The sequence below is a fragment of the Peptococcus simiae genome (assembly GCF_046569735.1).
Taxonomy (GTDB): domain Bacteria; phylum Bacillota; class Peptococcia; order Peptococcales; family Peptococcaceae; genus Peptococcus; species Peptococcus simiae_A.
This window is the reverse complement of record NZ_JBKICG010000005.1, coordinates 1-111,851: the sequence shown is the minus strand read 5'-3', so window position 1 is coordinate 111,851 and position 111,851 is coordinate 1. Positions and strand designations below refer to the sequence as shown.

Genomic DNA, 111,851 nt, shown 5'->3' with positions numbered 1-111,851 from the left:
CTTTCCTCGCGCAGGGCTTTTTTTGCTTGTTGTAGCCGGGTCGGCGGCTTGGGTAAGCCGGCAGGGTAAAAGACCGCCTGGACCGGTGGCAGCGGGGCTGCTACCGGTCCAGGCGGTCTTTTATGGATAGGGGAAATATATTAAGTCAAGGGGCCCGGTTTTGGGCATCAAGTCTGCGAGCCGGCCTTGGCGGTCAGGCCTAGCCCCGGCGCCAGCGGCCGACGAGGGCACAGCAGGCATAGAGGCAGAGGTTGACGATGACCACGGTGGCCCCGGTGGGCAGGTCCCAATAAAAGGAGGCCGCCAGGCCGCCTAACATGGCGGCCACAGCAAGGCCCGCTGCGGTGGCCACCACCCCCTTATAGGTATGGGAGAGGTGCATGGCCCCGGCAGAGGGAAAGATAATGAGCCCGCCAATGAGGAGGGCCCCAACCAGGCGGAGGCCTAAGACCACCGTAATGGCTGTCAGGATGGCCAGGAGCATCCGGTAAAAGTTTGCCCCCAAACCACTGGCCTTGGCAAAGTCTTCATCAAAGCTAATGGCAAAGATCCGGTTAAAGCTGAAGAGGTAGATGCCCAGGACCGTCAGCGATAAGAGGACGGTCAGGGTGAGCTCTTCAGGGCTAATGGCCAGGATAGAGCCGAAGAGGTAGGATGAAATATCAGCGGTAATTCCCCGGGACAGGCTGGCAACCGCCACCCCGATGGCCATGGCCGCTGTAGAAATCATGGCAATGGCCCCATCGCCTTTCAAGTGGCCCCGGTCAGATAAATACAGGAGGGTCACCGAGGCCAGGGTGACCACCGGGAGGGCAAAGGCCAGGGGGGCCCAGCCAACCGCCAAGGCGACAGACATGGCTGCAAAGGCGGTATGGGAAAGGCCATCGCCAATCATGGCAAAGCGGCGGAGGACCAGGGGCACCCCTAAAACCGCACAGCAGAGGGCGATGAGGAGGCCCACTAGGAGGGCCCGCCGCATAAAGTCATAGTCTAAAAAGGTCAGGATTTAAACCAGCTCCTTTCCTGCTTGACCGGGATAGTCGGCTGCCGGGCCAAAGTAGACCAGCTGGCCATGGTCCATATGGAGGATGTGGCTGGCATCGGTCAGGCCATCGGCCATATCGTGGGAAATGGTCACGATGGTCAGGCCCTCCCGGCGGTTGAGCTGCCGCAAGAGCCCGTAGAGGTCGGCAGCGGTGCCGGTATCCAGACCGGCGGTCGGTTCATCCAGGAAGAGGAGGCCATCGGCCGCCACGAGGGCCCGGGCTAGGAGGACCCGGCGGCGCTGGCCCCCGGATAGGGCCTGGAAGGACCGGCCGGCAAAGGGGACCATGTCCATCTTGGCCAGGGCCGCCTGGGCCGCGGCCTTATCAGCGGCAGTGTAAAAGGGGCGGCGGTGACCTTTCAGGCAGCCGGTCAGGACTACTTCCTGAACAGAGGCCGGGAAGTTGGAAGCGATCTGGTCCAGCTGGGCCAGGTAGCCGGGCCTGGTTGCCGGTGGCGAAAATTCAATGCTGCCGGCGGCCAGGGGAACCAGGCCGGCCAGCCCCTTTAGGAGGCTGCTTTTACCGGACCCGTTTTCGCCGATGACCACCAGGTAGGCGCCGGTTGGCAGATCAAAGGTCATATGTTGGACCACTGGGACCGGTCCATATGCAATTGTAAGGTCCTGACATTTGATCGCGGCCATAGGGGCTCCTTTCTCCAGCTTAGTCGGTGACAGCTAGGCCCTTTTTCAGGGATTCCAGGTTTTGGCGTAAAATATCGGTATAGCTGACCCCCTTCTTCAGGTCCTCTTCGCTGATGGTATGGCCGGCATGGAGCATGAGGGTCTCGGCGCCGGTGTCATCTGCCAACTGGCGGGCCAGTTTTGGGGTCGTCTGTTCAGTATAATACAGGACAGAAATGCCCTTGTCACGCATTAAATCACTGATTTGGGCAATCCGGCGGGCAGAGGCTTCGCCGTGTTCGCCGTAGGAAGAAAGGACCGGGACAAAGGTGAAGCCGTAGTCATTGGCCAGGTAGAGGAAGGGGAATTCATCGGCAACGACCAGGGGCCGGTTGTCGGCTTTTTCACCGAGAGCGGTGTATTCCTTATCCAGGGCCTGGAGCTCTTCGGTCAGGGCCTGGCAGTTCTTGCTGTAGTCATCCTTCCCGGCGGGGTCCTTTTCAATGAGGGCATCCCGGATGGTTTCGGCAATGATGATGTCATTCCGGATCCCGGTCCAGGTGTGGGGGTCATAGGGGTCATTTTCATGGTGATGGTGGTGGCCGGCCTCTTCACCAGCTTCCTGGTCATGGCTATCCTCAGCACCCTCGTGGCCGTGGGCTTCTTTGCTGGCGGCCTGGTCATGATTATGATCATGGTCATGGGCCGCTTCGGCGGCGCTGTCATGGTTGTGGTCAGCCTCGTCGTGCTCGTGTCCAGCTGCCTCTGCCTCGCCGGCTGCGGCGCTTTTGTCATCGACCGGGATGGCCTTGGGCAGGGGGCTATTGGTTAAGAGGGCTTCGAGGGTGTCCTCCTTGGGCATGGCCAGCTTGGGGACCTTTTGGCTGACATTGACGAATTGGACCTTGTCGGTATCCAGCCGGTCCGGTAATTCGCTGATCCAGTGGTTCATGACCGGGTTGGTATAGAAGAGGAGGTCGGCCTTTTGGATGGCCTTCATGTCCCCAGGGCTGGGTTCATAGGAATGGGCATCGGCACCGGGCGGGATGAGCAGGCTGACCTCGGCCCGGTCACCGGCGATTTTTTTGGCAAAATCATACTCGGGGAACATGGTCGTTAAAACGGTAAGCCCGGCGCCCCCTTCTTCAGCGGCCGGTTCAGATGATGAACTGTTGGCGCCACAGGCGCTTAAAGTAACCAGGGCCAGGGTTAAGACACCGGCCATCACTTGTCGTATTTTCATGGTTGAATCCTCCTATTAATATGAAAAATTTTTGCCCGCCTGCTTTTGGCAGTCGGCGCAATAGCCACGGATGATCAACTGCTGGGTATCAATAAGAAAATCATGGTCATCCGCAATATGCCGCCACAGGGCTTCGGCCTGGTGGCAGTGGTGGGTTTCTGTTTTCCCACAGGATAGACAGTGGAGCATAAAGCCATCGGCCCGGGGCTGGTAGACATAGAGATCGCCGGCAAGGGCCGGGTCGCTGGTCCGGGTGAGCCAGCCATCGCTCGCCAGGAGGCTGAGGTTCCGGTAGAGGGTGGCTATAGATATGCCCTGCCCCTTGGCGTCCAGGGCCTCCTTCAGTTGGGTGGCGGTCACAGCCTGGTCCTGGTGGCGCTCAAACCAGGCGATAATCGCTGACCGGTGGCCGGTTTGGTAACGTTTTCCTTTCATTGGAAACTGAATACTCCTTTCTAACAAAATAAGAATGATTATTATAATCATTCTTATTTTAAAACTTGGCCAGGGGCCTGTCAAGGCCGACGGATGTTTGAAAAGGGCGATTGTGGGTATATGCTTTAAGGTGACTTATCCAGGTCCTGCCCCCAGCCTTTATTGCAAAAGGGCGCCACTCGCCTTATAATAGTAGCAATTGCCGATGTAGCTCAGAGGATAGAGCAGTGGTTTCCTAAACCATTGGCCGCAGGTTCGACTCCTGTCATCGGCGTGACCGGCCAGGCTAGACTGGGTAAGTAGAGAGTGGCTTGTGAGATGCGTTACGAGGAGGATTATATGTACGATATAGCAATCATTGGTAGTGGACCGGCTGGCATGACAGCGGGGATTTACGCCCGGCGGGCCGGCTATTCCGTCGCTATGTTTGAAATGGGGGTTCCCGGTGGACAAGCGGCGACCACAGACTTTATAGAAAACTTCCCGGGCTTTCCCGGTGGCATCAGCGGCTCAGAGCTGATGATGAAGTTCTATGAACAGGCCACCACCTTTGGCGCTGAAATGATTTTTGAACGGGTGACGGATGTGGATGTCAAGGACCGGGTCAAAAAGGTCACGACCACCACCGCCAACGGCCCCCGGACCTACGAGGCCAAGGTCATCATCCTGGCCATGGGTGCCCATCCTAAAATGCTCCGGGTCCCCAATGAAGGGAAGTTCCGGGGCCGGGGGGTCAGCTACTGCGCCACCTGTGACGGCTTCTTCTTTAAGGATAAGGATGTCTGCGTTGTCGGCGGCGGCGATGTGGCCGTTGAAGAGGCCCTCTACCTGACCAAGATGTGCCATAGCGTCACCCTCTTCCACCGCCGGGATGAATTACGGGCCAATAAACGGTCCCAGGCCCTAGCCTTTGAAAATGAAAAACTCCACATTGAATGGGATACTGTGGTGACAGAACTCCAGGGCGATGATAAGTTGAGCCAGGTGGTCACCAAAAATGTCAAAACAGAAGAGGAAAAAACCTGGGACTTCCCCGGTTGCTTCATCTTTGTCGGTTATGACCCCAATGACGAGGTCATGCCTGCAGAAGTAGCCTGTGACGACCATGGCTATGCCCTGGCCGGTGAAGATATGGCCACGAATGTGCCCGGCGTCTATGCTATCGGTGACCTCCGGGTCAAGGATGTCCGCCAGATTGCTTCGGCCGTCGGCGATGCCGGTGTGGTCATGTATGATATTGAACGGTATTTCCGTGAGGAGTATGAGGCATGAGTTACCGTCGCATGAAACCCTGGCAAAAAATTGCCCTCATTGTTTTAGTTGTCCTGCTTTGCCTAGGCCTTATTTTGCCTTCATTTTTAGGCTTTTGGCTTTAAAATAAATGCTTACCTTTAAGGAGGAAATGAGATGAGTAACGAAGAGAAAGATATGCGGATTTACCAATGTCAAATGGCTACCTGTGGCTATATGTACATTCCGTCTAAGGGGGATAAAAAAGGCGGTATCCCTAAAGGCACTGCCTTTGAAGACCTGCCGGATACCTGGAAATGCCCCTTGTGCGGCGCCAACAAAAAAGCCTTTAAGCCCATCGACTAAGAATGAAGCTGTCGGAGCGGATCCTAGTGATTCCTTCCGACAGCTTCTTGATTTAAGCGTCTGGGGCCGGTTGGCGACAGGGATCTCGGTTTGTGACTTGGCCTTTCTAATGGTTGGGATTTCGCCTATCTTCTACTTGACACAGGGGGCTGACCTGTCTTATAATAGCATTCATCAAGATATTGATATAGGCCTGTAGCTCAGCTGGTTAGAGCGCACGCCTGATAAGCGTGAGGTCGGTGGTTCAAGTCCACTCAGGCCTATAAAAAGAGCCCGCTAAGCTGCCCGGATTCCAATGGGGTAGCTTATGAACTGGCTCCTGAGGACTGAATCCTGTATTGTACAGGGCTCAGTCCTTTTCGTTTGCAGTTAATTTTCTTGCAATGAATCGCTCAGCCCTAGAGACCCATTTGCGATAAAAATGACCTGTCGTAAAAATGATGTCCCACGAAGGTTTCCCTTGCTCCTGTAATGTTTTAGAGCCTTTGATTTCCTTTCAAAGGCCGGCATAAATAGCTCTATAAATGCGGTCTTTATCTTCCTGTAGCTATCGGTCCGGGCCTTCTTTAATAAGGGGGCTCGGCTCAGCTTTGAAGGAAAGCATCAGAAAAACCGCCTGGTCGAGGCCAGGCGGTTGGGACTTGTTGCCGGTTAACCCTTGACAGAGATAATATCCGGGGCCGGTCTGTTATTGGGGATGTAGCTGCTGGCGATGCCGCCGGTAACGGCAACCTGCTCGTTGTCATAGTAGAGGACCATATCAAATTCATCGGCGTGCTGGCGCCAGTAGTCAATGGCCTTGGCCGGCCCCATGACATAGAGGGCCCGGGAGAGGGCACTGGCGGTGGCCCCGTTTTTGGCAATGACACTGACTGAATGGAGGCCGTTGACGGCCGGCATGCCGGTCTCTGGGTCCAGGACAGAGTGCCAGGTCTGGCCACCTGCCTGGAATTGTCGCTGGTAGTCGCCGGTGGTGATGACGGCCTTGTTGTTGACGTTAACCTGGCCGATATAGCCCAGGTCCGATTTGGGGTCTTGGATCCCGACCCGGAAATCGGTCTTGTCCGGGTGGCGGCCCAGGACCTGGACATTGCCATCAATAATGACCAAGCCGGACTTGATGCCCTGCTGGTCCAAGACTTCCATGAGCCGGTTGGACAGGGCCCCTTGACTGATGCCGTCAAAGTCTAAGCCCATACCGGCCTGGGCAAATTTTACCTGACCCGTTTGGGGGTTGACCCGGATATCCTTGGGGTTGGTCAGGGCCAGGGCCTGGCTGAGGGTCTGGTTATCAGGCCGCCGGTAGTCGCCGGTGCCAAAGCCCCACAAATGGGTGACCGGGTAGAGGGCCACATTATAGGCCCCGCCGGTGCTGGTATAAATGGCCATGGCCTTGTCAAAAAGGGCAAGGGCTTCAGGACTTAGCTTGCCTTCCCCCCTTTTATTTAAAGCGGTTACTTCACCACCGTCACTGGTGGCGGAAAAAATATGGTTAAAGCGGTTGACTTCACTGAAGGCGGCCGCCATGGCCTTTTGGGCCTGGGCCTTGTCAGCAGCAAAAAGCCGGATGTGGATGGTGGTATCCAGGGCGAAGCCATCTGCATCGGCAGAGACCGGGGCCTTGGCATAGCCGCTGTCCCCGTAAGTAATGGGGGGCAGGTCCATGCTTTCAAAGGCAGAAGTATCTGCAGCCGGGTCTGTTTTTTGACTGGTTACTGCCGCTTTGCTGGTGGAGTCGTTCTTGTCAGTTTCTTTGGCCGGCTGGGCAGCCGACTGACAGGCACTAAGGGCCAGCGCGCCAATCATACAAATAGAAACAAAGGACTTTTTCATAGTACCCGTATCCTCCTAAAGGTGATGTATGGCTAAAGTAGCACAAGGGCGCGGCACTTGTCAACTGAAGCCCTCGGCCCCGGGGGGATTGTGGTTTTATCTTAAGAGATGTCAATAAGTAACCGATCGAATCGCCGGATAAGGAGGCAAACATGCAAGCAGCAAGAAAAATCATGATGACCTTTACAGAAGGGGATAGCCCCGTTTGGCGGGAACTTCTGGTCCCCTACCAGGCCACCGCCGCAGACCTGGGCCGGTGGCTGAGCCTGGCCGGGGGCTATAGTGGCCGGGAAAGCTGGGAACTCCTCTGCCATGAGTTCAAAATGCGGATCACCGAAGACCGCCAGCTCCTGGATGAGGCCAAGGCCCTCAAGGCCCAGCGCCAGGCCGAGGCAGAGGCCAAGGGGGAAGAAGCGGCAGAAGTGGCCGGTGAAACCATAATCGTCCGGGCATCGGACCTCCCCCTGGCCCCCTTTTTAACCGACCACCCCAAGCTCACCTTTATTTATGATATGACTGATGAATGGCGCTGGCAGGTGACCGCCGAGGACATGAACGAGCCGGTGGCCGGTCAGCTCCCCCGCCTGGTCCAGGGGATGGGGACGGCCCCCTTTGTCGGTGTCGGTGGCCTGCAGGGCTACTATGACCTGGTCAGTGAGCTGACAGAGAATGGACCGGAGGCCAGGGCCATCAGGGATTGGCTGGACCGGGAGGGCCTCTTCTTCTATGATGCCGACCGGGTCCAGGCAGCCCTAGGTCAAGAAAGGGAAAATGACCACTAAGGGTTGACGGACATCCTTAACTGGGATAGAATATCAATATAATGCGACAACGCGTTAATTAACTAAAGTAAAGAAGTGGGTATGTTTGTATGCGGTTTTGCTCGTGAAAGGAGCCTAGACAAATGAAAATGGCAGGCTTGACCCCGGAGGGGTCTGGGGATGTCCTGATGCCCCAGGCGGCCCGGGAGTACCGGGTGGCCGGTGACTTGCGCCGTTTATTCGGCCGCTATGGCTATGAAGAAGTGCGGACGCCGGGTATTGAGTATTATGACGTTTTTACCGATAAAAAACGCTACTTTGCCCAAGAAAACATGGTGAAGTCCATTGACCGCCATGGCCGGTTGACGGTTGTGCGGCCGGATGCCACGGTGCCCATTGCCCGGTTAGTGGCCAGTAAGCTTTCCGGTAAAGCCCTGCCCCTAAGACTTTTTTATGATGAAATGATCTTTCGCAACTCCTCTACCCTCCAGGGCTTTTCCAATGAAATGCACCAGTGCGGGGTGGAATTGCTGGGCAGCCGGGCCTATAAGGCCGATGCGGAAATGATTGCCCTCAGTTGCGCCGCCCTCAAGGCAACCGGCCTGACCAGTTACCGGCTGGAACTAAGCCATGTAGGGGTCGTGGAGGCCTTGATCCGGGCCTTGGAGGTGGACGAGGACCTGGCCGACCAAATCCGGACCTCCCTGGAAGAGAAGAACTTCTCCCGGCTCAAGGACCTCCTGGCCCCTTATGGGGAGGGACCGGTCGTCGACGCCTTCCTGGCCCTGCCCGGCCTTTTCGGCGACTATGCCATTTTAGAAAAGGCCCGGGCGGTCTTGGTCCCGGCCAGTCCCGAGGTAGAGCCTATTTTAGATGAGCTAGCCCGTCGCTATGACTTGGCTCAAAGCCTCTGCCGGGAGGACCACATCATGCTGGACTTGAGCCTGGCCAACCAGGCAGACTACTATACCGGCCTGGTCTTTCGCGGCTATGTCGGTGGCAGTGGTGAGGCGGTCCTCTCCGGTGGCCGCTATGACAGCCTCCTGGAGACTTTCAATTACCCCATCCCGGCCATCGGCTTTGGGGTCCGGGTGGACCTGATTGCCCGGGTGCTGAACCGCCGCCGCCGGCCGGAGATAGCCCCCTTTTACCTCCTCTATGCAGCGGCAGATGACCTGCCTGCTGCCCTCAGCTGGCGGGCTGACCGGTCAGACCGACTGGTTTTGGCCATGTCTGAAACAACTGAGGACCTAAAAGAGGAGGCAGCCAGGTTAGGCGCCCAGGGGATTGTCGCTTTTGAAGACGGAGATATACACTGGTGGGAGGTTTGACATGCTGAGAATAGCCTTAACCAAGGGCCGGTTGGAAAAGGAAGCTGTGGCCCTCATGGCCCGGGCCGGTTACGATACAGAAGCCCTGGCGGACAAGGGCCGCCGCCTTATCCTGCCGGTCGGCGACGATATAGAGGTCCTCTTAGCCAAGGCCCCGGATGTCATCACCTATGTCATTCATGGGGTTTGTGATATGGGGATTGTCGGCAAGGATACCATTATGGAATATGGCGGCTCCTTTTACGAGGTCTTAGACCTGGGCTTCGGCAAGTGCCGCTTTGCCTTAGCGGTCCCCAAGGGGACCGACTTTTATGCTGACGGCATTGGCCATCGCCTGGCCAGCAAGTACCCCAATGTCACCCGGGATTACTTTGCGCGGAAGGGCATGGATGTGGGTATAATAAAAATAGAAGGGTCTGTTGAACTGGCGCCCCTGGTAGGCCTGGCAGACGGGATCATCGATATTGTTGAAACCGGGACCACCCTCAAGGAAAATGGTCTGGAGGCCATTGAGGATGTCGCGGACCTGTCCGCCCGGCTCATTGTCAATACAGCGGCTATGAAGCTCAAGTACCCAGCCATAGAAGCCTTTATTGACCGGGTTTCCCAGGAGGTGGGCCAATGATTACAGAACTATCACTGGGAAGCTCGGCCTGTGATCGCTTCCTTGACCGCCTGGCCGGCCGCATCCAGGCCCCGGACCCCGACATGCTGGCCCGGGTCGAGACCATCCTGGCCGCCGTCCGGACCGAGGGTGATGCCGCCCTTTGCCGCTTTAGCGAAGCATTTGACGGTTTTAAGGGGCCGGTGACCTTCTTGACTCCGGCTGACTGTCAAGCGGCCCTGGAAGGCCTGGACCCCGGCCTGCAGGCGGCCCTGGACAAGGCCGCCCGGCACATCCGGGCCTTTCATGAAAGGCAGCTGACCCAGGGCTTTGTCCTGGACAAGGGCCAGGGGGTCCGGCTGGAGCAGCGGGTCCTTCCCCTCCGCCGGGTAGGCCTCTATGTACCGGGGGGCCGGGCCGCCTATCCCTCAACGGTTTTGATGAACGCCATCCCGGCCCGGATTGCCGGGGTAGAAGACCTGATTGTGGCCACCCCGCCGGGGAAGGAGGGGCTTGTCAACCCCATGACCCTGGCGGCCTGTGCCGTTGCCGGGGTCGACCGGGTCCTCCTGGCCGGTGGCGCCCAGGCCTGTGCAGCCCTGGCCTACGGGACCGCCTCCGTTCCCAAGGTGGATAAGATCACCGGCCCCGGCAATGCCTATGTGGCCACAGCCAAACGCCTCCTCTACGGAACGGTGGATATTGATATGATTGCCGGCCCGTCGGAGATTGTCATTGTGGCCGAAGCGGGGGTTCATCCGGCCTGGCTGGCCGCCGACCTCCTGGGCCAGTGTGAACACGATCCCCAGGCTGCCGGTATCCTTATTACGCCGGATGCGGACCTGGCCCGGGCTGTCCGGCTGGCAGTGGCTGACCAAGTCAGCCGGGCCCCTCGGGCAGCCATCATCAAGGAGGCCCTGGCCAATTATTCGGCCATTATTGTGACCCAAGACCTGGATGCGGCCCTGGCCCTGGCCAATGACCTGGCCCCGGAACACCTGGAACTGGTCGGCGAGGGGCCGGAAAGCCGCCTGGACCAGGTCCGCCATGCGGGCAGTGTCTTCCTAGGCCCCTATACACCGGAGGCCGTCGGGGACTACATGGCCGGGACCAACCACGTCCTGCCCACCGGGGGGACCGCCCGCTTTTTCTCCCCCCTAGGGGTGGAAGACTTCACCCGGCGGATGCAGGTCTCCCGCTATTCCCGGGCCGCCCTGGCCGCAGATGCCCCAGCCATCCTGGCCTTTGCAGAGGCGGAAGGCCTCTATGCCCATGGCCGGTCGGTAGAGATAAGGAGGGAAGACTGATGGCCCAGAAAAAAATATGCTTAAATGCCAATGAAAGCCCCTTTAGTCTCAGTGGCGCCAGCCGGGAGCGGTTGGCCCATGCCTTAAATGACCTGGCCTATAACCGCTATCCCGACCCAGAGGCCCGGGACCTGATCCGGGCCTTTAGCGCCCACTACCGGGTGGACCCGGTCCAGGTCATTGCCGGCAACGGGTCTGACGAACTCCTCCAGCTTTTGATGCTCGCATATGCCAAGGCCGGCAAGCCGCTGGCCCTGACCAGCCCGGATTTTTCCATGTATGACCACTATGCCCGGTTGGCCGGGGTCGAGATCCTGGCCCTGCCCAAGGACGCAGCCGGTCGCCTGGACGGGCCGGCCTACCTGGCTGCGGCCCGGGCCGCCGGCTGCGGCATGCTCCTCTTTTCCAACCCCTGTAACCCCATGGGCCAGGGGCTGAGCCGGGAAGCGGTTTTAGACCTGGCCGCCGCCTTTGACGGCCTGGTGGTCGTTGACGAAGCCTATATGGACTTCTGGGACCAGAGTGTCCTGGACCGGGTTCGTCCGGAGGGCAACCTGGCCGTTTTGCGGACGGCCTCCAAGGCCTTTGGCCTGGCGGCCCTGCGGCTGGGTTTTGGGGTCCTGCCAACTGGCCTCCTGGAGGATATGCTGGCCCTTAAGAGCCCCTATAATGTCAGCAGCCTTTCCCAGGTCATCGGGAGCCAGCTCTATGACCAACCGGACCAACTGGCCGACCGGGTCGCCAGTATTGTCGCCGGCCGGGAAAAGCTGCAGGCAGCCCTAGAAGACCTGGTCAAGGACCGGCCCGGCTACCGGGTCTATCCCTCTGTGACGAACTTTATTTACTTTGAAGTCCCTGATGCCCCGGTCCTGGACGCTTATTTACAGGGACAGGGGATTCTTATCCGCCGCTTTGGAGACCGGGGCCTGCGGGTCACCTGCGGCTTACCTGAAGAAAACGCAGCCTTTATACAAGCAGTCGCTGGTTTTTTAGAAAGGAGGCCAGATGATGAGTATTGAACGCCGCCGCCACACCAAAGAGACGGACATTCATCTGGTACTTGAATTAGACGGGAATGGCCATACCAATATTGATACAGGCATTGGCTTTTTTGACCACATGCTGACCGCCCTGGCCGTCCATGCCGGTTGGGACCTGACCCTTTACTGCAACGGTGACCTGGAAGTCTGCGGCCACCATACGGTGGAAGACTGTGGGATTGTCCTGGGGGATGCCCTCCACCAGGCCCTGGGCACCAAGACCGGCCTGGTCCGCTACGGCCATGCCTATATCCCCATGGATGAGGCCCTGGTCCGCTGCGTGGTCGATGTCAGTGGCCGGCCCTACCTGGCCTTTGATGCGACCTTTACCGCCCCGGCCGTCGGCCAGCTGGATACCCAGCTCGTTGAGGAATTTTTCCGGGCCTTTGCCATGCATGCCGGCATTACCCTGCATATTGCCGTCTTATCCGGCAAAAATGACCACCACTGCATTGAGGCCATGTTTAAGAGTGTGGCCCATGCCATGCGGAAAGCCCTCATGAAGCGAGACGGTGTCTTATCAACCAAGGGCGTCTTCCACGCCTGATTCACAAAGGAGGCAAAGATGATTATTTTACCTGCCATTGATATCAAGGGGGGGACCTGTGTCCGCCTCTATCAAGGAGACCTGACCACCGCCCATAAAGTGGCCGACAGCGCCCTGGATACCGCCAAAAAATTCGAAGCCCTGGGCTGCCGCTGGCTGCATATGGTGGACCTGGACGGCGCCCTCCAGGGCATGGCCTTAAATAGCGGGATCTTTTTAGAAATTGCCAAACGGACCAAGCTGCGGATTGAACTGGGCGGGGGCATCCGGACCGCTGACCAGATCCGCCACTACCTAAACAAGGGTATCCGGCGGGTGGTTTTAGGGTCGATTGCCATTGAAGAGCCAAACTTTGTCCGCCGGGCCGTTGCCAACTTCGGGCCCGAATCGGTGGCCGTCGGCATTGATGCCAAGGATGGCTACATTTGCGGTGATGCCTGGACCTCCACCAGCGATATCCACTACATCGAAATGGCTGAAAAAATGGCAGATATGGGCGTCCGGACCTTTATTTACACAGATATCAGCCGGGACGGGACCCTGACCGGGCCGGACTTAGAAGGGCTGGCCGCCCTGCGCCAGGCCCTGCCTGACATAGAGATCATCGCCTCCGGCGGCGTCCGGACCGCAGCAGACATCCGGGCCATCAAAGACCTGGCCATTGACGGGGTCATTTGCGGTAAGGCCATCTATGAAGGGACCCTGGACCTCAGTGAAGCCTTGGAGATTGCTAGAGGTGAAGACCATGTCTAAGAAAAAAATTATTCCCTGCTTAGATACCAGAGATGGCAAGGTTGTCAAAGGCGTCCACTTTGAAGATGTCAAGGACGTGGGCAGCCCGGCCGACCTGGCCCGGCGCTATACCCAGGAGGGGGCCGATGAACTGGTCGTCCTGGATATCACCGCTGGGCCGGAAGGCCGGTCCAGCCGGCTGGATGTCTTAAAAAGCGTCTGTGCCGCCACCGACCTGCCGGTGACCCAGGGGGGCGGCATCCGGTCCCTGGAAGATATTGAGGCCGCCCTGGCGGCCGGGGCCAGCCGGGTTGGCATTAATTCAGCTGCCGTTCAAAAGCCGGACCTCATCCGGGGCGGCGCTGAAAAATTCGGCAGCGAGGCCATCGTAGCGGCTATTGACGCCAAAAAAGTGGGCAGGACCTGGCAGGTCTTCGTTGCCGGCGGCCAGGAAAATACCGGCAAGGACCTCCTGGCCTGGGCCCGGGAAGTGGAAGACCTGGGCGCCGGGGCCATCCTCCTGACCTCTATTGATGCAGACGGGACCAAGGCCGGCTATGACCTGGACATGACCCGGGCCGTTACTGAGGCCGTCTCCATTCCGGTTATCGCCTCCGGGGGGGCCGGGAGCGTCCAGGACATGGTTGACGTCCTCAAGGAGACCGACTGCGCCGCCGCCCTGGCCGCCTCCATCTTCCACTTCGGTGAGACCTCTGTCGGGGACATCAAGGCCGCCTTAGAGGCCGTAGGCCTGGAGGTTGACTGATGCAGGACCTGGCCGCCTACTTTGAAAAGTCCGCCCTGGTGCCGGCCATCGTCCAGGACGCCGACACCGGCGCCGTCCTCATGCTGGCCTATATGAACGAGGCAGCCTTAAGGGAGACCCTGGCCCTGGGGGAAACGGTTTTTTGGAGCCGGTCCCGTCAGACCCTTTGGCACAAGGGAGCCACCAGCGGCAATACCCAGAGGGTCCTTTCCATTACCGCCGACTGCGATAAGGACAGCTTGCTCATCCAGGTCCGGCCCGCCGGCCCGGCCTGCCATACCGGGGCAGTGACCTGCTTTTTTAATGATATTCTTAAAGAAAACGATAGGGGGGACCTGTGATGCAAAGTCTTGACCAGCTTTACCAGGTGGTTTGCCGTCGCCAGGCTGACCCTTTTGAAGGCTCTTATACCGCCTACTTGTTTGAAGAGGGCCTGGATAAGATTTTGAAAAAGGTAGGGGAAGAGGCCGCCGAGGTCATCATCGCGGCCAAAAATACCGACCGGGCTGACCTGACCGGGGAAATCTGCGACCTCCTCTACCACCTGACCGTCCTCATGGTGGAAAAGGGCCTGGACCCGGCCGCTATTAATGACGAACTGGCCCGGCGGGCGGAAAAAATTGGCAATAAAAAGCCCAGCCATGCCAGCGACCCCGACAGCTAAAACTTGCGAAGGGCCGGCTATTCTGCTATGATGAAGCCAATTTCGAAAGGAGCATGCCCATGAAAGTGATTTTATTACAAGACGTGGCCAAGGTTGGCAAAAAAGACGATGTCGTCAACGCCAAAACCGGTTATGCCCGGAACTACCTCATCCCTAATGGTCTGGCTATTGAAGCCACCAAAAACAACATGAAAAAGCTGGAAGACCGGCAAGAGGCTCGGGCAGAAGAAGCTGCCTACGAGTTGGCCCAGGCCAAGGCCATTGCTGAAGCGTTGAAAGAAGCCAAGGTAGAGGTCTTCACCAAGGTTGGTAGCGGTGGCAAAACCTTCGGGGCTATTACCAATAAAGAAATCGCCGAAGCCCTGAAAAAGCAGCACAACATTGATATTGACCGCCGTAAAATTCTTTTGCCGGAAAAAATCAAGGACCTGGGCGTGACCGAAGTCACCCTGAAGCTCCATCCAGATATCCACCCAACCCTCCGAGTCCAGGTATTGGCTGAAGACTAACCGACGACCTGCAGCGAAAAGGCTGCAGGTTTTTTGTCTATCAAGGCCCGGTCAAGTATTTGTCGCCAACCTGTTAGGAAAGGGCCCTTTTTTCAATAAAATTGATAAAATCCTCTTTTTTGGTCTTGACATAAGGGACAAGTCTTTGTATAATCATTGGTCAATTTGACAAAATCACTCTAATGGGTTATACTAGAACCAAGCCGTTGCAAAGATCAACGAAAGGGTGAAGGCTGGATGTCCAGGAGAACTATTGAGCATTTACGTAAGGCATTAACGCCGTTTGTCGGTTGTGACATTGATGTTGATGCAAATGTGGGGCGCAAACGCATTGTTCCTTATGAAGGTGTTTTGGAAAATACATATCCAAATCTATTTGTTGTCCGCGTAGGGGATGAAGAGGATGAAGATGAGCGTCGCTTATCTTTCAGCTATGTGGACCTCTTTACCGGTAATGTGGTGATTTCACTCCATAAGGATGGCCACACCTATTCTCTGGCCAAGTCTTAATAAATACAAAAAAGACCCTTCGGGGTCATTTTTTGTTAAGAGAATAGCCGTGTTTTTGTTTAGAAAAGTAAAAGGCGGTTATATACTAATTTAGGTGAAGATGTCACCGATGATATTGATTTGGAGGAAATCATTTAATCATTTTCGAGGAGGAGATTAGAGAGATGAAAGACATTAAAGGGACTAAAACAGAAGCAAACTTACAAGAAGCCTTTGCCGGTGAATCTATGGCCCGTAATAAATATGATTATTTTGGGGCACAAGCTAAAAAAGACGGCTATGTGCAAATCCAAAATATCTTCTTTGAAACGGCTAGACAAGAACACCAGCACGCTAAATTGTGGTTCCGTTACTTAAACGGCGGCAAAATCCCTGCTACCCCTGAAGCCCTGACCATGGCTGCTGAAGGTGAAAACTACGAGTGGACCGACATGTACAAACGCATGGAAGAGGAGGCTCGTGCAGAAGGCTTTGATGAAATTGCCGATCGCTTCAAACACGTTGGCGAAGTTGAACGTGAACACGAAAGACGTTACCTGGCCCTGTTAGAGTCTGTCAACAATGACACCGTATTCAAACGCGACCATGACGTCCGCTGGAAATGTAACAACTGTGGCTACATCTATGTAGGTAAAGAAGCACCGGAAAAATGCCCGGCCTGCCTACATCCGAAAGCTCACTTTGAAGTGCAAGCAGAGGCTTACGCACAAGATAACAGCGACATCGTGAAATAAGTCTGACTGACATGTCGAAAAACCACCGGTTGACCGGTGGTTTTTTCTTTTGCCCTGGAAAAAATAAGGTAACTGCTAGGTCAAGCTTGCACAAAAGGGGTTCCTTTAAGAGCAACCTGTGCTATAATTCCCTAAAAGGAGGTTGTTGGCATGAGAACAGTCGGCAAAAATGTAGAAAGATGGACCCTAGTCCTTGGCCTAGCAGCCCTGGTGGTCAGCTTTATTTTTAAAGAGGCCTGGATTGGGGCCTTCCGGCCTATAGGCTTTACCAGTCTTGTCATTTGCCCGGTGCTTGGGCTTGTAGGCTTGGTTGGCTCGATTTTTCATAAAAATATTTTATTTGTTTTTTTAAATGGCCTCCTGGCCCTGAGCTTTTTCCTCATTATGGGGCTTGGCTATGGCCTGCTGGGTTGACCTGGCGGCGGGTGGAGGGCGGGTCCCTTCACCTGTCGGTTTTTTATGGGACTATGGGTGGCAGGACAAGACCAAGGTAGCCCTTTCTACACAAAGGACAAGCATGGGGGCCAGTTCAGAGAAATCGTAAAAATAAGGCTAAACTTTATTGACATTTTCCCCGCTCTAAGATATACTTAATATCGGCTTTTCACTTGGAGAGATGTCCGAGCTTGGCTGAAGGAGCACGACTGGAAATCGTGTATACGGGAAACCGTATCGAGGGTTCGAATCCCTCTCTCTCCGTCTAACCCCTATCCGGGATAACCCGGCTAGGGGTCTTTTTTTATGTGACGACCAGGACATGTATTAGGGGTGCATGGTATAATGCATCATAAGCATATAAAAAACCACCGGTTTTCCGGTGGTTTTTGCATGGAAGGATAAGCTATCTTACAACCCCCTAGGAGAGGCTGACCGGGTCACAGCCGGCCTGTCGGATGACCGCCTTGAGGGCCTGGATATGGGCCTGGTCCGGGGGCTGGTAGAGGGGCTGGTCCTGGCCCAGGGCCTGGGCCTTGTCCCTGCCCAGGGCATGGTAGGGGAGGACTTCTATTTTTGGCAGCTGGGCATACCGGGCCACGAACTGGGCCAGCCGGCGGATATGGGTCGGGTCATCGTTGACCCCCTGCAAGAGGGGAACCCGGACGATGATATTTTCCTGCCGGGCGGCCAGCCGCTTAAAGTTGTCCTGGATCAGGCGGTTGTCCTGTCCGGTCAGCTGGCGGTGCCGGGCAGGGTCCATGTGCTTGAGGTCGAAGAAAACCAGGTCCAGCCGGGTCAGGGTCGGCCAGAGGCGGTCAAAGTCAAAGTAGCCACAGGTTTCCATGGCCTGGCTGATGGCCAGGTCGTAGAAGCGCCGGCTCAGCTGGTCCAGGAAGGCCGCCTGGCCGGTGCATTCGCCACCGGAATAGGTTACGCCCCCGCCGGAAGCGGTGAAAAAGGACTGGTAGGGGAGGACGGCCTGGACCAGGTCCTCGACGGTGTAGGCCGAGATGGTCGGCCGGCGGGCGCCGGTCGGACAGGCGGTGGCACAAAGGCCGCAGCCCTGGCACCGGGCCCGGTCCTGGGCCAGGCTGAGGTCTAAGCCCCCGGGATAGGGGCAGACGGCCCGGCAGGCCTGGCAGGCCTGGCACTTGTCCGGATAGAAGAGGATGGCCTTTTTCAGGCTGGCCGTTTCCGGGTTGGCGCACCAGCGACAGGCCAGGGGGCAGCCGGCAAAGAAAAAGGTGGTCCGGATGCCGTCGCCATCATGGACAGAAAAATGCTGGATGTTGGTCAGGTAGCCATAGAGGGGGCCGGTGGTCGGCTTAGAAGCTGTCATGGCTATTCCGGTCAATGATGGCATCCTGCATGGACCGGGACAGGTTCACAAACTGGGTGGAATAGCCGGCCACGCGGACGAGGAGGTCCCGGTAGTTTTCCGGGTTCTTTTGGGCAGCGTAGAGGGTCTCATTGGAGACGGTATTGAACTGGACATGGAAGCCGCCCAGGTTAAAGAAACTCTTAATCATATGGCCCAGGTTGGCCCGGCCCCGGGGACTGTTGACCAGGCTGGGGCTCATCCGGAGGTTCATAAGGGTCCCGCCGGAATGGACGTCCTGGTTGAGCTTGGCGGCGCTCCGCATAGCGGCCAGGGGGGTGGACTGGTCGGTCCCTGCATAGGGGGAGACCCCTTCGGAAATCGGGGCCCGGGCATGGCGGCCATCAGGGCTGGCACCCAGGATTTTCCCGGTGGGCAGGTAGTTGGAAATCCCCATAAAGGCAGACTTAAAGGCATTGCCATTGATGTCCGTATAGCTGTTGATGGCCTCATACTGGTGGTTGGCGATTTTAACGGCAATCCGGTCTACGGCATCGATATTGTTGCCATACTTGGGCAGGTTGAGGATTTTTTGCCGGAGGACTTCATGGCCGGCCCAATCGGCTTCCAGGGCCTGGTGGAGGTCCTCGGCAGAGACGGTCTTTTCGTCAAAGACTAGGTGCTTGATGGCATAGAGGGCGTTGGCGCAGACGGCAATCCCCATGGAGGTGATGACTGGCCCTACATTGTATTCCGCCCCACAGTCGACCAGGTCCCGGCCATTTTCCAGGCAGGCACCCAGGGTAGCGGAAAGGAAGGGACGGGGGGCCTGGTCTCGGTGGAGCTTCTGGGCCAGGGGGTTTTCGGCTAAGATCCCGCCCAGCTGGGTAAACCAGACAAACTGGAGGGCCTCCCAGAAAGTGGTGGGCGGGTGCTCCGGCACCCGGCGGCAGTTGGCGGCGATGGTCAGGAACTCGTTCCGGCGGGCGCCACTGGCTTCTTTGGCCAGGGCCTCGGCCCGGTCGGCATAGCGGTTGGCCAGGCAAATGATCCCCTCGGCCGCCAGGATGACGGACCGGTAAAAGGTCCTCTTATCCAGGTCTTCTGCCTTGGTGGGAGACAGGCTCTCCAGCTTGGCCCTGGCCTCCTGGATAATGCCGCCAAAGCCCTTGACAAAGAGGACCTCCTGGTAGTCCGGGGTGATTTCCCCGACAGACTGCCGCCACTTGGAGTCGTTGTCGACGATGGAGGTATCGACGGTGACCTTGGCGGCTTCCGGGTCAACCTGCTGTAAGAAAGACTCTTCCAGGCTTTTGCCGGCCCAGTAGGGAAAAATGTGCTCCCGCAAATAGGCTTTTTGTTCCGGTTCAATGGCATAGGGGTCTTGGGGGCGCTCAGCGAAGCGGTCCATTTCCCGGTCTACCCAGGACCAGGAAAATTCCGGGGTCAGGACCCCACACTTCCGGTATTCGCCCAGGGCGCCGACAATGAGTTCCCCCTCAAAGATATGCACCCCTAACTCCTGGCAGGTATCCTTAAAGGCCATGGCCCGGCGGATGGGGGTGGCCATGCCTTCGGTTCGCTGGTGGGACTCGGTCCAAATCCGGGCCCGGTCAATGGAAATATGGGGCATGGTGTTGATGTAGCTGTCTTTAGCTTGACGGATGCGGTCAGATAACATAGGGACCTCCTTTAGGACTCAGTAAGACATGATATTTTGAAAAACAAGGACTTCTTCTGTTTCGTTGATGTATTGGTGGCTGTCCGAGGGGACAAAGCGAAAGCCCATCGGGGCCTGTAACCGGTGGGGCCGGCCGTGGCAAATGAGGGTTAGGGTCCCCTGGGTGACAATGATGTGTTCGTACTTGGCATTGGGATGGGCGGTAGAGCTATAGCCCGCGCCGGGTTCCATGGTCACGTAAAAATAATCGAAACCGGTCTCCGGCGCAAAGGGAAAGACAGGGCAGAGCCTGACCGCCCCATCGGCTTCAGTGAGGACCTCTTCCTGGCCGATGGCCACCTGGAGGTAGCGGTCACTGTCATCGGCCAGGAGGGAGGCAAAGGATACCTTGAAGCCACCGGCAATTTTCCATAAGGTGGTGATGCTCGGGGTCGATTCTCCCCGCTCAATTTGCCCCAGCATGGTTTTGGAGACATCACACAGGTCGCCGGCGGCGGCCAGGCTCAGGCCCCGGTCCTTGCGCAGGGCCTTGAGCTTGTCGCCAAGGAAGGGAAAGGGATCGTTCATAGGGCCTCCTAGATGTTAAAAAGTCTAAAAATAAAAGAATATACGTTATAGCGTACACATAGTCTAACAAAGAACCTCCCCTATGTCAATAAATTCCGATAATTCAACCAGTCGTCCTCATGCCATTTGACGAATTTTTTTTATTAAGTTACACTGAGGCCGCTATTATTTCTGCAAGTCCTTGACAATAAAGGAGGTATCTCTTTGACACAAAAGAAGACAAACTGGGCCTACCTGGTCAATAGTCTGGTCACCCTGGGGATTATGCTCGGCTTTTCCCTGCTGCCGGCGCCGGGGACCATCACGCCCCTAGGGATGCAAATTTTAGGGATTTTTATTGCCCTCATCTACGGCTGGTCAACAGTCGGGACCATTTGGCCCAGCCTGGCCGGCATCTTGGCCATGGGCTTTACCGACTACGCCACCGTTCCTGAGGCCATTATGCAGGCCATGGGTAATGATGTGGTCTGGCAGCTTCTGCTTATTATGGCCATGCTGGTACCCGTTGAGAATGAAGGGGTGGCCAACCATATTTCCAAATTCTTCTTGAACCTGTCCATTGTCAAGGGCCGGCCCTGGGCCTTTAGCGCTATTTTCTTATTTGCTACTTATGTACTTTCGGCTTCTACCAGTGGGACGGCAACCATCCTTCTTATGTGGGCCATCTTATACAGCATCCTCCGGTCGGTGGGCTATACCATTGCCGACCGCTACACCTCTCTGATGATCTTTGGGGTGGTCTATGCCAGTATTTTAGGCTTTGCCACCTTCCCCTTCAAAGGACCGGCCCTGGCTATTTTGCGGTCTTATGCCGCCGCTTCTGGCCAGGTCATGGACAATGCCCTCTACATGGCGGTCGTTATACCGACCACGCTCGTCATGCTGGCCGGCTACCTCCTGGCCATGCGAGTTATCTTTCGACCGGATACTGGGAAACTTAAAAATATTGACTTAAAGGCCTACTTTGATGCCCTGGACCTCCACCAAATGAACCGCCGGCAAAGGGTCCTCCTGGGGGTCCTGTGCACGAGCATTTTACTGATGTTCCTGCCTAGCATTATGTCGAAAAGCTGGGCCCTGACTATCTTCCTGCAAACCCTCGGCTCTTCCGGGGTCATGGTCCTCATTGTAACGGTGATGATTGCCGTCCGGGTTGAAAGTAAGCCCCTATTGAACTTTAAGCAGGCGGCTGCCCAAATCCAGTGGGGGATTGTTTTTCTGGTTATGGCCGCCCTCTTTGTGGCCGGCGCCCTTTGCAGCGAAGGGACCGGGGTCACAGACTACTTCCATGATGTCCTCTACCCGGTTTTAGGCGGCCGGTCCCTGGCGGTCTTTAGCCTCCTGGGCGTTTTGAGTGGGACCGTCATCACCAACTTTGGCAATAATGCGGCCATGGGGGTGGTCCTCATGCCCCTGATTCATGCCCTGGCTGCCGGTGGCGACTTTAACCCCCTCATCCCGGTGGCCCTGGTCACCATGAGTGTTTTTGTCGCGGTCATCACCCCGGTGGCTTCGCCCCATGCGGCCCTCCTGCATGGCAATAGGGAGTGGATCAGCGGCAGGCATGTTTACCTTTATGCTGTCTCCATGACCCTGTGGAGTGTTTTTGTCACCATGCTGGTGGGCCTGCCCCTGGCCCGGTTGGTTTTCGGCAGTTGATGAGAAGCCGTACCTGCATCCTCCAAGGAGCCAGGTACGGCTTTTTTGCGCAAATAAAAAAATCGCCCAAAAGGGCGATTTAATGGTATGTAGCCGCACACCGACCGTTGAAAAACGCTCCCAAGCGGCAAACCACCAGCCGGCTCGAGCCAGGCACCCCGACGGCACATATGCGGACCTGCTTATTGCTGCTTCCTTCCGGACCTGACAAGGTTCACAGGGACATATTGCGTCGGACCCGACTGTCAACACTACTTAATGGTCGCCAGACCTTAAAATTATTTCCCGAAGGCCGGCCTCAGTCCTGCTATAGCGGATTGCAGGTAACAGGGCACCGCTAGCGCCCCACCTAGTGCGGTTTTTCTATTATACAGGTCTGAGACCACTTTTGCAAGATGGGCTTTTGTGGTAAAAGGAGGAAAAGTGCGGTATAATTAAGGCAATGTTAAATCATTGGGGAGTGATATAAATGGCAATTGAAAGCGTCGGTATTGTTGGCATGGGGGCCATGGGCATGTTACTGGCTTCTCAAATGGCAGATCAGTTACCGGAAGGGCAATTAAAGGTTATTGTAGATAAGGCACGGTTGAAGGGCTACGCTGAGGCAAGCTTTCTTGTAAACGACCAGCCCCTGCACTTGAATTTTGTCACGACACCGGCGGCAGGTGAGGCCTTAGACCTGGCCATCTTTGCGGTCAAGTACCAGGCCCTGGCCGGTGCTATCAAGCAAATGAAGCCCTTTGTTGATGACCATACGAGTATTATTTCTATTTTAAATGGGATTGCCAGTGAAGAGGATTTAGCAGAGGCCTTTGGCGATGACCAAGTCCTTTTTTGTGTGGCCCAGGGCATGGACGCCACCCGCGAGGGGCATGAGATGCACTATAGCCGGGCCGGCCAATTGGCTCTAGGGGTCCGGTCAGCAGGCCAGGAGGGCCGGTTGCAAGACCTGGTTGACTTTTTCCACCGGGCCGATATCGCCATTGAGCTGCCGGAAGATGCCCGCCGCCAGCTTTGGAATAAGTTTATGTTTAACGTGGGGCTCAACCAGGTGGTCAGTGTCTATGGCGATGGCTATGGGGTCATCCAAAAACAGGGCGAGGCCCGGGACCAGATGGTCCAGGCCATGCGGGAAGTTCTCCCCATCGCAAAAGCTGAAGGGGTCGACCTGACAGAGGAGGATATCAAGGGCTGGATGGGCGTGGCTGATGGTTTTGCTGCTGACGGCAAGCCCTCTATGCTTCAAGACTTGGATGCCGGTCGACCGACCGAGGTCGAGCTCTTTAGCGGTACCGTTTGTAAGCTCGCTGAAAAGCATGACCTGTCTGCGCCAGTCAATGATTGGCTCTACCATATTTTGACGGCTAAAAATAAGGAATTAGAATAAGTCCAGTTTGTGGGCTGCCGGCGGCGGGTATTTAGATAAGTAAGTTTTAAAGTTAAAGTAGGTGGACAAAAATGACGCAACCGATGATGGAGGGGTTTAAGGCGCTACGCCAAGGCGACCGCTTATCCGTTGAAAGTCTGTTTGCATCAGAGCGTACATTTTGGCTGACGGCATCTATCGCAACCGGCTTCGCCTTAGCTGAATTGCAAGAGGGGCCTGCTCGCTTAATAACCCAGCAAAATGACGATGATATGCTTGAAAAATTCAATGCCTGTCTCCGGACGGGCCATGTTGACGAGACGGTTTTTGCTGAAAGCAAGGCCCGGACCCTGGACAATATGCAGGCCATTGCCCGGGTCCTCCAGCAGGGCACCGTCTTTAATGAGCACCGGGCGGTTCAAGTCTGCACCGCCTTTGTGAGCTACTGGCTCTTCAGCAAGCTCATTGAAATGGAGTGGGAGCGGCTCCTGGCGGCAGATGCCCGGCGGGAAAGCTATATTTTCATGGATGGCATCATTGCCGACCAGGATGAACTGGCCATCATTCGTGACAAGGTCCACCAGGACCAGCCCCTGTACGACGATGAAATCGTTTATTTACGGAGTCACTGGCAGGTGGGCCGGGAGTTCTTCCGCCGCCTGCAAAACAAGTTGGTGCTCCTAGACCGGGGCCTCATTCCCTTTGTATCCGGGCCCCGAGCATAAAAAAACCGCCCGGTGGGCGGTCTTTGTCTTAAGCTTCCGGCGGTGTCATCGCAATTTTTTGGGTCAAGTCCGGGTCTAGGTCCTGAGCAGCACCCAGAGGCGTACCGCAGTGCGTTAAGCGGCTTTCGAGCTGGTTGCGTTGGGCGGCCAGCTCCCGCTTTTCGCTTTCCAGGCTGGCGTTTAGTCGTTCGGCCTCCTTGGCCCGCTTGCGGTTGGCATAGGTTCGGTACATAAAGTGTCCCAGGAACAAGGCCAGGCAGGCGCTTAAAGCGGTGCTGGAAAGCATGTAGTAGACAAAGGGGAGGGTTTCATTGAAACCCAGGTAGGCTAAGATGGCCGCCCCGGCCACAATGATCAGGGAAATAAGAAATAGGAATATCCGCATAATACATCTCCTTTTGAGCTGATGGGCTACTAGCTGTCATTATACTAAAAGCCGGAATAGCTTTCAATTGCTAGCATTTAATATGGAGGTTGACCATGACTTTAAATAAATTACGTCGCGTCAAGGAAGGCAAAAAAATTGCCGGTGTCTGCCAGGGCTTAAGTGAATTTCTCGGCATTGACCCATCCTATATCCGGCTGGGCTTTGTCCTCTTGGCCTTTTTACCGCCGATTCCCTTTTTTGGCATGGTGATTATTTACGCCATCCTGGCGGTGGTGATTCCTGAGGACGAAGGCTATATTGACGTTTAATTGCAGGAGGGTGACCTTGGTCCCTGCCTGTCTTTAAAGATGAGGTGAGGCAAATGGCTTATGAAGTGAATGCGTCCAGCCGCAAGAAAAGGCTAACCCGAGCTAGAAAAGGGGCTGAGATTGATGGCGTATGCCAGGGCCTGGCCAACTATTTCGGCTGGGATGTGAGCCTGGTCCGGCTCTGTTTTTTTCTACCGGCTATTTTACCGGGGATAACCATGTTGAGCTCCCTGGGCTTATATATTTTACTGGCTTTGATTTTGCCAAAGGAAGCAAAGGAAGTGGATTTTTAAAACGAGGTGAGGCAAGTGGCTTATGAACTGAAGGGCTCCGGCCGCAAAAAAAGATTGACTAAGGCCAGAGAGGGGGCCAAGCTGGCAGGCGTTTGCCAGGGCTTGGCCAATCATTTTGATTGGGATGTGAGCCTGGTCCGGCTCTGTTTTTTCCTGCCGGCTATATTACCCGGCATTACGATGGTGGGGGCCCTGGGTCTCTACATCATATTAGCGATTATTTTGCCGACGGAAGCGGATTCTTATGAATAAACAGGGTGTGGTGATTTTCGGGCATGGTAGCCGCCGCCGGGAAGGCCTGGCGACTGTTACGGAAACCGCTGCCCGCTTTGCCCAGGCCCATCCGGAATATGCCACTGCCCATGCCTTTTTGGAATTTGCCAAGCCGACCCTGCCGGAAGCGGTGGCGGCCCTTTATACAGGGGGGATCCGGACCTTCTACATAGTCCCCCTCTTTTTAGCCATGGGGACCCATTGTGCCAAGCACCTGCCGGATATGATTATCGATTTAAATGATACTTACCCGGATGCCGGTTTTTTCCTGGCCCCGCCCTTAGGTGCCGACCCCCTGTTATCGACGATTGTTGAAAAGCGGGTCAGTGCCCTGGCGGATGCGCAGACGAAAAGAGGTGACGGATCCGATGAGAGTGATACTTCTTTATGATGTTCGTGATATTCGCCCCTCCATCCAGGAGGTCCTAACAGCGGCAACCCTAGCCGGTGCCTGTCCGGACCGGCTCAATGATTTGAAGCTATGCCTATATGAATTGCTGGGCAATGCCCTCTTGCATGGCCAAGGGGCGGTATCCCTGACTTGTCTATTTGAGGCAGACGGTGTCCGGGTGAGCGTCCGGCAGACAGCCCCCTGGCAGGGCGAGGCCCTGGAGGGCTGTCACAAGTGCCTGGAAGCGGAAATCACCAGGGAAAGCGGTCGCGGCCTCTTCTTGGTCCGGGCCTTGAGCGATGACCTGGAATACCTGGAAGAATCTCGAGACATGCGCTTACGGATGCGGTTAGTTTAATGTAATGGAGACTGCTATGGCAAACAAGAGAAAAGATATAGAAAAACTAGTGCATGACTATAAGGCCAACCCCAGCGATGAAAAACTGGAAGAGATCATTGAAAATATGGAGCCCTTGGTGCGCTACTGGTGTCAGGCACAATGCTATTTGCCGTGGGAAAAGGAAGACATGCTGCAGGTGGCCCGGATTGCTGTGCTGGGGGCCCTGGACCGCTTTGACCCGGAAAAGGGCGTTCGGTTTAAGACCTTCGCCTACCGGACGGTTAGCGGCAAGTTGATGAATTACTACCGGGACAATACCTGGCGGATTACCATCCCCCGTAAGTATAGAGAAATGAGCACCTATATTACCAAGGCGGAGAATGAATACTACCAAAACCATGGGGAATCCCCCTCTACCGGGCAGATTGCCAAGATGATCGGGGTAGAAGAGCAGGAAGTGGCCGATGCCATTGAAGCTAAAAGGGCCACCCAAACCACCTCCCTGTCTGTCCAGGAAGATGCCGACGGCAATGTCAATACCCTGGCCAACTACTTGGGCGAAGAAGACGGCAACCTGGATACCGTAGAGCTCAAGCGGGATCTGAAAGAGGCCATGGAGCACCTGGACATGCAGGAACGCCAGGTCATCTACTACCGCTATGTGGAAGACCTGACCCAGACCAAGATTGCTGATATTTTAGGGGTCAGCCAAATGCAGGTGTCCCGGCTGGAAAAGAACTCCCTCAATAAGATTCGCCAATTTATGAAGTCTGAAGCTCAGGTATAAAGTATAAAAATAGACACAAGTGACAATGCCCCCGACCCGGCCGCAGATGGCCTAGCCTCGGGGGCATTTGAATGTTTGTGTCTATTTTTTATATCGTCCGGCCAGGACCTGGAGGGTGTTCACAAAGGCGCAGACAAAGACCAGGTAGGCCCCCATAGCCAAGAGGGTCTGAGGGGCCGGCAGGAAGGGGAGGGGGGCAAAGAAAGCCTCCGGCGAGGTCCTTAGAAAAATAAGGGGAAGGGCAAGCAGCAACAAGAGGGCTAAGGCCGTCAAGCCATTGACCAGGATTATAAAGGGGTGGGCAAGGGCGGTGACTTGCCCGGCCAGGCAGAGCCCGGTCAAGAAGCCGGCGACCAGCCAGGGCAGGAGGCTCAAGGCCAGCCGGCCTAAAAGGTCTCTAACCGGGCTGGCGGTGACAAAGAGGGCAGGACTTTGGGCCAGGGTTAGACCGGCGGCTAAGCCGGCCAGGGCAGTGACCAGGCAGAGTCCCTGAATGAAAAACTTTCTCGTCATAAGACCACTTCCTTTTACTGGGATACATGACTAGGCTTGTTTATAGGCTGGAGGTCTCGTTGGTCAATGGCCGTGCAGGGGGGGCCTTGGCCCGGCCTCCCTTTAGGGCTGGCGGCCTCAAGAAAGGGTTTTACCGGGCTGATGGCTCCAGGCTGAGAGCGGGTCTTTACTGGTCCTGCCCTTCAGGCTTGTACCGCCTGGCCTGGCGGGTTTCAGAGTCGTATTGGTCCAGGGGGATGCCGGCTTCGGCAAAGAGGTCCATGGCCAGCTGGTCCGGGTAGGCGCCCAGGAAAACCACCCGGGTGACCCCGACCCCGATGAGCATCTTGGCGCAGAGGGTACAGGGGGAGTCGGTGCAGTAGAGGGTGGCCCCGCTGATGGATACCCCCATAATGGCAGCCTGGATGATGGCATTTTGCTCAGCGTGGAGGGCCCGGCAGTACTCGTGGCCGGCCCCGGAGGGAAAGCCCATCTTGACCCGGAGACAGCCCCCCAGGTCACCACAATGGGCCATGCCGGCCGGGGCCCCGTTGTAGCCGGTGGTGATGATTCGGTGGTCCTTGACCAAGAGAGCCCCCACCTGCCGGCGGATACAGGACGACCGCGTCTTTATAATTTGTACAATATCCATAAAATAACTGTCCCAGTCCGGACGATTTAACATACATTTCACCTCCTGCTTATCCTACCACGGCCACCGGCAGGGAACAAGGCTTTCTCTTAGCGAAGAGGTCGCCCGGTCAAGGGGCAGGGACTTGACCTTTCCTGTAAAGGGGATTTCTTGCACAATTTTTCACAGGCCGGTTGTTCTGGAGGGTTTTCTTCCGTATAATAGAAATTAATCTGGCTAATATGATAAATGGGGGGATAGCATGGATCAGAAAGTGATTGCCCTACCGAGATTAAACGGCTTGCACCCGAACTTAGAATCGACAGCCCTCAAGCTCATGGAAGAAACCGGTGAGCTGGCCCAGGCCATTGGCAAGTACCGGGGCCTTTCCGGTGAAAGGGCGAACTATACGGATAAAGAAATTCAGGGGGCCATTGCTTCAGAATTATTGGATGTGGCCCAAACCGCTGTATCGATGATGTATGTCCTAGAAGAACAATATGATGTGGATATTGCCCAGGCCCTGGAGGCCCATATTGAAAAACTCCTGCGCAAGGGCTACTTAACCATGGATAAGGGGGATGGCCAATGACAAAACGTCTGATGTTTGTTTTCGGCACCCGGCCGGAAGCTATTAAGATGGCCCCGCTGGTCAAGGCCTGTGAAGCACATGAGGCCTTTGACCCGGTGGTGGTGGTAACGGCTCAGCACCGGGAGATGCTGGACCAGGTCCTGGCACTCTTTCAGATCCAACCGAACTACGACCTGAATATTATGAAGCCCGGCCAGAGCCTGACGGATATCACCTGTGCGGTCATCCGGGGCCTGGAAGGGGTCATCGGCGAGGTCCAACCGGATATGGTCCTGGTCCATGGCGATACCACGACCACCTTTGCCGGCGCCCTGGCTGCCTACTACCAAGGGGTGCCGGTGGCCCATGTAGAGGCCGGCTTACGCAGCGGCAATATGTACGCCCCCTTCCCGGAAGAGGGAAACCGCCGGCTGACGGCCGTCCTTTCTGCCGTCCACCTGGCCCCGACGGCCGGGGCCAGGCACGCCCTCCTGGCTGAAGGGGTGGTGGAAGACCAGGTCTATACCACCGGCAATACCGTGATAGATGCCTTAAATACCACCTTGGACCGGCCCTATAACTTTCCGGACGGCCCGGTCAAAAAAGCCCTGGCCCGGCCGGGTCGCAAGCTCCTTTTAACGGCCCACCGCCGGGAAAATTTAGGCGAGCCCATGCACCGGATTTTTGCCGCCCTGGTCCGCCTTCTGGATGACTTTCCCGATACCACCCTCTTCTTTCCCATGCATAAGAACCCGAAAGTGCGGGCGGTGGTTGAAGAGGTCTTGGGGGGGCATGACCGGGTGGTCTTTATGGAGCCCCTGGATTACCAACCCTTCGTCCACCTGATGAACCAGATGGACCTGATCTTAACCGATTCCGGTGGTCTCCAGGAAGAGGCCCCCTCTCTAGGCAAGCCGGTCCTGGTCTTGCGGGATACCACCGAAAGGCCGGAGGCTGTTGAAGCCGGAACCGTCCGCCTGGTCGGTACCCATGAAGGGCCCATTTATGTGGCCGCTGCCGAGCTCTTGACCGACCCGGCAGCCTATGCCGCCATGAAACAGGCCGTCAACCCTTATGGGGATGGGGCAGCCTGCGACCGGATTTTACAAGCCCTGGGTCACCATTTCGGCCTCAATGACCGGCCGGCCCCCTGGGCCTAGTCCATGTGCGCTTCCGCCCTGTTGTTTGCATGCCTGCAGGGCTTTTGATATAATTGTGAAGATTAGCAGGAGGGTGTCATGACCAACGGAAACTGGCGGCCCAAGCCGCCTCGTCGTCCCGGGTCTGATTCTGTCTGGTTTCGTGCCTTTAATGTGGCCCTATCCTTCAGCGTTACCCTGGGTGCCTCGCTTTTTATCATGTGGCACTTGGGACAGTGGATTGACGGAAAAGTCGGAACATACTTTGTTTTTACCGCCCTGGGGATCATCATTGCGGTAATTTCGGGTTTTCGTATTTTAATCCGGGAACTGACCCACTTTGAAGAGGGGCTTGCATCTGGCAAAAAAACCGATGACCCAGCCGAGAAGGGGGAGACGAAATGACTACGACAACAGGCATCGTGATGGGCTTTTTGCTTGGCCTAGCTGCCTCCGGCCTCAAGATATTTTTGACCGAGCGGTTTTTTCTCAACCAGCCTTGGCGAGCCGGCACAGCGATGGTATTGATTGTTCGTATCTTGTTGGATATCGGCGTTCTCTTTGCTATGCACTTTCAGCTGTCGGCGATGGTAGCAGCGGCTATTGGGCTGACAGTTGATCCAATCTATTTCTTGACTTATATTTGGCGCAAAAAGGGGTGAAGTTATGTTTTTAGCAAAGCCGGCCTATGCTGCAGAAGAGATGGGGGCGCCGCAAATTCTTGCCGGCAATGATCAGTGGTTTATTTCTAGTGACATGGTTACCATGTGGGCCATTATTTTGTGCTTAGCGGTGGTTTGCTTTATTGGCACCCGCCAGATGCGCAAGCATCCTAAAGGCCTGCAAAATGTCCTGGAAACGATTGTCGAATTACTGCACGGAATTGTCGTCGATATTATGGGAGAGACCCGGGCCAAGCGGTACGGCCCTTTCCTAATGACCTTTTTCATTATGATTTTATGTTCGAACTATATTGGCCTTTTGCCGTTATCCGGCATGCACATACCCGGGTACATTGCGCCCACCGCCAACTTATCTGTTACCGCAGGATTGGCGATTATCGTTATCGTCGGGTACTTTGTGATTGGCTTTATGGACGGACGGATGGCTTTTATCAAACATTTCTTCTTAACACCGATGTTACCCATGAATTTACTGGAAATGATTACCCGGCCGCTTTCCCTGGCCATTCGTCTTTACGGTAATATTTTTGGGGAAGAAATGATCATCGGGGTGCTTTTCGGTATTTTACCCTTTTTCTTACCCCTGCCGATGTATGCCTTATCTATCCTATTCGGGGCCATCCAGGCGTATGTATTTACCCTGCTGGCATGTATTTACTGGGAAGAAGCATCTAACCGGGAAGGCCACTAGGCCTTTCTGGGCAGAAGGACCATTTTTATTTTAAGGAGGATGTATTACATGGAACTGACAATGGGTTTAATTGCAATTGGTATGGGCCTGGCCCTGGGGCTGGCTGCACTTGGTGTAGGAATCGGGCAAGGGATTGCCACCGGTCATGCGGCAGAATCTATGGCACGCCAGCCGGAGCTGGCCGGCACCATTCGGACGACCCTCATCATCGGTCTAGCCTTCATGGAAGCAGCTGCTATTTACGCACTCTTGATCGCTTTCATGCTCTTCACCAAAATCGGTTAAGCGATTTTCAAGAGACTGGATCAGGTTTAGCGTGAGCAGAAAGGAGGGTTTTCGTTGCAAGTATCCTTACCGCAAATTATTGCCGCTATAGTCAACTTTTTCGTCCTGCTGGCGATTTTGAAGGTTTTCCTATATAAGCCGGTCTTCAATATGCTGGAGGCCCGCAAAGCGGAAATCGACCAGAATTTAAGCGAAGCGGAGCGTGCGCGCGAGGAAGCCGGTGAGCTCAAAAGGCAGTATGAAGTCGAGCTCAAGGAAGCCAATACCAAGGCCCAGGCCATCATCAACGAAGCCACCGAACTGGGTGAGAAAAACCGTACCGATTTAATTGCGGAAGCAAGGGCGGAAATCACCCGGTTAAATGAACGCGCCAAAGCAGACATCGCTCGTGAAACAGAACAGGCCGCCCAGCGCCTCAAGGCAGAAGTAGCCAATATTGCGATTGATGCTGCCGAAAGTGTGCTCAAAAGAGAGGTTAGCCAGGCCGAGCATGAACAGGTCCTGGATCAGTTTATTGCAGAAGAAATAAGTGCGGGGATAGCGAAATGAGAGACAGTAAACTCGCTAACCGCTATGCCCGGGCCTTAATGACCCTTTCAGACTTGCCGGAAGAGCAGGAAGCCATCGCTCAAGACCTTGACCTAGTGGTGGATACCCTGCATAAGAATGAAGACTTGGCTGCTGTATATACCGGCGTCCAGTTTTCAAATGTTGACAAAAAAGCGGTGGTGCGTCAGATTTTTGATGACACAGTTAGTGAAGATATTTTACATTTTCTGTTGCTCCTAGTGGATAAATCTCGCACCGACTATATTTTTGATATTCATGATGCCTTTGTTGCCCTGATGGATGAAGCCAAGGGTATTGTTGATATGGATGTAGAAACGGCCTTTCCCCTAGATGACCAGGCCCTTGACCGGGTCAGAGACGGTCTTTCCCAGGCCAGCCAAAAGCAGGTCCGCCTGCATGTCACTGTGAATCCGGACCTCATTTGCGGGATCCGGGTCCAATATGGCGACTACATTATCGATAATTCTGCAAAGGCTAAATTGGAAGCCCTGCGTCGAGACTTAGTGCAGGGACATAAGAAGACGGAGGTGAGGGACAATTGAGCATCAGACCAGATGAAATTAGTTCAATCTTAAAAGAACAAATCCGCCATTACGATCAGGCTGTTGAAACCTCCGAAGTGGGTACTGTTATTGAGGTTGGTGACGGGATTGCGCGCGTGCACGGCCTATCAAATGCCATGGTCAATGAGCTCCTTGAATTCCCCGGCGGCGTGCAAGGCATGGCGCAGAACTTGGAAGAAGACAATATCGGCTGTATTATTTTAGGGGATTTTAGCCACATTAAAGACGGTGACCCGGTCAAGCGGACCGGGCGAATCGTTGAAGTGCCCGTTGGTGAAGCCCTGATTGGGCGGGTGGTTAACGCCATCGGTGAACCAATTGACGGCAAGGGCCCCCTGGATACGGATAAAAGCCGGCCGGTAGAAAACGTGGCCTCCGGGGTTATCACCCGGAAAGAGGTCAACGAGCCCCTGCAAACGGGCTTAAAGGCCATTGACGCCCTGGTACCCATTGGCCGTGGCCAGCGGGAACTCATTATCGGTGACCGGCAAACCGGGAAAACAGCCATTGCGATTGATACGATTATCAACCAGCGCGGTGAAGATGTCATTTGCATTTACGTGGCCATTGGGCAGAAAGCCTCTACTGTGGCCAACGTCGTGAGCCAATTAGAAAGCTTTGGGGCCATGGACTACACCATCGTGGTCGCAGCAACCGCTGCCGAACCGGCCCCCATGCTCTACCTGGCCCCCTATGCCGGGGCCGCCATGGGCGAAGAGTTTATGTTTGACGGCAAGGATGTCCTCATCGTCTACGATGACCTCTCTAAACAGGCCGTCGCCTACCGGGAAATCTCCCTGCTGCTCCGCCGGCCGCCGGGACGGGAAGCCTATCCCGGGGACGTTTTCTACCTGCACTCCCGCCTCCTAGAGCGGGCAGCTAAGCTGGAAGATAAGTACGGCGGTGGGTCGATGACCGCCCTGCCGATCATCGAAACCCAGGCTTCAGACGTATCTGCCTATATACCGACCAACGTTATTTCCATTACCGACGGGCAGATCTTCCTGGAAACAGACCTCTTCTATGCTGGGGTGCGGCCGGCTATTAACGCCGGGATTTCCGTATCCCGGGTTGGTGGGTCCGCCCAAATTAAGGCCATGAAGAAGATCGCCGGGAACCTCCGGATTGACCTGGCCCAATACAATGAACTGAAGGCCTTTGCCCAGTTCGGTAGTGACCTGGATGACGCCACCAAGGCCACCCTGGCCCGGGGGGAACGGATTTCCGAACTCCTCAAGCAAAAGCAGTATAGCCCTATGCCGGTCGAAGACCAGGTCGTGGCTATTTATGCTGTCAGCCGGGGCTATGTCGATGATATTCCGGTTGAAGACCTGGCAAGGTTTGAACACGAACTATTAAGCTACATGAAGGGTGGCCAGACCGCCGATACGGTCTTGAAGGTCATTCGCGAAACGGGCCAGATGCCGGAAGAAACGGAACAGGCCCTCAAAGACGCGATCACATCCTTTAAAGAAGGCTTCTCCGTTTAGAAAGGGGGCAGACCATGGCGAAAACCAGAGAAATAAAAAGGCGCATGACCAGTATCACCAATACGCGCCAAATCACCTCCGCCATGAAAATGGTTTCTGCGTCCAAACTGCGTCGTGCACAGGTCTTTGTGGGCGCCGGAGAACAATACCGGAATAAGCTGCGGCAGGTCATCGCTCAAGTGGCCCAAGCCAGTGGGCAAATTTTTGACCACCCCCTTCTCGACCAGCGGGAAGTCAAGAAAGCCGGCTTTGTCATCTTTGCTTCAGACAAGGGCCTGGCCGGCGGCTACAACAGCAACCTCCTGAACTTTGCCCTGGACCAGGTCCAGGCTGCAGAGGCCCGGGGGGCCGCTATCGGCATTATGGCTGTTGGCCGGAAAGCAGGCGATTTCTTCAAAAAGCGCGGTTACACCATTGATTTAGCAGCGCTGGAAACGGCAGATGTGCCGGAGATTAGTGATTCCAATGAACTCACCAACCATATCATAGAAGCCTATGGGACCGGCTACTATGACGAGGTGACCGTCATTTACCAGCAGTTTAAGTCCGCTATGAGCCAAACGCCTGTAGCGGTCAAGGTCCTACCCTTTGATACAGACGAAATGAGTGGGGAGCAGAAAGACGCCCCCTACACCGATGATTATATCTTTGAACCCAATGCCGCCGAAATTCTGGAGGCCCTGCTGCCCATGTACCTGTCCAACCAGCTTTACGCAGCCCTGGTGGATGCCAAGGTTGGCGAACATGGTGCCCGGATGACGGCCATGACCGCCGCCACGGATAATGCCACAGACCTTTTGGCTACACTGGAAATCACCTATAACCGAGCGCGTCAAACGGCCATTACCAATGAAATCACAGAAATTGTGGCCGGTGCCGATGCCCTGGGTTAGGAGTAAGGAGGAAGCAATTTGAATCAAGGAAAGATTATTAAGTTAGTCGGTCCGGTTGTTGACGTAGAATTCCCTAGCGGTCAGCTGCCGGGTATCAATAATGCTCTGCATATTTCCTCCGATGAGCAGCCTGAAGACAAAAAGACGGGAAGCGAATTTAAAGTCGTCTTGGAAGTGGCCGAGCATTTAGGCGGTAACGTCGTCCGCTCAATCGCAATGGAATCAACCGACGGCCTGGTCCGGGGGATGGTGGTTACCGATGAAGGCAACCCCATTACCGTGCCTGTCGGTGACGGCACCCTGGGCCGGTTGATGAATGTTGTCGGGGACCCCATCGATGAAGCCGGCCCGGTTGAAACTGAAAAGCGTTGGCCCATCCACCGCAAGGCCCCGTCCTATGTCGAACAAAACCCCTCTCAGGAAATTCTGGAAACAGGCATCAAGGTTATAGACCTCCTTTGCCCCTATGTTAAGGGGGGCAAGACCGGTCTCTTCGGTGGGGCCGGCGTTGGGAAAACCGTCCTGATCCAGGAGTTAATTCGGAATATCGCCTATGAACACGGGGGCTACTCCGTCTTTGCCGGGGTCGGCGAACGGACCCGGGAAGGGAAAGACCTCCTGGTTGAAATGCGCGAAAGTGGCGTTATTGACAAGACCAGCCTGGTCTTCGGCCAGATGAATGAGCCCCCCGGGGCCCGGATGCGGATCGCCCTGACTGGGCTGACCGTCGCCGAATACTTCCGGGACGAACAAAACCAGGACGTGCTCTTATTCATTGATAATATCTTCCGCTTCACCCAAGCCGGGTCAGAAGTATCCGCCCTCTTAGGCCGGATGCCTTCCGCCGTCGGTTACCAGCCGACCCTGGCCACAGAAATGGGGACCATGCAGGAGCGGATTACCTCTACCGATAAGGGGTCCATCACCTCCGTCCAGGCCGTTTACGTCCCTGCCGACGACTTGACCGACCCCGCCCCGGCAACCACCTTCGCCCACCTGGATGCCACCACCGTTTTGGAACGGTCCATTTCTGAAAAGGGGATCTACCCCGCCGTTGACCCCCTGGCCTCTACCTCACGGATTCTAGACCCGCGGGTGGTCGGGGAAGACCATTATGAAGTGGCCCGGGGCGTCCAGGAAGTCCTCCAGGAATACCGGGAACTCCAGGACATTATTTCCATCCTGGGGATGGACGAACTATCTGATGAAGAAAAACTCACCGTCGCCCGGGCCCGGCGGATTGAACGGTTCTTATCCCAGTGCTTCTTCGTTGCAGAACAATTCACCGGCAACCCCGGTCAATACATCCCCTTGGAAGAAACCCTACGGGGCTTCCGCGAAATTTTAGATGGCAAACACGATGACCTGCCTGAACAGGCCTTCCTGATGGTCGGTACCATTGATGACGCCATTGCTAAAGCAGAGCGGATGCGGCAAGAAGGCCTGGCCTAGGAGGTATTATGGCGGAAAACAAGATACACCTTGACGTGGTTACGCCGAGAGGCGTTGCCTTAAATGTGGATTGCGATTTGGTGGTCGTCAGCTCAACCAATGGTGAAATGGGCTTCATGGCCAACCACGCACCGACTTTAGCCGCCTTAATTCCACAAGTGGTCCGCTATACCATAGATGGCCAAGAAAAGGTCATCTTTGTATCCGGCGGCTTTGTCGAAGTGAATAACAACACCGTGAGCATTATGGCCCTAGCTGCAGAAACCAGCTCTGAAATTGACTTTAAACGGGCAGAAGAAGCTAAAGCCCGTGCTATTGCCCAGCTCAAAGAAGGCGAACATTCCGACCGGGTCCGGGCCGAAGCCGCCCTGGCCCGGGCCAATGCCCGCCTTAAAATGAGTGAATACCACCACGGATAAGTGCATACCTTGAGCGTCTCAGCCTCTTGCAGAGACGCTTTTTTTGTACCACGGAGAATAGCATAAAAATAGAGTAGGTAGTGATTGCTACCTACTCTATTTTTATGCTCCACTTAGGAAAGGTTTCTTAGAAATGATCATCTAGGATTTGATAGACGGGTGCTCCTTCACACTCACTGGGGAACCGGGTGCCTAATAAAGCAGCAATAGTGGGCGTTACATCGACTTGTCGAATTGTTCGGTCGGTAGTGTATCCTTTTTTGATACCTGGCCCGGCTGCAATAAAGAGCGGTGATACGGATGTGCCAAAATATCCTTGTGAGGTTGAAAGGGAATCGCCATGTAGGCGGTTAAAGCCTTCTTCAATGGAGAAGAAGATATCCCCGCATTCGGGCCCATTGACGCCTAATAGCACCCCGTCCTTGTTCCGCAGACAAATACCAATAACGCGTCTACCGGTTGCAGGGTCCCGATAATTATAAAGGTCATTAATAATTTGCTCTTCCAAAGTATACTTATCTTCAGGGGCGACAATGCCTGTCTTGTCTCTCCCTTTAAGATTAATATAAATATAATTAGAACGAATCTGTACGGCTTTGGTTTTTTCCCAATCGACCTCTTGTGTGCGGTGACCATCAGCATCCTTTTTCATGACGGTATAACCGAGTTCTTCCATAACAGGGATATTTAATCCGCCATATTCACCGATAAGGGGAGGTACTTCCTCACCAACAATCAACCCGTGGTCACTGACGATGAGGATGGTCCAATCTTCATCTAGTAGGTGTAGGAATTGTCCAAAATATTCATCGGTTTGTTCATAGAACTTTTCAATAAAACCTTGATTGACTTTTTCATCGGTATGAGTCCAGGGCGATAGGGTTTTTGCTAAATGCCATAACTGGTGTCCAGCGCAGTCAATATTGTGCAAATGGCTGAATACGACCTCGAAATGCTCATGTTCAATCAGGTAATTAATGCAATCTGCCTGCCACTGATTATAAACCCGCCAAGACGGTTCAAAGACCTTTTCGACCAGCTCGCTGTCTTCGCCGCCAATCAGGCTGACAGGAGGGACATAACCGACATTTTCACAGATTATCTTATGGATATCGACTGGGTGCCAGAGCATATCATTAGAAATATCTAGGGCATTGCTAATCCAGAGTCGCACCTTGCTTCCATCCGGCGCACATTCTAAAATCTTGTAAGACCGGTAGCAGGGCTTTGTTTCGTCACCCTTGGTCACATCATCTACGGCGCTAACGATTTGTCCATCATTCTTTACAATGACAAGGGGACTCTTAGCTTTTTTATTCTTGAAAATAGCAACCTGATCATATTCACCCTGGTCATTTTTTAAGAGGAGGGCCGGCCGACGCAGGACTCCGCCTGACGTGAGAATGGTAAATTCCAAGGCATCTTGCGCTAATTGAGAGGTCCATTTGTCTGTATTGGCAGTTTTTAGAGGTGAATTGACAATGTCGTAAGCTACCTTTGCGCCAATCATCATTTCAGTATCTTCAAGACTATCTACATAGGTTCGGATTTCCCCGCCTTTGCGGGCTTCGTCTCCCCACCACAGTTCCATCATTTCATCGTCGTTATCTCCAACGACCATGTCATCGATGTCTGTCATGATACAGCCGACACCAGCCGGTTTTTCGACACGCGGGGCATACTGAACTGTTTCTATAGAAGGGGTGGCTACAATAATTTTTTCCCAATCCATTTGTGCTACGCCCATATTTACAGAGCCAGGTTGGGTGCCATCAACAACAGATAATAATTCGCTAGAACTACTCGGCGGCCAAGAACTTCCCGGCCAATGCCATACCAGTGTCTTTTTTCCGGCTTCAGTCGAGACATTCCACATTTGTTCTGCTTCGCAGTTGCGGCTATCCATATTATAAACAACTGCATCCAAGCTATCGGGAGACTGTCTCCAGTAGCAAGTAATGCCGTGGGTTCCCGGGTAAGCACCGGTCGCTAAGGTCGTCCAGCATGGTGGAGTAATTGTTGGGATCGCACCTAAAAGAACCAAATCTTCTCTTGCCGAACCTGCTTCAACGAATTTTTTCATATTTGGCATACGGCCCTCATCCATTAGTCTCTTTCCAATACGTGGATCCATCCCATCAATCCCCAGGACCATTAGTTTTTGTGTAAATGCTTTGCGCTTCACATCTCCCACTCCTTTTGTATTTCAAACTCAGACGATTAAAGTATATTATTAATTGTAATAAGATATCTTGGTGTTAGGAACACTAAAATATTGATATGGGATATTCACTTTTCTTTACATGAATACATATTTGCTACCTTATCCAGTTTATGGCAGAATAGGTTAAATATGACAGAGGGGTATGAAAGTATGAAACTTGACCAACTTTATTATTTTTCAGAGGCTGCTAAATATCGGTCTATCTCAATAGCTGCAGAGAAGAATTATATTTCTCAGCCTACGTTGAGTGGTTCAATTAATAAGTTAGAGCGAGAACTTGGAACTACACTCTTGCATCGCTCTAGCCGTGGCGTAACACCTACAGAAATTGGTGAAGTCGTTCTTGAAAAAACACATCAGATTTTTGATAACCTAGAAGAAATCGAAGAAGTCGTCGCCCTGGCTGAAAATCGGGGGACGGTGCGAATTGCAGGAATCCCCTGTATTTCAGACCGGATTATCCCCCAGACCATCCTGCGTCTAAAAGAGCTTGATTTAGATGTTCTTCTATCGATGACAAGTTGTGAAAGCATCCAGGCTGTCAACCAGGTGGCCTCAGGAGAGGCCAGCCTTGGCCTGGTCATCCATTACTCAGGAATCGAAAAGACAGTGGGCATCCATTACCAGCCACTCTTTAGGGATGAATATATTCTTTATGTCGGACCCTTTTCGTCCTATTGGGATGCAGACGCCATTCGCCTGGACCAGGCCCTGGCAGAGCCCTATATTGCTTATGGGGAGGAATTTAAACGGAATAACGGCGGCCTGACGGAGATTCTCGGGAAGAGGCGGCCCAATATTGTCCTACGGACCGACGAGAATGAAGGACTAAAGCGCATGATTGCCCAGGACAACTATGTGGCCTTTTTCCCCCGTTTTATGAGCCGGGATGACTTCTACTATACGAGTGGTCTCTTACGGGGCTTGCCGATTTCAGATGCGGAAATGGTCTTTGAGGTCGGGGTCGTTACCAGCACGAAATATAAAATTGATCGGGTTAGCAAGGTCTTTCTGGATATATTAAACAGGACGATTAACTGTGATTCGGAAATATGGCCCTGTATTAACTAAAAAACAGCCCTGCTTTGAGTTGGATTATTCAAAGCAGGGCTTTTTGTATGCGGCCAGGTTTTGCTTCTATCGTTTTTTTCAATATCCCATATTAGCTAATGAGTCTTACTCAATGTTGACCAGCTATATATAATTTAAATTAATAGGATCTATTGGAGGATGCATTTGGCCTAGAAAGAAAATAAGGTTGGTGATGAATGATTAAGTTGGCATTTTGCAGTTAAACATAGGGAGGATATTAGGAGGATGTTATGAGTAAAAAGAAGAATTCAGAGACAATCCCACAAAGAGGTGTGGCAAAAGTTAATAAATTCGTTATCGCCTTCTCGTTGATTATTGTCGCTTGCTTTTATGGCCCCATGATGATCTTTCAAGAGGGTCTACAAGGGCTGGCAGATGATATGTACAAATTGCTAACCTTTTCCACGGATTGGTTTTGGCAGATTGCAGTGGTTGCCTGCATTATATTTGCAATTTTCCTTATATTCAGTAAATATGGAGATATTAAATTAGGCGGTCCGGATGCAGAGCCGGAGTTTACGACTTTTCAATGGTTTGCCCTGCTCTTTTGTGGTGGCTCTGGGGCTGGCTTGCTCTATTGGGGCGTTTTAGAGCCTATTAATTATATCGCAGCGCCACCTTTCGGGCTGGAGCCGATGAGTGTTGAAGCAGCTCAGTTTGGTGAAGCTTATGGTATATTTCACTGGGGCATTAGCTCATGGGCAACCTTTGTAATCCCAGCTGTTGGTTTTGCTTATATGGCCTATGTGCGACGACAACCCTATTTGTATCCCAGCTATGCTTGTAGAGACGTATTAGGCAAAAAAGTTACGGATGGGATTCTTGGGCGTATTATTGATGCCATCGTTATTATTGGGATGGTTGGTGGTGTCGGAACTACTTTAGCTACCTTTCTGCCGATGATTTGCGATCTAGGTGCATCTTATTTAGGGATTCCCCGTACCTTGGCTACAGATTTAATTTTTGTTGCAGCTTTTGGGTGTATGTTTGGGTATAGTTGCTATCGCGGCCTTTATTCAGGGTTATCTAAAATTAGTGATTTAAATATGTACGGTATTATTTTAATGCTTCTTGTATTATTTGTCCTCGGACCAACGAGTTTTCTACTTTCCCAGTATGCAGATTCACTTGGCGTTCTCTTTCAAAACTTTATTCGCATGAGTTTATACACGGATCCGATTGGGAAAAGTGGTTTTCCCCAAAGCTGGACTGTTTTTTATTGGGCCTGGTGGTATGCTTGGGCCATGTATATGGGGCTCTTCGTGGCACGTATTTCTAAAGGTCGCAAGATTCGCACCCTGGTGCTAAACATGCTTCTTACCACAACTTTAGGCTGCTCAATTTATTACATGACTTTTGGTGGGCACACCATTAATTTAATTATGAATAAGAACATTAATCTGCCAGCTATGCTTGAATCCCAGGGCGGTGTTGCAACAATCACCTATGTCTTAAATCAGATGCCCTTGGCTAAAATTGTCGTGCCTCTTTTAGTGATTGTTATGCTTATTAGCCAGGTGACGGCTGTAGACTCAGTAGCCTTTACCATGGCCCAAATGTGTTGCGACCGCATTGACGATGGGCAGGAGCCGCCGAAATGGACGCGGATACTTATGGCGGTTACCCTAGTGCTTTGCGTATTTGGCCTTTTACTTGTTGGCGGGCAAAGAATTGTACAACTTTCTTCGATTATGACTAGTTTTCCTGTGGTTTTTATTGAAGGCATTATCGCTGTATCTTTACTGAAATGGTTTAAAAAAGATTTTCAATTACCAGGAGCAGCTAATTTACAAAAAATAACTCATTATGACGAGAAAGGTATTGAAGTCACAACTGTGGCAGATAATTCGGTTGAACAGCAAAATGTCTATCAACAAGATGGTGCCCTAACTTCTTCTCGGATTCCTGGTAAAGGGGCTATTGTCAAATAGCATTCTATAAGTGAAAGACCGCCTCTTTTGAGGCGGCTTTTATTTAATTGGAACCTGATAGAAATAGCCGGTAAATATAGCTCTGTTACAGAACTATTAACTTATAAACCAGAAGATTAGGAAGAAAGGTGATAAGTATGTTTTTAAGAGTACGGTCTAGTTCCCCTGCCACTGATGTTTCGGCAAAAATACTTAAAAAGCAACTGGACGCAGCTTTTTTTAAAAAAGGTGTGATAATAGCTGTTCTTTCAGGTATGTGCTATGGACTTTATACAGCTTTTATGACATTAGGCATGACCAAAGGCGTATGGGCTGATTGGTATGGTAATAATTCAGTGTTTCTCTCTGCCTTTGTAGTTACCTATATGTTGGGCGCCTTGGGAAGTGCTGTAAACGATTCTATGAGTGCGGTATGGGCTTTAGGCCATGCTGGATTAAAGGGAAAACTTGGTGATTTTGCACGCTGCTTATGGACAAAACCAGGGAGAATCATGATGTTGGCGGCAGCTATTGGGGGACCGATTTCTTCTGCCGCATATGTTATTGGTATCCAATTAGCTGGCTCTATTGCTGTTCCTATATCTGCTCTTTGCCCAGCTATAGGGGCAGTTTTGGCACGAATCCTTTTTAAACAGAAATTGAACGGGAGGATGCTTCTGGGGATTCTTGTCTGTGTTTTTGCTGGCTTTCTTATTAGTACTACTGCGGTTGGTCAAGACGCTCCAGAAGGGAGACTTTTAGGTATCATGATAGCTCTTATTGCTGCTTTTGGCTGGGGCTTAGAAGGGTGTGTTGCCGGCTATAGCAGCACTTTAATTGATTATGAAATAGGTATTACAATTCGTCAATGTACCTCCGGGCTAGGAAATCTATGTGTCTTGATGCCTATTTTTGCCTTAATTGGTAATGAGCCGTTGACACTAGGCTTTCAATTATTTGTTAAAGCCTTAGCGAGCAGTGCTATGATTTTTTTTATAATTAGTGGCTTCTTCGCACTATTTGCCTATGGATTATGGTACAAAGGTAACTCAATGTGTGGAACTGCCCTAGGGATGGCCTGTAATGGAATGTTTTCTTTTTGGGGCCCTTTCTTTTGTTGGATTATTCTTGGTATATTTGCTGGCTTAGAGGGTTGGGGATTGCCACCAATTGCTTGGATAGCCGCTATTATTATGGCAATGGGTATTTTTATTATTGCGGAGAATCCATTGAAATTTATTCGGCATTGTCACCATATGAAACTGAAGGGGTGATTGCAGATGAAATTACCGTTAAACTATGCGATTATTAACTATTTTGTTCAATTTGATGAAGGAACAGTAGATGATGTTATGCAAATATTATCGCCTAATTATGGCAAATATCGCAGTTTTTGTAGATCATCGATTATAGAAACGCTTATGACAGCAAAAAATAATAACTTGTTAGAGGAAGCTAGGTATGAATTAGATGAAATGGGCAGACTGCAAATATATTATCGTGCGACACCCAATCAGCGACATACGATTATTTCCTATATAGGGTCTCATCCTTACTAGTTTATCCAGGAGTAAAAAGAGATTTATATGGATAAGAAGGACGGAACATGTGTTATATATTATAGTTATATTATCATCTAGGATTTGATAGACGGGTGCTCCTTCACACTCACTGGGGAACCGGGTGCCTAATAAAGCAGCAATAGTGGGTGTTACATCGACCAGGGTGCAGAATCGGATTTTGCCCCTAGAGAGGGTAGAGAAAAGAAAAGTACATCTGTAGCTTGAGGGGATTTTAGAACAAGGATACGCTGGAAGTTTTTACACCAACTTTATTGGCAGAACTTTCGAAATAAAAAATAGTAAATATTAATTGCAAAAATTAAATGCGTATGCGATGATTAAGCTAAAAAGAGGAATCCTATATTAGGGCATATCATCAATGTTTTTGATAGGAGGATTTATGAAAAGGACATTTATAGATAAGTTTATAGCGATTATTCTATTAACAACAATGATGCTTTTAAGTTTTGCAGACCTCTTCCCTATAAGTGCCTATGCAGCGAGTGGATATGATTTAAGTAAACATCTGACCGATGCAAAGATACAAACCGAAAACGGAGGGCCTGTCTCTATAGAGGATGAGAAATTAAAGTTAGAAAAGGGGGACACCTATACCCTTACTCTATCCTTTGCGGAAACGAGTGAGCATCAATTTCCAAATGATGGCGTAGACATGACTTACACCTTGCCTGAAGGTTTAGAAGGCCTTGGCGGAGAGCAGTCATTCGATATTATGGTCACCTATTCTGATGAGGGCAAACCCAAAACGACCACTGTTTCAGGCAATAAATACACCATAAAAGACAGGGTGCTGACGGTTCATTTTAACAAAGACCATGTTGATTTTAATAAGCTTACTGGCGCAGCGGATGTCAAATTTGAGATTCAATTGAAGTTTAAGCTTATAAAAGACGTAACAGAACTTAAATTTAGCGAAACCATTCAAAAACATACCTATATAGTAGATGAAAAGCCAGATCTTCCGACTCCAGGAGACGAGCCAAAACCCCGCTATAGGGTAAGCAGCTGGATTAATGCCTACTATGGAAGGGAAGAAAACAAAGCGGGAAAGGTTCGCTTTAAACATTATGTAGAAATCATACCTATTGACCACAAGAAATTAGCGAAAAACCTGATCACAACGGACGACCAGATAGGTAAAATCCTAGACCTAGACGAAGATAGTTTGCGCGTTGAATCATATGATGACAATGGAGAATTTAGAAAAAGAATCGTCGACCCAGCTCTTTATGAAGTAAAGTGGAAGAGAGCCTCTGGCCGTACGGTCGGTTATGAAATCAAGTTTAAGGATGGCGCAGTCGACACAAAAGAGGAGCAAACAAAGTTTAATATCCATTTCACGGCTAGTGTCGATTATGAAGCCATGCGAGGCGAATATGAGAAAGAGGAAACCCTCAATAAAGTAGGCTTATCTTTTGATGGCATGGATAATCCCGACAATATTACTGGTTATATTAAAAATGAAGACCAGGTAAGGATTTACTATTACGACATGGAACATGACTTTGATAAAGAAAGTGAAGTGTGGAAAGAAAATCCAAACAAAGACCAGTGTCCAGCACAATGGCCTTATCGTAAAAATATCATTAAGATCAATGAATTTTTCCACAGAGATATGGCTGGGTCTACCTTGCTTTTATATTCTTATAAAGAACATCCGGGAAATGTCCTCGATGAAAGAGGCATGGAAGTCATTGCCAAAGATGAATTGGGTAATGTAGTTAAAAAATATACCGTATATAAGGATGATTTTAAAAAAGGGCAGGAAGGGGACTACAAAGAAACTAGCTATGCCTATGTTTTTCCTGAAGATGCGGGAAAGTACTACTATGAACTTAGCTACTGGGTTTATGGGAGTGATGGTCGTTGGCAAATCAGCAAATGGAACTCCTCATATATTGCCAAGGTTTATTGCAACGACTTGGATGGTAGTGTCAAGGGCTGGGGAAGGAAATCTACCGACTGGAAAGTCAAGGAAGAAAAAGAAGAACCTAAGATTACGGTAAAAGAACCGGTCATGGATTGGAATACCCGCACACTTTCCTGGGAAATGTTGGTTGAAGTGCCGACTTGTGTCGGCGGATACAATTTTCTATATTTTGAAAGTCGTACAAAAACACGCACTATGAAGTATAACTTAATGGCGGATGGAGATGATATGTCAAATGTCGTGGTCGAGGAGGCAGATTCGCCGGACGGACCATTTACTGTGCTAGTTGAGGGTAGAGATTATAAATTTAATTCAAATTTTTCTAGAAATAAATCGATTTATTTCTTGCAGGAAAAGAAGGGCCAATTAAAATCAGAATTGCAACCAGCATCTAAAAAAAGATATTTTCGCATTCGATTTAATACAGCCTTTGAGAAGAAAATAAATTCAGACTATATTTCTCAAGATATGTTTGATTTTTCTTCAAAAGTATATATTGAAGACCATATGATTCAAGCGAACTTCTCTGTAGGTCCCTTTAAGAAAGAATCTTCTAATTATTTTCGCTACTATCCAGAGATTCTCAATATGGTAGCTGCTTCCAATAATCGTTTTAATGTGATGGGGGAAGTAGAGCTTTATGTTAAGAACTTTCCCGTGGACCAAGAGCGGGTTATTGACATTCCCTTTGATACGAGCTTGTTTGACATTGCGCCAGATAGCGACAAGCACTTAGATGGACTCGAATTTTGTGGTGTATATGTAAGTTCAGACTACAATGTCAGCTATACAGAAGCGAGTTTACTATCCTGGGAGAAAACCGACAGGGGCATAAGGGTTAAGCTGCCGGAAAAGTGGCCAAAAAAATTTATTGACAAAGATTATACCATGGACCCAGAATTTTATGCCTTAAAATTTCGTTTTTTAGTCAAAACAAAGGATAAGGATAAAGAAATTCTTATTGATGAATTCTATAAACGTGCCATCAAAAATAAAGAGGGCAAGGTTTTCGGAACACTTTCAGCGGAAACGGAGAGTGAATACTACAAGAAAAATCCTAAGGAAGGCTTGGAGGCGACGATAAAGTCGAAACCCCTAACAAGGGCGAAACAATATAAGGTTCAAGAGAAAACGGTAAAAACTTACAAGGATAAAACCGACGGCAACACCTATGCTAATTACAAATTAAGCGTCAATGAAAAGGGCGTAGATTATTTGCCGGAAGATGACTACATTGTCTTAGAAGATGTGATGAGTTCCAATATGTCCTTAGTTTACGGGAGTTTGAACTTTAAAAATTTAAATACCAATAACAACGACACCCTCACTTGGACCTATGACGCAACAACAAAGACATTAAAGGCAAATTTACCAGATGGGACACCCTATGAAATAACCTATAAATGCTTGGTCAGCGGAAAAGATAGACAAAAATTAAGCAACACCGCTACCTTAAAAGGTCTTGGCAGCGTGACCAGTGAAAGTACACAGAGAGTTTTGTCAAATTCATCAGGTCAAGGAACCATCCCCTTTATGACCATACAAAAGGTGGATAAGAACAACTATTCTATTCCGCTAAAAGGTGCAGAATTTAAACTTTACGAAAAAGTGGGCGAAAGTTATCAGCCATTAAAACACAATGGCAAGGAAGTAAAAACATTCACTACTGACCAAAATGGTGTCGCAGCAGTATTTGGGGATAATGTTAAAGACGGCTGGACCCTTGATTATGAAAAAGACTATGCAGTCAAAGAGATAAAGGCCCCTGAGGGCTACCATTTAGACGAAGGTTTTCATCCCTTTGTCCTAACAAGAGAAGCCAGCGAAGGAAAATATGCCATTGGCCAAATACAAATGGTAGACAATGAAATGATTACAGGCCCTTACGCCTTAAAAATCAATAAAATTCTGCATGACAAAAACAATCGACAAGCGGCACAAACTGCGGACCAATTTAGTTTTCAAGTGGACAGTCACAAAATGACCAGTGACAATGAACCTTTGGATAAGATGACCTTCGAACCCGTTGCCACCCTTCAAAACGATAAAGATGGCAATGTGCAACAGGTCATTAACCTTAGAGGAAGCGGCACTCACATCTTAAAGATTCGAGAAATCACACCGGAAAAAATAAATGCAGGCGACGAATACGACAAAACTGTTTACTATATAAAAATTAAAGTCGGAGATAATCAGGAAAGAGCAAGCACAAGTAAGAAGACTTTAAACGTATTATCGTCCACCATTTATAAAAACGGGTTAACGGAAACGGCAAAGGATGTGACCTTTACCAATAAACAGACGGATAAGACATCGGTTGAGGTCATAAAGCAATGGTCCAGTAATATGAGTGATAATGACAAATTTGATGTCAAAGTAAAACTCCTTGCCGATGGTAGTGAAGTGAGCGGAAAAAGTCTTACACTCAGTAGCAGCAACCAATGGACAGGCGTATTTAAAGACCTTCCTCGCTTTAAAGAAGGTAAAGAAGAAATAAACTATACTGTAAAAGAAGTGGGAGAAGACAAGGGCTATTTCATTAAAAAAGATGGCAATAAAGAGAAAAAATACAAGGTCGATATCGCAGAAGATGCAAGTCAAAATGGAAAATTTACCATCACAAACACCTATGAGCCTGAAACCATAAGCATTAAAGCGACAAAAGCTTGGATGGGTGAAGGAGGCCCCGAGACAAAACCGACGGTAACCTTTGACCTGTATAAAAACAATGAAAAACTAAGCGACCAGTCTAAAAAATTAACCAATGGCACGACAGAAGTGACCTGGACAGATTTGGTAAAAGAAGAAAATGGCAGCCCTATATCCTATACTGTCAAAGAAGCGGGCGAAAAAGACGGTAAATGGAAGGACGGCAAGGGCAACGAATACACCGTTGCGACGACGGGCAATATGGAAACTGGTTACACCATCACCAACACCTATGTAAAAGCACAAGAACCGGAACCGACACCCAAACCAGAACCAAAACCGCAAAAAATAACATTCACGGCGACCAAAGAATGGCTTGGCGATGTGAAAGTAACCCGCCCAAGCATGGTGCTTGACTTGTGGAGAAAAGCTGGAACCACTGAAGAAAAAGTAATTGGTGCAGAGGAAAAAGAAATCAATGGTACAAAAACCACTGCAACTTGGGATAATTTGGATGAGAAAAATAGTACTGGGGACAAATACAGCTACTATGTAAAAGAAAGGTTCAAAGACCGTGATGTGACCAACCAAAACTGGACACTTGGAAACTTTGATACAAGCGCAAACAAGATAAGCAACACCGTAAAAAGCGGAGAAGATGAGCTTGGCAAACTCATCATCAAGAAAAATTCACTAGAAGATCCAAAAACAAGGGTTACAAGAATGGCGAAATCCACGGTAGAGCCCATCAAATTTAGATTTAAAGTAACAGGACCCTATGGTTACGAGGAAATATTCGACTTGGCACCAGGGGAAAGTAAAGAACTAAGGAGCCTATATTTTGGTGACTATAAAATAGAAGAAACCGATACAAAAGGCTATACGCCAAGCTATTCGACCGCCGACGGAAAGGTTACTTTGACAGAAACAGACAAAGCAAAAACCGTGGAAGTGACCAATACAAGAGGAGGTAAAGACACCTATACGACATTTGAAGCCACAAAGAAATGGGTCAACGGCCCATCGACCGACCACACCGCCGTAGACTTAATCCTTAAAAGAACATCGGCGAAAAAAGGAGCGACTGAAGAAAGGGTTGATGTAGCGCCCACGAATTCTCAAGTAGATGGCGGCTTTAAATACACTTGGACCAAGCTAGCCAAGCACGACAAAGAAGGCTACGAGTACACCTATCATGTCGAGGAAAACGACGTAACAAATGGAAAAGTAATCGTCAACGGCAACACCTACACCGTGAGCCAAAAGGGCAACACCATCACCAACACCTATGAAATCCCAAAAACAGATGAAGATATTAAAGCCACAAAGGTTTGGAGCGGTGACACTCCAGGGGAGGAAACGCGTCCAACCATCTACTTCAAACTCCAAAGAAAAATTGACAGCGGAGAAGTCACCGATGTTCCAAACCAGCTAAAGAAATTGGAACCCGGCACAACCGAAATCAATTTTGGCAAACAAGACAAGACAGATGCCAGTGGAAATCTGTACACCTATAGCATCAAAGAAGTAGATCATAAGGGAGAAGACTTTGTACCGATAAATTATACAAAGACGGAAAATGGATTAAGGGTTACAAACACTTATGTAAAACCACCACAACCAAAACCGGAACTAGAAAAAACAAGAGTATCTGTCAAAAAAATGTGGCGCGGAAAAAATGCACCTAAACATGAAGTGGTAGTAAAACTATTTGCAGATAATATAGACACAAATAAAATATTAACATTAAATGATGCTAATAACTGGACGGGGGAATTTAAAGACCTTGCCAAAGAGAAAAATGGTAGCGAAATAAATTATACAGTGGCAGAAGCAGGTGCAAAGGAAAAAGATGGTAAGACGATCATCGATTTTGTGACGAGTAAAGGCGACAAGTACAGCTACGAAGTAAGTATAGCGGGCGATGTAACGAATGGCTATACCATAACAAATACCTACGTGTCATCGGCAAAACCAACACCGCCGACCCCACCGACCCCATCAGTGCCAGGTGACGATGGTGGTGGTACAAACGTTCCTGGTATAGAAGGACTTTTAAATAAGGAGGACCATTTTGCCTATCTATACGGTTATGCTGATAAAACATTTAAACCTAAAAAAGATATGACCCGGGCAGAGGTAGCAGCCATGTTTTCCCGCCTGCTTTTGAAGAAGTATCAAAAACAGATGGCATTTCAAGATCAGTATAAAGATATCAAGGCAAATGATTGGTATACGAACTCCATTTTAATACTATCTGAAATGGATATTATAAAAGGATATCCTGATGGAACATTTAAACCGTCACAAGCAATCACAAGGGCAGAATTCGCCTCGATTGCATCGCGATTTGACAAATTAGAACCGGCAGAAGTTCATTTCTTAGATGTCCCAAAAGATTATTGGGGCTATCATCAAATTGCATCTGCCTACTACAAGGGCTGGGTTAATGGATATCCAGGGGGATTCTTTAAACCTGAAGCAAATATCACAAGAGAGGAAGTTGTTTCAATAACAAATAGAATGTTAGAAAGAAAATGTGATTTGGATTTTGTGAAAAATCATTTAGAGGACATAATTAATTTTAAAGACAACGATGAAAAATCCTGGTCATATGGAGATGTAGTTGAAGCAACTAATAGTCATGAGTATGTGAGAAAAACACCAGGATTAATTGACGAAAGGTGGATACGTTTGATGAAAAAAGCCCCTGAGGCCATTTAAGTATTGTGAACGGCCCCCAAGAAGTTGGACCTAGAAAGTCTAACTTCTTGGGGGCCTTTTCATGGCCTGGTTATTGTCATCTCAAAAAGGGCTTTCAAAAATTATGGGTCTAGCTTAAGATTGATGAGCGTCATTTGGTTCACTGCTTTTCACACCAACTTATATTACATGATCATGAACTTTAATTTATGAAAAGGGGATTGTATCAGAATGAGCAAAATCATTCGATGCAGCCCCTTTTTAGATTGGATTAACCCAGCTAAAAAGGGTTATGCTTGTATTTCAGCAAGGGGCTCAGCTATAATAGGGATATATTATGGAAAAATTATATAATACCAAGCGTTAGCAGGAGGTGGACAAGTGGTAGCCGTTTTTAATCAAGAGAACTTTTACATGGAACTGGACCGCTTATTTCAAACAGGGGATGCATTGGCGATAGAAGCCTTTCTTCTTCAACAGGGGGACCTGGCAAAAGAGAGTGGTGATAACGCTGGAATAATTGCGGTTAACAATGAATTGGGGGGCATTTGGCGGGCCCAGGGCAAGTACGATGAAGCCCGCTATCTTTATGAGCAGATTTTATCCATGATGATTGACGCCGGCCTGCAGGATAGTGTGCATTATGCTACGGCCTTATTAAATACTGGGGATGTCTACCTGGCCCAAGACCAGTACGATTCTGCGGACCGTTATTTTAACGAAGCAGACCGATTATATAGACGCCTGGGCTATGCGGAGGCCTACCCCATGGCTGCCCTCTATAATAACCGGAGTGTGGCCGCCCGTCAGCAGGGCCGGTATGCAGAGGCCCGCCAGCTCCTGGTCCAGGCCCTGGCCATTATCGAGCAGGTCCCTGAGGCGGTTGCTGAAGTGGGCACCAGCCTCCTCAATATCGGCCAGCTGGACCTTTTAACCGGCAACCTGGCCGAAGCCAAGACCCATCTGGAGCAAGCCCTGGCCCGGTATGCAGCCCTTCCCCAGGGGAGGGATATCCACCAAGGCCAGGCCTTCCATGCCCTGGCCCAAGTCTATGACCAGCTAGGGGACTATTACCAGGCCCAGGCCTATGCCCAAAAGGCCCTGGAAGCCCTCGCCCGCGACTTTGGCTCCAACCACCCGGCCTACAAAGACTTAGAAGCCTTTCAACAACAAATAGCCGAGAAAGCCGGCGAAGGAAAATGAAGGGACTAGACTTAGCTAAAGGCTATTATGAAGAAGTGGTCAGGCCCATGCTGGAAAAAGATTTCCCACAGCTTGTGCCGGTGATTGCTGCCGGCTTAGTAGGGGAAGGATCTGAGTGTTTTGGCTATGACGATGATTTATCCCGGGACCATGACTTTGGCCCGGATATCTGCTTATGGCTAACGGAAGAAGCTTTTGGGCAGGCAGGCCCTGCCCTTGCCCAGGCCTATGCGGCCTTACCGGATAGCTTTCGGGGTTATAGGCGGAAGCCAGCCGGCCCGGAAGCGGCTCATCGTCGAGGGGTCATGTCAGTGAACTCTTTTTACCGGCGAGCCTTAGGCGGTATTGAGGAGCCATTAACGACTCTAGACTGGTTTAAAATCCCTCAAGGGGCGCTAGCCACAGCAACGAATGGAGAGGTCTGGACGGATCCTGCCGGTTTATTTACGGCTCGGCGTGAGCTGCTCATGTACCAGTATCCGGATGACGTACGTAGGAAAAAATGCGCTAGCCGCCTAGCTCAGATGGCCCAGAGTGGCCAATACAACTATCCTCGGGCCTTGCGCCGTCAAGATATGGGCAGTGCTTACCTGGCCTTGGCTGAGTTTGTTAATCATGCCTTGGCTGTCCTCTTCCTTTTGAATGACCGGTATATGCCTTTTTACAAGTGGCGGTTTCGTGCAGCTCGAGACTTAGCTCAGCTTCATGAGGTTTATGAAGCCCTACTAATTATTGCAGTGCAAGGGAATAGTGGAGCCGATGGACCAAATCCCCCGCTTATGGTTGAGGCCATCTGTGAAGATGTCGGCCAAGCTGTGGCTGATCGTTATGCTTTAGACCAAAGGGATGCTTTTCTCATTCCTCTAGCTGAAGACCTGGCAGCTAGTGTGTCAGACCCAGCCTTGAAAAAACTGCCCTTATTGTTTGATATAGAATAGAGGGAGGACCATGCCCAAAAAAGAAAGCTTAATCCATCAATTAATTGACCTGGAATGGCAATTTTTTACCCAAGTTCAAGGATTGAATGGGCGGGCTATTTGTCAGGAAAACCCGCAGACCTTTGCTATTATGCGGCGGGCCCAACACCAAATATTTTCTGAGAAGACTCTGGATGCTCTTATGAATGATTTATTAGATGCAGCTGAAGTCGGACATAACCCGATGACAGAGAAATATGCCCGGATGATGGAACAATCCGATCCAGACTACTTTGCCCGAGAAATAGCCACGGAATACCTGCCTCTATCTGCAGAAAAAACAGTTACGCTCCAAGCGCTGAGACAATTATTTGCCGATGCTCAGAGTGCTTTTTCTGAGAACGAGCTGGCGCAGCAAGTCCGGGGACGGGTAGCCGTAAGTGGAGCTGGTGAAGTTTCCGGTTTAGACTATCTCATGGGTGAACTGGCGACCTGGTCGATGGTAACCCTTAACTTGGCCCTTGAAGATATTAAGGCTTGGCAGGCGGCAGGGCGCAATCCTGTAGAGGCTATTGTTGCCTATACTGTGGCTGCCTACCGAGAAAAGGCTGAGGAAGAAAGCTAGGAGAAGACTGGATAATCTTATGGGTATAAGCAGCCTGTGTTAAAACAGAGGCAAACGGAAGCGGGTCTGGTTCATAGCAGGTTAGGGAACTGTCCGGAAAAAGTAACAAATTTTACCTATTTTATAAAATTGTCCGACTTTTGTAATAAATAATCATGAAAGCTTGCGGTTTTAATTGAGTTTTTGGTGAAATCGTTGCATAATAAATAGTAATAAAAGGTACAAGCTTGTGCTAAAAGAATGGAGGAGTCACTGGTGAACGTAGAATTGTGGACCGCGCTCTTGTTTTTGGGGCTGGCTGTTTTCTTATGTGCAGCTGGGATTGGCGTCAGCCTGCTTCTGAGCCCGCATTATTATAAGCCGGCCGGGCAGTATGAGGCCTTTGAATGCGGCGTCGATACGGAAGGCACAGGATGGGTACAGTTTAGGGTCAGCCACTTTTTGTATGCCCTGATCTTCCTGCTCTTCGATATTGAAGCCCTCTTCTTTTTCCCCATTGCCTTGATTTTCAAGGATATTGGGGTCTTGCCCTTGGTTGGGGCAGTGGTATTTTTGTTGATTATTTGCTTAGGACTTTGGTATGAATGGAAAGAAGGTGCCCTGGAATGGAGTTAAAAACATCTGATGGCTGGTCGGACTCAACACGGGTTGAACCGTCGCCGAGTATTAATCACCTGGATGAAGCAACCCGGGCTGAAATGGACCGGTCAGTGATTTTAACCACCTTGGATTCGGTTTTGGACCAGGGGCGTGCCCGGTCCTTTTGGCCGGTAACCATGGGGCTCGCTTGCTGTGCAATCGAAATGATGGCCTGCGGTGGTGCCCGCTTTGACTTGGCCCGCTTTGGCTATGAAGTTTTCCGCCCTTCGCCTCGCCATGCCGACTTAATGATTGTGGCCGGGACGATGACCAAACGGTTGGCCCCGGTGGTTAAACGGGTCTATGAACAAATGCCCGAGCCCAAGTATGTCATTGCCATGGGCAACTGTGCCATTTCCGGTGGCCCCTTTGCCGGTAGTTATGCGGTGGCCAATGGCTGCGACTGGATGATTCCGGTAGATGTCTATTTACCGGGCTGCCCACCGCGTCCTGAAGCCTTACTTGAAGCCTGCCTCAAATTACGGGAACGGGTTATCCATCCGGAAGTAGCGAAGGAGGAGAGGTAAGTGAACTTAGACCAGCAATTCAAGACCCTTCAGCCGGTCGAAGATTCGGGTCCCAACCCGACTTATCTTTGCGCCCGGGAAGACTTGGTGGAGACGGCCAAGGCCTTAAAAACCTCCCTAGCGCCCTTATTTTTAGTGGATATTACGGCTTTAGAGCGGGAAGATGATTTATGCGGGATATACCATTTCATGAACTTAAATGATTATATTATTTTTCGCATTACAGTTCCCATGTCGAAAGAAGACCTCCACCTCCCAACCTTAAGTGAGGTTTACCCTTCAGCAAATGAGCTGGAGAGAGAGGTGTATGACCTTTTCGGCGTGATTTATGATAACCATCCCGACTTAAGACGGGTCCTCTGTGCGCCGGACTTTGAAGGTCATCCCCTACGCAAAGACTACGTCTCCAATACACGTGATTAAAGGAGGCATGAGGAGATGAAAGAAAATCTATCAATGCACGACCGGGCCCAGCTGACAGAAGCGGACCAGGTGGAGGCCTTACGCGCCCAGCAGCATGCCCTGCGGGATGTATCCAAAACCTATCATCCGTCAGAGCCCTTCGTGTTTAACTTAGGCCCCCAACACCCCTCAACCCACGGGGTCTTCCGGGCCCATATGCATATGGACGGGGAACACGTTTTAGCGGTGGATAATGTCATCGGTTACCTACACCGGGGCATTGAAAAAATCGCCGAACAGAAAACCTGGGCCCAGTTTACCCCCTATACGGACCGGTTAGACTACCTATCCCCGATTTTGAATGAGTGGGGCTACCTCATGGGGGTAGAAAAACTCATGAATTTAACCATTCCGGAGCGGGGCGAGTATGTCCGGGTCATCTTAGGGGAATTACAGCGGGTGGCCAACCACTTGGTCTATATGGCCTCCTTTGCCTTGGACTTAAACGGTTACACTGCCTGGATGTACATGTTCCGTGAACGTGAAAAAATCCTGGACATTTTAGAGGCCTACTCCGGCAGCCGGATGAATAACCACGCCCTCCGGATTGGCGGCGCCCCGACGCCCCTACCTGAAGGCATGGAAGGTATGATTACCCGCTGGCTGGACGGCTTTCCGGCGGCCATGGATGACTTTGCCAATGTGGTTCACGGCAATGAAATTTTCCAGGCTCGGGCGAAGAATGTAGGGATTATTGACGTGGATACCTGCATGAAGTATTCCGTCGGCGGGGCCAACTTACGGGCCGCCGGCAAACCGGCTGACCTGCGTAAAGACCGGCCTTACAGCGTCTATGACCGCTTTGACTTTAAGGTCATCACCCGGGAAAACGGGGATTCTTTTGACCGCTACATGGTTCGTTTCTATGAAATGGAAGAAAGCTGCAAGATCATTCGCCAGGCTCTGGACCAAATGCCCAAGGAAGGGCCGACCATGGCCAAGGTGCCTAAGATGATCAAGGTGCCCAAGGGCGAGGTCTATGCTCAAATTGAAGGGTCCAAGGGCTGGCTCGGTTACTACATTGTTTCCGATGGCGGCATGAAGCCATCCCGGATTCGGATTCACGGGCCCAGTGTCATGAGCCTCTTTGCGATTCCGGCCATTGTAGACGGCATGCTATTGCAAGACTATATCAGCACCCTGGCCAGCATTGACATCGTGCTGGGTGAAGTGGACCGTTAGGAGGTGGCAGGATGCTTAATAACTTATTTATCAATATCGGCAGTGCTATCTCCGGCTGGATTGTGAATTTAGGCGGGTCCCCCATGCTTGGGGACTGGATTGTTCGCATTTTGGCTGCAGTGGTCATTCTGGTCTTTTTACTTTGTAACGTTATCGTGCTGGTTTACCTGGAAAGAAAGTTTTCCGGCTTTTACCAGGAACGGCTCGGTCCGAACCGGGTCGGCCCGGCAGGTATCTTCCAGCTCTTTATGGACATCCTCAAGCTCGTCAGTAAAAACACCTATACCCCTAAGAATGTAGACAAGCTCCTCTACAACTTAGTGCCCCTGGTGGTTTTTATCCCGACCATGCTCTGCTTTATGGTCCTGCCCTTTGGCGCCGGGATGACTGTGGTAGACAGTGAAGTGGGCCTGCTTTTCTACTTTGCTGTCAGTGGTTTAACCACCTTTATCCTGCTCACCAGTGGTTGGGCGGCCAATAACAAGTACACCCTTATGGGTGGGATGCGGGCCACCCTGCAGATGATTTCTTATGAAATTCCGCTGATTTTCTCAGTTATCGGTATTGTGATGATTTGCGGCAGCATGAACTTAAACGAAATCGTTCAAAACCAAATCGACCATGGTTGGTTTATTTGGCGGCAGCCGCTGGCCTTCCTGATCTTCCTCGTCGCCTCTACGGCGGAAATGAACCGGAACCCCTTCGACTTACCGGAAGGGGAGCAGGAATTGGTTGCCGGTTACCAGACCGAGTATTCCGGTATGCGGTTTGCCTTCATGTACCTGGGTGAATATGTGGCCCTCCTGGCCATGTGCTGGCTTTCTGCCGTCCTCTTCCTGGGTGGTTGGCATGGGCCGATTTTGCCCGGCTGGATCTGGATCATCATCAAGACCTATGTCTTTGTCTTCATTAATATGTGGATCCGCTGGACTTACCCGCGGATTCGGATTGACCACTTGATGAAGCTTAACTGGAAGGTCCTCATTCCTCTGGCCATTGCCAATATGGCCATTACCGGTATTGCCCTTAAGATTGTACAATCATTAGCGTAAGGAGGTGCTTCTTTTGTACGGTACAGGACTATTAAAGGGACTGGCGGTGACGATTCGGCACTTCTTTTCGCCTAAATTCACTGAGCAGTACCCTGAAGAAAGGCCGAATTTACCCCCGGCCAGTCATGGCTTTTTTGCCTATGACTACGATAAATGCATTGCCTGCAAGCTCTGCGAACGGGCTTGCCCGAACCAAGTCATCCATATTGAAACGGAGAAAGACGAAAACAATAAAAACAAGGTCACCAAGTACGATATGGATATTTCCTACTGCCTGTATTGCGGTCTGTGCATTGAAGCATGCCCGACCCAGGCCTTGCTGAATGCAAGAAACTTTGAAATTTCCGTTTATCACCGGGAAGGCACCGACTACGATTTCTTAGAAGCCCTTCCCCATGATATGAATGTTGAATTTGAACGGGTGCAAAAGGACTACTTTGACGCCCACCCGGCTGCTTACACCGTTGACCGGCCCAAGGCCGAGAAACCGGCCCCGGACCCCAATGCCCCTAAGCCCAAGCCCAAGGCTGCACCGGCTAAGGCGGCCGCTGATCCGGCTAAGCCGGCAGACCCGGCAAGCAGTGAAAAACCGGCTGAGGGGCCAGAGAAGGAGGGAGAAGCATGACATCAACCATTTCTCCCGCATTGTTCTACTTTTTTGCGGTTATCCTGGTGGCCAGCGCCCTAGGCATGGCTGTGTCTCGGAATTTATTCCGGACGGCCCTGCTCATGCTGGTGACTTTCGCCTCTGTAGCCGGTATTTATGCCAGCATGCATGAAAAATTCCTGGCTGTGGCCCAGCTTCTGGTTTATGTGGGGGCCATTACCATCCTGATTATTTTCGGGATTATGCTGACCAAGTCTTATGGCGTTCGGACCCTAACCAACCCCTTTGCTAAAACAGCAGTTGGGGGCGGGGTGGTTGCAGCGGCCCTCTGCTTTGTGGTGAGCATGTGCATCCGCCTCCTGCCCGCCCTGCCGGCAGGGACCATTGCGGTGCCTTCAATCTACCGTATTGGCATCAGCCTTTTCGGTGTACACATCCTGGCAACCGAACTAGCCGCTGTCTTACTCTTGGTGGCTATGATTGGAGCCCTGATGATTACAGAAAAGGGGGATGATGCTAAATGATCGGCTTAACACATTATCTTTTTCTGGCATTACTGCTTTTCTGCATAGGGCTCTTTATTGCCCTCTCCAGACGGAACCCAATTGCGGTTTTGATGGGGGTTGAGCTCATGCTCAATGCAGTCAATATCAACCTGGTCGCCTTTAACCGGTTTCTGAATCCGGAAGTGGCGGTCGGCTACGTTTTTGTTTTACTCATCATGGTTGTGGCGGCTGCAGAGGTGGCAGTGGGCCTGGCCATTGTTATGAAAAACTACCGCGAACGCGGCCGGTCTGACCTCAGCGACATCGACTGGTTGAAATGGTAAGGGGAGGAGGAGAATAGAATGACTATGAATGATACATGGTTTTGGATCAACCTAGCTTGGCTACTGCCGATTATTCCCCTCGTTGTCTTTGCCGTGACCGGTCTTTTCACCCAGAAGAATAAACCGTTAACCCTGGGCCTGGTCATCGGGTCTTTTGCCGTAGACGCCGTCATTGCGACCGGGATTGCCTATGAAGTCTATGTTCAAAAGGCAGCTACCATGCTGGCCCCTATTGAATATGGCCTCACCTGGATTAAAATCCCCGGGCTCACGATTGACCTGGGCGTCCTGATGGACCCCCTGACAGCAATGATGCTCTTTGTTGTTACGGTGATTTCCCTCCTGGTATCTATTTATTCCATCGGTTACATGGAAGGGGACCCGGGTACGCCGCGGTTCTTCACCTACCTGTCGGTTTTCGTGGCTTCCATGTTGATCCTGGTTTTAGCCAACAACTACTTCATGATTTTTATCGGCTGGGAACTGGTAGGTCTTTGCTCCTACCTGCTCATTGGTTTTTACTACCAAACCTTCAGTGCAGCAGCTGCCAGCCAAAAGGCCTTTCTCTTTAACCGGATTGCCGACTTCGGCTTCATGGTTGGTTTCTTCCTGCTCTTTGCCCAGTTCGGCACCTTTAACTTTACCGAGCTGGCGGAAAAAATTCCGACGGCAGAGGGAACCCTCTTTATTGCCATTGCCGGGATCCTGGTCTTTGTTGGGCCCATCGGTAAGAGTGCCCAGTTCCCCTTCCACGTCTGGCTACCGGACGCGATGGAAGGGCCGACACCGGTATCTGCCCTGATCCACGCCGCCACCATGGTTGCTGCCGGGGTATACCTCTTAAGCCGGCAATTCGTCCTCTTCCAAGCCTCTGAAGCGGCGATGACGGTGGTCCTGGTCATTGGTGCCTTTACCTCAATCTTTGCCGCCTCCATGGCCCTGGTCAATAACGACATCAAACGGGTCCTGGCCTTTTCAACCTTGAGCCAGCTGGGCTACATGGTTATGGCTGTCGGCTTAGGCTCCATGACGGCGGCTATGTTCCACCTGGGCACCCACGCCTTCTTCAAGGCCCTGCTCTTCTTAGGCGCCGGTTGCATCATCCATGTGGTAGGCTCCAACGATATGTCCCAGATGGGCGGCCTGCGCAAGCATATGCCGAAAACCACCTGGACCTTCTTAATCGGGACCCTGGCCCTGTGCGGGATTGTTCCTTTTGCGGGTTTCTGGTCTAAGGACGAAATCATCGCCACCGCCTTTACCAATGGCCATTATTTCACCTTTGTCATCGCTGAAGTGGTCGCCTTTATGACTTCCTTCTATATGTTCCGCCTGGTCTTCCGGACCTTCTTCGGTGAGAATAAGACGGATAAGAGCCGGCATTTACATGAATGCCCGGCAACTATGACCACGCCGCTTATTGTCCTGGCTGTCTTTGCCATCTTTGGTGGCTTTGTTGGGGCCCCCTTTATTGAAAACGGCTTTGCTTCTTATATCTTCTACGGGCAGGTTCACCATCCGGAAGCCAACTGGTTCGTTATTTGCGTATCGACCATCATGGCCCTGGGCGGGATTTTCCTGGCCTACCTGATCTACTATAAGAAGGCCATTTCCGCAGAAGCGATTGCGCATCGGTTCAGCGGCATTTATACCATCCTCTACAACCGGTACTATGTAGACGAATTCTACGGCTGGGTTTTCCATAAACTCGTCCTGGGCTTCTCTAAATTCTGTAAGTTCTTCGATGAAGTCATCATCGACGGCTTCCTGGATTTCTTAGCCACCGTCACCAAGTGGGGCGGGTCCAGACTGCGTCGCACAGAAACCGGGAATCTACAGACCTATGCCTTGGTCATGTTTGCAGCTGTGATCATCCTGGTTCTGTGGAAAGCTATTCCGATGTTGGGAGGGATATAAATGGGCTTCCCGATTTTATCAGCCATTTGTTTCATGCCGATTTTGACGGCGCTCATTGTTTTCTTCATTCCGCAACATAACTTGCGCGCACTGAAAACGGTTCCTATTGTTATGATGGGCTTGAACCTCATCCTCAGCTTATACTGCTTTATTAGCTACGATGTAGCAGCCGGTGGTTTCCAATTTATGGAAAAAATCGCTGTGGTACCGGACCTGGGTATCAACTACATTATGGCTGTGGACGGTATTTCCATGCCCTTAGTATTACTGACCAGCATGATTATCTTTGCCGGCACCTGTATCTCTTTTGATATGGATGACCGGGTCAAGGAATTTTATATCTTCTTAATGATCCTGGTCACCGGGGTTTACGGGGTTTTCTTAACCCAAAACCTCCTCTTCTTTTACATTTTCTTCGAATTCGCCCTGGTACCCATGTATCCCCTCATCGGGATTTGGGGGTCCAAGCGGAAAGAATATGCCGCTATGAAGCTGGTCCTCTACCTCTTAATCGGGTCTGTCTTTGTCCTGATTGGGATCATCACCATGTACCTCTATGCGGCCCAACCGGAAGCCCTGGGCTTCTACACCCTGGATATGCAGGCCCTCTTTGATGTCAACTACCCGGCCAATATTCAAATCTTTGTCTATGGCCTGATGGCCCTGGGCCTGGGCTTCCTGGTCAAAATGTTCCCCTTCCACACCTGGAGCCCCTTGGGCTACGCTGCAGCGCCAACTGCAGTTTCCATGCTGCACGCCGGGGTTATCGTTAAGCTGGGGGGCTACGGGCTGATCCGCCTGGCAGTATCCTGTTTCCCGGATGGCGCCCACTTCTGGGCCCCGGTCATTGCCCTCCTGTGTATGGTCAATATTGTCTATGGCGCCTGTATCGCCCTGGTACAACATGACCTAAAGCTCCTCGTCGGGTATGCCTGCGTGAGCCACATGGGCTATATCCTCCTGGGGGTAGCCACCTTAAATGCCATGTCCCTGTCCGGGGCTGTGAGCCAAATGGTGGCCCACGGTTTGATGACCAGCTGCTACTTTGCCTTGATCGGCTATATTTACCACCAGGCCGGCACCCGCGACCTGACCCGCTTCCAAGGCCTGGCCAAGCAGATGCCGAAAATGGCAGTGGCCTTCTCCATGGTCTCCCTGGCCTGCCTGGGTCTACCCGGGATGTTCAACTTTGTCGCTGAGTTCCTGATCTTTATGGGGTCCTTTACCTCTGAAAAGGTCATCTTCGGTTTCCTCAGCTACAGGGTCCTATCCATTATCGCCATCAGTGGGATTGTCATTACAGCCACCTACTGCTTACGGGCGGTTCGTCGGATGTTCATGGGTCCGCGCGATCCCCAGTGGGATCACATGAAGGATATTCATGGCATTTACCTGGTGGCCCCGGTGGTCCTCCTGGCCGGCCTACTGGCCTTCGGGATCTGGCCCTACCACATCACTGATATGGTTCAATCCGGTGTGGCACCCATGCTTGTGAAATTATCTCAATCAACGATGGGAGGGATCTTCTAATGGGACTTTTAGCGAATATCTTCCCGGAACTTTCCGTCGTCGTCCTAGCGATTGTTATGATCGTGGTGAAACTGGTTACCGGGTGTAACCAGGCCAAGGTGTACGGGGGCCTGTCTGTGGTCTGGCTCGCTGCCACCATTGCTGTGATGGTCCTCAACCCAGCGGAAGGGATCCTGACCTGGGGACGGATGCTCTACATCGATACCTATGCCAACTACTTCCGCGTAATCATCCTTATTTCTGCGATTTTAGTCCAATTGGCAGCCATCAGCTATGTAGACAAGTTGGGCTACCGGAAGGCTGAATGCTTCGCCCTGCTGAACTTCTGCCTCTTGGGCATGATGGTTTTTGCGGCTGCAGGGGACTTGATTACCATGTACCTAGGCCTTGAAGTGATGACCATGAGCTTTATCGTCCTCATCGCCTTTGTCCGTCATGATAACCTGGCCACTGAAGGGGGCCTTAAGTATTTAATCCTTTCAGCCATGTCTTCAGCGGTCATGCTCTACGGGATGAGCGTGGTCTACGGCTACTTCGGGACCACCGTCTTTGCAGACATGGCTGTCGGCGGCGGTCAGGAAAGCCGGCTGTCTGCCTTCCTGGTCATGGGGATTGTGATGATTATGGCCGGCTTTGCCTTTAAAGTCAGTGCCGTTCCCTTCCACATGTGGGCCCCGGATATCTACCAGGCAGCCCCCACGCCGGTCGCCGGTTTCCTGGCTGTCGGCTCTAAGGCTGCAGCCCTGGCCTTACTGGCCCGGATGCTCCTCATCTTGTTCCCGGACTACCAGGCCGTCTGGGCCCCGGTCCTTGTGGCCTTTGCCCTCCTCTCGGTCATCTTCGGAAACCTGGTGGCCATTGCCCAAAAAGACGTCAAACGGATGCTGGCCTATTCATCCATCGCCCAGGTCGGCTACCTGCTCTTGGGGATTCTGGCTGCCAGCCACTTTGGTACCATGGCCATGATGTACTACATTACGGCCTATGTCTTCGCCAACACCGGCGCCTTTATTGTGGTCAGTGCCTGGGAAGAGAAGGAGAATACCACCTGGCGGGATGACTATATAGGCATGAGCAGTCGGTCTCCCTTCCTGGCGGCCGCCATGTTCGTCTTCCTGGTCTCCCTGGGGGGGCTACCGCCCATGGGTGGCTTTATCGGTAAGTTCTTACTCTTTACCGCCACCATCCAGGCTGAATACCTCCTGGTCGCCCTCATCGCCCTGCTGATGAGCATGATCAGCGTCTACTACTACTTCCTGGTCGTCAAGGCCATGTATGTGACCAAGCCCGCTGACGGGGCCAACCTCCAGCATGTATCCATGAGCAATGGGATCTTCATTGCCCTGGTGGTTTGCGTGGTCATGAGTGTCGTCCTGGGCCTCTTCTTTGGTCCGGCCATGACCCTGACCATGACCGATGCCGGTTCATTAATTATGTAATTGAATATTAAACCAAGTGAAAATAAGGCCGGTTTTTGCTAAAACCGGCCTTATTTCTATGGTTTGGAGGATGGGGAAATTCTTTTATGAATAATCACTGAAGGGTATTATTGGCAGGGACCTTTTTTTATGTTATTATAAATATGCCTTTAAAAAATAAAAGAAAGTAAATAAGCTAGAAAGGAGCATGCGTATGATAGAGTTTAAGAACGTTAAGAAAGTCTATCCGGGCAATGCTATTGCCGTTAAAGATGTTAATTTAACCCTGGAAGATGGTTCCTTTAATGTCTTTATCGGCACGAGCGGTAGTGGGAAGACCACCTGCCTGCGGATGATTAACCGGATGATTGATCCCTCTGAGGGAGCTGTTCTCATAAACGGTAAGTCCACCAAAGACATCAATGAGGTGGCCCTGCGCCGGCAAATCGGTTACGTCATCCAGCAAATCGGCCTGATGCCCCATATGACCATTTATGAAAATATTGTTATGGTGCCCAAGCTTTTAAAGTGGCCGGAAGAAAAAATGCGGGAAGTAGCCCTGCGCCTGATGAAACGGGTCAACCTGCCGGAAAGCTACCTGGACCTCTACCCCAATGAACTTTCCGGCGGCCAACAGCAGCGGGTAGGGGTTATCCGGGCCCTGGCTGCAGACCAGGAAATTATCCTCATGGACGAACCCTTCGGTGCCCTGGACCCCATCACCCGGGATGCCTTACAAAACCTGGTCAAAAAGCTCCAGCAAGAAATGGGCAAGACCGTGGTTTTCGTCACCCACGACATGGACGAGGCTCTGACCCTGGCTGACCAGATTGTCATCATGGACCATGGCCAAGTGGTTCAAAAAGGTTCTCCCAATGAAATTCTGGCCAACCCGGCCAATGACTTCGTGACCGACCTCATCGGGGAAGACCGGCTCCGCCAGGCCCGGTTTAATACCGCAACGGTCCGGGAAATCATGTATACTAAGCCTATTTCCATCAACCCGGAAGCCAGCCTCCGTGATGCGGTCCTCCTTATGCGGGAAAAACGGGTCGACTCCCTCTTTGTAACGGATGACGAGGGTGTCCTCATTGGCTACCTGGATATCTTTGACGTGGAACACGTGCGCCAGCTGCAAGGGGCTGTGCGTGATTATATGAAAGACTGTTATTACCTGCCGGATACAGAAGTGGTCCGGGAGGCCATTTACGTTATCAACACCCTGGGCTTTAAAAACCTGGCCGTGGTCGATAGCCAGGACCGGTTAGTCGGGATTATCACCCGGGCCATCGTCGTTGACCTCATCTATGACAGCATGTGGGGCGATGATGAGGACTGCTGTATCGGGAAAGAGATTGTCCAGCTGACCTCTGCCGATGATGATTCCGGCGAGGAGGCGTAGCGTATGTGGGCTTTCCTAGTCGATAACGCCAGCCTTCTACTCCAGAAAACCGGTGAACACTTCTTTATTTCCATCATTGCCCTGGGATTGGGCGCAGCGGTTGCCATACCCCTGGGGATGTTTCTGACCCAGTATCGCCGCTTTTCCGGACCGATCATTGGCTTTGCTTCCATCCTACAGACCATCCCGTCTCTAGCCCTCTTGGCCCTGATGATCCCCCTCTTTGGGGTGGGCCGCTTGCCGGCCATTGTGGCTCTCTTTATCTATTCGCTCCTGCCCATCCTGCGGAATACCTACCTGGGCTTAAATAGCGTTTCGCCGAATATCATTGACGCGGCCCGGGGGATGGGGCTCACCCGCCACCAGCGGATGGTCCGGGTTCGGCTGCCCCTGGCAGCGCCGGTCATCATGTCCGGCGTCCGCCTGTCCGGCATCTATGTCATTGCCTGGGCAGCCCTGGCCTCCTATATTGGCGCCGGGGGCCTGGGGGACTTTATCTTCACCGGGCTGAACGTTTATAACAAGAATATGATCATCCTGGGGACCATCCCGGTAACCCTCCTGGCCCTCCTGGCCGACTTCCTGCTGGGCCTCTTGGAAAAAGCGGTGACTCCGCGGACCAGCAGCCGTGGCAGAAAGGAGGCAGCCTCTTGAGACAACTTAAAAAATTAATGGCCGCCTTGCTGGCCCTGACCTTTTTAATGACGGCCGGTTGTTCCCTACCTGGACTAGGGAGTTCGACCCGGTCCGGGATTGTGGTGGCCAGCGGCAGCTTTGCCGAACGGCAGATCATGAGCGAAATGACCGCTGAAATGATCCGCCACTACCTGCCGGATGTGGACGTATCCGTCATCAATAACCTGGGGTCAGCGACCCTGGTCAACCAATCCCTGGTCCATGGGGATGCCAATGTCGCCGGCTGTATGTACACCGGCACCTCCCTGACCGGGGAGCTCAATATGCCCCCCATTACGGACCCGGAAAAGGCCTTCAAGGCCGTCGTTGACGGCTATGACCAGCAGTTTGACTGCAAATGGTATAATTCCTTTGGTTTTGCCAATACCTATGCCTTTATGGTTACCCGTGAGCTGGCCGAAAGAGAAAACCTCTCCAAGGTCAGCGATTTGGAACGGTTAAAGGATTCCCTTAAGGTAGGGGTCGACACCCACTGGCTCCGCCGGGAAGGGGATGGCTACGAAGCCTTCCAAGATATCTATGGCTTTGCCTTTAACAATATGCACTCCATGGAATTAGGCCTGGTCTATAGCGCTGTCCATGCCGGTGAAGTGGACTGTGTCCTGGGCTATTCGACAGATGGCCGGATTAATGCCTTTGACCTGGTCCTCTTAGAAGATGACCGCCACCTTTTCCCACCCTATGATGCCAGCCCGGTGGCCACCCATGATGTTCTGGAAAGGTATCCTGAGCTGGATGGGGTCCTGAAAAGGATGCACGGGGTCATCAGCTCTGAAACCATGCAAAAATTAAACCGGCGGTCTGACGAAGACCATGTGGAGCCGGCCATTGTCGCTAAAGAATACCTGGAAGAGCAAAACTACTTCGAAGACCGGGGAAAGGGGGGTAAATAATGGGCGCCTTACAAGATTTACTGGCCTACTACAATGCCAATAGCAGCTACCTCTGGCTCCAGTTCTTGCGGCACTTTCTCATTTCCCTCTACGGGGTCTTCTTTGCCGCCCTTATTTCCATCCCGGCAGGCTTTGCCATTGCCCGACGGGCTAAGCTGGCCAGTTGGCTCATTTCCATTGCCAATGTCATCCAAACCGTCCCCTCCCTGGCCATGCTCTCCATCCTGATGCTGGGCTTTGGCCTGGGGCCAACCACCGTTGTGGTCACGGTCTTTTTATACTCTATCCTGCCGATTTTGAAAAATACCTATACCGGGGTCCGCAATATTGACGCCGGCCTCATTGACACCGCTAAGGGGATGGGGATGAACCCCTGGCAGGTCAGACTGAAGGTGGAACTGCCCCTGTCCCTGTCGGTCATCATGGGGGGCGTCCGGAATGCCCTGGTCCTGGCCATTGGGATTACGGCCATCGGGACCTTTATCGGCGCCGGCGGCCTGGGGGATATCATCAGCCGGGGGATTAACGTCGCCGATGGGGGGGCCATTATCCTGGCCGGGGCGGTGCCCTGTGCCGTCATGGCCATTGTAGCCGACCTGGGCCTGGGGGTCCTGGAAAGACGGCTAGACCCCCTGGCCCAGCATAAGAAGGTTGGCAAAAGCGTATGAAGCCCTTTCTCCATAACGACTGGCAGGCCCTCCTGGCCGACGAGTTTGACAAGCCCTACTACCAAAAGCTCAGGGCCTTCCTCAAACAGGCCTACCAGACCGAGCGGGTTTTCCCACCCATGAATGCCATCTATACGGCCCTCCATGAAACCCCCTACCATGAGGTCCGGGTGGTGATTCTGGGCCAGGACCCCTACCATGGGGCCGGCCAGGCCCATGGCCTGGCCTTTTCTGTCCAGGAAGGGGTCCGGGTGCCGCCTTCCCTGCAAAATATCTTCAAGGAATTACAGGCAGACCTGGGCTGCCCCATCCCGACCGATGGCTACCTCCTGGGCTGGGCCCGCCAGGGGGTCTTACTCTTAAACACCACCCTGACCGTGGCCGATGGCCGGCCCAAGAGCCATGCCGGCCAAGGCTGGGAAGAACTGACCGATGCCATCATCAAGGTCCTGGCCGCCCGGGAAAGGCCCATGGTCTTCATCCTGTGGGGGGCCCACGCCCAGAGCAAGATCCCCCTCATTGGCCACCAGCACCATATCATCAAGAGCCCCCATCCCAGTCCCCTGTCGGCCCATCGCGGTTTCTTTGGCTCCCGGCCCTTTTCCCGGGCCAATGCCTACCTGGAAGGGGATGGGCTCCGGCCCATTGCCTGGTGCATGACCCATGTAGAGGAAGACTAGCCCTTTTGTAAAAGTTCAGCGCACGCCCGACCGGCGTGCGTTTTTTTCTTGCCCGGCCTGCCTTGCACAGGCCCCTGAAAGCGTTTATCATAGGGATGAAGACATAAAAGTGACCTATAATCTCATAAAAAAGGTAGGCGAAAAAATGAAAACCTGTTTAACCATTGCCGGGTCCGACCCCTCCGGTGGTGCCGGCATTCAAGCGGACTTAAAAACCTTTGCAGCCCATGGCATTTACGGCATGAGCGTCATTGTTGCGGTGGTCGCCGAGAACACCTGCGAAGTCCGGTCCATCATGGACGTCTCCCCGGCGGTGATCCGGGACCAAATGGCCTGCGTCTTTGAAGATATCCCTCCGGATGCCGTTAAAATCGGCATGCTCTCCCAGCCGGAGACCATGCAGGCGGTGGCCGATGCCCTGGCCCTCTACCAGCCGAAAAATGTGGTCATTGACCCGGTCATGCTGGCCAAGGACGGCAGTGCCCTCATGGCCTCCGAAGCCCTCCAGCTCTTTAAGAGGGGGATTTTACCCCATGCCCGGGTCTTTACCCCGAATATTCCCGAAGCGGAAGTCCTCACCGGCATGGCTATCCGGACAGAGGAGGATATGCGGCAAGCGGCCAAGGCCCTGCGGCAGGAAGGGGCCCAAACGGTTCTCGTCAAGGGTGGCCACCTGGATGGCGCCGCAGTGGATATTTTTGATGATGGTGTGGCTGTCCACCGCTTTGAAGCCGCCCGGATCCCCACCAAGAATACCCATGGCACCGGCTGCACCCTGTCCAGTGCCATCGCCTCCAACCTGGCCAATGGCCAGGTCCCCCACCAGGCAGTGCGTCGGGCCAAGGCCTATATCACTGACGCTATTAGTCATAGCCTGGAATTGGGCAAGGGCAATGGGCCGACCCACCACTTCTACCGCCTTTACAAAGAAGGGCTTAGCTGGCTGGACCATTAAAAAACATCAGCCAATGGACCGATTCTTGGAAATGTAAAAAATAATACTTAAAGACACTTTTTCTTCTTTACAATTCTCTTTTTCAGCCCTGCTTGGTCCTGCAGCCGGTTCCGTCAAAAAAAGACGGGACCGGTTTTTGATTGGCTAAAAACAGGTCAATGGCGGGATTTAAATAAATTTACAAAAAGTTTACATGAGTCATCCCATGGACTTTACAAAGCCTCGTTATGATGAGGGTACAAATTCCAAGGAGGGAAAACATCAATGAAAAAAAGAATGATTGCAATGACACTTATCGCGGCACTATCACTTGGTGTTCTGGCCGGCTGTGGCGGCGGTGGCGGAGATACAGAGGGGTCCGGTTCTGAAACGGAAGCCAGCTCCAATAGCGGCGCCCAAAGCATTACCGCCAGCGGGTCTACAGCTATTTTGCCCCTGGCTAAAGCAGCAGCTGACGAATTCAAAAAAGACAATCCGGATGTATCTATCACCATTAACGGCGGTGGCTCCGGCAGTGGCTTAAAGCAAGTCGCTGAAGGCACAGTTGACATTGGTAACTCTGACGTGGCTGCAGAAGAAAAATTAGACGAAAGCATGGCCAAAGACCTCGTTGACCATAAGGTCTGCGTCATCACCATGGTGCCCATTATCAATAAAGACCTGGCTAAAGACGTTCCCAACGTCACCAAAGACCAATTAAAAGATATCTTCACCGGAAAAATCACCAACTGGAAAGACGTTGGCGGTCCGGATGAAGAAATCGTCCTCATTGTTCGCCCTAAAACTTCCGGTACCCGGGCCCTCTTTGAAAAATACGCTTTAGATGGGGAATCCGGTATTGATGGTGCTTTAGAAACCGATGACAGCGGGTCCTTACTGCAAAACATCACTGACCAAAAAGGCGCTATCGGTTATGTTGCTTACTCTTACCTGGTCAATAACCAAGACGTTGCCGCCCTTTCTATCGATGGCGTAGCCCCCAGCCTGGATGCTACCTACAATGGCGAATGGCCGATCTGGGGTTATGAACACATGTACACCAAGGGTGCGCCGGATGGCGTCATCAAAGAATACCTTGACTTCATCATGGGGGAAGAATTCGGTAAAACCCTGGAAGAAAAAGGGTACAACGTAACGTCTAAGATGAAAGAAGAACGCTAGGTTCTAGTCGAAATATAGGGGGACGCAATGCGCGATTTAAAAGAATTTCTCGGTCGTCATGCCGTGCGAATTTGCGGTTTATCGATTATCGCTTTGACCATTGCCATTGCGCTGTTCCTGACTGTACGCGGCAGTGAGAGCTTTACAGTGTATGGGCACTCTATCAGTGAATTCTTATTCTCCTCAGAGTGGCGCCCGCAGGATGATTTTACCGGTGGCGGGAAGATCGGCTCGGCGGTCTACATTGTTGGCTCTCTGTTAACCTGCGGATTAGCTCTGTTGCTGGCTGTGCCACCGTCTTTGGCGGTGGCCATTTTTATGGCAGAACTTCAGCCTAAAATTGGTAACAGGTATATTAAACCGGCCGTTGAATTGTTTGTGGGGATTCCTTCAGTTGTTTATGGTTGGGTCGGGCTGACCGTCCTGGTACCTGCCATTGCAAAACTCTTTGACCGTCCTCACGGCTTGTCGGTTTTAGCTGCAGGTCTTGTGCTGGGCCTTATGATTTTCCCGACCATTACCACCCTAATGAATGACGCCTTAAAAGCGGTGCCCCAAAGTTACCGGTCCGCCGCTTATGCTTTAGGGTCTACCCGGTGGCAGGTTATTTGGCGGGTGGTCATCCCGGCTGCGCGTTCAGGCTTGTACACAGCGCTTATTATGGGCCTGGCCCGGGCTTTTGGTGAAGCCTTGGCGGTAGCCATGGTTATTGGTAAGAGCCGGGTTTTCCCGGAATCCATCTTGGATCCGACCATTAACTTAACCGCCGCCATCGCCACAGACATGGGCGGGGCGACAGAAGGCGGCGAATACAATATGGCCCTCTGGAGCATGGCCCTGCTCTTATTCATCGTGGCCCTACTTTGTATTGCTATCGTACACCTCTTCCAAATGCTGGAAAAACGCCGTCATGAAAGATAAGGAGGACGCATGAGTACATCTACCCATAAAAAAGCCCACCGGGCCAATAGTGCGGCCACCGGTATTATATACGGCGTCACAGGTGCAGCCCTGGTCTTGCTGGCCGCCATTTTTATCTATGTATTTTACAAGGCCTTCCACGGCTTTGAATGGAAGCTCTTGTCCTTTACCCCGGAAGGGATTGGCAACCAGTTCTTCAATACCGTCTATATGGTTTTCCTGGCCCTCTTATTCAGTGTGCCCCTAGGGGTCGGCGCCGGCATTTACATGGCCGAGTACGCCGGGGTCAATAAGGTCACCAAAACCATCCGGATTGCTATTGAAACCCTGTCATCTCTCCCGTCCATCGTTGTCGGCTTGTTCGGCTACCTGGTCTTTATTCTCTATGTCGGCGCCTCTTGGAATATGATTTCCGGGGCCCTGGCCCTGGCTATTATTAACCTACCGCTTTTAACGACTGTTACCGAGGATGCCTTCAGAGCCCTGCCTGACCACTACCGGTCCGGGAGCCTGGCCCTAGGGGCCACCCGCTGGCAAACCATTACCCGGGTCCTCTTGCCGACAGCAGCCTCCCGGATGATCACCGGGGTTGTCTTAGCGGCCGGTCGCTGTTTTGGGGAAGCGGCAGCCCTCCTCTATACGGCGGGGATGAGTACGGATATCAACTGGTCCAACTGGGACCTCACCAGCCCCACCTGCCCCTTAAACCCCATTCGTCCGTCTGAAACCCTGGCCCTTAAGATCTGGTCCTCCCGGACGGAATCCCTAGCGACCAATGCGGCTTCGTTAGCAGACGTATCTTCGGCGGCCCTCTTACTTTTGGTTCTGATTTTCGGCTTTTTGGCCAGATACCTGGCCCATCGGTTAGACCGCCTGAAAGATGTATAAAGGAGCTCATCTATGACTGAACAAAAACATTCACCTGTCCTGACCCCACCGGCCCCAACCGATGCGCCAGCTGCCAAGGCATCCGTCCAAGATGCCCAAGTCCAGGCCATGCAGCGTAAGGGAGAAATCGCACCGGGTGGTCACCATACCGGTTATGACCCCAACTTAAAAGGTAAAATAGAGGCCCATGATGTAGGCCTGCATTACGGCGACTTTGAAGCCTTGAAGAATATCAACCTGGCCTTTCCCGAAAAAAATATCACCGCCTTAATCGGTCCCTCCGGTTGTGGTAAATCATCCCTTTTAAAATGCCTCAACCGGATGAACGACCTGGTCCACGGGGCCAAGGTCACCGGTAAGCTGACCATTGACGGCATGGATATGTATGACCCCAAGGTCGACCTGACCCTCCTGCGTAAGCGGATCGGCATGGTCTTCCAGCAGCCCAACCCCTTCCCCATGAGCGTGTATGACAACGTCGCCTACGGACCCCGGCTCCACGGCACCACCAATAAGCGGGAACTGGACGAAATCGTTGAGCGGTCCTTGCGGGGGTCAGCCCTTTGGAATGAAGTTAAAGACCGGCTGAAAAAGTCTGCCCTGGGCCTTTCCGGTGGACAGGCCCAGCGGCTCTGCATCGCCCGGGCCCTGGCTGTTGAACCGGAAGTCCTCCTCATGGACGAACCGACCAGCGCCCTGGACCCCCTGTCCACAGCCTCTATTGAGCAGCTTGTCACTGAACTGAAAAAAGATTACACTATCATTATAGTCACCCACAATATGAACCAGGCCGTTCGTATTTCTGACCGGACAGTGTTCTTCTTATTAGGTGAAGTGGTTGAAGAAAATAAAACGGATGAACTTTTCTCTAATCCGAAAGACGAACGCACCGAAGACTACATCACCGGGCGATTCGGTTAAGGAGGTTCTTATGCGAGAACGGTTAGATAATGAAATAATGGCCCTCAACAGCGAAATGGTCCGGATGGTCAGCTTTGCAGAAGATGCCATTCATATGGCCACCCAGGCCTTGGCCGACCAGGTACCTGATGTGGTTGAGCGGGCTGTTGAAGCCAATGACGAAGTAGAGCGCCTGGACCAGACCATTGAGCGCCGCTGCCTGAATGTCCTCTTAAAGGAACAGCCGGTGGCCGGCGACCTCCGCCTGGTTTCCAGCGTGCTGAAAATGATCACCGACGTCAACCGGATCGGTGACCAGGCCGCTAACATTGCAGAAATGACCCTCCGGCACCCGGATATTTGCGGGTCTGAAGACAGCATCCCCCTCCGACAGATGGGGGATGTCACCGAGCGGATGCTGGCCGATGTCATCAATGCCTTTGTCGGCAGTGACCTGGAAATGGCTAAGGAGGTCATTGCCTCTGATGACGTTGTAGACCGGATCTACCGGGACCTACAAACAGATTTGGTTGTCAAAATCAAGAATGAAACCGATGATATTGAAACGGCGATTCAAGTCATATTAATTGCTAAATATTATGAACGCATTGGCGACCATATTGTGAATATGGCCCATTGGGTCGATTATACAATTACCGGCGAGTTGAATCGCTAGAAAGCGAGGAAAACCATGCCAGACATTGTCATCATTGAAGACGATGCCGCCATCCGAAAGCTGGTTTGTTACGCCTTGGATAATGACGGCTACCGGGCCCACGGTTTTGACACCGCCGAAGCCTTTCATGGCTCGGACGTTCAGCCGGACCTGCTTATTTTAGATATCATGCTTCCGGATGAAGACGGCATTTCGATTTTGAAAAAAATTCGTGCCCGGGCCGGTGGCGAAGACCTGCCGATTATGATGCTGACCGCCAAAGGCAATGAGTATGACAAGGTAGAAGCCCTGGAGCTCGGCGCCGATGACTACATGACCAAGCCCTTCGGTGTCATGGAGCTTTTGGCCCGGGTCAAGGCCCTCCTGCGCCGGGCCGGCAGAGGCCAGGCCATAGCCCCGGAAGATGCCCCGGTGCAAATTGATAAGGTCCGCTTGGACCCGGCCCGCCGGACCGTCGAAGTGAATGGGGAAGAAATCCATTTTACCTTTAAAGAATTTGAACTCTTACACTACCTGATGCTCAATAATGGCCTAGCCCTCTCAAGAGACCAGCTGCTAGAGTCTGTTTGGGGCTTTGCAGCTGAAGGAGAGAGCCGGACAGTAGACATGCACATCCGCCTCCTGCGCCAAAAGCTCGGCAGCGAAGACTACCTCATTCAAACCGTGCGCGGCGTAGGCTATAAATTGGAAGGAGGTGCCCAGACTTGAAAAGTCGCTTGTTTAAAACCCTCTGCCTGACCATCCTAATCACCCTCCTGCTCAATACGGTGATTTCCATCTTTGGCTACTACACCTTTTACTCCCGCCAGCAGGGCGATGCCCTCATGAATGAAACCCTGGCCCTGGCCCAGGGCATAGCCGGTAGAGATGACAAGGTCTCCTACCTGGCCAGCTTTGAACCGGTCCGGCAAGAAGACCTGCGGATTACCCTGGTAGAGGGAGATGGCCGGGTGATTTACGACAACCAAAGCGATGCCGCCTCTATGGCCAACCACAAGGAGCGGCCGGAAATATCCACAGCCCTGTCCTTAGGCCGGGCCGCTGACCAACGGGTCAGCAAGACCCTGGGGGTCGAAACCCATTACAGCGCTGTCCGAGTCCCCGGGACTGACCAAGTCCTCCGCCTGGCCCGGGACAGCAGCACCATGTTTGGGGTCTTTCTGCGGATGCTGCCCGCTATCTTTGTCATGGTCCTGGGGCTCTTTCTCCTGAGCATGATTGCCTCCCGGTCCCTGACTAAGTGGTTCCTCCGGCCCATCGAAGAAGCCGCTGATGACCTCACCCACGGTCAGCTGCCGGAAAGCTATGATGAGCTGGAACCCTTCTTCAGAGAAATCATCACCCAGCGGGAGACCATTGAAGACCACCTGGAGACCCTCCGGAGTGAACGGGCCACCATCAACGATATTATTGAAAACATGGAAGAAGGCTTGGTCCTTTTGGACAAGGACCACCAGGTCCTGGCCGTCAATGCCAGCGCCATCAACTTCTTCACCCCCTATGTTATGCCCACTGTCGGCGAGCACATGATTGCCCTCTCCCGGCAGCCTGAACTTTTAGAGGCCGTCGAGCTGGCTGAAAAAGGTCATTCCTCATCCAACCTCCTCAAGCATGGGTCTATTATTGGCCGCTTCTTCGTCAACCCTGTCTACCGGGATGACGCCATCGTCGGCGCCATCATCCTCCTGCTGGATGTCACCGACCAAGTCTCCGCCCAACAGGCCCGGGAAGAATTCTCCGCCAATGTCAGCCATGAGCTCAAGACCCCCCTGACCTCCATTTCCGGCTTTGCCGAAATGCTGGCCAATGACATGGTCAAGAGCGAAGAGGACCGCCGCCATTTTGCCCAGCACATCTACACCGAAGCCGGCCGCCTCTTAGAGCTGATCGACCACATCATGCGGCTGTCAGCCATTGAACAGGGCGAGCTGGATGGCGACAACCGGGTCAATATCCAGGATGTCATCAACCAAGTCATGGACCGCTTTGGCCGGATCGCCGAAAAGAATGAAGTCCGCCTGTCTGCCATGGAGACTAAGGCCGCCGTCTTCGGCAACGAAGTCCTCCTGGCCGACATGCTCGGTAACCTGGTGGACAATGCCATCAAGTACAATATCCCCGGTGGCTATGTCCATATTTCCGTCATGGAAGAAGGGGATGAAGTCCTCATCTCCGTCAGCGACAACGGTGCCGGCATTCCTAAAGACATGCAGAGCCGGCTCTTTGAACGCTTCTACCGGGTGGATACCAGCCACAGCAGTAAAACGGCCTCCGGCAGCGGGATAGGCCTATCCATCGTCAAGCACATCGTCCAGCGCCACCATGGTACCATTGACGTCGACAGCGCCCCCGGCCGCGGCACCACCATCACCGTCCACTTCCTATCCGCCGACGCCCTTGGCCTCCCGGAAGACCTGTAAGCACTAACCAGCATACCCACCGGCTGCAAGCCTGACTTGCAGCCGGTATTTTTGTCCCTAGGGCCCCTCCGGTCATAGGTTTTCTATCCAGGCGGCAGCTCTTGACTCAAGTGAGCAAAAAAAAACGACGGCTATGGCAGAAAAATCGACAAGGTCAATATATTCTAAGCATTCTATGCTATAATAAAGATATCAGAATAGGGGGAAAATAAGGGAAAGTAAATGCCCTTAGGTCTACCCCTTGCCTAAGCCCCGTTCCTTAGAAAGGATGATTAGCATGTTGAGAAAATGTATTGCCACCGTGACCCTGGCCCTGGCCCTCTTTGCCCTGGCCCCAGTTGCCGGCTGGGCTACCGACAGCCCTGGCCCAACCACCATCGTCAACCCCTCAACCACTGATAACACTGTTACCAAAGACGCCTTCGGTGACCTGGTCGATGCCCAAGGCAATACCCACCCGGATACCGTCGGTGCCAAGCTGGGCTGGCTTTTGCCGGCCGGATCTGACCAAGTGGCCTCCTGGGACCTGACCTTGCTGGTCAATAGCCAGGTTTGCCGGACCACCGCCGCAGAAGGCGCCCCCTATATCAATAACCAGGACCGGACCATGATCCCCCTCCGGGTTGTCAATGACGCCTTCGGCTACCAAACCGACTGGCAGCCTGACGGCACCATCCACATCACCGGTGCCGAAGGCACCGTTGACGTGACCCTCACCGTCGGCCAGGCCGCCTACACCGCCAATGGCCAGGCTGGCCGCTTTGCCACCCTGCCCACCCTAACCAATAACCGGACCTACCTCCCGGCCAGAGACTTTGCCCAACTCTACGGCCACATCTACTGGGATGCCCCCAGCCGGACCGTCTGGGTCTACCAGGGGAAAGACCCCCTCTACCAAGTCATCGGGACCAAAGTCCTCCGGGCCAATGACGCCGGCATCCAAGAGCTAACCCTCCCTGCCGGCTACACCCCCTTGACCCAAACAGCCACCAACCCCCTCGTCTTAAAAGAGACCATCCAGGGCGTTACCTACCTAGGCCTGATGACCCAAGGCCAAGACTTTAGCCAAAAAGTCCCCCTCTTCCAAGTCAAAGACCAAGCCCTCATCTACCTGACCGACGTTTTCGGGTCCAGCCACTTCTACGTTGACGGCAGCAAAGTCTACTACACCGACGGCACCGGCGCCGCCAGCTGGACCAACCCCATCCAGCCCAACCGCCTCTACATCGCCGATACCGCCAGCGGCCAAGTGACCAGCCACGACCTGGCCTTCCCCGTCAATACCAGCAGCTTCTCCATGAAAGACGGCAAGCTCATCGCCACAGATCAGCAAGGCCGGGGCACAGCCCGGGAGATTGAGCTGAAGGCCTAGCCCTCTTACCCATTGCCTAAGTAAGTACCAAGGAGGCCTACCATGCACCGCCTGCCCTACCTTTTCCTGGTGGTTGTCCTTGCCGCCCTTGGCAGTATCCTCGCCTTCCGGATGAACCAAGCCAGTCCCTTTCCGGCCGCCCCCCTGACCTTTATCTGGGGGACAGGAGCCATCTTCCTGGCCTGTACCGGAAGCGGGGTCTGTGCCCGCCGGGCCTTTGGGCCACCAGTCGCCGGTCGACCGGCCTGGGCCATCCTGCTCTATGCGGTCCTGGCCCTGCACCTTGGCCTTCTGGCCCTTCCGGTGGGCTTCCCCGGCGGCACCTACGCCCGCTTGGCTGAAAGTTACTTCCGCCTGACCCTCCAGGTCAAGCCGGTTCTTTACCTCCTGGCCTATACCGCCGGCTGGCTCACCGGCCCGGCCGTAGGTAGGCATCCGGTTAAGAAAGCCTAAGAAAAAACGCTCTCTCACATGAAAGGGATGATCCTATGAAAAAATACCCCCTCCTTGCCATGACCCTCCTGGTCGCCCTGGTAGCTTCAGCCTGCGCGACAGATACCGGCCCATCCGGCTCTGCCGCCAGTTCAGTCGAGCCCGCCAGCAGCCTGGCCATCAGCCAAGAAATGAAAGACAAGGCCCTGGTTGAAACCATGCCGGAGCAATTCGCCGTCTACCAGCAGGTCCTGGAAGGGCTCAAAGATATCCAGACCCAGGCCCAGGCCGGGACCCTGGATAAAGAAGCCGCCCTCAACCGGATCAAAGCGTCTCACGGCATCAATACCTTTGTCAAACCCATCGCCGGCAATGACCCGAAAACAGTTGAATTCCCATCATTGACGAAAGACCAGCAGGAAGTCTTTACCCCTTTTTACGAGAAAATGGTTAATAGCGCCAAAGACCTCATGGCCCTGGCTCAAGATACCCAAAGCGCCCTAGCAGAAGAAAACAGCGACTGGCCAGCCCTCATCAGCCGGAGCGATCAGCTCCTGGCCCAGGCCAAGGCCGATGAAGAAGCCATGCGTGACGCCTACGCCCAAAGCGGCCTAGACCCCCTGCCGACCAATGACCAGTAAGCCATCAGCCCATAGGCCCGGTTAAGATTTCCGCTTAATCGGGCCTATTTTTATGGGAAAATAACCTAAAAAGAATAAAAAACGACGGCTATCGCACAAAAATCGACAAGGTAAAAATAAGGGCCTGGTTCTATGGTATAATTCAGATAAATGAAAAAAGGTGCTTGCATATGGAAAGGTTTAAATCAGCGAAGGGGATGAAGTATAGCGTTAGGTGTGAATAGTAACAATAGCAATCGGATTAAATAAGGAGAAAAATATGATGAGTAAAAAAATACTAGCAACTTTTATGGCAGTAACGCTTTTGATGATGCCGGGCCTGGCCTTGGCAGATAGTACAGATGTTAACCTGATTGTTAATAATACCTCTGTTACTACAGATGAAAATGTAGGCCAGGTTTATATCAATAACCAGGACCGGACCATGATCCCCCTCCGGGTCGTCAATGATGCTTTCGGCTACCAAACCGACTGGCAGCCTGACGGCACCATCCACATCACCGACGCCGCCGGCACCGTTGACGTCACCCTCACCGTCGGCCAGGCCGCCTACACCGCCAATGGCCAAGCCGGCCGCTTTGCCACCCTGCCCACCCTAACCAATAACCGGACCTACCTCCCGGCCAGAGACTTTGCCCAACTCTACGGCCACATCTACTGGGATGCCCCCAGCCGGACCGTCTGGGTCTACCAAGGGAAAGAACCCCTCTACCAAGTCATCGGGACCAAAGTCCTCCGGGCCAATGACGCCGGCATCCAAGAGCTAACCCTCCCTGCCGGCTACACCCCCTTGACCCAAACAGCCACCAACCCCCTCGTCTTAAAAGAGACCATCCAGGGCGTTACCTACCTAGGCCTGATGACCCAAGGCCAAGACTTTAGCCAAAAAGTCCCCCTCTTCCAAGTCAAAGACCAATCCCTCATCTACCTGACCGACGTTTTCGGGTCCAGCCACTTCTACGTTGACGGCAGCAAAGTCTACTACACCGACGGCACCGGCGCCGCCAGCTGGACCAACCCCATCCAGCCCAACCGCCTCTACATCGCCGATACCGCCAGCGGCCAAGTGACCAGCCACGACCTGGCCTTCCCCGTCAATACCAGCACCTTCTCCATGAAAGACGGCAAGCTCATCGCTACAGATCAGCAAGGCCGGGGCACAGCCCGGGAGATTGAGCTGACAAAGCTTGGGGCCTAGTTGCTTGGCAGAGAGCAAAGGGGTTAATGCCCAATATCATTGACTTAAGAGTCTAGTAAAAAATAGATATTTCTCCTTTATATTCAGGATATAGATTAACCAACTGGTGGCTGTTTTGAAAGGGCGCCATCAGTTGAGGGTATAAGTAATGACAAGTTGGATATATTGATGGTAGAAATACCATACCCTGGGTGGTGGTGACCACCCAGGGTTATTTGCGTTTTTTCCAATCATTCGTTTTGGAAGGAGTTTTATACATGAAAAAGAATATGATCATAGCTTTAGCATGCCTTTTAGCCCTATTCCCGACCTGTATTTATGCCGGGCCGGTTGTTGAAAATGAAGGCTCACCGGCCGCTAGGGTGGTGTCGGAAGATATTGAGCTGAGGTCTTATTCTATATTTGTCGGCAATGTTAACCAGCAGAGCTATTTTTATAAAAATGTTTTGCTAGACCCACAAAATGGATCTTATGTCAATTTTTGGATTAAGAACACCGGTGGGTCTGCGATTACAATCAATATTAATAACCAAACCTATCGAACCTTTGCGCCGGGGGAACAGGGGCATATTAGTGCCAATATACCAACTGCTAAATACTATGCCTTTAATGCCTACCCAACCTATGGGGGATTACTCTCGATGCAATGCGCCATTAGACAAAGGTAAAAAGGAATATTATGCAAATAAAATTAGGTCTGGTCATCACGGTTTGCTTTATCTTCTGCACTTGCACGGGGTGCTTTTATGACAACTTAACCATGAGTACTCAACCCACCATGAAAGAGTTAAGCCAGGAGAGGCCCCGGCAAGTGGATCCGAGTCTGGGCTATATTGCGGATATTCCAATGCCGTCAGAGACCCATCCTTACTTTTTTGGACACCTGGCCAATGCCTACGCTCTTGACCGGAGAGAGATGATTGACCCCCAGTTTGAGGGCCGGTATGTGACTTTTTCTGTGCGTAATAATATGGAAAGGGAAGTCTATATGCTTATTGATAACAACCGGGGGCCGACGGTCCAGCCCGGCAAATGGGGGCGGATGACCATCCCCTTGGGGGCGGTTCCCTCTTATTATAGTTTTCGGGTGAATGCCAAAGACGGGGGCGAGGACCTGGATATTGACTTCCGGATAGACCAATGGTAGGAGGTGGCTTGTGCGTATTCTGCTGATTGAGGACCAGCCGCCGGAGCAGGAGGCTCTTTTTACCCTGCTGGAGGACTGGGTCCTGGACCACAAGGTCCCCTTTGACCTGGTGGCCGGGGCTGACCTGGCTGACCTGGCGGCAGAGCTGACGGCGGACACGGCCCTGGCCATCCTGGATATCTGCTTACCGGATGGGAATGCGCTAGAGGCGGTGGGAGACCTCCGCCGGCAGGGCTTTACCGGGGATGTTATCTTCATCACAGCCTACCCGGCCGTGACAGCGGCTGTGGCCAATACCCGGCCCTTCGGTTTTGTGGATAAGGGGGTCCCGGAGGAGACCCTTGCAGGCCAGCTGACCGGCCTTTTAGACCGCTGGCTGGAGACCTTGGACCGGCGCTATTACAGCTATTCCTTTAATAAGTCTACCTATACGGTGGCCCTTGACAATATCCTCTACTTTGAAAAGAAGACCCGGATGGTCCGGCCCCACTTGCTGGAGGGGGAGAGTCCGGATTTTTACGGGAAACTGGAGGAAATCAGCCAAGACCTGGATAGCCGGCTCTTTGTCATGGTTGGCACTATGTACCTGGTGAATATCCGCCATGTCCGCTACCTCCACCAAGGGAAGTTGATCTTTACCGGCGGTCAGGCGCTGACCTTTTCTATTCCCCTACAGAAACCCTTAGAAAAATTGCTCTTAGCCGGCTTTGAGGAGGTAGATGACGGATGGATGGATTCCTAACCCTGGCCTTGGGCCGCTGGCTCCTGCCGGTTTACGGGGTCAAGCTGGCCCTGCTGGTCCTGGCCCTGGTCGCCCTGCTCTATGCCCGGCCCTTTAAGGAGCGGCCCCGGGTCCCGGCCGGCCTGGCCCTCTTAGGGAGCCTGGCCTTGCTGAGCTGTGCCTATGAGCCGGCCTTTCCCTATTTGGGCCGGAATGGGGCCCTCTTTGCGGGGATCTTGCTCTTGGCGGCCCTTAGCCGGGACCGGTGGCCGGTCAAGGCCCTGGAGGCCTTGATGCTGACCGCCCTCCTCATGCCGGCCCAGGCCCTTAGCTTTGAATTTTACGCCCAGGTGGTCATGCGGCCCCGGTATATCGGCTATAGCCCGGTCCAGTACCTGGCCTTCCACCTCTTTGACCTGGCCCTGGCCCTGGGGATGCTGGCTGCCTTCTATTACTTTCGCCGGGCCGGCCTGGTCCGGGAAATGGATAGGCGGACGGGCCTGGCCCTGGCCGCCGGGGCCGGTGGTGTCCTCCTGCTCTTTGACTACTATATCCGCCAGTATGGCCTGGTGGCCGCCCCCTTAAACCGGGTCCATGTCCTCATCTTGGGGTCCAGCATAGGCATCTTTTTGCTCTTCCTCCTGGCCGGCCTCTTTTTCCAGAATAGGCGGCTGGCCCGGTCCCTGGTCCTTGCCGAGCAGGACTACAGCGGCCTCTTGAAAAAGGACCTCCAGGCCTACCACCGGTTGACCGAGCACTATTACGATGCCGAACACGACCGGATTAACCGGCTCAAGGCCCTCCACCGGCTCATCCTCTACCGGGAGAACCAGACCGCCCTGGAAAAACTGGAACAATGGCTGGCCTATAAGGGCCCCTTCCTGGAACGGGTCACCCCTCTGACAGGGGACCAGCTGGTGGACGCCGTCTTACGGGTTAAGCAGGAAGAAGCCGGCAATATCCCCCTGGATATGCAGGTGACCGGCTACTTCCCCAAGGGTGACCATGAGGACATGGCCATGGTCCTGGCCAACCTCCTGGATAATGCCCTTGAGGCCGCCCGGGCAGCAGACCGGCCCCAGGTCTCCCTAAACCTCATCATCAAGTACGGGATGATCAGGGCCACCCTGGTCAATACCTGGGTCCCCCAGGACAATAAGCAACCCGGCCGCGGCCTCTCCATTGTCCGACGGATCTTGGAAGCCCAAAACGGCCGGATGACCATCCGGACCCGGGATGACTACTACCGGGTGGATATCTTCGCCTATCTCAAGGTGGACCTAGACTAAGCTGACCCCGGTTGGTTTCCTTTAAAGGAAACCAACCGGTTTTTTATGGGTAGCGATAAAAAATGACGGCTATGGCAAAAAATCCGACAAGGTAAAAATACAGCCGGAAAACTTTGTTATAATGGACTTACAAGTAGAGTGAAGTGGATATGAAAGCGGGAGATGCCAATGGGCGATTGAGACGTAGTTTTAGTAGAGCCCTTCAAGAGGCATCCGGCTGTTCATTGAATAGCCTGATAGAAAGTAGGGAGGAGAGAGGGGTATGAAAAATTTTTCGCCGGTTATTGCTGTCCTTATGGTGCTGGCGGTCATTTTAACGATCGCCGGGACCCTATCCGCTACTAGCCAGGAAGATCCCATTCTGATCTTTGAGGCGAAAGGACAAGTGGACCGGGTGGAGCCCCTGAATCGGTCTGCCGATCAAGCCATCCGGGCGGAGGGGCGGGACCTGGCCCGACGGTTGACCGCTTATGAGGCAGGCAACCAAGTCATCCATGCCCTTCTAGAGGGGGTGGCTTATCCCCAAGCCCTAGAGGCAACCAGCCACCCGTCCCCTCAACTGCCGGCAGCCAACCGGATCAAGGCAGCCCAGCACCTAGGTTGCCTGCCAACCGAGCAAAGTATGGCAGCTTACTTGCAGACCCAGCAGGCTCTGTATGAAGAAGATGAGGACATCCGAACCCTGACAGATGACCTGTGCCGGGCTGCCGGCATCGATTTAAAGACCTATTGGGAAACGGTTGCCTATAACCAGGCCTTTGCTGTTCTCTTAAGCGAAAATGTGGAAAAGGCCAAGTCAGCGTGAGCATTGATCTAGAGGGCATTCGGTCCGAACCTATGAGAAAACTTGCAGGTTTATCATCGTCGGCACCCGAAAGACCTCTGTACATCCGAAAAAAATAAACCGGCAGATGAAGCTAAACTTCTATAGGGATGGGACAGTAGGCCTCGTCAGACAGTAGTGGTGAGAAGAGGGGCCTTGAGGCTTTTAAGGATAGAATCAAACCCGTGGGAGGGGTAAAGACATGAAGCAAAAATATCGGGGCCTTTTAGGGGCCGTCATAATGGGTCTGGGCCTGGCGGCCTTGCTGACGGTGATCTACTTACGCAACAGGCCCCTCTTAATGATCAAGTTCAACGAGGCTGTTGGGCCGGTGGCTGTAGGAGTGCCCAGCTTTCTCCTCTTTGTGAGCACCATTTGCCTGCCCCTCGGCCTAGCCCTGGTCTACAGGGCCCTGGGAACGAGGGGGCAAAAGGCCTACCTCCTGGCCCTCCTCCTGGCAGATATCTTTTTCCTTGGCCTGAGTATGACCGTCTTTTTCCTGCCCCTTGGCCAAGGATTAGTCAGCTGGTTCTATACCGGCGGCTTTATCCTTTGGACCGCCCTCCAGGTCCCGGCCGGCTTTTTCTTGACCCGGGACCGACCTGCCCGGTCAGGGGAAGAGACAGACTGACAGTAAAAGAAGGGGCTTGGATTGGAAGAGGACTGCAGAACAGCTCTCTCCATAAGCTTAAAAGGCTGTGAGTAAAGTGTAAAAAGGCCTATTTGCTGCAAAAACAAAGAAAATATAAAGAAAAACGACGGCTATGGCACAAAATCCGACAAGGTAAAAATATAGCTAGATAATTTTGCTATAATGGGCTTACAAAATATCGTAAAGGTAGAAAGGAAAGGCAGGCGATTCCAATGGGCTATTAGACTTGTAGCCTGACGCAAGTGTTAGGAGAAAGAGCGCTGTTTCAAATCAGTAAAAATATATATCAAGGGAAAAGGAGATGATGGTATGAAATCGCTTAGCTCCATTATCCTGGCGGTGGCCTTAGGTTTTTGCCTAGTGGCCTGTGGTCAAGCAGAGCTAGAGCCTTCGTCTACTGAAGCGCCCCCTCAGACCAGTGAGGGCCGGGTCCTTGCGGCCCCCTTTGCCAAGGCGATCGGCCCTATAGATGACAAGGGGCGGACGGTGGTTTATAGTCCGGTAGATGCCAGTGGGGCGCTGACCGTTGAGAGTAAGGCCCGGCTGGTGGATAATATGGGCAAGACCCTTCTGGAAACGGACTATAGGGATATCTGGCCCCTTTATACCGGTGATTATTACAAGTTCCGGTTGGTTACTGACGGCCCCTGGGGCCTGATGGATGCCCAGGGACAAGTCTTACAAGATCCCTTTGCCGATGCCCTTGAACCCTTTACCGATAAAGACGGAAATCCTCGCTTTAGCTATCAAAAAGAGGGCCTGTGGGGTATCTACGACCCTCAAAGCCGGACCATGACCCCGGCCTTGAGTGAAAGCCTACCCTTGCCGGCCGGTGATGGCTTTGTCTACAGTCAAAAGGATTTATTCGGACTGGCTGCCGGGGATGGCAGCCCCCTGGTCGAGCCGGTATTTGATTGGATTGGGCCCTTTGCTGATGATGACCGGGCCTTATACCGGTTCGGTGATGAGTACGGGATTATAACCGCCCAAGGGGATCGGGTGAAGACCCTTGACCTGCCCGGCCGGCTGGAAGCAACGAGTTTTTTAAACGGCCTACCGCTTGCTTATGAAAAGGATGGCCGCTGGGGGCTCCTGGATAGTGATTTCAAGGTCCTCCGTGAGCCCTTTGCCGATGCGGCCATTGCGATGATTTCAAGGGGCAGCCAGGATGAGGGGTACGGCTTGTATGAAGAAAAAGGCCGGGTGGGCCTTTTGGACGCCAAGGGTAAGGTTTTGCGGAAGTCCTTTGCCGACCAGGTAGGCCCCTTTACCCCGGCCGGTCATGCCATCTACCGGGATGGGTCCCAGGGAGGTATTATCGACCTAAAGGGAAAAGAAGTCAGCCTTCCCGAAAACCAGGGCCTGGGGGACTTTAACGCTCTAGGCTATGCCCCCTTTAAGCAGGGAGGTAAATGGGGCGTGGTCAATGAAAAGGGCCGGGTCGTCGTCAAACCGACCTTGGCCGAATTGCGCTTGTTTATCAACGGGTCTCAGGCATGGTTTAGGGAAAAGGAAAATGGCCCCTGGGGGATTATTTCCTTGAACTAAGGCGATCAAAGGGCATTAAGAATACCTTATAGTGTGTGTAAAATTTGTAGAAAGCCGCTTCAGAAGGAGATGGTATCATGCGTAAGATAGTTTTATCGGCTTGTTGTGGTTTGGGCCTGGTCCTCTTGGTGACCGGCTGTGGCGGGTCGGAGGCGACGCGTGAGGGGGCTGCTTCTTCCGGGTCCGGCTCGGTGGTGGAGACCTCCCTTGCCGGGGAAACCTTGGAAGGCATTGTCGACCTGTCAGACCAGGAATATTTGGATAATGCCCAGTACAATTATGAACTGATCAAGGGAGAAATCGACAAGGCAGACCCCAAGGCACCTGTCCGGGACCTGACTTTACAGGCCTTAAAAGACCTCCAGCCCCAACTCAAGCAGACGGCCTGGGATACCTATGAACGGAGCCTGGTTAAGGCCCAGGATGATATCCTCGGCAAGGGGGCTGACCTCCAGAAGGCTTCAGAGGCAGACAAGGATAAAATCAATGCCCGCCTGGCCCAGGAAGTCCCCCGGGCCCAAAACCTGGTCTTAACGAAGAAGACCTTTCAAGAAATTGAGCGGGCAGACGGGTCCCGGGTCCTCTTTAGCACGGACGGGAATGTTGAAATCCATTCCTAGGGAGCAGGAGCAACTGGTTATCGGCTGGACTTGAATAAGGCATCAGAAAAATAAAGTTTGCATACAAACAAGCAGCCCCTGACTGGGCCATTGACCAGTCAGGGGCTGCTTGGGCTATAGGTTCCGGTTTTGGGCCGGTGGTTCTTATAAGGCTGCCAGGGCCTCTTGCAGGTAGGGGCGGCAGGTTTGGTATTGGATGATTTCAGGCTCAGCAAAGCGGTTAGCGGCGATGAGGGCGTCGATTTCTTCCAGGCTGGCCCAGCGGTAGTTGACGGTTTCCCCCGGTTGGAGGCGGATGCCGTCCTGGGGGATGTCGGTGTAGTTGATGTAGCAATTGGCAAAGACCTGGCCATTTTGGATGACAGCCAGGGGCTGGAGGGCTTCCGGGCTGGTGGCCAGGCCGGTTTCTTCCCGGAGCTCCCGGCTGGCGGCCTGGGCCGGGCTTTCGCCGGCAATGACTGAGCCGCCGGTATTTTCCCACTTGCCGGGGCAGATGACCTTTTCCGGGGCCCGGAGGGTAATGAGTACCCGCTTTAGCCGGCGGTGGATGGTCCAGACGCCGATGATGGCGTGGAAGGTCCCCGGGGGCATGGGCTCACCCCTGGGGTGAAGGTCGCCGGTGGGGCGGCCGGTATCATCCAATAGTTCCCAAAGTTCCATGGTTTAGCTCTTTTTCCTCTCTTCTTTTTTGCGGGCGGCGTGCTTGGGGCTTTTTTTGGCCTTCTTTTTCGGGCCGGTCTTGGGACCGGTTTTTTTCTTTTTCTTCTTTTTGGGGGCCTCGTCCCTATCCGGGGCCTGGCCCAAAAAGCAGAGGCCATCCTGGACGAACATGGGCTCAAAGCGGATGCCCAGTTCCCTTTCGTAGACCCGCAGGGCGGCCTCGTCCCGGCCGGCCACCAGGACCACTGAGGCGCCGGTGGATTCCGGGCCTCGGGCGGTCCGGCCGGCCCGGTGGACGTAGGTTTGGGGGTCATTGGGGAAGTCTAGGTGGATGACCTGGTCTATGATGGGCAGGTCCAGGCCCCGGGCGGCCAGGTCGCTGGAGACGAGGATGGTGATTTCCCCTTGGCGGACGCCCTGCATGACGGCCTGGCGGGCATTTTTGTGCATGCCGCTGTAGAGGCCGGCAGCCGGCAGGCCGATATGGGTTAACCGGTCGACAATCCGGTCAATCTGGTCCAGGGCGTTGATAAAGACCAGGCTGGTGCCGCCATCCTGGAGGGCAAAGAGGAGCCGGCGGAGCTGGTCGAACTTCCGTTTAGCGCTGCAGGGGAGGGTCAGGTGGCGGATGCGGTCATTCAGCTTGCCTTCGCCGTCTAAGCGGAGGATGTCCCGGTTAAAGAAGAGAACCTGGTCATCGGTCAGGGAGGCGGAGGCCAGGACGGTTTGGACGTCCCGGAGGAGGCGCTTATGGAGGTCGGCGATGTCGGCAGGCTTGCCGAGGAGGGCGTCGATTTCATCGTAGATGACGGCCCGGATGGTTTGGCCGTTGAGCTTGCGCCGGTTGAAGAGCTCCAAGAGGCGGCCGGGGGTCCCGATAACGATCGGGGGCTTGTGGGCCAGCCGGTCAATCTGGTAGCGGATATTGGCCCCGCCAAAGACGGAGACGACAGCATCCGGGTAGCCCAGGGCCTTGGCATAGGCGGCGGCGACGCCCTCAATCTGCTTGCAGAGTTCGGCGGTGGGGGCCACGACCAGGAGGCGGTTTTCCCTGGCGCCGAGGAGGTCATCGGTGAGGAGGGGGAGGAGGTAGGCCAGGGTCTTGCCGCTCCCGGTCATATCGGACAGGGCCACAGACCGGCCATCGGCAATGTAGGGGAAGGCCTTGGCCTGGATCAGGGTGGGGTCGGTAATGGCAAAGAGGTCGGCTAGGGCGGCCCGGCGGGCGTCATCCAGGCCCAGGTCGGTAAAGGTCATCAATTTGTCTCCTTTGGCAGGTGGTCAAAAAATAGGCTATCCACATCATTAGGGGCGGAAATAGGCCCCTTGAAGTAGTCGCGGGCGACGGCTATATAGGTCTGGCGGCGGCTGGGGCCGGCGTCCAGGCCGGAATGGAAGAGGACCAGGTGCTTGGCCCCGGCGGCCTGGGCATTTTCAGCGGCCTCCTGGACCGTTGAATGGCCGATGGACTTGGGGGCGAACCGGCCCTGGCCCGGCTGGGCGATGTAGGCCTCGTGGATGAGGTAGTCTGCCCCTTGGGCATAGGGGAGGCCCGGGGCCCGGAGGGGTTCATCCCCCAGGTAAACCAGGTCTTCACCGGTTTGTAGGTGGACCTGACAGCCGTACTGTTCCACCTTCTGGGCACCAATATCGAAAAAGGTCACCTGCCAGGGACCGATGGGATAGGTCCGGCCATCCTCGATAGGGATGAGCCGGATATGGCTGCCGACCAGGTCCAGGACAGACTTGGGCAAGATAGGCCGGCAGATGGTCATGAGGGTTTCCAGGAGGGCCGGGGACCCGTAAATCCGCAGGGGCGGCCAGTCCGGGTTCCGCTGCTTGCCATGGCCGGACAGGCGCATGAGCCAGGGGGCGCCCAGGATGTGGTCGGTGTGGTGGTGGGAAATAAAGACATCGGTAATGGCCTCGGCAGGCACCTGGGCCTGGCGGAAGCGGTGGAGGAGGCCGTTGCCCCCGCCGGTATCCATGAGGAAGTGGTGGCCGGCCAGGCCGTCACGTAAGAGGAGGGCGGTAGTAAAACAGTCGGTATTCATAGCGGCACCGGTGCCTAAAAAAATCAGTTCTTCCAAGGGGATGGCTCCTTTTTCTTAATAATGGTAAAGCGCAACTTGTGGCTACGCGGGAATTCTCTTTTGGCCAGCCGGCGGATTTCTTTTATGAGGGCCGGCTCAGCGGTAAAGTCGGCGGTCTTATTTTGGAACCCGTCCTCAACCAGGGTGTAGCCGGCCGGGGTGCAGCTGACGGCAAAGCCCCGGTCGCCCTTCCAGGTCCGGACAGAAAGGGATTCGTCTGGGCCAAGCTTTTTCAGGGCCCGGCGGCATTCGGTTTCCAATTGGTTGATTGTAATCATGGTATCACCCAGTTTATTGTAGCATATTCATTAACGATTGACAGGACCTAAGCCAGCCGTTAAAGTGATAAAAACAGGAGGGGTCTTATGAAAAAATGGAAAGTGGCCATCGGCCTTTGCTGCCTCTTAGTCGGCCTGGCCTTAATCATTAACCACCAGGTCGACTGGCGGGGCTATCTACATACCTGGCAGCACGTGCCCAAGGCCCCGGTGGCCGACCAATCTCTGCCGGCACCGGCAAGCAACCCCTATGCCGGGGATATTAGCCGCTACCGGGCGGCCAATGCAGATGTCTGCGCTTGGCTGGACATGCCCGGCCTGGTCTCGACGCCGGTGGTCCAGGGGACAGATAATGACTACTACCTCACCCATGATGCCACCGGCAACTACAACCCCAACGGGGCCGCCTTTTTAGACTATGAAGAGCCGGTGGATACCGCTGACCACCTGGTGGTCTATGGGCATAATATGGCCAATGGCCAGGTCTTTTCCAACCTGGACCAGCTGCTTAACCAAGAAACCGCCGCAGCCCACCGGTCCTTCCGCCTGGCCAGCCTGGACCAGGTCTGGGATTGCGAGATCATTGGCATTTATGATATGAACCTGGAAGACCCGGCCCAGTTTTTCAGCTACAACAGCTGGCTGGTCTGGGAGGGGGATAAAGACGCCCTCAGCTACCTGGCCGGCCTGGCCCCCAGCGAGCGGGTCCGACTGGATACGCCGGTTCAGGCGACCGACCGGCTGGTCACCCTGTCCACCTGCGACAATGCCCAAAACGACGCCCGGATCCTCATCGTGGCCGTCCGCAAGTAAGGCCAATGACTTTCATAACAACCGCTTCGGCGGTTTTTTTGTGGGCAAAAATAGCCGCAGGCAGCAAAAAACCTGCCGCTTGTCGCAGCAGGTTGGGTTTTAACCGGTCAATCCCCCCGGCTTTTATAAATTTGGTAGACCATGTAGTAGAGGCAGAAGACGGCCAGAATGGCCCCTAGGAAGAGGGCAAACAAGACTAAAGTAAGAAACATGCCCATGGTATAGCCACCACCTAACAATAAGTTTTGGATCATATCCAAGATAAGATTTTAGTGCACGATGACGGTTCTGCTTGATTTAATTATAGCACAGGGTAGCCTTGTTTTTCACCTGGTTTATATTTTTTGATAGCCGTTTTTTTATGCCGGTCACCTGCATCTATAGCTTTAGTAGGACCGGGTCTTTCCCGGTAATAAAAAACCTGCCGCTTGTCGCAGCAGGTTGGGCCTTAACCGAAGAGGCCTTTCTTTTCGCTGATCCCGGTAACGGTGTAGCCGGCATCGCTGATGACTTTTTTGATGGCTTCATCTTTGACCTCGCCATCGTAGCTGATGACCGCTTCCTTCTTTTCCAGGTTGACCTTTACCTTGCTGACGCCGTCCAGGCTTTCTAGGGCCTTGCCGGCGGCGGCTTGGCAGTGGGCACAGTGCATGCCGTCAATGCCGATGACTTTTTTCATGTGATCGTCTCCTTCTGATGATGGTTCTGCTGGTGGGGCTAGATTTGGGCTCGCCGGCGCCTCTGCTGTCGAGGGCGGAAGGGGCGAGGCTTTTTCCTCCGGGCTGGTGGTAACCGGGTAGCTGCTGGTAAAGGTCCGCAGGCGTAGGCCGTTGGTCACAACAAAGATAGAGGATAAACTCATTGCGGCAGCGGCAAACATTGGATTCAGGTGAATCCCAAGGGGTATATAGAGCAGCCCTGCCGCAATGGGGATACACAAAATGTTATAGAAAAAGGCCCAGAAGAGGTTCTGCTTGATGGTCCGGAGGGTGGCTGCCGAAAGCTCAAAGGCCCGGGCAATATCCAGGAGATCGCTCCGCATGAGAACCACATCCGCCGATTCGATGGCGATATCCGTCCCGGCGCCGATGGCTAGGCCGGTATCGGCCCGGGCCAGGGCCGGGGCGTCGTTGATGCCGTCGCCGACCATGGCCACCCTTTCCTGCTGGTCTTGGAGGGCCTGGATGGCCTTGTCCTTGTCCTGGGGCATGACTTCGGCGATGACCTGGTCAATGCCCGTTTCCCGGGCAATGGCATCGGCGGTCAGCCGGGTGTCCCCGGTGAGCATCATGGCCTTGACGCCCAGGTCGTGGAGGGCACTGACAGCCTGGGCCGATGAGGGCTTGACCGCATCCTGGACCGCCAGCATACCGAGCAGCCGGGTCTCATTGGCCAGGTAGAGGGGGGTCTTGCCTTCCTTGGCCAGGTTTTCGGCCTTTTTATCGGCCCCCCGGCAGTCCACTTGGAGGTCATCCATAAGGGACCGGTTGCCGGCGTAGATTTTTTCGCCGGCCACCCGGGCGCTGACCCCCTGGCCGCTGTGGCTCATGAAGTCTTGGGCGGTCAGGTCATTGAGCTTTAGTCGGTCGGCGGCCTCAACAATGGCCTTGGCCACCGGGTGCTCGCTGGCGGCCTCCAGGGCGTAGGCCTGGCGGAGCAGGAGGGCCTGGCCCTGGCCCTGGAAGGGGATGACATCGGTCAGTTCCGGCCGGCCTTCGGTGATGGTCCCGGTCTTGTCCATGACGACGGTGGTCGTGTAGTGGAGGTTTTCTAGGGCTTCAGCGCTCTTAAAGAGGATGCCCATCCGGGCCCCCTTGCCGGTGCCGACCATAATGGCCACCGGGGTGGCCAGGCCCAGGGCGCAGGGGCAGGAGATGACCAGGACGGAAACGGCAGTCGAAAGGGCAAATTCAGCCCCGTAGCCCAGGAAGAGCCAGACCGCAGCGGTGACCAGGGCAATGGCCATGACCGCCGGCACGAAGATGGCCGACACCCGGTCGGCCAAGCGGGCGATGGGGGCCTTGCCGGCATTGGCATCGGCCACCAGGGCCACAATATGGGCCAGGGTGGTATCTGCCCCAACCCGGGTCACTTCCATCCGCAGAGCCCCGGTGGTGTTGATGGTGGCCCCGGTGAGGCTGTCGCCGGGGCCCTTCTCGACCGGGAGGGGCTCGCCGGTTAGGGCGCTTTCGTCAACGGCCGACCGGCCGCTGTGGACCCGGCCATCGACCGGAATCCGGCCACCGGGGCGGACTTCTAAGATATCGCCCACTTGGACCTGGGCGGTGGGGACGGTCCGGACCTGGCCGCTGGCCGGGTCCACCAGGAGAGCCTCTTCAGGGGCCAGTTCCATAAGGCCGGTAATGGCATCGGTGGTCCGGCCCTTGGACCGGGCCTCCAGGTACTTGCCCACACTGATGAGGGTCACGATCATGGCGGCCGATTCAAAATAGAGCTGGTGGCGGTAGCTGTTGACCAGGGCCAGGTCGCCGGTCGCATAGCCCTGGCTGATCCGCCACATGGCAAAGAGACCGTAGAGGAAGGCCGCAGAGGCCCCCATGGCGACCAGGCTGTCCATATTCGGTGCCAGGTGACGGAGGCCCTTAAAGCCATTGATGAAGAACTTCCGGTTAATGACGAGGACCGGGAGGGTTAAGAGGAGCTGGAGGCCGGCATAGCGGAGGGCCGCCGCCTCCCCGATCAGCCAGTCCGGTAGGGGCAGGCCGACCATGGGTCCCATGCTAACGGTCATCAGGGGGATTAAGAGGACCAGGGATAGGATGATCCGCCGTTTGATGGCTGCCGCCTCCTGGTGCTGGGCGGCCGAAGGATTTTCGGTCAGGACTGCCTGCCGGTCCGCCGGGCTGGCGGCGTAGCCGGCCTGGTCAACGGCCTGGATGATGTCCTCAGGGCTGGCCGGGTCCCGGTAGTCGACCTCCATGGTCCCGGCCAGGAGGTTGACGGCGACTGCATCGACGCCGTCCAGCCGGTTAACGGCCTTTTCCACATTGGCCTGGCAGGCGGCACAGGTCATCCCGGTGACCTTAAAGACTTGGGCCTGGCCGGCCGGTTCGGCAGGGGCCGCCTTTTCGCTAATGGTGTAGCCGGCCTTTTCTACGGCGGCAGTGATGGCCGCCGGGTCAGCCGGCCCGGTAACGGTCATATCACCAGTGAGGAGGTTCACTTTCACATCGGTGACGTCAGGGACCTGCCGGACCCGGCGTTCCACCGTGGCCTGGCAGGCCGCACAGGACATCCCACCGACCTGGAAGCGGTGTTCTTGAGAGGGGGGCATAAGCATCTTCCTTTACAACATGGCATTGAGTAATATAAATAATCGTATAAGGGTTCGGATTCCCTAACTTATACTTAACCAAAAGGACCGCCTTTAACACAGGGGACCGGTGGCATGGCGGGGCGAACTATGCTAAAATAACAAGTATAAAAGTAGCGGTATTTTTGCAGCAGACGGTTGAAAGAGGTTGTCTATGAAAAAGATTGAGTCTGATAAAAATCAATGGATCAAGCGGATGCATGCCCTGGAAAAGCGGAAGTACCGGCTGGCCTTTGAGCAGTTTGTTGCCGAGGGGCGGCGGTTTGTCGAGGAGGCTTTGGCCAGTGGGGCAGCGGTCCATGCCGTTTTAATCGCAGATGGCAGTGAAGAAAAGTATGCAGACCTCCTGAAGGATTACGAGGGGCCCGTCCTCCTGGTGCCGGAACAAATCCTCAACCAGGCTATGGCTACGGTCAATCCCCAGGATATTGCCGCCATCGTCAGCTTCCCGGACTGGAGCGAAACCCCCTGGCCGGATATGCAGACGGTGGTGGTGGTAGACGGCGTCCAGGACCCGGGCAACCTGGGGACCATCATCCGGACCACCATGGCCAGTGGCGCCGATGCCGTCTTCTGCTTAAAGGGGACGGTGGACTTTACCAACCGGAAGGTCCTCCGGGCCACCATGGGGACGATTTTCTCCCTCCCGGTCTATATGATTGAGGATGTGGAGGAGGTCATCCATGTCCTGCGGAAGTATGGCTTCCACTTTGTGGTGGCCGATGCCGACGGGGTCCCCTATGATGAGGCCGACCTACCCGATAAGATTGCCCTCATTCTGGGCAATGAAGGCAATGGGCCGGAACAGATCGAAGAATACGACCAGGTCATATCCATTCCCCTGGAACGGGGCGTTGAATCTTTGAATGTGGCCGTCGCCGGTGGCATTTTAATGTACCATATCCGATCCTTGCGTCGGCAGAAGGAGGGCTAAGATGGAGGCAGAAGTCAAAGCAGGCTTTTTACGCACCCTATTTGAAGGGGGCGGGACCGGGCTCTACCTGGTCTGGCTCCTCTTATACGCCGCCCTGGTCCAGGGCCTCTTACAGGACTTTTCCGGCGGGACCGCCCTGCTCCTCTTGGTGGTTTTGACCACCGTGCAAATCATGGCCTCCCTCCTCTACCAGGGGGGTGTCCGCCGCCGGCTCAGCTGGGTCTGGATGGTCAGTACCGGCCTGCAGACGGTCTACCTGGTCTACCTGTGGATCAAGCTGGCGACCGGTTTTGGTCAGGGCCTATTTTGCCTTTATACCATTGCTGTGAATGCCCTGCTCTTTATTCCGGCAGGCTGGTTTGCCCGGCAAAAGGATGTTTTTTAATTGCTTAGGAGGGTGAATGATATGGAAAACAGGTTGCCCGGCAGCACAGGCCGTCAGCTTGGTCTGGAAATGCTTTTTTTACTCTTGTTTTGCATTTGGTCCGGGGCTTACTTTTACCAGCAAATGACCGGGATTGCTATTTTTTATGAAATGACAGATTTTATCACCTTTATGCTGATGGCAGGGGTCTATGGCTTTTTTTCCCTCTTTCTCTTGGATTTTGCCCGCACTTGGTTTTATTATCCTTGGGGGGCCATTAACTTTTGCCTCCTGGCTTTCGCTGTTTACCGGCTGGTGGCCATGCTTGACCAAGGGCTTTTCTGCCTGGTCTTAAATGTGGTCCTGGTGCTGGTGCCGGCAGTTCTTTTCGGCATCATGTGCTTTCACTTAAGCCGGCGGGACCGGCTGGCGGCTAAGGTATATCTGAGCTAAAAAAGGAGCACCGCCTTGGCGGTGCTTTTCACTTGGACGATAATGGAAAATCCCTGGACTGGTCAGGTAAGGCCGGAGTAGGAGGAAGATCATGTATAACAATCAAGCGACTAAGCCCCTCAGTGAAATGACCAAGGACCTGGTCCAGGTAGCCCTGGGCCAACAACCGGCTGACCTGGTCATTCAAAACTGCCAACTGGTCAATGTCCTCACCCGGGAAATCTTACCGGGTATGGATGTGGCTGCCTTTGGCGGCCGCATTGCCCTGGTCGGCGATGCATCGGCCTGCATTGGCCAAGGAACCGAGGTCTTTCAGGCCGGGGGCAAGTACCTGACTCCGGGTTTTTTAGATGGTCACATTCATGTGGAAAGCTCCATGATGACCGTGGGCAACTATGCCCGGAGCGTTGTTCCCCGGGGGACCACCGGCATTTACATGGACCCCCACGAGATAGCTAATGTCCTTGGCCTGGCCGGCATTAGAATGATGCTGGCCGATGCCGCCGGGACCCCCCTCCGGACCATGCTGACGGTCCCCTCCTGTGTGCCGGCGGTTCCCGGCTTTGAGGATACCGGGGCCGCCATCGATGCGGCTGATGTCCGGGCCCTAATGGCGACGCCCCAAACGGTGGGTCTGGGTGAAATGATGAACTTCCCCGGAATTTTAGCCGGGGAGGACAATGCCCATGCAGAAGTGGCCGCCACCCTGGCCGCTGATAAGGTGGTGACCGGCCATTATTCGGTGCCGGATACCGGCAGTGGCCTGAATGCCTACATTGCAGCCGGCGTCCGCTGCTGCCACGAATCCAACCGGGCCGAGGATGCCCTTGCTAAAATGCGCCTGGGTATGTACGCCCAGCTCCGGGAGGGGTCAGCCTGGCATGACTTGGCAGAGGTGAGCCGGGCCCTGACCGAGCGGACTGTCGATAGCCGCCTGGCCAACCTGATTTCTGACGACACCCACCCCCATACCCTAGTGGCAGATGGCCACCTGGACCACATCGTCCGCAAGGCGGTGGCCTATGGGATTCCCATCTTAGAAGCCCTCCAGATGGTGACCATCAATGTGGCGACCTGCTTCCGGATGGACCATGAAATGGGGTCCATTGCCCCGGGCAAGATGGCCGATATGGTCCTTTTTGATAACCTGGAAGACCTGGTCGCTGAAAGGGTCTGGATTGGCGGCCAAGCAGTGGCCGAAGGGGGCAGGCTGACAGCTGATGTCGCCCCCTACCGGTACCCGGACCAGGCCTACCGGTCCATCCGGCTGGACCCCTTGACCGATACCAGCCCCTTCCGCATTCCCTCGGCCGCCGAGGGGACCACAGAGGTCCGGGCCATCCGGATTGTGCCGGAAAGGGTCTTTAATGAAGAAGTCCACCTGACCCTGCCCGTCCGGGAGGGGGCCATTGAAGCCGATCCGGACCAGGATGTCCTCAAGGCCGCCGTTTTTGACCGACACACCGGGAGCGGGACCGTCGGCCATGGTTTTGTCCAGGGCTTCGGCATCCGCCGGGGGGCCATGGCCTCAACGGTTGCCCATGATGCCCATAACCTTCTGGTTTTAGGTGCCAGTGACGAGGATATGCGCCTGGCGGCCAATACCTTGATCAAGTCTGGTGGGGGCATGTGCATTGTCGCCGATGGCCAGGTCCTGGGTCATGTGGCCCTGCCCATCGCTGGCCTCATGTGTGACCGGCCGGCGGCCGCCATTGCCCAGGACGTGGCCGCCATGGAGGCCCAGTGGCAGGACTTGGGTGCCGATATGGCCTCGCCCTTTATGACCATGGCCCTTATTTCCCTGGCCTGCCTGCCCGACCTCCGCCTAACCAACCGGGGCCTGGTCGACTGCCACCGCTTTGCCTTCGTCCCCCTGGAAACGGCAGCAGAGGACCGGTCCAATTAACACTAAAAAGTCTTGACAGGCCCCGGGTTATTCATTATAATATTATTCTGAGTGTAGATGTCTCTCGTCTCACTCCAACCGCATGTTTCAGGTTTTCAAGCCTAGCACCTGCGACAGCGAGTCTATAACCCAGGGAGGTGTATATATGTACGCTATTATTGAAACCGGTGGTAAGCAGTACAAGGTTGAAGAAGGCCAGGAACTGGTCATCGAAAAACTGACTGCTGAAGCTGACGAAACCGTTACCGTAGACAAGGTTTTATTGGTCAATAAGGACGGGGCCATCACTGTTGGCAAGCCCTTCGTTGAAGGCGCTAAAGTAAGCCTGAAAGTGGTTGAAAACGGCAAGGCCCGTAAAATCACCGTCTTTAAGTATAAGCCTAAAAAGAACTATCGCCGTAAAAAAGGCCATCGTCAACCCTTTAGCCGGGTGGTCGTCGAATCCATCGTTGGCTAATGATTCGGATTGACTTGGTCCGGGGGACTGACGGTTGGTGTGGGTACACGGTCCAGGGCCATGCAGGCCTGGATGACTACGGCAAGGATATCCTTTGCGCAGCTGTATCCGCCCTGACCATTGCAACAGCCAATGGCCTGTCCGCCCAAGGTATAGCCTTGGCGGAGTGCTCAGCGGAAGCTGACCGCATTTGCCTGCGCTTAGCGGATGACTTGTCTCCGGATGCCCAGGTCAAGGCACAGGCTATTTTAGAAACCTATGTGCTGGCCGTTGAGGCCCTTAATGAAGACTACGATGATGCATTCATACAGATACATCGGACAAACCGGTGAGGAGGTGGATTCATGCTTAAGATGAACTTACAATTTTTCGCTTCTAAAAAAGGGGTAGGGAGCACCAAGAACGGTCGTGACTCTCACTCCAAACGCCTCGGCGCTAAACGGGCCGACGGTCAGTTCGTGAAAGCGGGAAATATTATTTACCGTCAACGCGGAACTAAAATCCATCCTGGTGTTAACGTAGGCAGAGGTGGCGATGATACGCTCTTTGCTACTGCCGACGGGGTGGTACGTTTTGAACGTAAAGGTAAAAGCAAAACTCAAGTCAGCGTTTATGCGGGCTAATTGCTTTGGACAAGGGGTGGCCATGCGGTCATCCCTTTTTTTCATCATCAGGAAAAGAGGTGCCCATGACTGGACAAGACATAAAAAACAGGCAGGCGGCCAATGAAAAACAGTGCCGGGACCTGGATGCGACCCTGAACCGCCTGAGCCAGCTCCGTCTCATCACAGCCATTTTGCTGGTACTGGGCCTGGTGGCCTACCTGCGTCGGGACCTGGTGGTCGGTGCCGGCCTGGCCGGGATCATGCTGGTGGCCTTTATTGCCCTGGTCTACCGCTTTGGCAAGATCCAAAAGGAAATTGCCGGCCTCGCCCGAATTAGCGGGGTCCTCAAGCGGTATGAGGACCGGCTGGTAGACGCCTGGCAGGACCTGCCCGAAACCGGTGACCAATACAAAAGTAAGGACAATACCCTCAGCACAGACCTGGATATCTTCGGTAAGGGGTCTCTTTTCCAATACCTGTCCGTGACCCACTCGGCCAGCGGCAGCGACGCCCTGGCCCGGCTTTTGACCAAACCGGACCTCAACCATATCGCTGACCGGCAGGCCTCGGTCCGGGAGCTCCTGGCTGACGATGACTGGGCCATCCGCTTTGAGGCCCTGGCCTATGAGCCCAAGGCGGCCAAGCGAAACCGGGAAAAGGCCGCCGAGCAAAAGCTCAAGGCCTATGCCCGGGGCGAAAATGTAGAAACCATTGACCAGGCCGGCCTCATTGGCCTGGCCCTGCCCCTGGCCCTTGTGGTAACCATCGGCATGGCCATGGCCGGGATGGTGTCCTATATGATTCCCCTGGCCGTTTTCTTTATGCAAATGGCCCTGGCCATTACCATGGCCGGCCCGGTTAATAAATACAAGGAGACTGTCCTGGTCTTCCAAACCCGGCTGGAAGGGCTCAACGAACGCTTTCAAATGCTCTTGGACAGCCCCTTTGAAAGCGCCTACCTCCGGCAAATGAAGGCAGACCTGGCCCAAGCCCCGGAAGGGGTTGCGGCCTTAAATCGCCTGGTTGGCTTCTGGAACCTTCGGGAAAACTTCCTGCTTTACTTCCTGCTCTGCGGCTGCCTGGCCTGGGACTTTAACATGATTGCCCGGATTGACCGCTGGCGCCAGCAATATGGCGAAAACTTTGTCCGCTGGCTGGACTGGGTCGGGGAAGTTGAGGCCCTCTCCAGCCTCTGCACCGTCGGCCGGCTCCGGCCCAATGCCGGCCAGGCAGAGATTTTGGAGACGGATGTCCCCAGCCTGGAAATGACCGCCGCGACCCACCCCCTCCTGGCCCCGGCCACCGCTGTGGCCAATGACTACCGCCAGAGCGGGGAGACCACTATCATCACCGGGAGTAATATGAGCGGGAAAAGTACCTTTATGCGGACCATCGGCCTCAATGCTGTCCTGGCCTATGCCGGCGGCTATGTCTGTGCCGACCGCTTTGCCATTAGCCCCATGCGGATTTTTACCTCCATGCGGGTGACCGACGATGTCAGCGAAGGGATTTCTACCTTTTATGGGGAAATCCTTCGCATTAAGAAGATGGCCGACTATGCCAGCGCCCGCAAGCCCATGCTGGTCCTGATTGATGAAATCTTCAAGGGGACCAACTCAGCCGACCGGATTATCGGCGCTGAGGCAGCCATTAAAAAACTCTCTCAACCCTGGATGATGACCCTGGTCACCACCCATGACTTTGAACTCTGTGACCTGGTGGAAGACGCCGGGGTCGAGGGCCGGAATATGCACTTTCAAGAGCATTATGAAGGCGACCAAATCCGCTTTGACTATACCATTCGCCCGGGCCGCTGCCAGACCACCAACGCCAAACACCTTATGCGGATGGCCGGTCTGCTGGATGCCCAGGATGCCAAGGGAGCTGATCAAGATGTTTTATGATTACGCAAAAGTAAATGTCCAGGGGGGCAATGGCGGCAATGGCATTGTTGCCTTCCGCCGCGAAAAATACGTCCCCAAGGGGGGGCCGGCCGGCGGTGACGGTGGCGATGGCGGGTCCATTATCCTGCGGGCCGATGAGGGGCTCCGCACCCTTATCGACTTCCGCTACCAGACCCACTACAAGGGGGAGCGGGGCCTCCACGGCCAAGGGTCCAAGCAGCATGGCAAGGGCGGTAAGGACGTCATCCTCCGGGTCCCGGTCGGGACCCTGGTCAGGGATGCAGCCAATAACCGGCTCCTGGCCGACCTCCGGGTCCAGGGCCAGGAAGTGGTCGTGGCCAAGGGTGGCCGCGGCGGCCGGGGCAATGCCCGCTTTGTCAACTCCATCCACCGGGCCCCGGCCTATGCCGAAAATGGCGAACCGGGCGAGGAACGCTGGATCACCCTGGAATTAAAACTCCTGGCCGATGTAGGCCTGGTGGGCTTTCCCAATGTGGGCAAGTCCACCCTCATTGCCCAGGTATCGGCCGCCCGGCCCAAGATAGCCAACTACCCCTTCACCACCCTGGAACCGAACCTGGGGGTTGTCCGGGTAGATGCCGCTCACAGCTTTGTCCTGGCCGATGTACCGGGCCTGGTCAGCGGGGCGGCGGAAGGGGCCGGCCTGGGCCACCGCTTCCTCCGCCATGTGGAACGGTGCCGGGTCTTGGTCCATGTGGTGGATGCCTCGGGTCTGGAAGGCCGGGATCCGGTTGAAGACATCCGGGCCATCCAGTATGAACTGGAAGCCTATGCCCCCAAGCTGGCCCGGAAAAAGGCTGTAATCTTTGCCAATAAAACCGACCTTTTATCCGAGGAAGATAAGGCCGCAGCCCTGGCAGCCATTGAAGAGGCCTTTCCCGACCTGCCCCTCTTTGCCGGGTCGGCAGCGACCGGTGAAGGCAGCCAGGCCCTGGTCTACGCCTTGAAGGACCTCCTGGAGGCCCTTCCCCCGGTCAGCGAAGAAGAGGAAGAAGCAGCACCGGTCATTCCGGAACCGGCCCAACGCCCCTTCTGGGTGGAAGCCCACGAGGGCAATGTCTGGGCTGTGGTCGGGCCGGAAATTGACGGCCTGGTCCAACGGACCCAATTCGAACGGGATGAAGGGGTCGAACGGTTCATGGGGATCCTTGACGGGATGGGGGTAGAAAAGGCCCTCCGTAAGGCCGGTATCCAAGAAGGGGATACGGTCATCATCGGCCCCATGGAATTCGACTACTTTGAATGATGAGTCCGACCGGGATTCTCTTCCTGCACCTGGCCGTCCTGGCCTTTGCCCTGGTCAACCGGCTGGTCCTCTGGAAGAGCCAGAGCCGGCTGGTGCCCGACCTGGCCGCCGTTGCCCTCATGCTCGGTGACGGCCTGGTGGTGGCCTGGCTGACCATGCCGCCGGGGCCGGACCTCAGGCGGGTGACCATCTGGCTCTTTGCCGTCGCCGGCCTGGCCCTGGCCGCCCACTATGCCCTGGAAACGACCTATTACTGGGTCCGGGGTTTTCGCTGGGGCAAGGTCGACTATGATGCCATGGCCAAGGCCTTTACCATCATTTTACAAAAGGCCGGCCGGTCGCCGGCGGACCTCCGCTTTTTCCCCAATGGGGTCCTGGCCATCCGCCGGGTGGACCAGAAGCTCCTGGCGGCCCTGGAAGAGGCCCTGGCCGATATGGATAAGCCTGACGACCGCTGGCTCCTGGGCATCCTGCTGGCCGGCCTTGTCTTCCTTGCTTTACTGGCCCTTATCACAGGCTTGGCCTATCTTTTACCCATCTCATATTAGACTGCCTCGGTCGACCGGGGCAGTTTTCATTTTTTCAGCGGGGCTAACCTTTGGGCATATTATAGCTGGATTTTAGCCTTTCTTTCGTTTACAATGCAAGAAGAGTGAATGCTTGAAAGGAGACATGATTTTGGCAGTTATCCGAGAGACTGTACAATTAGATAATGACCGCACCGCCCAGGCCCTTTTTGGGCCCCAAGACCGCTACCTGGCCATCTTGGAAGAGGGCATTGATGCCCAGGTCGTAGCCCGGGGTACTGAAGTGACCCTTATTGGGGAAGAGGCCGCTGTCCGGCGGGGCAAGGCCCTCCTGGCCCACCTGGTCAAGCTTATCGATACCCGGGAAATCACCGAAAGCGACGTCCGCTATGCCTTTGCCATGCAGGCCCAGGGCCGGTCGGAAAAAGAAGTGGCCGGACTCAAGGAGACCCTCCTCATCACCGCCCACGGCAAGCACATCCGGCCCAAGACCATCGGCCAAGGGGTCTACATCCAACAAATCAAGGACCATACCATCACCTTCGGGATTGGCCCGGCTGGGACCGGGAAGACCTACCTGGCTGTGGTCATGGCTGTCCGTGCCCTGAAACGGCGGGAAGTCAGCCGGATTGTCCTGACCCGGCCGGCAGTTGAAGCCGGGGAAAAGCTGGGCTTTCTGCCCGGTGACCTCCAGGACAAGGTTGACCCCTACCTCCGGCCCCTTTACGATGGTCTCTACGATACCCTGGGTCAGGAAGTGGCCCAGCGTTACCTGGACAAGGGGATTATTGAAATTGCCCCCCTGGCCTACATGCGGGGACGGACCCTAGATGACAGTTTTATTATTCTCGATGAAGCCCAAAATGCGACTAAAGAGCAGATGAAGATGTTTTTAACCCGGATTGGCTTTGGCTCCCGGGCCGTGGTCACCGGGGACGTGACCCAAATTGACCTCCCCCGGACCAGCGCCTCCGGCTTAGTGTCGGCCAAGGCCATCTTAGACGGTATTGAAGAAATCGCCTTTTCCTTTTTAGAGGCGGAAGACGTTGTGCGCCACCCGGTGGTGGCTAAAATCATCCGGGCCTATGAGCGCGACAGTGCAAAAAAGGAGCAAGTCCATGACCCAGTCTTCAACCAAAATCACTTGGCGTGACAGGCTGAAAACTTTTTCTACCGGTTTCAAACTAGCTATTGTAAGCAGTTTCGTCCTCCTGTGGGCCCTGTTTTTCTGGCACCTCCTGCCTGACCAGGTCTCCTGGGAGGTGGGCGGGGTGGCCGAGCAGGATGTCCACGCCGACCGGTCGGTGACCTATGAAGACAAGGAGGCCACCCGGCTCAAGGAAAAAGAGGCCCTGAAGGGCTTTGAAGATGTCTATACCCTTAGTCTGGTGCGCTTTAACCAAATTAGCCTGGCCACCATTGACAATAACTTTGATGACCTGGTGCGGATTATTGTCCAGCGCAAGGGCAGCAGCAAGGAAGGGACAGCTGCGCCGGACCTGACCGAAGCAGACCAGAAAAAAGCCCTGGCAGAAGGCCTGGGCTTAGACCTTACGGATACAGAAGTCAATGAATTACTCGAATACGATGAGTCCGCCCTGACCAGCCTGCACAAGAACATTGTCGCAGTTATGAGCGAGATCATGGGGGCCGGCGTCCGGGAGGACCAGGTAGGTACGGCCCGCAAGCAGGTCTTGCAGAGCTTGGCCGGGGCCCCGGCCTTATCCGACCTGGATAAAAAAGTGGCGACCCAGCTGCTAACCCATGTGACCCTCTACCCGACCCAGGTCTATGACCAACGGGCCACCCAGGCCAAGAAGGAGGAAGTCCTCAAGCAGGTGGAACCGGTCTGGCAGACGGTCCAAAAGGGCCAGCTCATTATCGGCCGGGGGGAAGTGATTACCGCCAGCCACTACGATGCCATGACCGCCCTGGGCTATACCACTGACCGGTCACCGGTTGGGATCGGCCTGGGCATTGGCCTTTTACTCCTGGCCCTTTATGTGGCCTTAATCCGTTACCTTTTGCGGTACTACCAGGGTGAGGCCTTTACCAAGCGGCTCAGGCTCAGCCTCTTAATTATTTTTATCAATGTCCTACTCTTCATCCTGGCCTCTGCCATCCGGATAGGGGATAGTGACATGGCCCTGCGCCAGGTCTACTTCCTGGCCCCGGTCGCCACCGGCGTCCTCCTGGCAGCGGTCCTCATGGAAACCCGGGAGGCCCTGGCCATTTTAGCGGTGACCACCTTCTTATATGGCATGTACACCCAGGATGCCCTGGCCACCCTGGCCACCGTCATTGCCGGCCTGGTGGCGGTGTCCCAGGTGCGGCACCTGCAAAGACGTTTGGACCTGGGCCGGGCCGCAGTGGCCATTGGCCTGAGCCTGACGGTATTGGCCCTGGGCCATGGGGCCTTCTGGGAGCTGAGCTTCCCGATTGTCGCCCTGGCCATTGCCTTTTCCTTTGCCAACGGGGTTGCGGTGGTCATCATCACCCTGGGGATCCTCCCCTATATGGAGTCGGCCTTTGATATGACCACCTCCATTAGCCTCTTGGAGCTGGGGGACCAGAGTAATACCCTCCTCAAGCGGCTCATGGTCGAGGCCCCGGGCACCTACCACCATTCCATGATGGTGGCCAACCTGGCTGAAGCCGCCGCCGACGCCATCGGCGCCGATGCCCTCTTGGCCCGGATTGGCGGTTATTACCATGATATTGGCAAGTTGCGCCGGCCGGTTTTCTTCTCGGAAAACCAGTTTGGCCAGAAGAACCCCCACGAAAAAATTTCCCCGCTCTTATCCACCCTGATCATTACCGCCCACGTGAAAGACGGGGTGGCCATGGCCCGGGAGGCCCGCCTGCCGGCTTCGGTGGTGGACCTCATTGCCCAGCACCATGGGAATACGGTTATCCGTTACTTTTATATAGAGGCTAAAAAACAGGACGAGGACCTCCAGGAAGATGACTTCCGCTACCCCCAGAAGAAGCCCCAGACCCGGGAGGCGGCGGTCCTCATGCTGGCCGATAGCGTAGAAGCGGCCGTTCGCAGCGCCGCCGGCAAGCTGTCCGCCGGACAGATAGAGGGCCTTGTCCATAAGATCATCCAGCAAAAGCTGGCCGATGGCCAATTTGACGAATGTCCCCTGACCTACCGGGACTTAAACGAGGTAGGCGATGTCTTTAGCCGGATGCTCTGCGGCATTTACCACAAGCGGATTGAGTACCCGGATAGTAAAGAATTGAAGGAAGGAGGCCAGGCCTAATGGCAATCATCCGCACAGACGAAATCAAGACCAGCCTGCCCGAGCACTGGCAGGCCCTGGAAGACGCCATCTGGGCAGCCTATGTCGCCCAGGAAGACCTGCCGGCTGATGGCGAACTGGACCTGACCCTGGTCGATGATGCGACCATCCAGGCAGTCAACCGGGACCACCGGCAGATCGACCAACCGACAGATGTGCTCAGTTTTCCCATGTATGAAGACCGGGCGGAACTGGCTGAGGACCTGGCCGCCGGCCTGCCCATTATCCTTGGCGATATCATGATATCCATCCCCACCGCCCGGCGGCAGGCCGAGGCCTACGGCCACTCCTTTAAGCGGGAATTGGCCTACCTCTTGGTCCATGGCCTCCTCCATGTGGCCGGCTACGACCATATGACCGCGGCCGATAAAAGGGCCATGCGGACCGCCGAAGAAGCCATCCTGGCCCAGGTGGGCGTCCCCAGGGATACAGCCCCCTCCAAGGTCAAGACCCCGGTAGAGGATGAGACCAGGGAAAGACTGGTTGAGGCTGCCTGCCAGGCCCGGGAAGGGGCCTATGCCCCCTATTCCAACTACCGGGTCGGGGCCGCCCTCCTGGCCAGTGATGGCCGGATCTTTACCGGGGCCAATGTAGAAAACGCCAGCTACGGTGCTACCTGTTGTGCAGAACGGACCGCCCTTTTTGCAGCGGTGACCCAGGGCGTCCGGGACTTTACCGCCCTGGCCGTTGCCACCGCTGGCGAGGCCCCGGCACCCCCCTGCGGGATTTGCCGCCAGGCCCTGGCTGAGTTTGCCCCCAAGCTGACCCTCTACCTGGTGGGCCGGGACCGGGTCAACCTCCAGGAAACCAGCCTGGCAGACCTCTTCCCCCAAGCCTTTAGCCTATCCCCAAAGGAGAAGTCATGAAAAGCGGATTTATCTCTATTATCGGCCGACCCAATGCCGGCAAAAGCACCCTCCTGAATGAAATCCTTGACCGCAAGGTAGCCATTACCAGCGACAAGCCCCAAACCACCCGGGTTCGGATCACCGGCATCTACACAGATGAAGAGGCCCAAATGGTCTTTATCGACACCCCCGGCATCCATAAACCCAAGCACAAGCTGGGCAGCGTCATGGTGGATGTGGCCAAGGAGAGCATTTACGACGGCGATGTGGTATACTATATGGTGGACGCCTCTGTTCCCTTTGGCGGCGGCGAAGCCTATATCCTCAAGGCTCTGGAAAAGGTGGATATCCCGGTTTTTCTCCTCTTGAATAAAACCGATACCATGACCGGTGAGCAGGTCCTGCAAACCATTGTCCAGTGGACCGAAAGGCGGCCCTTTGCAGAAGTCTTCCCCCTGTCAGCCCTGACCGGGGATAATGTCCAGCCCCTCTTGGATGTCACCAAGGGCTACCTGGCGGACGGCGCCCCCTTTTACCCGATTGATGAAATCACCGACCAACCGGAAAAGGTCCTCATGGCCGAGCTCATCCGGGAGAAAATCCTCCGCCTGACCAATGAAGAAGTCCCCCACAGCGTGGCCGTGATAATTGAAAGAATGGAGCGCCGGGAGGCCGACGGAAAACTGGTCGTCTATGCCCTGATCTATGTTGAGCGGTCCTCGCAGAAGCGGATCCTCATCGGCAAGCAGGGCCGGATGATGAAAAAAATCGGCATCCAGGCCCGGCGGGACATAGAGCACCTGCTGGATGAGGAAATTGACCTCAAGCTCTGGGTCAAGGTCAAAGAAGCCTGGCGCAACCATGACATGACCCTGAGAGACCTAGGCCTGGACCAACGTTTTTAAGTTTATTTTTAATGCCAGAAAGGCATTGGGAGGTGAATCGATGTATGTCAAACGACGATGGTAGACCGCGAGCGAATATCTTGTTATCCAGTCAGAAAAAAAGCATAAGGGAGGTCATCAATGATCACACATATCGATTTGCCGACCAACGAAGATGAAGAAACCCGCCTAAGGGAGTACCTGGAAGATGTTCAGCCGGAAGACATTGCGGAATATGTGTCCGGCCTGGAAGACCGGGACGAGCAAATTGCCTTAATTAAGTTTCTGGAACCGGAAGACGCCGCCATTGTCTTCTTTGAATTGGACGACTTTTCCCTGGTTTCAGATGTACTCCTGTCCCTGCCCCGTTGGCAGGCCATGGCCATTGCTGCAGAAATCCCCAATGACGATGCAGCCGACCTATTGGCCGATATGCCGGACAAGGCCCGGGGACGGGTCCTGGCCCTCTTTGATGATGAGGCCCGGGTGGATATTATCGAACTTTTAGGCTACGAAGCCGACACCGCCGGTGGCTTGATGACCACCGAATTCGTTGTCGTGCCGGCCTTTGTCACGGCCCAGAAGGCCATTGAAATGATGCGGGCCTTTGCCCCGGATGCAGAAACCATCTACTACGTTTACGTCATTGACGGCAATAGCCACCTGGTCGGGATCCTGTCCCTCCGGGAACTGATCATCGCCGGTCCGGAAACAGCCATTGCCGATATTATGCAAACCAATGTTATGAGCGTCAACGTCCAGGATGACCAGGAAGAAATCGCTGACTTAATGACCAAGTACAACTTCCTGGCAGTCCCCGTTGTTGACGACGAAGAACACATCATTGGGATTATCACCGTTGACGACATCGTCGACGTTATCCATGAAGAGGCCACCGAAGACATCTACCGGATGGCCGGTATTAACGAATCTGAAGATGATGAGGAACCCAGCGTCAAGGGGGCCTATATGGCCCGGATGCCCTGGCTCCTCATCACCATTTTTGGGGAACTGGGGAGCGGGATTGTCTTATCCGGCTTCCAGGCCCGGCTGGAACAGGTCGTGGCCCTGGCCATCTTTATCCCCCTCCTGACCGGGGTGGCCGGGAATGTCGGCACCCAGTCCTCCACCGTTACCGTTCGTGGTCTGGCCATGGGGACCCTGGAAAGTGGCCACGCCTTGCGGATTATCCTCAGGGAGACCACCATCGGCCTGGCCCTGGGGGTGTCTGTCGGCCTCATCGTCGGCGGCATCGGGTCTTTTTGGCAGTTCCCGGCCCTGGGCCTGGCTGTCGGCCTGACCCTGGTCTTAAACAACCTCATGGCCTCCTTTATGGGGACCCTGGTGCCCTTGACCTTTAAGCGGATCAATGTGGACCCGGCCGTCGCCTCGGCCCCCTTTATCACCACGGTGGTAGACATCACCGGCCTTTTAAACTATACGCTCATTGCAGCTGCTATTTTAAATATTTAAGACAGGTGCGCCTGTCTTTTTTCTTTTTTAGCACCCTTGGTAGATGGATAGGAGAGAGCATGGATAAAAACCCTTCAGGAAAATGGCTGGAAGCCCTTTGTATATTAGTCTTAACCTATGTCTTGGTCTTCGCCTCGGCTGTTGTATTGGCCGGGCCCTTGGGCCTGGCCGACACCCCCTTATTTTTAATCACCACCTTTGTCCAGCAGGGGATCCTGCTGGGCCTGGTGGCCGTCATGCTGCGCCGGTCCGGTCGGCACTGGGCGGACATCGGCCTCCGGCCTATTTCCGCCCGGAGCGCCATGCGGAGCATTGCCGCCGGCGGCCTGATCCTAATCGTCATGGCCGGCTTTATCCAGGTCATTAACCTCTTCTTACCGGATGGCCTGCCGGCCCAGAATGTAGAAGCCTTCTTTCATATGGCCAGCCCCAGGGTGGCCTTTGCTATTTCTTTTATCCTGATGGTGGTGGCGGCCCCCATTGTGGAAGAATTATTTTTCCGGGGCTACCTTTACCAGGCCTTTGCCGCCCGGCTAAGCCCCCAGTCTGCCATGCTGGTGACCAGCCTCATCTTTGGCTTGGTCCATGGGGATGTCTACCGGCTCCTGCCCCTGGCCGTCGGCGGCTATTTCCTGAACCTGGTCGCCGTCCGGGAAAGGACTATCCTGGCCTCCATGTTTGCCCATGCCGCCTGGAATGCCGTCATGCTCCTGGTGGCCTTTGGCAGCTTATCCTAGGCCGGAGTGGGTCATGATGTATCGTTCGTAATCATTTGGGAGGAAAGAGAATGGATTTGGCAAGTGACACAAGCATCCGAATCACCGGCATCAGCCATGATGGGGAAGGCGTTGGCCGCCTCGATGACGGCCGGGTGGTCTTTGTCGCCGGCGCCTTACCCGGCGAGACGGTGGCCATAGAAAATATTCAAAAAGAGAAAAAACGCCTGGTGGCTAGCCTTAAAGCCATCCACCGGGCCCATCCGGAAAGGGTCCAGCCACCCTGCCCGGCCTATGACCGCTGCGGCGGCTGCCAGCTCCAACACGCCTCCGCCGGCCTCCAGGGGGACCTAAAGACCCTGCAGGTCCGGGATGCCGTCAGCCGGATTGGCCAGCTGGATACCCCGGTCCTGCCGACCCTGACCATGGCCGACCCCTGGCGCTACCGGAACAAGGGCATCTTCCATGTGAATGAAGCCGGCGGCCAAGCCCGGCTGGGCTTTTACAGCGCCCGGAGCCACGACTTCGTCCCGGCCAGCGGCTGCCTGCTCTTTTCCAACCAGGTCAATACCCTGCTGGAAGACCTGGAAGGGCGGATTACCGCCACCGGCCGGGCCGGCCACATCCGCAAGGTCATGGTCCGGGAAAGCAAGGCCACTGGTGACCTCATGCTGGCCTTCATCACTGAAGATCAGGCCTTCCGCCTGCCCAGGCTCGTTGAGGGCCTCATCGCCGACTATCCGGCCCTGACCTCCGTCTGGCACAATGTCCTGACCAACCCCCGCCTGGCCACCGGCCGGGCCTGGCACCACCTGGCCGGCCGGGAAAGCATCCAAGACGCCATCGGCCACCTGACCGTCAGCCTGTCCCCGGCCTCCTTTTTCCAGGTGAATAACCTCCAGGCCCAAGTCCTCTATGATGAAGTCCGGGCCCGGGCCGGCTTGACCGGCCAGGACCATATCCTGGACCTTTACGGCGGCATCGGGACCATCGGCCTCTACCTGGCCGACCGGGCCGGCCGGCTCACCGGCGTCGAATCCGTCGGTGAAGCCAGCCGGGACGCCAAGGCCAACGCCCAAGCCCTGGGCCTTACCAATACCCACTTCGTCACCGCCAAAGCCGAAGCCTGGCTCCCCCGCTACCTCAAAGACCAGCCCAGCCCCGACCTCACCATCGTCGACCCCCCGCGCAAGGGCCTGGACCCCCGCCTGGTCGATACCCTCATCCAAGCCGCCATCCCCCGGATCATCTACGTCTCCTGTAACCCCGCCACCTTGGCCCGTGACCTCAAAAGCTTCCAAGCCCAAGGCTACCAGCCCGGCCCCATCCAACCCGTGGACCTCTTTCCCCAGACAGCCCATGTGGAGTGCGTGGTATTGCTTGAAAAAGTAAAGTGAGAGATCGCATAAGGACGGGGTTTCTAGGTGTTTAGCAGATGTCTAGGAACCTCGTTTTTGGCTTGAAAAGTAGAAATTTTGACCTAGAAGATGATTTACCTGGGAGAAATAGGGGTTGGTATGTGGGAACAGGTCGAGACTCAAAAGCTTGATGTGATGGGCTTTATTTGTTGTGATGCTACTACTCATCAAGTTGTAGATGTAATTGAAGACAGACGACTCACTTCATTAAAGCCTATTTCTATCGTTTCCAACGCAAAGAACGGAAGAAAGTCAAAGGAATTATTATCGATATGTTTCATCCTTATATTGAGCTCATTCGACAACTTTTTCCGAATGCTGAGATCATTATTGATCATTTCCACTTGGTACAAACACTCAATCGAGAGCATAATCGCTACCGCGTCCAGTGGATGAATCAAATACGACATAAAGACGGAAAGCTGTACCGTAAGCTTAAACGTTACTGGAAACTTCTTCTAATTAATCCAGATAAATTAACGCGATACCGGTATGATCGTTTTAGATTATTTGATCATCTCACTAATACAGGAAATATCGTGGCTACTTCTTACAACAAGACGAAGGACTACAGACGTGTTATTACATCGTGCATCGCTTAACAGAGGCTTTGAAAAAAGCTGTTTTTGAATACTTTGAGACAATTTTGAATCAATCAGCTATTCATTCTGTTCCTAAAGGATTAACACGAGTATTGAGAATATTTAAAAAATACTTACCTGCAATTAAAGAAACGTGTCGTCATCCACATCTAACAAATGGACCTATTGAAGGAATTAACAACAAAATTAAAGTGCTTAAACGAACAGCTTATGGTTATGGTAATTACAGTCATTTTAGAAACAGGATACTTTTAATTTCAAGACTCTACGTATCTGGAAGAGATAAAAAAAGAAGCTACGCAGCTGGTTACTGCGCAGCCTCCTAAAAATAAATCATCAACCCTATTTGACAAAGGAAGTTTCTAAAAAAAGTAAGACCAACAGAAAGACCAATGACTACACCCTTATTTCTCTTAAGGGCTGTGGAACTTGGTCTTTCTATTTCTGATTTATCCTTACTAACCATCGGTCTAGTTAATGATATGTTTACTGAAAAGAACAATGATGATTTTAAATACAAGGAAGTAGCAACGCAGAATGACTTTGATAAGTTTTGATTAGAAAATAAATTTCCAAAAAAAGTTGACAAGTTTACTTGGCGAAATTTTAATAGT

The 111,851-nt window shown here is 53.6% G+C and carries 119 protein-coding genes, 3 tRNA genes and 1 other RNA gene; 104 read left to right on the top strand and 19 right to left on the bottom strand.

Going from position 1 to position 111,851, the window contains the following annotated elements:
• Positions 1-199 precede the first annotated feature (199 nt).
• From ACLGL1_RS03495 to ACLGL1_RS03480, 4 genes are read right to left on the bottom strand one after another with little or no spacing between them, the layout of a single operon-like run.
• Positions 200-979, bottom strand: coding sequence for a metal ABC transporter permease (locus ACLGL1_RS03495; RefSeq protein WP_411007402.1), 780 nt, complete (start codon positions 977-979; stop codon positions 200-202).
• A 27-nt stretch (positions 980-1,006) separates the two neighbouring features.
• Complete coding sequence (locus ACLGL1_RS03490) at positions 1,007-1,690, bottom strand: metal ABC transporter ATP-binding protein (protein ID WP_411007401.1); 684 nt, start codon at positions 1,688-1,690, stop codon at positions 1,007-1,009.
• Positions 1,691-1,709: 19 nt separating this feature from the next.
• Complete coding sequence (locus ACLGL1_RS03485; protein ID WP_411007400.1) at positions 1,710-2,912, bottom strand: metal ABC transporter substrate-binding protein; 1,203 nt, start codon at positions 2,910-2,912, stop codon at positions 1,710-1,712.
• 15 nt (positions 2,913-2,927) lie between these two features.
• Complete coding sequence (locus ACLGL1_RS03480; protein WP_411007399.1) at positions 2,928-3,347, bottom strand: Fur family transcriptional regulator; 420 nt, start codon at positions 3,345-3,347, stop codon at positions 2,928-2,930.
• Positions 3,348-3,548: 201 nt separating this feature from the next.
• On the opposite strand from ACLGL1_RS03480, the gene ACLGL1_RS03475 reads away from it, so the two are divergent.
• The 4 genes from ACLGL1_RS03475 to ACLGL1_RS03460 all read left to right on the top strand — a co-directional run bounded on the left by ACLGL1_RS03475 (position 3,549) and on the right by ACLGL1_RS03460 (position 5,206).
• Positions 3,549-3,621: transfer RNA gene (locus tag ACLGL1_RS03475), tRNA-Arg, on the top strand.
• A gap of 65 nt (positions 3,622-3,686) precedes the next feature.
• On the top strand, positions 3,687-4,619 hold the full coding sequence (gene trxB / locus ACLGL1_RS03470) for a thioredoxin-disulfide reductase (protein WP_411007398.1): 933 nt from the start codon (positions 3,687-3,689) through the stop codon (positions 4,617-4,619).
• 135 nt (positions 4,620-4,754) lie between these two features.
• Complete coding sequence (locus tag ACLGL1_RS03465) at positions 4,755-4,943, top strand: rubredoxin (RefSeq protein WP_411007397.1); 189 nt, start codon at positions 4,755-4,757, stop codon at positions 4,941-4,943.
• 189 nt (positions 4,944-5,132) lie between these two features.
• Positions 5,133-5,206, top strand: a tRNA-Ile gene (locus ACLGL1_RS03460).
• 388 nt (positions 5,207-5,594) lie between these two features.
• On the opposite strand, the gene ACLGL1_RS03455 is transcribed toward ACLGL1_RS03460, so the two are convergent.
• Complete coding sequence (locus ACLGL1_RS03455; RefSeq protein ID WP_411007396.1) at positions 5,595-6,776, bottom strand: FAD:protein FMN transferase; 1,182 nt, start codon at positions 6,774-6,776, stop codon at positions 5,595-5,597.
• Positions 6,777-6,928: 152 nt separating this feature from the next.
• Here ACLGL1_RS03455 and ACLGL1_RS03450 point away from each other — a divergent pair, with 152 nt between their 5' ends.
• The 15 genes from ACLGL1_RS03450 (at position 6,929) to ACLGL1_RS03380 (ending at position 16,980) form a co-directional block, all read left to right on the top strand.
• Positions 6,929-7,558 (top strand): IS1096 element passenger TnpR family protein, encoded by a 630-nt coding sequence (locus tag ACLGL1_RS03450; RefSeq protein WP_411007395.1) that lies wholly within the window; start codon positions 6,929-6,931, stop codon positions 7,556-7,558.
• A 122-nt stretch (positions 7,559-7,680) separates the two neighbouring features.
• Positions 7,681-8,868, top strand: a complete 1,188-nt coding sequence (hisZ, locus tag ACLGL1_RS03445; RefSeq protein ID WP_411007394.1) for an ATP phosphoribosyltransferase regulatory subunit — start codon at positions 7,681-7,683, stop codon at positions 8,866-8,868.
• A 1-nt stretch (position 8,869) separates the two neighbouring features.
• Positions 8,870-9,493: an ATP phosphoribosyltransferase gene (gene hisG, locus ACLGL1_RS03440; RefSeq protein ID WP_411007393.1), complete on the top strand. Its 624-nt coding sequence runs from the start codon at positions 8,870-8,872 to the stop codon at positions 9,491-9,493.
• Positions 9,490-10,779, top strand: coding sequence for a histidinol dehydrogenase (hisD, locus tag ACLGL1_RS03435; RefSeq protein ID WP_411007392.1), 1,290 nt, complete (start codon positions 9,490-9,492; stop codon positions 10,777-10,779). The genes hisG and hisD overlap by 4 nt, the downstream gene beginning before the upstream one ends.
• Positions 10,779-11,798, top strand: coding sequence for a pyridoxal phosphate-dependent aminotransferase (locus ACLGL1_RS03430; RefSeq protein WP_411007391.1), 1,020 nt, complete (start codon positions 10,779-10,781; stop codon positions 11,796-11,798). The genes hisD and ACLGL1_RS03430 overlap by 1 nt, the downstream gene beginning before the upstream one ends.
• The gene (hisB, locus tag ACLGL1_RS03425) at positions 11,785-12,366 is read left to right on the top strand and encodes an imidazoleglycerol-phosphate dehydratase HisB (protein ID WP_411007390.1); all 582 of its coding nucleotides are present in this window, start codon (positions 11,785-11,787) and stop codon (positions 12,364-12,366) included. Before ACLGL1_RS03430 ends, hisB begins: the two co-directional genes overlap by 14 nt.
• A gap of 18 nt (positions 12,367-12,384) precedes the next feature.
• Positions 12,385-13,119, top strand: coding sequence for a 1-(5-phosphoribosyl)-5-[(5-phosphoribosylamino)methylideneamino]imidazole-4-carboxamide isomerase (gene hisA, locus ACLGL1_RS03420; protein ID WP_411007389.1), 735 nt, complete (start codon positions 12,385-12,387; stop codon positions 13,117-13,119).
• Positions 13,112-13,864: an imidazole glycerol phosphate synthase subunit HisF gene (hisF, locus tag ACLGL1_RS03415; RefSeq protein WP_411007388.1), complete on the top strand. Its 753-nt coding sequence runs from the start codon at positions 13,112-13,114 to the stop codon at positions 13,862-13,864. Before hisA ends, hisF begins: the two co-directional genes overlap by 8 nt.
• Positions 13,864-14,205: a phosphoribosyl-AMP cyclohydrolase gene (hisI, locus tag ACLGL1_RS03410; protein ID WP_411007387.1), complete on the top strand. Its 342-nt coding sequence runs from the start codon at positions 13,864-13,866 to the stop codon at positions 14,203-14,205. The genes hisF and hisI overlap by 1 nt, the downstream gene beginning before the upstream one ends.
• The gene (gene hisE / locus ACLGL1_RS03405; RefSeq protein ID WP_411007404.1) at positions 14,205-14,528 is read left to right on the top strand and encodes a phosphoribosyl-ATP diphosphatase; all 324 of its coding nucleotides are present in this window, start codon (positions 14,205-14,207) and stop codon (positions 14,526-14,528) included. The genes hisI and hisE overlap by 1 nt, the downstream gene beginning before the upstream one ends.
• Positions 14,529-14,587: 59 nt before the next feature.
• A complete protein-coding gene (gene rplI / locus ACLGL1_RS03400) occupies positions 14,588-15,037 on the top strand; it encodes a 50S ribosomal protein L9 (protein ID WP_411007386.1) in 450 nt (149 codons plus the stop codon).
• Positions 15,038-15,274: 237 nt separating this feature from the next.
• Positions 15,275-15,547, top strand: a complete 273-nt coding sequence (locus ACLGL1_RS03395) for a Veg family protein (protein ID WP_411007385.1) — start codon at positions 15,275-15,277, stop codon at positions 15,545-15,547.
• A gap of 164 nt (positions 15,548-15,711) precedes the next feature.
• On the top strand, positions 15,712-16,281 hold the full coding sequence (gene rbr / locus ACLGL1_RS03390) for a rubrerythrin (RefSeq protein ID WP_411007384.1): 570 nt from the start codon (positions 15,712-15,714) through the stop codon (positions 16,279-16,281).
• 150 nt (positions 16,282-16,431) lie between these two features.
• Positions 16,432-16,695 (top strand): hypothetical protein, encoded by a 264-nt coding sequence (locus tag ACLGL1_RS03385; protein WP_411007383.1) that lies wholly within the window; start codon positions 16,432-16,434, stop codon positions 16,693-16,695.
• A gap of 196 nt (positions 16,696-16,891) precedes the next feature.
• A tRNA-Ser gene (locus ACLGL1_RS03380) sits at positions 16,892-16,980 on the top strand.
• 157 nt (positions 16,981-17,137) lie between these two features.
• Here ACLGL1_RS03380 and ACLGL1_RS03375 read toward each other — a convergent pair.
• From ACLGL1_RS03375 to ACLGL1_RS03365, 3 genes are read right to left on the bottom strand one after another with little or no spacing between them, the layout of a single operon-like run.
• Entirely contained in the window at positions 17,138-18,073 is a 936-nt protein-coding gene (locus tag ACLGL1_RS03375; RefSeq protein WP_411007382.1) for a glycyl-radical enzyme activating protein, read from the bottom strand.
• Positions 18,045-19,718 carry a pyruvate formate lyase family protein gene (locus tag ACLGL1_RS03370; RefSeq protein ID WP_411007381.1) on the bottom strand — a complete coding sequence of 558 codons (1,674 nt, stop codon included), beginning with the start codon at positions 19,716-19,718 and terminating at the stop codon, positions 18,045-18,047. Before ACLGL1_RS03370 ends, ACLGL1_RS03375 begins: the two co-directional genes overlap by 29 nt.
• A gap of 18 nt (positions 19,719-19,736) precedes the next feature.
• The gene (locus ACLGL1_RS03365; RefSeq protein WP_411007380.1) at positions 19,737-20,285 is read right to left on the bottom strand and encodes a helix-turn-helix domain-containing protein; all 549 of its coding nucleotides are present in this window, start codon (positions 20,283-20,285) and stop codon (positions 19,737-19,739) included.
• A 204-nt stretch (positions 20,286-20,489) separates the two neighbouring features.
• On the opposite strand from ACLGL1_RS03365, the gene ACLGL1_RS03360 reads away from it, so the two are divergent.
• On the top strand, positions 20,490-21,944 hold the full coding sequence (locus ACLGL1_RS03360) for an SLC13 family permease (protein WP_411007379.1): 1,455 nt from the start codon (positions 20,490-20,492) through the stop codon (positions 21,942-21,944).
• Between the two features lie 93 nt (positions 21,945-22,037).
• On the opposite strand, the gene ffs is transcribed toward ACLGL1_RS03360, so the two are convergent.
• Positions 22,038-22,302: signal recognition particle sRNA large type (ffs, locus tag ACLGL1_RS03355), an RNA gene on the bottom strand.
• Positions 22,303-22,413: 111 nt separating this feature from the next.
• Between ffs and ACLGL1_RS03350 the strand changes: the two genes are divergently transcribed.
• Both ACLGL1_RS03350 and ACLGL1_RS03345 read left to right on the top strand, forming a co-directional pair.
• A complete protein-coding gene (locus ACLGL1_RS03350) occupies positions 22,414-23,331 on the top strand; it encodes a ketopantoate reductase family protein (RefSeq protein WP_411007378.1) in 918 nt (305 codons plus the stop codon).
• Between the two features lie 71 nt (positions 23,332-23,402).
• A complete protein-coding gene (locus ACLGL1_RS03345) occupies positions 23,403-24,035 on the top strand; it encodes a hypothetical protein (protein ID WP_411007377.1) in 633 nt (210 codons plus the stop codon).
• 28 nt (positions 24,036-24,063) lie between these two features.
• Here the strand turns inward: ACLGL1_RS03345 and ACLGL1_RS03340 are convergent, their stop codons facing one another.
• Positions 24,064-24,420, bottom strand: a complete 357-nt coding sequence (locus ACLGL1_RS03340) for a hypothetical protein (RefSeq protein ID WP_411007376.1) — start codon at positions 24,418-24,420, stop codon at positions 24,064-24,066.
• A gap of 95 nt (positions 24,421-24,515) precedes the next feature.
• On the opposite strand from ACLGL1_RS03340, the gene ACLGL1_RS03335 reads away from it, so the two are divergent.
• Genes ACLGL1_RS03335 through ACLGL1_RS03310 form a run of 6 tightly spaced genes read left to right on the top strand, consistent with a single transcriptional unit; the run spans position 24,516 to position 26,815 of the window.
• On the top strand, positions 24,516-24,731 hold the full coding sequence (locus tag ACLGL1_RS03335; RefSeq protein ID WP_411007375.1) for a PspC domain-containing protein: 216 nt from the start codon (positions 24,516-24,518) through the stop codon (positions 24,729-24,731).
• A 53-nt stretch (positions 24,732-24,784) separates the two neighbouring features.
• Positions 24,785-25,024, top strand: a complete 240-nt coding sequence (locus ACLGL1_RS03330; protein ID WP_411007374.1) for a PspC domain-containing protein — start codon at positions 24,785-24,787, stop codon at positions 25,022-25,024.
• 15 nt (positions 25,025-25,039) lie between these two features.
• Complete coding sequence (locus tag ACLGL1_RS03325) at positions 25,040-25,276, top strand: PspC domain-containing protein (protein ID WP_411007373.1); 237 nt, start codon at positions 25,040-25,042, stop codon at positions 25,274-25,276.
• Positions 25,269-25,688: a sirohydrochlorin chelatase gene (locus ACLGL1_RS03320; RefSeq protein ID WP_411007372.1), complete on the top strand. Its 420-nt coding sequence runs from the start codon at positions 25,269-25,271 to the stop codon at positions 25,686-25,688. Before ACLGL1_RS03325 ends, ACLGL1_RS03320 begins: the two co-directional genes overlap by 8 nt.
• Positions 25,666-26,046, top strand: a complete 381-nt coding sequence (locus ACLGL1_RS03315; protein WP_411007371.1) for an ATP-binding protein — start codon at positions 25,666-25,668, stop codon at positions 26,044-26,046. Before ACLGL1_RS03320 ends, ACLGL1_RS03315 begins: the two co-directional genes overlap by 23 nt.
• A 16-nt stretch (positions 26,047-26,062) precedes the next feature.
• Positions 26,063-26,815 carry a sigma-70 family RNA polymerase sigma factor gene (locus tag ACLGL1_RS03310; protein ID WP_411007370.1) on the top strand — a complete coding sequence of 251 codons (753 nt, stop codon included), beginning with the start codon at positions 26,063-26,065 and terminating at the stop codon, positions 26,813-26,815.
• Between the two features lie 81 nt (positions 26,816-26,896).
• Here the strand turns inward: ACLGL1_RS03310 and ACLGL1_RS03305 are convergent, their stop codons facing one another.
• On the bottom strand, positions 26,897-27,328 hold the full coding sequence (locus tag ACLGL1_RS03305) for a hypothetical protein (protein ID WP_411007369.1): 432 nt from the start codon (positions 27,326-27,328) through the stop codon (positions 26,897-26,899).
• A 166-nt stretch (positions 27,329-27,494) separates the two neighbouring features.
• Positions 27,495-27,992, bottom strand: coding sequence for a deoxycytidylate deaminase (locus ACLGL1_RS03300; protein ID WP_411007368.1), 498 nt, complete (start codon positions 27,990-27,992; stop codon positions 27,495-27,497).
• Between the two features lie 208 nt (positions 27,993-28,200).
• Between ACLGL1_RS03300 and ACLGL1_RS03295 the strand changes: the two genes are divergently transcribed.
• From ACLGL1_RS03295 to atpC, 12 genes are all read left to right on the top strand, one after another.
• On the top strand, positions 28,201-28,530 hold the full coding sequence (locus ACLGL1_RS03295; protein ID WP_411007367.1) for a MazG-like family protein: 330 nt from the start codon (positions 28,201-28,203) through the stop codon (positions 28,528-28,530).
• The gene (gene wecB / locus ACLGL1_RS03290; protein ID WP_411007366.1) at positions 28,527-29,669 is read left to right on the top strand and encodes a non-hydrolyzing UDP-N-acetylglucosamine 2-epimerase; all 1,143 of its coding nucleotides are present in this window, start codon (positions 28,527-28,529) and stop codon (positions 29,667-29,669) included. The genes ACLGL1_RS03295 and wecB overlap by 4 nt, the downstream gene beginning before the upstream one ends.
• Before the next feature lie 78 nt (positions 29,670-29,747).
• On the top strand, positions 29,748-30,053 hold the full coding sequence (locus ACLGL1_RS03285) for an AtpZ/AtpI family protein (RefSeq protein WP_411007365.1): 306 nt from the start codon (positions 29,748-29,750) through the stop codon (positions 30,051-30,053).
• Positions 30,050-30,310 carry a hypothetical protein gene (locus ACLGL1_RS03280; protein WP_411007364.1) on the top strand — a complete coding sequence of 87 codons (261 nt, stop codon included), beginning with the start codon at positions 30,050-30,052 and terminating at the stop codon, positions 30,308-30,310. Before ACLGL1_RS03285 ends, ACLGL1_RS03280 begins: the two co-directional genes overlap by 4 nt.
• A 4-nt stretch (positions 30,311-30,314) precedes the next feature.
• Positions 30,315-31,022: a F0F1 ATP synthase subunit A gene (atpB, locus tag ACLGL1_RS03275; protein WP_411007363.1), complete on the top strand. Its 708-nt coding sequence runs from the start codon at positions 30,315-30,317 to the stop codon at positions 31,020-31,022.
• A gap of 48 nt (positions 31,023-31,070) precedes the next feature.
• Complete coding sequence (gene atpE, locus ACLGL1_RS03270; protein ID WP_411007362.1) at positions 31,071-31,307, top strand: ATP synthase F0 subunit C; 237 nt, start codon at positions 31,071-31,073, stop codon at positions 31,305-31,307.
• 54 nt (positions 31,308-31,361) lie between these two features.
• Positions 31,362-31,856, top strand: a complete 495-nt coding sequence (gene atpF, locus ACLGL1_RS03265) for a F0F1 ATP synthase subunit B (RefSeq protein WP_411007361.1) — start codon at positions 31,362-31,364, stop codon at positions 31,854-31,856.
• Positions 31,853-32,419 (top strand): ATP synthase F1 subunit delta, encoded by a 567-nt coding sequence (gene atpH / locus ACLGL1_RS03260; protein ID WP_411007360.1) that lies wholly within the window; start codon positions 31,853-31,855, stop codon positions 32,417-32,419. The genes atpF and atpH overlap by 4 nt, the downstream gene beginning before the upstream one ends.
• Positions 32,416-33,930 (top strand): F0F1 ATP synthase subunit alpha, encoded by a 1,515-nt coding sequence (gene atpA, locus ACLGL1_RS03255; protein ID WP_411007359.1) that lies wholly within the window; start codon positions 32,416-32,418, stop codon positions 33,928-33,930. The genes atpH and atpA overlap by 4 nt, the downstream gene beginning before the upstream one ends.
• Positions 33,931-33,944: 14 nt before the next feature.
• Positions 33,945-34,823: an ATP synthase F1 subunit gamma gene (atpG, locus tag ACLGL1_RS03250; protein ID WP_411007358.1), complete on the top strand. Its 879-nt coding sequence runs from the start codon at positions 33,945-33,947 to the stop codon at positions 34,821-34,823.
• Positions 34,824-34,841: 18 nt separating this feature from the next.
• Complete coding sequence (gene atpD / locus ACLGL1_RS03245; RefSeq protein ID WP_411007357.1) at positions 34,842-36,275, top strand: F0F1 ATP synthase subunit beta; 1,434 nt, start codon at positions 34,842-34,844, stop codon at positions 36,273-36,275.
• A gap of 8 nt (positions 36,276-36,283) precedes the next feature.
• A complete protein-coding gene (gene atpC / locus ACLGL1_RS03240; RefSeq protein ID WP_411007356.1) occupies positions 36,284-36,694 on the top strand; it encodes an ATP synthase F1 subunit epsilon in 411 nt (136 codons plus the stop codon).
• A gap of 127 nt (positions 36,695-36,821) precedes the next feature.
• Here the strand turns inward: atpC and ACLGL1_RS03235 are convergent, their stop codons facing one another.
• Positions 36,822-38,879 (bottom strand): alkaline phosphatase family protein, encoded by a 2,058-nt coding sequence (locus ACLGL1_RS03235; RefSeq protein ID WP_411007355.1) that lies wholly within the window; start codon positions 38,877-38,879, stop codon positions 36,822-36,824.
• 189 nt (positions 38,880-39,068) lie between these two features.
• Between ACLGL1_RS03235 and ACLGL1_RS03230 the strand changes: the two genes are divergently transcribed.
• The 44 genes from ACLGL1_RS03230 to ACLGL1_RS03015 all read left to right on the top strand — a co-directional run bounded on the left by ACLGL1_RS03230 (position 39,069) and on the right by ACLGL1_RS03015 (position 86,396).
• Positions 39,069-39,989 (top strand): LysR family transcriptional regulator, encoded by a 921-nt coding sequence (locus ACLGL1_RS03230; RefSeq protein ID WP_411007354.1) that lies wholly within the window; start codon positions 39,069-39,071, stop codon positions 39,987-39,989.
• Between the two features lie 251 nt (positions 39,990-40,240).
• Positions 40,241-41,941 carry a BCCT family transporter gene (locus ACLGL1_RS03225; RefSeq protein WP_411007353.1) on the top strand — a complete coding sequence of 567 codons (1,701 nt, stop codon included), beginning with the start codon at positions 40,241-40,243 and terminating at the stop codon, positions 41,939-41,941.
• A gap of 137 nt (positions 41,942-42,078) precedes the next feature.
• The gene (locus tag ACLGL1_RS03220) at positions 42,079-43,194 is read left to right on the top strand and encodes a hypothetical protein (protein ID WP_411007352.1); all 1,116 of its coding nucleotides are present in this window, start codon (positions 42,079-42,081) and stop codon (positions 43,192-43,194) included.
• Between the two features lie 6 nt (positions 43,195-43,200).
• Positions 43,201-43,479 (top strand): hypothetical protein, encoded by a 279-nt coding sequence (locus ACLGL1_RS03215; RefSeq protein ID WP_411007351.1) that lies wholly within the window; start codon positions 43,201-43,203, stop codon positions 43,477-43,479.
• A gap of 403 nt (positions 43,480-43,882) precedes the next feature.
• Entirely contained in the window at positions 43,883-50,806 is a 6,924-nt protein-coding gene (locus ACLGL1_RS03210; protein ID WP_411007350.1) for a Cna B-type domain-containing protein, read from the top strand.
• 360 nt (positions 50,807-51,166) lie between these two features.
• Positions 51,167-51,988, top strand: a complete 822-nt coding sequence (locus ACLGL1_RS03205; RefSeq protein WP_411007349.1) for a tetratricopeptide repeat protein — start codon at positions 51,167-51,169, stop codon at positions 51,986-51,988.
• Entirely contained in the window at positions 51,985-52,926 is a 942-nt protein-coding gene (locus ACLGL1_RS03200; RefSeq protein ID WP_411007348.1) for a DUF4037 domain-containing protein, read from the top strand. Before ACLGL1_RS03205 ends, ACLGL1_RS03200 begins: the two co-directional genes overlap by 4 nt.
• A gap of 10 nt (positions 52,927-52,936) precedes the next feature.
• Entirely contained in the window at positions 52,937-53,530 is a 594-nt protein-coding gene (locus tag ACLGL1_RS03195; protein WP_411007347.1) for a DUF4125 family protein, read from the top strand.
• Between the two features lie 255 nt (positions 53,531-53,785).
• Positions 53,786-54,145, top strand: a complete 360-nt coding sequence (locus ACLGL1_RS03190; RefSeq protein ID WP_408977932.1) for an NADH-quinone oxidoreductase subunit A — start codon at positions 53,786-53,788, stop codon at positions 54,143-54,145.
• Positions 54,136-54,696: an NADH-quinone oxidoreductase subunit B gene (locus tag ACLGL1_RS03185; RefSeq protein ID WP_411007346.1), complete on the top strand. Its 561-nt coding sequence runs from the start codon at positions 54,136-54,138 to the stop codon at positions 54,694-54,696. Before ACLGL1_RS03190 ends, ACLGL1_RS03185 begins: the two co-directional genes overlap by 10 nt.
• Positions 54,697-55,119, top strand: a complete 423-nt coding sequence (locus tag ACLGL1_RS03180) for an NADH-quinone oxidoreductase subunit C (RefSeq protein ID WP_411007345.1) — start codon at positions 54,697-54,699, stop codon at positions 55,117-55,119.
• Between the two features lie 15 nt (positions 55,120-55,134).
• Positions 55,135-56,340, top strand: a complete 1,206-nt coding sequence (locus ACLGL1_RS03175; protein WP_411007344.1) for an NADH-quinone oxidoreductase subunit D — start codon at positions 55,135-55,137, stop codon at positions 56,338-56,340.
• A gap of 11 nt (positions 56,341-56,351) precedes the next feature.
• Complete coding sequence (nuoH, locus tag ACLGL1_RS03170) at positions 56,352-57,392, top strand: NADH-quinone oxidoreductase subunit NuoH (protein WP_408977928.1); 1,041 nt, start codon at positions 56,352-56,354, stop codon at positions 57,390-57,392.
• 13 nt (positions 57,393-57,405) lie between these two features.
• A complete protein-coding gene (locus ACLGL1_RS03165; protein ID WP_411007343.1) occupies positions 57,406-58,017 on the top strand; it encodes a NuoI/complex I 23 kDa subunit family protein in 612 nt (203 codons plus the stop codon).
• The gene (locus ACLGL1_RS03160) at positions 58,014-58,523 is read left to right on the top strand and encodes an NADH-quinone oxidoreductase subunit J (RefSeq protein ID WP_411007342.1); all 510 of its coding nucleotides are present in this window, start codon (positions 58,014-58,016) and stop codon (positions 58,521-58,523) included. Before ACLGL1_RS03165 ends, ACLGL1_RS03160 begins: the two co-directional genes overlap by 4 nt.
• The gene (gene nuoK / locus ACLGL1_RS03155) at positions 58,520-58,828 is read left to right on the top strand and encodes an NADH-quinone oxidoreductase subunit NuoK (protein ID WP_411007341.1); all 309 of its coding nucleotides are present in this window, start codon (positions 58,520-58,522) and stop codon (positions 58,826-58,828) included. Before ACLGL1_RS03160 ends, nuoK begins: the two co-directional genes overlap by 4 nt.
• A gap of 24 nt (positions 58,829-58,852) precedes the next feature.
• On the top strand, positions 58,853-60,745 hold the full coding sequence (gene nuoL, locus ACLGL1_RS03150) for an NADH-quinone oxidoreductase subunit L (protein ID WP_411007340.1): 1,893 nt from the start codon (positions 58,853-58,855) through the stop codon (positions 60,743-60,745).
• On the top strand, positions 60,746-62,275 hold the full coding sequence (locus ACLGL1_RS03145) for a complex I subunit 4 family protein (RefSeq protein WP_411007339.1): 1,530 nt from the start codon (positions 60,746-60,748) through the stop codon (positions 62,273-62,275).
• On the top strand, positions 62,275-63,714 hold the full coding sequence (locus ACLGL1_RS03140) for an NADH-quinone oxidoreductase subunit N (protein WP_411007338.1): 1,440 nt from the start codon (positions 62,275-62,277) through the stop codon (positions 63,712-63,714). The genes ACLGL1_RS03145 and ACLGL1_RS03140 overlap by 1 nt, the downstream gene beginning before the upstream one ends.
• A gap of 193 nt (positions 63,715-63,907) precedes the next feature.
• Positions 63,908-65,095, top strand: coding sequence for an ABC transporter ATP-binding protein (locus tag ACLGL1_RS03135; RefSeq protein WP_411007337.1), 1,188 nt, complete (start codon positions 63,908-63,910; stop codon positions 65,093-65,095).
• A 3-nt stretch (positions 65,096-65,098) separates the two neighbouring features.
• Positions 65,099-65,749 carry an ABC transporter permease gene (locus tag ACLGL1_RS03130; protein WP_411007336.1) on the top strand — a complete coding sequence of 217 codons (651 nt, stop codon included), beginning with the start codon at positions 65,099-65,101 and terminating at the stop codon, positions 65,747-65,749.
• Entirely contained in the window at positions 65,746-66,684 is a 939-nt protein-coding gene (locus ACLGL1_RS03125) for an osmoprotectant ABC transporter substrate-binding protein (RefSeq protein WP_411007335.1), read from the top strand. Before ACLGL1_RS03130 ends, ACLGL1_RS03125 begins: the two co-directional genes overlap by 4 nt.
• On the top strand, positions 66,684-67,352 hold the full coding sequence (locus ACLGL1_RS03120) for an ABC transporter permease (protein WP_411007334.1): 669 nt from the start codon (positions 66,684-66,686) through the stop codon (positions 67,350-67,352). Before ACLGL1_RS03125 ends, ACLGL1_RS03120 begins: the two co-directional genes overlap by 1 nt.
• The gene (locus ACLGL1_RS03115; protein WP_411007333.1) at positions 67,349-68,032 is read left to right on the top strand and encodes a uracil-DNA glycosylase; all 684 of its coding nucleotides are present in this window, start codon (positions 67,349-67,351) and stop codon (positions 68,030-68,032) included. Before ACLGL1_RS03120 ends, ACLGL1_RS03115 begins: the two co-directional genes overlap by 4 nt.
• Positions 68,033-68,177: 145 nt before the next feature.
• The gene (thiD, locus tag ACLGL1_RS03110) at positions 68,178-68,987 is read left to right on the top strand and encodes a bifunctional hydroxymethylpyrimidine kinase/phosphomethylpyrimidine kinase (RefSeq protein ID WP_411007332.1); all 810 of its coding nucleotides are present in this window, start codon (positions 68,178-68,180) and stop codon (positions 68,985-68,987) included.
• A 264-nt stretch (positions 68,988-69,251) separates the two neighbouring features.
• Positions 69,252-70,148 carry a phosphate ABC transporter substrate-binding protein gene (locus ACLGL1_RS03105; RefSeq protein WP_411007331.1) on the top strand — a complete coding sequence of 299 codons (897 nt, stop codon included), beginning with the start codon at positions 69,252-69,254 and terminating at the stop codon, positions 70,146-70,148.
• A 27-nt stretch (positions 70,149-70,175) separates the two neighbouring features.
• Entirely contained in the window at positions 70,176-71,069 is an 894-nt protein-coding gene (gene pstC / locus ACLGL1_RS03100; protein WP_411007330.1) for a phosphate ABC transporter permease subunit PstC, read from the top strand.
• 9 nt (positions 71,070-71,078) lie between these two features.
• Positions 71,079-71,957 carry a phosphate ABC transporter permease PstA gene (gene pstA, locus ACLGL1_RS03095; RefSeq protein WP_408977913.1) on the top strand — a complete coding sequence of 293 codons (879 nt, stop codon included), beginning with the start codon at positions 71,079-71,081 and terminating at the stop codon, positions 71,955-71,957.
• Positions 71,958-71,969: 12 nt separating this feature from the next.
• On the top strand, positions 71,970-72,878 hold the full coding sequence (gene pstB / locus ACLGL1_RS03090) for a phosphate ABC transporter ATP-binding protein PstB (RefSeq protein WP_408977912.1): 909 nt from the start codon (positions 71,970-71,972) through the stop codon (positions 72,876-72,878).
• Between the two features lie 10 nt (positions 72,879-72,888).
• Positions 72,889-73,533, top strand: a complete 645-nt coding sequence (gene phoU, locus ACLGL1_RS03085; RefSeq protein ID WP_411007329.1) for a phosphate signaling complex protein PhoU — start codon at positions 72,889-72,891, stop codon at positions 73,531-73,533.
• 15 nt (positions 73,534-73,548) lie between these two features.
• Positions 73,549-74,241 (top strand): winged helix-turn-helix domain-containing protein, encoded by a 693-nt coding sequence (locus ACLGL1_RS03080; protein ID WP_408977910.1) that lies wholly within the window; start codon positions 73,549-73,551, stop codon positions 74,239-74,241.
• The gene (locus ACLGL1_RS03075) at positions 74,238-75,953 is read left to right on the top strand and encodes an ATP-binding protein (RefSeq protein ID WP_411007328.1); all 1,716 of its coding nucleotides are present in this window, start codon (positions 74,238-74,240) and stop codon (positions 75,951-75,953) included. Before ACLGL1_RS03080 ends, ACLGL1_RS03075 begins: the two co-directional genes overlap by 4 nt.
• 277 nt (positions 75,954-76,230) lie before the next feature.
• On the top strand, positions 76,231-77,325 hold the full coding sequence (locus tag ACLGL1_RS03070; protein ID WP_411007327.1) for a stalk domain-containing protein: 1,095 nt from the start codon (positions 76,231-76,233) through the stop codon (positions 77,323-77,325).
• 42 nt (positions 77,326-77,367) lie between these two features.
• Positions 77,368-77,778, top strand: a complete 411-nt coding sequence (locus ACLGL1_RS03065) for a hypothetical protein (RefSeq protein ID WP_411007326.1) — start codon at positions 77,368-77,370, stop codon at positions 77,776-77,778.
• 35 nt (positions 77,779-77,813) lie between these two features.
• Entirely contained in the window at positions 77,814-78,398 is a 585-nt protein-coding gene (locus ACLGL1_RS03060; RefSeq protein WP_411007325.1) for a hypothetical protein, read from the top strand.
• 262 nt (positions 78,399-78,660) lie between these two features.
• Positions 78,661-79,596, top strand: a complete 936-nt coding sequence (locus tag ACLGL1_RS03055) for a stalk domain-containing protein (protein ID WP_411007324.1) — start codon at positions 78,661-78,663, stop codon at positions 79,594-79,596.
• Positions 79,597-79,853: 257 nt separating this feature from the next.
• On the top strand, positions 79,854-80,264 hold the full coding sequence (locus ACLGL1_RS03050) for a hypothetical protein (RefSeq protein ID WP_411007323.1): 411 nt from the start codon (positions 79,854-79,856) through the stop codon (positions 80,262-80,264).
• 11 nt (positions 80,265-80,275) lie between these two features.
• Complete coding sequence (locus ACLGL1_RS03045; RefSeq protein ID WP_411007322.1) at positions 80,276-80,743, top strand: hypothetical protein; 468 nt, start codon at positions 80,276-80,278, stop codon at positions 80,741-80,743.
• 10 nt (positions 80,744-80,753) lie between these two features.
• A complete protein-coding gene (locus ACLGL1_RS03040) occupies positions 80,754-81,485 on the top strand; it encodes a LytR/AlgR family response regulator transcription factor (RefSeq protein ID WP_411007321.1) in 732 nt (243 codons plus the stop codon).
• On the top strand, positions 81,470-82,753 hold the full coding sequence (locus ACLGL1_RS03035; protein ID WP_411007320.1) for a GHKL domain-containing protein: 1,284 nt from the start codon (positions 81,470-81,472) through the stop codon (positions 82,751-82,753). The genes ACLGL1_RS03040 and ACLGL1_RS03035 overlap by 16 nt, the downstream gene beginning before the upstream one ends.
• Before the next feature lie 262 nt (positions 82,754-83,015).
• Positions 83,016-83,558 (top strand): hypothetical protein, encoded by a 543-nt coding sequence (locus ACLGL1_RS03030; RefSeq protein ID WP_411007319.1) that lies wholly within the window; start codon positions 83,016-83,018, stop codon positions 83,556-83,558.
• 220 nt (positions 83,559-83,778) lie between these two features.
• Positions 83,779-84,207, top strand: coding sequence for a hypothetical protein (locus tag ACLGL1_RS03025; protein ID WP_411007318.1), 429 nt, complete (start codon positions 83,779-83,781; stop codon positions 84,205-84,207).
• Between the two features lie 330 nt (positions 84,208-84,537).
• Complete coding sequence (locus ACLGL1_RS03020; protein ID WP_411007317.1) at positions 84,538-85,776, top strand: WG repeat-containing protein; 1,239 nt, start codon at positions 84,538-84,540, stop codon at positions 85,774-85,776.
• Between the two features lie 77 nt (positions 85,777-85,853).
• The gene (locus tag ACLGL1_RS03015) at positions 85,854-86,396 is read left to right on the top strand and encodes a hypothetical protein (protein ID WP_411007316.1); all 543 of its coding nucleotides are present in this window, start codon (positions 85,854-85,856) and stop codon (positions 86,394-86,396) included.
• A 144-nt stretch (positions 86,397-86,540) separates the two neighbouring features.
• Here the strand turns inward: ACLGL1_RS03015 and ACLGL1_RS03010 are convergent, their stop codons facing one another.
• The 4 genes from ACLGL1_RS03010 to ACLGL1_RS02995 are packed head-to-tail and all read right to left on the bottom strand — an operon-like array spanning position 86,541 to position 89,427.
• The gene (locus tag ACLGL1_RS03010) at positions 86,541-87,056 is read right to left on the bottom strand and encodes an NUDIX hydrolase (protein WP_411007315.1); all 516 of its coding nucleotides are present in this window, start codon (positions 87,054-87,056) and stop codon (positions 86,541-86,543) included.
• Positions 87,057-87,059: 3 nt separating this feature from the next.
• A complete protein-coding gene (locus tag ACLGL1_RS03005; RefSeq protein WP_411007314.1) occupies positions 87,060-88,313 on the bottom strand; it encodes a DEAD/DEAH box helicase in 1,254 nt (417 codons plus the stop codon).
• Positions 88,313-89,146, bottom strand: coding sequence for an MBL fold metallo-hydrolase (locus tag ACLGL1_RS03000; protein WP_411007313.1), 834 nt, complete (start codon positions 89,144-89,146; stop codon positions 88,313-88,315). The genes ACLGL1_RS03005 and ACLGL1_RS03000 overlap by 1 nt, the downstream gene beginning before the upstream one ends.
• Positions 89,134-89,427 (bottom strand): hypothetical protein, encoded by a 294-nt coding sequence (locus ACLGL1_RS02995; RefSeq protein WP_411007312.1) that lies wholly within the window; start codon positions 89,425-89,427, stop codon positions 89,134-89,136. The genes ACLGL1_RS03000 and ACLGL1_RS02995 overlap by 13 nt, the downstream gene beginning before the upstream one ends.
• 87 nt (positions 89,428-89,514) lie before the next feature.
• Here ACLGL1_RS02995 and ACLGL1_RS02990 point away from each other — a divergent pair, with 87 nt between their 5' ends.
• A complete protein-coding gene (locus ACLGL1_RS02990; protein ID WP_411007311.1) occupies positions 89,515-90,240 on the top strand; it encodes a class B sortase in 726 nt (241 codons plus the stop codon).
• 448 nt (positions 90,241-90,688) lie between these two features.
• Here ACLGL1_RS02990 and ACLGL1_RS02985 read toward each other — a convergent pair whose 3' ends face one another.
• Entirely contained in the window at positions 90,689-93,535 is a 2,847-nt protein-coding gene (locus ACLGL1_RS02985; protein ID WP_411007310.1) for a heavy metal translocating P-type ATPase, read from the bottom strand.
• A gap of 193 nt (positions 93,536-93,728) precedes the next feature.
• On the opposite strand from ACLGL1_RS02985, the gene ACLGL1_RS02980 reads away from it, so the two are divergent.
• The 19 genes from ACLGL1_RS02980 to ACLGL1_RS02890 all read left to right on the top strand — a co-directional run bounded on the left by ACLGL1_RS02980 (position 93,729) and on the right by ACLGL1_RS02890 (position 111,563).
• Positions 93,729-94,508: a TrmH family RNA methyltransferase gene (locus ACLGL1_RS02980; protein WP_411007309.1), complete on the top strand. Its 780-nt coding sequence runs from the start codon at positions 93,729-93,731 to the stop codon at positions 94,506-94,508.
• A gap of 1 nt (position 94,509) precedes the next feature.
• A complete protein-coding gene (locus ACLGL1_RS02975; RefSeq protein WP_411007308.1) occupies positions 94,510-94,893 on the top strand; it encodes a hypothetical protein in 384 nt (127 codons plus the stop codon).
• 21 nt (positions 94,894-94,914) lie between these two features.
• Positions 94,915-95,325 (top strand): hypothetical protein, encoded by a 411-nt coding sequence (locus ACLGL1_RS02970; RefSeq protein WP_411007307.1) that lies wholly within the window; start codon positions 94,915-94,917, stop codon positions 95,323-95,325.
• A gap of 91 nt (positions 95,326-95,416) precedes the next feature.
• Positions 95,417-97,231, top strand: a complete 1,815-nt coding sequence (gene ade / locus ACLGL1_RS02965; protein WP_411007306.1) for an adenine deaminase — start codon at positions 95,417-95,419, stop codon at positions 97,229-97,231.
• 145 nt (positions 97,232-97,376) lie between these two features.
• The gene (rplU, locus tag ACLGL1_RS02960) at positions 97,377-97,688 is read left to right on the top strand and encodes a 50S ribosomal protein L21 (protein WP_411007305.1); all 312 of its coding nucleotides are present in this window, start codon (positions 97,377-97,379) and stop codon (positions 97,686-97,688) included.
• On the top strand, positions 97,688-98,020 hold the full coding sequence (locus ACLGL1_RS02955) for a ribosomal-processing cysteine protease Prp (protein WP_411007304.1): 333 nt from the start codon (positions 97,688-97,690) through the stop codon (positions 98,018-98,020). Before rplU ends, ACLGL1_RS02955 begins: the two co-directional genes overlap by 1 nt.
• 12 nt (positions 98,021-98,032) lie before the next feature.
• A complete protein-coding gene (rpmA, locus tag ACLGL1_RS02950; RefSeq protein ID WP_411007303.1) occupies positions 98,033-98,311 on the top strand; it encodes a 50S ribosomal protein L27 in 279 nt (92 codons plus the stop codon).
• A gap of 65 nt (positions 98,312-98,376) precedes the next feature.
• The gene (locus ACLGL1_RS02945; RefSeq protein WP_411007302.1) at positions 98,377-100,197 is read left to right on the top strand and encodes a MutS-related protein; all 1,821 of its coding nucleotides are present in this window, start codon (positions 98,377-98,379) and stop codon (positions 100,195-100,197) included.
• Positions 100,187-101,464 (top strand): GTPase ObgE, encoded by a 1,278-nt coding sequence (obgE, locus tag ACLGL1_RS02940; protein WP_411007301.1) that lies wholly within the window; start codon positions 100,187-100,189, stop codon positions 101,462-101,464. Before ACLGL1_RS02945 ends, obgE begins: the two co-directional genes overlap by 11 nt.
• Positions 101,461-102,012 carry a hypothetical protein gene (locus ACLGL1_RS02935; protein WP_411007300.1) on the top strand — a complete coding sequence of 184 codons (552 nt, stop codon included), beginning with the start codon at positions 101,461-101,463 and terminating at the stop codon, positions 102,010-102,012. Before obgE ends, ACLGL1_RS02935 begins: the two co-directional genes overlap by 4 nt.
• A gap of 124 nt (positions 102,013-102,136) precedes the next feature.
• Positions 102,137-103,144 (top strand): PhoH family protein, encoded by a 1,008-nt coding sequence (locus tag ACLGL1_RS02930; protein WP_411007299.1) that lies wholly within the window; start codon positions 102,137-102,139, stop codon positions 103,142-103,144.
• Positions 103,110-105,257 (top strand): HD family phosphohydrolase, encoded by a 2,148-nt coding sequence (locus ACLGL1_RS02925; RefSeq protein WP_411007298.1) that lies wholly within the window; start codon positions 103,110-103,112, stop codon positions 105,255-105,257. The genes ACLGL1_RS02930 and ACLGL1_RS02925 overlap by 35 nt, the downstream gene beginning before the upstream one ends.
• Positions 105,257-106,162, top strand: a complete 906-nt coding sequence (gene ybeY, locus ACLGL1_RS02920; RefSeq protein ID WP_411007297.1) for an rRNA maturation RNase YbeY — start codon at positions 105,257-105,259, stop codon at positions 106,160-106,162. The genes ACLGL1_RS02925 and ybeY overlap by 1 nt, the downstream gene beginning before the upstream one ends.
• Positions 106,159-107,049: a GTPase Era gene (gene era, locus ACLGL1_RS02915; protein WP_411007296.1), complete on the top strand. Its 891-nt coding sequence runs from the start codon at positions 106,159-106,161 to the stop codon at positions 107,047-107,049. Before ybeY ends, era begins: the two co-directional genes overlap by 4 nt.
• Before the next feature lie 120 nt (positions 107,050-107,169).
• Entirely contained in the window at positions 107,170-108,501 is a 1,332-nt protein-coding gene (mgtE, locus tag ACLGL1_RS02910) for a magnesium transporter (RefSeq protein ID WP_411007295.1), read from the top strand.
• Between the two features lie 59 nt (positions 108,502-108,560).
• Positions 108,561-109,238, top strand: coding sequence for a CPBP family intramembrane glutamic endopeptidase (locus ACLGL1_RS02905; protein ID WP_411007294.1), 678 nt, complete (start codon positions 108,561-108,563; stop codon positions 109,236-109,238).
• A 50-nt stretch (positions 109,239-109,288) separates the two neighbouring features.
• Positions 109,289-110,614, top strand: a complete 1,326-nt coding sequence (gene rlmD / locus ACLGL1_RS02900; RefSeq protein WP_411007293.1) for a 23S rRNA (uracil(1939)-C(5))-methyltransferase RlmD — start codon at positions 109,289-109,291, stop codon at positions 110,612-110,614.
• A gap of 227 nt (positions 110,615-110,841) precedes the next feature.
• Positions 110,842-111,237 carry a transposase gene (locus ACLGL1_RS02895; RefSeq protein WP_411007403.1) on the top strand — a complete coding sequence of 132 codons (396 nt, stop codon included), beginning with the start codon at positions 110,842-110,844 and terminating at the stop codon, positions 111,235-111,237.
• Positions 111,225-111,563 (top strand): transposase, encoded by a 339-nt coding sequence (locus tag ACLGL1_RS02890; protein ID WP_411007292.1) that lies wholly within the window; start codon positions 111,225-111,227, stop codon positions 111,561-111,563. The genes ACLGL1_RS02895 and ACLGL1_RS02890 overlap by 13 nt, the downstream gene beginning before the upstream one ends.
• On the opposite strand, the gene ACLGL1_RS02885 is transcribed toward ACLGL1_RS02890, so the two are convergent.
• On the bottom strand, positions 111,560-111,851 hold a 292-nt coding region (locus ACLGL1_RS02885; RefSeq protein ID WP_411007405.1), incomplete at its 5' end, for a hypothetical protein. The two genes, ACLGL1_RS02890 and ACLGL1_RS02885, sit on opposite strands and share 4 nt — an antisense overlap.

Excerpts from the sequence above, each read along its gene's own strand:
- ACLGL1_RS03495 (WP_411007402.1), bottom strand. The coding sequence starts at position 979 with ATGCGGCGGGCCCTCCTAGTGGGCCTCCTCATCGCCCTCTGCTGTGCG.
- ACLGL1_RS03490 (WP_411007401.1), bottom strand. The coding sequence starts at position 1,690 with ATGGCCGCGATCAAATGTCAGGACCTTACAATTGCATATGGACCGGTC.
- ACLGL1_RS03485 (WP_411007400.1), bottom strand. The coding sequence starts at position 2,912 with ATGAAAATACGACAAGTGATGGCCGGTGTCTTAACCCTGGCCCTGGTT.
- ACLGL1_RS03480 (WP_411007399.1), bottom strand. The coding sequence starts at position 3,347 with ATGAAAGGAAAACGTTACCAAACCGGCCACCGGTCAGCGATTATCGCC.
- trxB (WP_411007398.1), top strand. The coding sequence starts at position 3,687 with ATGTACGATATAGCAATCATTGGTAGTGGACCGGCTGGCATGACAGCG.
- ACLGL1_RS03465 (WP_411007397.1), top strand. The coding sequence starts at position 4,755 with ATGAGTAACGAAGAGAAAGATATGCGGATTTACCAATGTCAAATGGCT.
- ACLGL1_RS03455 (WP_411007396.1), bottom strand. The coding sequence starts at position 6,776 with ATGAAAAAGTCCTTTGTTTCTATTTGTATGATTGGCGCGCTGGCCCTT.
- ACLGL1_RS03450 (WP_411007395.1), top strand. The coding sequence starts at position 6,929 with ATGCAAGCAGCAAGAAAAATCATGATGACCTTTACAGAAGGGGATAGC.
- hisZ (WP_411007394.1), top strand. The coding sequence starts at position 7,681 with ATGAAAATGGCAGGCTTGACCCCGGAGGGGTCTGGGGATGTCCTGATG.
- hisG (WP_411007393.1), top strand. The coding sequence starts at position 8,870 with ATGCTGAGAATAGCCTTAACCAAGGGCCGGTTGGAAAAGGAAGCTGTG.
- hisD (WP_411007392.1), top strand. The coding sequence starts at position 9,490 with ATGATTACAGAACTATCACTGGGAAGCTCGGCCTGTGATCGCTTCCTT.
- ACLGL1_RS03430 (WP_411007391.1), top strand. The coding sequence starts at position 10,779 with ATGGCCCAGAAAAAAATATGCTTAAATGCCAATGAAAGCCCCTTTAGT.
- hisB (WP_411007390.1), top strand. The coding sequence starts at position 11,785 with ATGATGAGTATTGAACGCCGCCGCCACACCAAAGAGACGGACATTCAT.
- hisA (WP_411007389.1), top strand. The coding sequence starts at position 12,385 with ATGATTATTTTACCTGCCATTGATATCAAGGGGGGGACCTGTGTCCGC.
- hisF (WP_411007388.1), top strand. The coding sequence starts at position 13,112 with ATGTCTAAGAAAAAAATTATTCCCTGCTTAGATACCAGAGATGGCAAG.
- hisI (WP_411007387.1), top strand. The coding sequence starts at position 13,864 with ATGCAGGACCTGGCCGCCTACTTTGAAAAGTCCGCCCTGGTGCCGGCC.
- hisE (WP_411007404.1), top strand. The coding sequence starts at position 14,205 with ATGCAAAGTCTTGACCAGCTTTACCAGGTGGTTTGCCGTCGCCAGGCT.
- rplI (WP_411007386.1), top strand. The coding sequence starts at position 14,588 with ATGAAAGTGATTTTATTACAAGACGTGGCCAAGGTTGGCAAAAAAGAC.
- ACLGL1_RS03395 (WP_411007385.1), top strand. The coding sequence starts at position 15,275 with ATGTCCAGGAGAACTATTGAGCATTTACGTAAGGCATTAACGCCGTTT.
- rbr (WP_411007384.1), top strand. The coding sequence starts at position 15,712 with ATGAAAGACATTAAAGGGACTAAAACAGAAGCAAACTTACAAGAAGCC.
- ACLGL1_RS03385 (WP_411007383.1), top strand. The coding sequence starts at position 16,432 with ATGAGAACAGTCGGCAAAAATGTAGAAAGATGGACCCTAGTCCTTGGC.
- ACLGL1_RS03370 (WP_411007381.1), bottom strand. The coding sequence starts at position 19,718 with ATGTTATCTGACCGCATCCGTCAAGCTAAAGACAGCTACATCAACACC.
- ACLGL1_RS03365 (WP_411007380.1), bottom strand. The coding sequence starts at position 20,285 with ATGAACGATCCCTTTCCCTTCCTTGGCGACAAGCTCAAGGCCCTGCGC.
- ACLGL1_RS03350 (WP_411007378.1), top strand. The coding sequence starts at position 22,414 with ATGGCAATTGAAAGCGTCGGTATTGTTGGCATGGGGGCCATGGGCATG.
- ACLGL1_RS03345 (WP_411007377.1), top strand. The coding sequence starts at position 23,403 with ATGACGCAACCGATGATGGAGGGGTTTAAGGCGCTACGCCAAGGCGAC.
- ACLGL1_RS03340 (WP_411007376.1), bottom strand. The coding sequence starts at position 24,420 with ATGCGGATATTCCTATTTCTTATTTCCCTGATCATTGTGGCCGGGGCG.
- ACLGL1_RS03335 (WP_411007375.1), top strand. The coding sequence starts at position 24,516 with ATGACTTTAAATAAATTACGTCGCGTCAAGGAAGGCAAAAAAATTGCC.
- ACLGL1_RS03330 (WP_411007374.1), top strand. The coding sequence starts at position 24,785 with ATGGCTTATGAAGTGAATGCGTCCAGCCGCAAGAAAAGGCTAACCCGA.
- ACLGL1_RS03320 (WP_411007372.1), top strand. The coding sequence starts at position 25,269 with ATGAATAAACAGGGTGTGGTGATTTTCGGGCATGGTAGCCGCCGCCGG.
- ACLGL1_RS03315 (WP_411007371.1), top strand. The coding sequence starts at position 25,666 with ATGAGAGTGATACTTCTTTATGATGTTCGTGATATTCGCCCCTCCATC.
- ACLGL1_RS03310 (WP_411007370.1), top strand. The coding sequence starts at position 26,063 with ATGGCAAACAAGAGAAAAGATATAGAAAAACTAGTGCATGACTATAAG.
- ACLGL1_RS03305 (WP_411007369.1), bottom strand. The coding sequence starts at position 27,328 with ATGACGAGAAAGTTTTTCATTCAGGGACTCTGCCTGGTCACTGCCCTG.
- ACLGL1_RS03300 (WP_411007368.1), bottom strand. The coding sequence starts at position 27,992 with ATGTTAAATCGTCCGGACTGGGACAGTTATTTTATGGATATTGTACAA.
- ACLGL1_RS03295 (WP_411007367.1), top strand. The coding sequence starts at position 28,201 with ATGGATCAGAAAGTGATTGCCCTACCGAGATTAAACGGCTTGCACCCG.
- wecB (WP_411007366.1), top strand. The coding sequence starts at position 28,527 with ATGACAAAACGTCTGATGTTTGTTTTCGGCACCCGGCCGGAAGCTATT.
- ACLGL1_RS03285 (WP_411007365.1), top strand. The coding sequence starts at position 29,748 with ATGACCAACGGAAACTGGCGGCCCAAGCCGCCTCGTCGTCCCGGGTCT.
- ACLGL1_RS03280 (WP_411007364.1), top strand. The coding sequence starts at position 30,050 with ATGACTACGACAACAGGCATCGTGATGGGCTTTTTGCTTGGCCTAGCT.
- atpB (WP_411007363.1), top strand. The coding sequence starts at position 30,315 with ATGTTTTTAGCAAAGCCGGCCTATGCTGCAGAAGAGATGGGGGCGCCG.
- atpE (WP_411007362.1), top strand. The coding sequence starts at position 31,071 with ATGGAACTGACAATGGGTTTAATTGCAATTGGTATGGGCCTGGCCCTG.
- atpH (WP_411007360.1), top strand. The coding sequence starts at position 31,853 with ATGAGAGACAGTAAACTCGCTAACCGCTATGCCCGGGCCTTAATGACC.
- atpG (WP_411007358.1), top strand. The coding sequence starts at position 33,945 with ATGGCGAAAACCAGAGAAATAAAAAGGCGCATGACCAGTATCACCAAT.
- atpC (WP_411007356.1), top strand. The coding sequence starts at position 36,284 with ATGGCGGAAAACAAGATACACCTTGACGTGGTTACGCCGAGAGGCGTT.
- ACLGL1_RS03230 (WP_411007354.1), top strand. The coding sequence starts at position 39,069 with ATGAAACTTGACCAACTTTATTATTTTTCAGAGGCTGCTAAATATCGG.
- ACLGL1_RS03225 (WP_411007353.1), top strand. The coding sequence starts at position 40,241 with ATGAGTAAAAAGAAGAATTCAGAGACAATCCCACAAAGAGGTGTGGCA.
- ACLGL1_RS03220 (WP_411007352.1), top strand. The coding sequence starts at position 42,079 with ATGTTTTTAAGAGTACGGTCTAGTTCCCCTGCCACTGATGTTTCGGCA.
- ACLGL1_RS03215 (WP_411007351.1), top strand. The coding sequence starts at position 43,201 with ATGAAATTACCGTTAAACTATGCGATTATTAACTATTTTGTTCAATTT.
- ACLGL1_RS03210 (WP_411007350.1), top strand. The coding sequence starts at position 43,883 with ATGAAAAGGACATTTATAGATAAGTTTATAGCGATTATTCTATTAACA.
- ACLGL1_RS03200 (WP_411007348.1), top strand. The coding sequence starts at position 51,985 with ATGAAGGGACTAGACTTAGCTAAAGGCTATTATGAAGAAGTGGTCAGG.
- ACLGL1_RS03195 (WP_411007347.1), top strand. The coding sequence starts at position 52,937 with ATGCCCAAAAAAGAAAGCTTAATCCATCAATTAATTGACCTGGAATGG.
- ACLGL1_RS03185 (WP_411007346.1), top strand. The coding sequence starts at position 54,136 with ATGGAGTTAAAAACATCTGATGGCTGGTCGGACTCAACACGGGTTGAA.
- ACLGL1_RS03175 (WP_411007344.1), top strand. The coding sequence starts at position 55,135 with ATGAAAGAAAATCTATCAATGCACGACCGGGCCCAGCTGACAGAAGCG.
- nuoH (WP_408977928.1), top strand. The coding sequence starts at position 56,352 with ATGCTTAATAACTTATTTATCAATATCGGCAGTGCTATCTCCGGCTGG.
- ACLGL1_RS03160 (WP_411007342.1), top strand. The coding sequence starts at position 58,014 with ATGACATCAACCATTTCTCCCGCATTGTTCTACTTTTTTGCGGTTATC.
- nuoK (WP_411007341.1), top strand. The coding sequence starts at position 58,520 with ATGATCGGCTTAACACATTATCTTTTTCTGGCATTACTGCTTTTCTGC.
- nuoL (WP_411007340.1), top strand. The coding sequence starts at position 58,853 with ATGAATGATACATGGTTTTGGATCAACCTAGCTTGGCTACTGCCGATT.
- ACLGL1_RS03145 (WP_411007339.1), top strand. The coding sequence starts at position 60,746 with ATGGGCTTCCCGATTTTATCAGCCATTTGTTTCATGCCGATTTTGACG.
- ACLGL1_RS03140 (WP_411007338.1), top strand. The coding sequence starts at position 62,275 with ATGGGACTTTTAGCGAATATCTTCCCGGAACTTTCCGTCGTCGTCCTA.
- ACLGL1_RS03135 (WP_411007337.1), top strand. The coding sequence starts at position 63,908 with ATGATAGAGTTTAAGAACGTTAAGAAAGTCTATCCGGGCAATGCTATT.
- ACLGL1_RS03130 (WP_411007336.1), top strand. The coding sequence starts at position 65,099 with ATGTGGGCTTTCCTAGTCGATAACGCCAGCCTTCTACTCCAGAAAACC.
- ACLGL1_RS03120 (WP_411007334.1), top strand. The coding sequence starts at position 66,684 with ATGGGCGCCTTACAAGATTTACTGGCCTACTACAATGCCAATAGCAGC.
- ACLGL1_RS03115 (WP_411007333.1), top strand. The coding sequence starts at position 67,349 with ATGAAGCCCTTTCTCCATAACGACTGGCAGGCCCTCCTGGCCGACGAG.
- thiD (WP_411007332.1), top strand. The coding sequence starts at position 68,178 with ATGAAAACCTGTTTAACCATTGCCGGGTCCGACCCCTCCGGTGGTGCC.
- ACLGL1_RS03105 (WP_411007331.1), top strand. The coding sequence starts at position 69,252 with ATGAAAAAAAGAATGATTGCAATGACACTTATCGCGGCACTATCACTT.
- pstC (WP_411007330.1), top strand. The coding sequence starts at position 70,176 with ATGCGCGATTTAAAAGAATTTCTCGGTCGTCATGCCGTGCGAATTTGC.
- pstA (WP_408977913.1), top strand. The coding sequence starts at position 71,079 with ATGAGTACATCTACCCATAAAAAAGCCCACCGGGCCAATAGTGCGGCC.
- pstB (WP_408977912.1), top strand. The coding sequence starts at position 71,970 with ATGACTGAACAAAAACATTCACCTGTCCTGACCCCACCGGCCCCAACC.
- phoU (WP_411007329.1), top strand. The coding sequence starts at position 72,889 with ATGCGAGAACGGTTAGATAATGAAATAATGGCCCTCAACAGCGAAATG.
- ACLGL1_RS03080 (WP_408977910.1), top strand. The coding sequence starts at position 73,549 with ATGCCAGACATTGTCATCATTGAAGACGATGCCGCCATCCGAAAGCTG.
- ACLGL1_RS03070 (WP_411007327.1), top strand. The coding sequence starts at position 76,231 with ATGTTGAGAAAATGTATTGCCACCGTGACCCTGGCCCTGGCCCTCTTT.
- ACLGL1_RS03065 (WP_411007326.1), top strand. The coding sequence starts at position 77,368 with ATGCACCGCCTGCCCTACCTTTTCCTGGTGGTTGTCCTTGCCGCCCTT.
- ACLGL1_RS03060 (WP_411007325.1), top strand. The coding sequence starts at position 77,814 with ATGAAAAAATACCCCCTCCTTGCCATGACCCTCCTGGTCGCCCTGGTA.
- ACLGL1_RS03055 (WP_411007324.1), top strand. The coding sequence starts at position 78,661 with ATGAGTAAAAAAATACTAGCAACTTTTATGGCAGTAACGCTTTTGATG.
- ACLGL1_RS03050 (WP_411007323.1), top strand. The coding sequence starts at position 79,854 with ATGAAAAAGAATATGATCATAGCTTTAGCATGCCTTTTAGCCCTATTC.
- ACLGL1_RS03045 (WP_411007322.1), top strand. The coding sequence starts at position 80,276 with ATGCAAATAAAATTAGGTCTGGTCATCACGGTTTGCTTTATCTTCTGC.
- ACLGL1_RS03035 (WP_411007320.1), top strand. The coding sequence starts at position 81,470 with ATGGATGGATTCCTAACCCTGGCCTTGGGCCGCTGGCTCCTGCCGGTT.
- ACLGL1_RS03030 (WP_411007319.1), top strand. The coding sequence starts at position 83,016 with ATGAAAAATTTTTCGCCGGTTATTGCTGTCCTTATGGTGCTGGCGGTC.
- ACLGL1_RS03025 (WP_411007318.1), top strand. The coding sequence starts at position 83,779 with ATGAAGCAAAAATATCGGGGCCTTTTAGGGGCCGTCATAATGGGTCTG.
- ACLGL1_RS03020 (WP_411007317.1), top strand. The coding sequence starts at position 84,538 with ATGAAATCGCTTAGCTCCATTATCCTGGCGGTGGCCTTAGGTTTTTGC.
- ACLGL1_RS03015 (WP_411007316.1), top strand. The coding sequence starts at position 85,854 with ATGCGTAAGATAGTTTTATCGGCTTGTTGTGGTTTGGGCCTGGTCCTC.
- ACLGL1_RS03010 (WP_411007315.1), bottom strand. The coding sequence starts at position 87,056 with ATGGAACTTTGGGAACTATTGGATGATACCGGCCGCCCCACCGGCGAC.
- ACLGL1_RS03005 (WP_411007314.1), bottom strand. The coding sequence starts at position 88,313 with ATGACCTTTACCGACCTGGGCCTGGATGACGCCCGCCGGGCCGCCCTA.
- ACLGL1_RS02995 (WP_411007312.1), bottom strand. The coding sequence starts at position 89,427 with ATGATTACAATCAACCAATTGGAAACCGAATGCCGCCGGGCCCTGAAA.
- ACLGL1_RS02990 (WP_411007311.1), top strand. The coding sequence starts at position 89,515 with ATGAAAAAATGGAAAGTGGCCATCGGCCTTTGCTGCCTCTTAGTCGGC.
- ACLGL1_RS02985 (WP_411007310.1), bottom strand. The coding sequence starts at position 93,535 with ATGCCCCCCTCTCAAGAACACCGCTTCCAGGTCGGTGGGATGTCCTGT.
- ACLGL1_RS02980 (WP_411007309.1), top strand. The coding sequence starts at position 93,729 with ATGAAAAAGATTGAGTCTGATAAAAATCAATGGATCAAGCGGATGCAT.
- ACLGL1_RS02975 (WP_411007308.1), top strand. The coding sequence starts at position 94,510 with ATGGAGGCAGAAGTCAAAGCAGGCTTTTTACGCACCCTATTTGAAGGG.
- ACLGL1_RS02970 (WP_411007307.1), top strand. The coding sequence starts at position 94,915 with ATGGAAAACAGGTTGCCCGGCAGCACAGGCCGTCAGCTTGGTCTGGAA.
- ade (WP_411007306.1), top strand. The coding sequence starts at position 95,417 with ATGTATAACAATCAAGCGACTAAGCCCCTCAGTGAAATGACCAAGGAC.
- rplU (WP_411007305.1), top strand. The coding sequence starts at position 97,377 with ATGTACGCTATTATTGAAACCGGTGGTAAGCAGTACAAGGTTGAAGAA.
- ACLGL1_RS02955 (WP_411007304.1), top strand. The coding sequence starts at position 97,688 with ATGATTCGGATTGACTTGGTCCGGGGGACTGACGGTTGGTGTGGGTAC.
- rpmA (WP_411007303.1), top strand. The coding sequence starts at position 98,033 with ATGCTTAAGATGAACTTACAATTTTTCGCTTCTAAAAAAGGGGTAGGG.
- ACLGL1_RS02945 (WP_411007302.1), top strand. The coding sequence starts at position 98,377 with ATGACTGGACAAGACATAAAAAACAGGCAGGCGGCCAATGAAAAACAG.
- obgE (WP_411007301.1), top strand. The coding sequence starts at position 100,187 with ATGTTTTATGATTACGCAAAAGTAAATGTCCAGGGGGGCAATGGCGGC.
- ACLGL1_RS02935 (WP_411007300.1), top strand. The coding sequence starts at position 101,461 with ATGATGAGTCCGACCGGGATTCTCTTCCTGCACCTGGCCGTCCTGGCC.
- ACLGL1_RS02930 (WP_411007299.1), top strand. The coding sequence starts at position 102,137 with ATGATTTTGGCAGTTATCCGAGAGACTGTACAATTAGATAATGACCGC.
- ACLGL1_RS02925 (WP_411007298.1), top strand. The coding sequence starts at position 103,110 with ATGACCCAGTCTTCAACCAAAATCACTTGGCGTGACAGGCTGAAAACT.
- ybeY (WP_411007297.1), top strand. The coding sequence starts at position 105,257 with ATGGCAATCATCCGCACAGACGAAATCAAGACCAGCCTGCCCGAGCAC.
- era (WP_411007296.1), top strand. The coding sequence starts at position 106,159 with ATGAAAAGCGGATTTATCTCTATTATCGGCCGACCCAATGCCGGCAAA.
- mgtE (WP_411007295.1), top strand. The coding sequence starts at position 107,170 with ATGATCACACATATCGATTTGCCGACCAACGAAGATGAAGAAACCCGC.
- ACLGL1_RS02905 (WP_411007294.1), top strand. The coding sequence starts at position 108,561 with ATGGATAAAAACCCTTCAGGAAAATGGCTGGAAGCCCTTTGTATATTA.
- rlmD (WP_411007293.1), top strand. The coding sequence starts at position 109,289 with ATGGATTTGGCAAGTGACACAAGCATCCGAATCACCGGCATCAGCCAT.